Origin of the sequence: Colwellia sp. MB3u-8 (assembly GCF_014076985.1) — a bacterium.
Taxonomy (GTDB): Bacteria; Pseudomonadota; Gammaproteobacteria; order Enterobacterales; family Alteromonadaceae; genus Cognaticolwellia.
In genome coordinates this window covers 1-115,343 of sequence record NZ_JACGVA010000062.1, presented here as the reverse complement: position 1 = coordinate 115,343, position 115,343 = coordinate 1, and the positions used below count along the sequence as shown (strand labels likewise).

Genomic DNA, 115,343 nt, shown 5'->3' with positions numbered 1-115,343 from the left:
CCCCCACTTTACGTTAACTAACCATTTTCGAAGTGTTAATTCACTTTTTTAATGAGCGAATCAACACTACCTAGAATGGCTATTTTATTTACATGCGTTCCATTACGTCAATGCCTAAAATGTCTAAACCTTGTTTAAGCGTATTGGCAATTATGTAGCTTAGTGCCAGTCGCGATTGCTGTACATCACTGGCTATATCATCTTTTAATATTGGGCAGGCTTCGTAAAAACTCATATAAAGACTGGCAAGTTCATATAAATAATTACACAGCAAGTTGGGTGTACATTCACTAATAACTGAGTCGATAACATTTTCTAGCTGCAATAACTTTAGTGCTAACGCTTTTTCTTGTGGTTCAACAATAGCAATGGCGGGTAAGTTATTATTGGCTGAAAAGTCGGCTTTAGTAAAAATACTTTGAATACGTGAATAAGCATACTGTAAGTAGGGCGCGGTAGCACCTTCAAAACTCAGCATGGTTTTCCAGTTGAAAATATAATCACTGGTACGGTTTTTTGATAAATCAGCAAACTTGACCGCGCCAATACCCACTTTTTTGGCAATTTCAGTTAAATGCTCTTCGCTGTAATCAGGGTTCTTTTCAGCGATAACAGCTTTAGCTCTAATAACGGCTTCATCAAGCAATTCAGCTAGTTTTATTGTGCCACCCGTTCGTGTCTTAAAAGGCTTACCGTCGTCTCCCATCATCATACCAAATGGGCAATGATCATAACTGACATGCTCAGGTAAGAAACCGGCTTTACGCGCCACAATTTCAACTTGCTTAAAGTGTAAAGCTTGACGAGCGTCAGTAAAAATAATAATACGATCAGCTTTTAACTGACCACTGCGGTAGCGACAAGCTGAAAGGTCGGTGGTGGCATATAAGTAACCGCCGCCAGACTTTTGCACGATAAATACTGAGGGGTCACCATCTTTGTTGGCCATTTCATTAATAAACACAACTTTAGCGCCTTGATCTTCTACCGCTATTTTTTGTGCCATGAGTTCATCAATAACGTTTGATAAATCATTGTTATAAGCACTTTCACCCATAATATCTTTACGGGTTAAGGTCACGTTGAGTTTTTGATAAATCTCTTCGCTATGGCTAATTGAAATATCAATAAATTGTTGCCAAAGTTTTGCACAATGGCCATCGCCACTTTGCAGTTTTACGACGTAATCACGAGCACGATCAGCAAAGCCGTCTTCGTTATCAAAACGCACTTTCGCTTCACGATAAAAGTTTTCTAGATCTGATAGGGCCGTTTCAGCTACTTCATCAGCCGCCAACTTATCGCTTAAATGGGCTAATAACATACCAAACTGTGTACCCCAATCACCCATGTGATTTTGGCGGATAACATGTTCACCACGAAACTCAAGCGCGCGCACAACGGCATCACCAATAATGGTTGAGCGTAAATGCCCTACGTGCATTTCTTTTGCCAGGTTAGGAGCAGAGTAATCAACGACAACATTTTGAGGCTTTATTGCCTGTATTACGCCTAAATTTTTGTCATTTGATATTTCATTTAATTGCTTTGCTAACCAGTTTTTGTCTAAATGAATATTAATAAAGCCAGGGCCGGCTAATTCAACTTTTTCAGCGATACCGGTTAAGTCCAGAGCAGCAACGACTTTAGTTGCCAGTTCACGTGGATTGGTTTTTAATTTTTTAGCCGCACCCATGACACCATTAGCTTGGTAGTCACCAAAATTTGCTCGGTTAGATAAACTTATCGCAGGGTTTGTACCTTCTGGTAAACCTGCCGCTGTCATAGCAAGCTTAACTTTTTCATTCAGGATGTTGCTAATATTCATTTAAATTAACTCTTCTTCGATTAAAGGCTCAAGTGAGCGGCGATAACTTGAGTGAATAAGCGTGATGCTTTTCATTACGCTTATGGATAAATTATCGGCTATCAATGGTTTTTACTTACAACACATTTATTAATGCTCACGTGTTTTGTGAAACTCAATATCTGGGTGGCGCTCTTGCGCTAGGTTTAAGTTAACCATAGTAGGGGCGATATAGGTTAAATTATTGCCACCATCCAGTGCTAGGTTATCATAAGCTTTCTTTTGAAATTGCTCTAAAGTGCGCTCATTATCACAACTACACCAACGTGCAGTTGCTACGCTGATCGGTTCATAAATAGCGTCAACTTTGTATTCAGTTTTTAAGCGTTGTACGACAACGTCAAACTGCAATACCCCTACCGCACCAACGATCATATCGTTAGAGTTGAAAGGTCTAAATACTTGTACTGCACCTTCTTCTGATAATTGAATCAGGCCTTTTTGTAATTGTTTTGCTTTGAGTGGATCGCGTAAACGAATACGACGGAACATTTCTGGCGCAAAATTTGGAATACCACTAAATTTCATATCTTCACCAGCGGTAAAGGTATCGCCAATTTGAATACTACCGTGGTTATGTAAGCCAATAATATCGCCAGCATAAGCTTGCTCGACATTTGAGCGGTCACCCGCCATAAAAGTTACAGCATCAGCAATTCTAACGTCTTTGCCGATGCGTACTTGTTTCATCTTCATGCCTTTTTCGTACTTGCCTGAACAAATGCGCATAAAGGCAATGCGATCACGATGTTTAGGGTCCATGTTGGCTTGGATTTTAAAGACAAAACCAGAAAACTTCTCTTCCTCAGCTCTAACAATTCGGGTGTCAGTTGCGCGCGATAATGGCTTGGGGGCCCAGCGAGTTAGGCCGTTTAGCATATGGTCAACACCAAAGTTGCCCAATGCGGTACCAAAATATACCGGTGTTAATTCGCCTTTTAAAAATTCTTCATGATTAAATTCATGAGAAGCACCAACAACCAGTGCCAATTCTTCACGTAAGTCTTCAGCGTAATTACCAATAACGGCATCTAGCTCTGGGTTATCTATGCCTTTAATGACACGTTTTTCTTGAATAGTATGACCTTGACCTGTCTGATATAAAAATATCTCATCAGTCAAAATATTATAGACACCTTTAAACTCTTTACCCATGCCAATGGGCCAAGTAATAGGGGCACATTTTATTTTTAGTATGTCTTCAACTTCATCCATAACTTCCATTGGATCTCGCACATCGCGGTCCATTTTATTCATGAAGGTAATAATAGGGGTGTCGCGTAAACGGGTAACTTCCATTAGTTTAATGGTACGAGCTTCAACACCTTTAGCTACGTCAATCACCATTAAGCACGAGTCGACTGCGGTCAGTGTTCGATAAGTATCTTCTGAGAAGTCTTCATGGCCGGGGGTATCGAGTAAATTGACTAAACAATTGTTATACGGAAATTGCATTACAGAAGTAGTAATTGAAATACCACGTTCTTTTTCCATTTCCATCCAGTCAGATTTTGCATGTTGTCCCGACTTTTTACCTTTAACGGTTCCTGCTTTTTGTATTGCTTGACCAAAAAGTAAGACCTTTTCAGTGATAGTCGTTTTACCTGCATCAGGGTGACTAATAATAGCGAAGGTGCGTCTAAGGTCGACTTCTTGCTGTTGTACAGACATGCAAATTACCTGTTTTTAAAGTGGATGAAAAAAATTAACTTAAATTTTAAAGCGCAACATTATAGCGAAAACGAGTGCGAAGGGCAGTAACAATATCTGGGATTGTCGGTTTATTTTCTATATTGGACAAAATAGTCAAAGGTTCCTGTTAGTAAGTGCTTTATTTTAATCGCGACGTTGGTAATTTCAAACCTTAATCGGCTTTTAATTTATGCTCAGGTTAGTGCTGATTTATTGCTCTTATCTTCATGTTGACATCATTTAGGGTTTTACCTGTTAAGTGCTAAAGAAACTTGATGTACATCAACAAGCCTAGTGATTAAATATTGTATTCTCAGTAGATAATATTTGTCTTTGATGAATGTTACTTAGGTTGTTTTTTCGTTTCTTTAGTGGAGATTTATGGTTGATTTAAGTCGTCGTAATTTTATCAGAGCAAAAAATTTGGCAACACCAACGGCGGTTAGATTACCTTGGATTGTCGACGAAAAACTATTTATTCGAGGCTGTACGCAATGTGGTGACTGCATTGATGCTTGTGAAGAAAACATCCTTATTAAAGGTGACGGTGGTTTTCCTGAGGTTGATTTTTCGGTTGGGGAATGTACGTTCTGTCAAAAATGTGTCATGGCCTGTGATGAGCCACTCTTTAAGTCATTAGATACCTTGCCTTGGCAGCTAACGATTGAAATTCAAGCAAATTGCCTGGCAAAAAAACAAGTGTATTGTCAAGTTTGTCAAGACAGTTGCGAGCCTGAAGCCATCTCGTTTAAATACCTTCATGGCAGCGTACCTCAACCTGAAATCACACTAACAGATTGTACTCGATGCGGAGCATGTGTAGCGGTTTGTCCTGAATCTGCAATTAAAATATCTATACCTAAGCCACTTGAATATACCGATAGGGAAATAAGCTAGAGAACCAGCCCAGCGTTGCAGCACTTGATAAGGGAATAACCCTTATCTTCATACTGCGCCTTGAGCTGATTTCCTAGCTTAACGCTGAAACGGCATCTGCAAGTGGTTTGGGTATATATCCTTACTAGGAGCAAGTAATGAGTGATTTAGAGCAATTAATATGGAATGTTTTGGGTTATACATCAATGCCATTCATCTTCATCTTTGGTTTTATTGCCACCGCATTAGGCGCAGTGGTTATTTTAAAAATATTTGGCGCTAAACCAGTATCTGCATCTAAAACTAAAACAAACAAAAAGTTATAAAAGGGCATACATATGATTAATCTTCTAGAAGAAAGCCCGGTAAATATTGCTGGGGTTATGTTTATGGCTTACCCAGATAAAGCGGCTAAAGTGGCTGATGCCCTAAAAGCGTACCCAGGTGCTGAGATTCATGTAACAGGCGAAAACGGCAGTTTAGTTTTTACTGTCGAAGGGCTTGAAGGCGAAAGCAATCCGGCAAAACGCATCATAGATACTATTACAGACATGAGCAATGTTGCCGGTGTTATCTCTTCATCACTTATATTTCATCATAACGATGCGGGTTTACCTCAGCATCAGGGGGAAAAATTATGACGTTAACTAGACGTGACTTTATTAAAGCTAACGCAATTGCTGCAACCGCTGTTGCTGCGGGAGTTGCTGTGCCAACGTCGGCGACTAATTTGATCACAAAATCGTCTCAAAGTACCATAAAATGGGATAAAGCACCTTGTCGTTTTTGTGGTACAGGTTGTAGTGTATTGGTGGGGACTCAACAGGGTAAAGTAGTCGCAACGCAAGGCGATCCAGAAGCCGAAGTCAATAAAGGCCTAAATTGTATTAAAGGCTATTTTCTTTCGAAAATTATGTACGGCAAAGACCGTTTGACCCAGCCGTTACTCAGAATGACCGATGGTAAATATCATAAAGAAGGTGAGTTTACGCCAGTAAGCTGGGATAAAGCTTTTGATGTTATGGCTGATAAGTTTAAAACGGCTATCAAGAAGAAAGGCCCAACCTCAGTGGGTATGTTTGGCTCTGGCCAGTGGACCGTTTGGGAAGGTTATGCGGCATCTAAGCTGATGAAAGCGGGCTTCTTAAGTAATAATATTGACCCGAACGCTCGTCACTGTATGGCATCCGCAGTGGGTGGCTTTATGCGTACCTTTGGTATCGATGAGCCAATGGGGTGTTACGACGATTTAGAAAATGCTGATGCTTTTGTGCTTTGGGGCTCAAATATGGCGGAGATGCATCCTATTTTGTGGTCTCGACTCACCGACCGTCGGTTAAGTGCGCCACACGTTAAAGTGAATGTTTTATCTACCTATAAACATCGCAGCTTTGAACTCGCCGACAATGGTATGATTTTCACGCCACAAACAGATTTGGCTATTCTGAATTATATTGCCAACTATATTATTCAAAATAATGCCGTCAATGAAGACTTCATGAAAAAGCATGTCAATGTGCGTGAAGGCGTTACTGATATTGGTTATGGCTTACGGCCAACGCATCCGCTGGAAAAAGCGGCTAAAAATGCCGGCAGTGGTGCTTCTAAACCGATGAGTTTTGAAGATTACGCTAAGTTTGTAAGTACTTATACCCTAGAGTCTGTGTCAAAACTATCCGGAGTGCCAGAAGCTAATTTACTTGAAATGGCAAAGCTATATGCAGATCCTAAAATTAAAGTCACCTCTTTCTGGACTATGGGCTTTAACCAGCATACACGAGGTGTTTGGGCCAATAATTTAATGTATAACGTGCATTTGTTAACCGGGAAAATCTCTGAACCCGGCAATAGCCCGTTCTCATTAACCGGTCAACCTTCTGCTTGTGGTACGGCACGTGAAGTGGGGACTTTTTCACATCGTTTACCGGCTGATTTAGTGGTTAAAAATCCCGCGCACAGAGCGACAGCGGAAAAAATATGGAAGTTACCTGAAGGCACCATTCCGCCAAAACCTGGTTATCATGCCGCTTTACAAAATCGGATGTTAAAAGACGGCAAGCTCAACGCTTACTGGGTTATGTGTAACAATAATATGCAAGCGGCAGCGAACATTAATGAAGAAGCGATTCCTGGTTATCGCAATCCAGAAAACTTTATTGTGGTGTCTGACCCTTACCCAACAGTAACAGCACAAGCTGCGGATTTAATTTTACCGACCGCAATGTGGGTAGAAAAAGAAGGCGCTTATGGTAATGCTGAGCGTAGAACACAATTTTGGCATCAACAAGTTAATGCCCCAGGTGATGCGCGTTCTGATTTATGGCAATTAGTTGAGTTTTCTAAACGCTTTAAAGTCGAAGAAGTTTGGCCAGAAGAATTAATTGCGAAAGAGCCATCGCTTCGAGGTAAAACCCTATACGACGTGCTTTATGCTAATGGTAAAGTTGATAAGTTTCCGATGACTGAATCCAAAGGCGATACTAATTATGAGGGCGATTATTTTGGCTTTTATATCCAAAAAGGCTTGTTTGAAGAATATGCTGAGTTTGGTCGGGGTCATGGTCATGATTTAGCACCTTTTGACCGATATCACGAAGAGCGTGGCTTAAGATGGCCGGTGGTTAATGGTAAGGAAACCAAGTGGCGTTTCAGAGAGGGATATGACCCTTACGTTGCCAAAGGTAGTGAAGTACAGTTTTACGGTCATGAGGATAATAAAGCGGTTATTTTTGCCTTACCCTATGAGCCAGCTGCTGAATCGCCTGATGAAGAATATAACTTATGGTTAAGTACTGGACGTGTGCTTGAACATTGGCATTCAGGCTCTATGACCTCACGAGTACCTGAGTTACATAAAGCCTTTCCTGACGCGGTGATTTTTATGCATCTGGATGATGCGAGAGCACGAGGTTTACGCCGTGGTGATAGAGTACTGATGGAGTCGCGCCGAGGTGAAGTTGAATCACGAATTGAAACCCGAGGCCGAAACCGACCACCAAGAGGTTTAGTGTTTATGCCTTGGTTTGACGCTAAGCAGTTAGTGAATAAGTTAACATTAGATGCAACCGACCCGCTATCAAAACAAACTGATTATAAAAAATGTGCGGTTAAAGTAACTAAAGCTTAATGCTGAAAAATTTACCTGTCGATAAGTTCGATTATCGAAACGTGGGAGAGTGAAAATGAAATTATTATCTTTATTAATTGCCGTTGCTGTTTTGGTCATTACGCTTACTACCTTAGCACAAGAGACCGTAAACTCAGGTGGCCTAGCTACTATCCGCGCGGCGGCGACTATTGATGAAACCCGTGCTGCTGACAAACTAAAACGAGTGATTAAAGACAAAAAAACCATCGCGCGCAATTACATTCATCAACCACCGGTTATTCCACATCAAACGCGAGGCTATCGCATTGATCTCAATAGTAATAAATGTTTGAACTGTCATAGCTGGAAATATGCAGTAGAAACCGGTGCCACGAAAATTAGCTTAACGCATTTTCAAACCCGCGATGGCAAAACACTGTCGGATGTTTCGCCGCGTCGGTATTTTTGTTTGCAATGCCATGTTACTCAGGCGGATGCAGCGCCATTGGTTGATAATACCTTTGAACCGATTGAATCCTTGGGTCATGAATAAACCGTGGAAATACTAAGGGACATAAAATGCTAAAGAATTTTTGGAGGTTTTTAAAATCACCCAGTAGTGCCGCACTGTGGTTTATTTTGGCCATTGGTTTTGCTGGCGGCGTTATTTTCTGGGGTGGTTTTAATACCGCATTAGAAGTCACCAATACCGAAGAGTTTTGTATTAGTTGTCATGAAATGCAAGACAATGTCTATCAGGAGTATCGAGAAACTATTCACTATGCCAACCGTTCTGGTGTGCGTGCTACCTGTCCTGATTGCCATGTACCTAAAAAATGGACTGATAAGATAGTACGTAAAATTGCGGCCAGTAAAGAAGTTTGGGGGATGTTAACGGGCGTTATCGACACCCGTGAAGAGTTTGTTGACCATCGTCGCTCTATGGCTGAACGTGAGTGGAAACGAATGAAAGAAAATGACTCATTAGAATGTCGAAATTGTCATGACTTTGAGTATATGGATTTTTCTGAGCAAGGTAACCGCAGCGTAAAAATGCACTCTGACGCCTTGGCATCTGGTGAGAAAACTTGTATTGATTGCCATAAAGGGATTGCTCATAAGTTACCCGATATGAAAGGTGTTGAAAACTGGTAATTTGCCTGAAGTTAAATGCTTTCCTCGCGTAGCGAAAAGCAAACCACTAGGTTTGCTTTTTAGTACCTGGAACATTCATCGTGTCTATGGCTGTAATAAACTAGGAATTTATTATAATTTTTTTGACATCACTATGGCATCTTCATAGCCAAAGCCAGTATTACTTGGGTAATAACCGGTTCTACGTGATATTTCAGTGAAGCCTTGATTAATATAAAGCATTTGTGCGCTGATGTTTTTTGCGCGCACTTCAAGAAAAATGGTTTTGATCGCGAGCTGTTTACAATGTTCGAAGAATTGCAACAGCAGGGCTTTACCGTAACCTTTACCTTGTTGTTCTGGCGGAACACAAATATCCATTAAGGTTGATTCACCCACTACGTGCTCGCCAACATAAAAGCCAACGAGAGCATTGTCGATGGTGAGGTAGTCACCAAAATATCGTCCATCGATACAACTGCGAAACGTTTTTTCACTCCACGGATGGGGATGGCAGGCAAGTTCAATTACCATAAGTTGTTCGACAATATCCTGATTAACAGGACTAAAGGTAGTGTTAGCTATTTTTGTCATATTGAGCTTAAGGATCCTATTGATTGCCATAAAGATTTTTTTAATGCTGGTGAGTTGGCAATGGTGATTAAATCAGGTGTTTTTAAGCAATTATGCTTAAATTCAATACTTTTTTTAACGGTAAATTGCCAATTGATAATCCCTAAATCAATTTGATTATGCTCAACGGATAAATCGGCACTACTTGCTCCTAGGCAGCGAATAACATCTTTAAATAGTTGTTGTTTGAGCAATGCTTGCAGATCGACGGTAATTTCTTCGTTGATGGTAGTGTCCGCAGTCGTATTTTGGCTTTCTACTGCCGATGGCTCTGTGGCAACGGCATTAATGGCGGTACTATCTTGCTCAGAATTTTGAGCCGTATGAGAAGGATTTTCTAACAATGAGTTATGGTTGGATAAATCACGCCTTTGCCAAACGGTAATACCCATGGCTTGTAATAATTCAAATTGTCTTTTGTTAATGCTCATATCATTTTAGCTACAGTTAGAAATCACAGTTATCATGACAGAGTTTTGAAATAGGAAGAACTAGAATTTGTTATAATTACGATTTGTTAGTTAATTAATCAAATTAGTAAGAACTAACATGGTCTAACATAAGAAAGGATATTGGCAGGGGTGGAGAGATTCGAACTCCCAACCGTCGGTTTTGGAGACCGCTGTTCTACCAATTGGAACTACACCCCTGCAACAGATTCGAATTATACTGATGCCGAGCTAAAGGTAAAGCGTAAATTTAAAAAAAATGACTGTTCGGCTAAATAAACAACAGATGTGCGGGTTTTTATTATTTATTGTTGGTTTTATAGCCATTCTACTTCAAGGTTCTGGTTGAAGTAGAATGGCTAGATAGCCAGACAACTAAAGTTTTTTGGCTATCTCGGGTGGTTTTATTTACTTTGCCAATGACAAAAGCGTGATGCTTCAGGATACGGGTACACATCGGCAAAAACGCCTTTAGCCACTCTCGCTTGGCAGTCTTGCCAATATTGAGCTTGCAGTAAATTAGCATGATGACCTAAAAAGGCTTGTCGATAACGCTTATTGGCTAAAGCAAAAGTGGCTATTTCTTCTGGAAATACATCACCAGGGTCAACAGAGTACCATGGCTCTGCAGCGTAAATTTGCTCTTCTGTGACAGCTTCTGGTTTAACGCGAAAATTAACTTCATTCATATAGGTAATTTCATCGTAGTCATAAAAAATTACCCGACCATGGCGCGTGACACCAAAATTTTTCAACAACATATCGCCTGGAAATATATTGGCGGCAATTAGCTGTTTAATCGCTTCGCCGTAGCCAGACATAGCATTGTCTACTTGCGCATCATTGGCTGTTGCCAAGTACAAATTCAGGGGCGTCATTTTACGTTCGATATACATATGTTTAATGATCACTAAATCATCTTCATATCTTAACAACGAAGGGGCAACGGCATTGAGTTCTTCAAGTAGCTCGGCTGAGAAGCGTTGTTTTGGAAAAGCCACTTCGGAATATTCCATAGTATCAGCCATTCGTCCAACTCGATCATGCAATTTAACTAAACGATATTTGCCTTTAACATCTTCCCGAGTCATATTTTTACTGGGGGAAAACTTGTCTTTAATAATTTTAAAAACATAAGGATATGATGGCAGCATAAATACCGACATCACCATACCTTTGATACCCGGCGCGAGTACAAGTTTGTCATCACTGTTATCCAGATGGTTTAAAAAGTCACGATAAAACTGGGTTTTTCCCTGTTTGTGAAAACCGATGGCAGAATATAAATCCGCGCTAGTTTTATGAGGAGTTAAACGATTAAGAAAAACAATTAATGCGTGTGGGTGCTGGCAATCGACAAAGAAATAAGCACGAGCAAAACCAAAAACCACCGCCATATCTTCACCTTCGGTGATCAAAGCGTCAATAAACAAACCTTCTTTTTCAGTGTTTAATAGCGAAATAATAAAGGGTGTTTCACCACCTGGGGAAATTACCCTGCCAATAATGTAAGCGCCTTTATTACGGTAGAAAACAGAATCTAAAATATCGAATTGTAAATCTGATAGCTGATAGAGCGTTTTATCTGCGTGTTGACGAAATTTTGCTATTAGAATATTGATATCTTTTTTCAAGTGCGTAAATGGCACTGAAAAATTTTGTTTATTCATAATGTGGTTGATGGTTTTAAACAATCCTTGTTCGGCAGGAAAGTAACTGGTAAATATTTTTGGTGTCGGTAACGTATCTAAGCGTGTGGCGGTTGATTGCACGAAAATATAGGCATTATGATAATATTCACGCTCAAACAGATGGCAAAATATTGAATTATAAAAACTCTCAGCTAACTCTGGTTGAGGATGTTTACTGAGTATATCTATATAGCAACTTTTAACATATTGCCAAAGTTCATCACTTAACTCAGTGACCAGAAAATCTTGTTTAATCGTGGTGAGTGTTTCTTCTATACGTTGATCATAAAAGTCAGTACGGGCTTTAGCGGCTAATTGTATGTCATGCCAACGTTGTTGTTCAAAACGTTGTTTTGCCGTTTTTGTTATTTCACTGTAAAGATAAATATGTCGCTCAAAACCGTTGATAATAGTTTTTGCGATAGCGAAAGCAAGATTTTTCATGTGCTTACCTGACTAAGTTATTTACTTTCAGCATACGTCAAAATGAAGGTTTTAGGTGATTAATTTTAAACTATAGTCGCTATTTATGCTCGTGATAGCACTGAGGTACTTTAGGTAATATTGCTATTATATCCCATGCTGAGTTTTACAAGTTAATACTTGCTATTCGTGACGTGCAGCACTAAAATTACGCGTTTTTTAACCTTTAAACTAGTTTATTTACCATGCGTGTTGCTGATTTTTCATTTGATTTACCCGAAGAGCTTATCGCTCGATACCCAAAAGCCAACCGTTCAGCCAGCCGTTTAATGACCTTAAATGGTAATAGTGGCGTGCTTAATGATGAAAGGTTTACAGACCTTGTTGCCCATGTCAAAGCGGGAGACTTGTTAGTTTTTAACAATACCCGGGTGATTCCAGCGCGGATGTTTGGTCAAAAAGCCAGTGGTGGTAAATTAGAGGTTTTAGTTGAACGTTTACTCGATGAACATCGGGTGTTAGCACACATTCGCTGCAGCAAATCGCCAAAGCCGGGTAGTGAAATACTACTAGAAGGTAAAGTTAAAGCCACCATGGTGGCAAGACATGACGCCTTGTTTGAGCTTAAGTTTCATGGTGAACAATCCGTGTTATCCATATTAGATGACGTTGGCCATATGCCGTTACCACCTTATATTGATCGACCTGATGAAGACAGCGATCGTGAACGCTATCAAACAGTTTATAATGAAAAGCCCGGTGCGGTAGCCGCGCCAACAGCTGGTTTGCATTTTGATGATGCACTAATGGCAGCACTGAAAGCCAAAGGTGTAGATTTTGCTTTTGTGACTTTACATGTTGGTGCAGGCACCTTTCAACCCGTAAAGGTTGAGGAAATCGCTGACCATATTATGCATGCTGAATATGTTGAAGTGCCCGCGAGTGTGGTCACTCAAATTGAGCAAACTAAGGCCAATGGCGGTAAAGTTATTGCGGTGGGGACCACGTCAGTTCGTTCGCTAGAAAGTGCCGCTAAAGTGGCTAAAGAACAAGGTAAAGCCTTTAGTGAATTTTATGGTGATACCGATATTTTTATTACCCCAGGTTATGAATTTCAAATTGTCGATAGTTTAATTACTAATTTTCACTTGTCGGAATCAACCTTACTTATGTTAGTTAGTGCCTTTGCCGGTTACGACAATATTATCGCGGCTTATCAACATGCGGTTGCACAGCAGTATCGCTTTTTCAGTTATGGTGATGCCATGCTGTTAACGAAAAAAGATCACCATACTTAATCGTAAAAAATACAAGGTGGCTAGGTTATAGCCACTTAAACGTAAAAGCAGCTAGCCTGTTTCGCTAGTGGGCGAAGGATGAAATATGACAGATAAAACAGAAAAAAACGCTATGCAGTACGAGTTACTCACCACAGACGGTAAAGCTCGACGTGGTCGTTTAACCTTTGACCGTGGCACAATAGAAACCCCAGCCTTTATGCCAGTGGGTACTTACGGCACAGTAAAAGGCATGAAAGCTGAAGAAGTAGCAGAAACAGGTGCCGAAATTATTTTAGGTAATACCTTTCACTTGATGTTACGCCCAGGTACTGAAATTATCGAACAACACGGTGGCTTACATGGCTTCATGAATTGGGATAAGCCGATTCTAACCGATTCAGGCGGATTCCAAGTATTTAGCTTAGGTAAAATGCGTAAAATCACCGAAGAAGGGGTTAAATTTAGCTCGCCCGTTAACGGTGAAAAAATTATGCTAACACCTGAACGCTCAATGCAAGTTCAGCGCAGTTTAGGCGCTGACATCGTGATGATATTTGATGAATGTACCCCTTATCCCGCGAGTCATGAAGAATCAAAAGTGTCAATGGAGCTTTCATTGCGTTGGGCGCAGCGTTCAAAAGATGCCCATGAGGGTAACATCAATGCTTTATTTGGTATTGTACAAGGCGGCATGTATGAAGATTTACGTGAAGTCTCTGTCAATGGCTTAACCCGTATTGGTTTTGATGGTTATGCTATTGGTGGCTTATCCGTTGGTGAACCCAAAGAAGATATGATTCGAATATTAGATCATACTGCGCCCTTGATACCAGAAAATAAACCCCGATATCTTATGGGAGTTGGTAAACCTGAAGATTTAGTTGAAGGTGTGCGCCGTGGAATTGACATGTTCGATTGTGTGATGCCAACACGTAATGCCCGTAATGGACATTTATTTGTTACTAACGGTGTTATCAAAATTAGAAATGCTCGTCACAAAACGGATACTGGCCCATTAGATCCTGAATGTGATTGTTATACTTGTAAAAATTATTCGCGGGCTTATTTACATCATTTAGACAAATGTAATGAAATTTTAGGTTCGCAATTAAATACCATGCATAATTTACGTTTTTATCAACGTGTAATGCAAGGATTGCGTGATGCGATAGAGCAAGGCAAACTAGCTACGTTTGTTGCTGAGTTTTATGCGCTACGTGATTTACCTGTTCCGCCATTAGCTAGTTCATTAGCGGACAATGAAACAGCATAAACAGCTGTAATTTCGCCATTTTATAAAATTAATCAGAAAAATAAAAAGAGGTATTTATGAGTTTATTTATTAGTCAAGCCCACGCTGCTGCAGGTCCCGCTCAAGGGGCTGATGGTATGTCAATGTTAATTATGCTAGCTGTATTTGGTTTAGTATTTTATTTTATGATCTATCGTCCACAAGCTAAACGTGTGAAAGAGCATAAAAGTTTGATGTCTGAATTATCAAAAGGTGACGAAGTACTAACACAAGGCGGCATTGTTGGTAAAATTGTTAAAGTTTCAGATGAAAAAGATTTTATCGTCGTAGGCATCGCCGAAGGTACTGAAGTTACAGTACAAAAAAGTGCAATTAATGCTGTATTACCTAAAGGTACAATGAAGTCTCTATAATGAGATTTTGTTGGCTTTTTTCGCTATAGCGGTTTTGAAGGTGTGCATTGATAGTGATCAATTGCACGCCTTAAATAGCTTGTGCAATAGTGATAACAAAAATTATAACAAACTTTCGTGCGATAACTTAGCTTAGTATTAGCGCGCGATTCAAAAGAAAATAGGGTGATATTGTGTTAAACAAATATCCATTATGGAAGACATTGATGGTGCTATTTATAGTAGCTGTTGGTGCTTTGTATGCGACTCCTAACCTTTATGGTGAAGATCCCGCAGTACAAATTTCTGGCTTGCGCGGTATTGAAACAAACGCAGCAACGTTAGACGTAGTTAAGTCACACTTAGATGAAAAGAAAATCTCCTACTTAAGTCTTGTGATGGAAAACGGGCAAATATTGGCGCGTTTCAAAGACACAGAACAACAATTACGTGCGCGTGATCTACTTGACGACAATATGGGTGATGAGTATTCAGTTGCCTTAAACTTAACACCTGCAACACCCTCGTGGTTAGCAAGCATTGGCGGTACGCCAATGAAGTTAGGTTTAGATTTAAGTGGTGGTGTTAGCTTCCTAATGGAAGTGAACATGCAGGAAGCGATTGTTAAGGTACAAAAAAGTTTAGTTGATGATTTTCGCACGGGTTTACGTGGCGAAAAAATTCGTTATCGTTCAGTTAAAGAAGTTAATGATGCCATTAATATTCAATTTCGTAATGCCGAAGACTTAGCAAGTGCAGAGTCATATCTAGAAAAACAAAACCGTGATGTAGTGTTTTTTAGTGATGAGGATAGCTTAACCTTATCCGCTAAAATGACGGATCAAAAATTAAAAGAAACCCGTGAATATGCACTGCAACAAAACATTACCATTATTCGTAACCGTGTTAATGAGCTAGGTGTTGCTGAGCCGCTAGTACAACGTCAAGGTCAAAAGCACATTGTTATTGAATTACCGGGCGTGCAAGATACAGCGAAAGCAAAAGAAATTTTAAGTGCCACCGCGACGATTGAATTTCGTTTAGTTGATACTGAAGGGGATTTAGGTGCAGCGCTTAATGGTCGTGTTCCAGGTAGCTCAGAGTTACTAAAAGAACGTAATGGCCAACCGGTTTTATTGAAAAAACGTGTCATGCTAACCGGCGATCATATTGTTGATGCGGGTTCAAGTTTTGATGAATATAGCCGCCCACAAGTTAATATTACCTTAGATTCTGCTGGCGGTAATAAAATGTCAAACAGCACTAAAAGCAATATTGGTAAGCCAATGGCGACGGTATTTATTGAATTCAAACCAACCGACCGTGTTGATGCTGAAGGTAATACTATCTTCGAGAAAGTTGAAGAAGTGATCAGTGTGGCTACTATCCAAGCACGCTTAGGTAAAACTTTTAGAATTACGGGTGCAGGTAGCCAATCCGAAGCACATAACTTAGCCTTATTGCTTCGCGCGGGTGCTTTGGTTGCGCCGATTCAAATTGTAGAAGAACGTACTGTTGGCCCAACATTAGGTGCTGAAAACGTAAGACTGGGTTTCCAAGCTATTATGATGGGCTTTGGTTTAGTCTTCATCTTTATGCTGATTTATTACCGTGCCTTTGGTGTGGTGGCAAACATAGCGTTAGGGGCGAACTTAATCTTAATTATTGGCATTATGTCGTTGATCCCAGGTGCAACACTATCGTTACCAGGTATGGCCGGCATAGTGTTAACTGTCGGTATGGCGGTTGATGCTAACGTACTTATTTTTGAGCGTATTCGTGAAGAAATTCGTGAAGGTAAATCAATTCAGCAGTCAATCCATCAAGGTTATGACGCAGCCTTTTCAACTATCATTGATGCCAATATTACCACGTTAATTGCTGCCTTGATTTTATTTGCTATCGGCACAGGACCCGTTAAAGGTTTTGCGATCACGTTATCAATCGGTATTATCACTTCGATGTTTACCGCGGTTATTGGTACTCGTACTATCGTTAACGCTGTTTGGGGTGGTAAACGTCTCGATAAACTTTCTATATAGGGCTTCAATTATATGCAAATTTTACAATTAAAAGAAACTGTTGCCTTTATGCGCTACCGCAAGGTGGCCTTGATATTCAGCATTGTACTCATGCTAGCCTCGGTTGTTTCATTGGCGACCAATAAGCTTAACTTTGGTTTAGACTTTACGGGTGGTACTTTAATCGAAATTGGTTTCGATGAATCGGCTGATTTGACAAAAGTTCGCGCTATTATGGACTCAAACGGTTTTGATGATGCTGTAGTTCAGTTATATGGTTCAAGCCGTGATGTGGTGATTCGTTTAGCACCACGTGAAGATGTTAAAGCAGAAATGCTAGGTAACCAAGTACTTGATATTTTACAAGCAGGTACTGGGCAAACTATTGATATGCGTCGCATCGAGTTTGTCGGGGCGAGTGTTGGCGATGATTTAGCAGAGCAGGGCGGTTTAGCTATGTTAACTGCGCTGATCTGTATTTTAGTCTATGTTGCCTTTCGTTTTGAATGGCGTTTTGCCTTAGGCTCAGTTATCGCGTTATTTCACGATGTATTGTTAACGTTAGGCTTGTTCTCTGTTTTACAGTTACAGTTTGATTTAACGGTACTTGCAGCGGTACTGGCGGTAATAGGTTACTCACTCAACGATACCATAGTGGTCTCGGATCGTATCCGAGAAAACTTTAGAAAAGTGCGTTCTGGTACGCCTGAAGATGTGATCAACATTTCTTTAACGCAAACCTTATCACGGACCGTTATTACTTCAATCACCACTTTGTTAGTACTTGCTGCTTTGTTCTTTAAAGGTGGAGCGCTAATACATGGTTTTGCGACAGCATTATTATTAGGGGTTTTTGTCGGTACTTACTCATCAGTTTATGTAGCCAGCTCGGTTGCGTTGGCATTAGGTATTTCGAAAGAAGACTTAATTCCTGAAGTGATTGAAAAAGAAGGTGCGGATCAAGAAGAAATGAGACCATAAAACGTCCTTAGCATTTATGATTAGATTTCTTTAAGGCCCGCATTATGCGGGCCTTTTTTTGATCGGTACTTTATAACTCATTACTTGATTTACTCGCTGAGCTATTCTATGCGAAGAGACATCGACCAAGGTAAGGGGGGTATTTTAATCACGCTTTATACTAATGATTAAATAAGCCATTGATTGCTTATTTAAACCCAGATGAGTGCTGACAAAGTTACAAAGGCTGATTGCTTCTTATTCAGTGAAGATATGGCGTTTGCATATTAAAAAAGCCAGCGAGTAAACTCACTGGCTTTTTATGTCTAGGATGACAGATCAGGATGTAAGGTCAATTTTTTGTTCCAGACAAAATATAAGGAACTACATCCACCTAGGTACTGCCAGGATCACGCTGTCGCTGTTAACCATAATGCATAGCGGCTCTTAACCATTCATGGCGCTGCAGAGCATTAGTGCAGCTCGGTAATTGCTCTAGCATTAGCCTAATGACTTACCTCCATGTAAGCACATGCAGGTCGATGTGAAAGAATGACGATATTAAGGATACCTGCAGACTATTTTAGTGGCTATATGGGTTATAACTGCGATTGAATATAGTTTTGTAAACCTATAGTTTTAATGAGACCTAATTGTTGTTCCAACCAGAAGGCATGATCAACTTCAGTATCGTCTAATAATTTTTCTAGAATCTCACGTGTTACGTAATCTTTTTCCTGTTCACACAGCGCAATAGCGGCTCTAAGCGCTTTTGCATCGGCATATTCCACATCTAAATCACTTTGCAGCATTTCAGGCACCGTCTTGCCAATATTTAAGCCTTGGCGCGTATGCATATCAGGTATACCTTCTAAGAATAAAATACGCTGAATGAGCATTGAGGCATGTAACTTTTCATCGTCAAATTCGTGATCAATACGTTCAAATAACTTATTCATGCCCCAATCCTCATACATCCGAGAATGAATGAAATATTGGTCCATTGCGGCTAGTTCATAGGAGAGTAGGCCGTTTAATGCTGCAATAACTTGCGTATTACCTTTCATATTATTTTCCTTCTAAATGGTCTAGCTTAAGCCGTTTACAGCTGTGCCTGAATAAATTTTTCAATACCCATAGCGTCGATTTGGTATTGCTGAGTTTCCAGCCAATCTAAATGTTCTTCTTCGTCGTTGAGTATAGTGTCTAACATTTCACGGCTGACATAATCTTGTTGTTGTTCACAAATAGTAATGGCGTTACGCACTACCGCAATTTGTGCGGTTTGAAAGCCAAGATCACAACGGATCATTTCTTCGGTATGTTCACCGATAGCCAATGGTGCTAATTGTTGTAAGTTAGGTAGGCCTTCAAGAAATAATATCCGCTCAATAACCTTATCAGCTTGCTTCATATCGAGAATTGATTTTTTATAGCACTTGCTGTTTAAGGCATTAATACCCCAATTTTTGTACATGCGAGCGTGTAGAAAATATTGATTAATCGATGTTAGTTCACTGGTGAGTACTTTATTAAGTATGGTGAGTACTGAGGTGTTGCCTTTCATTAGCATCTCAAATTTAAGTTAATTAAATATTGACTGCAATTATAGAAAGAAAGTAGCTAAATGAAAAGGATAGATTAAAAAAATATTTAAAAACAACGACTTGAGGTTTTTAATCGTTATCAGTTGCAGTCAGGTTATTAACCTAAGTGGGCTCTTTAGCCGACTTCTTTAAATAAGCTTTCATTGATAATAGTGTTATTAATAATATTTTGAGCAACCTTAACGCAAGTACCACACTGTGAACCTAATGGTAAGTGCTGTTTTAGTTCACGCATAGACCCGACACCAGATTCAGTGACTAATTGCTTAATTTGATGATCTGTAATGCCCTTGCAAATACAAACAAACATGATAAAAATTCTCTGGTGATTGATAACACGATTGATAATAGTTCTTATTTAGTTTCGTTTCAACAATTAATTTGTGCTTTTTATTAGTACACTGATATATCTAATAATTTAAAATATTAGAGCGTGCTCGGTATTTTATTACCCAGGTTCGTTAAGCCACTTTTATTTTAATGTAATTACTTTATAATAAAATTATTATATAACTATTTTGTTATTAAGTGGCTTGGGTTATTATCACCTAAACTGAGCATTAACCAGAAGAGCAGCAAATGAACCCAACTGAGTTTTATAAAAATTTGGCTGATGATATACGGCTTAAAAGTATATTGCTGATTGCCCAAGAAGGAGAGCTTTGTGTTTGTGAACTCATGGCGGCACTTGCTGAGTCTAGTCAGCCAAAAATATCTCGACATTTGGCGGTATTAAAAAGCTCAGGCTTATTATTAACACGTAAACAAAAACAGTGGATTTTTTATAGCATTAATCCTGATATAGCCACATGGGCACAACAGATTATCAGTTTAACCTTAAAAGAAAATATCAACTTTATTACTCCACATTTGCAAGCGTTACATCTTATGGGCGCTAGGCCTGAACGCATTGCAATTTGTTGTGAGTAAGCGACAGCAAGCTTAAATGAGCCTAATCACTTAGCAGGCTAAGTGATTATAAAATAAATTTTGACAGGAAAATCATCATGACAATTAAAATGGGTATTAACGGTTTCGGCCGTATTGGACGTTTATCAATGCGGGTGGCCTATGGCTGGGATGATGTTGAAATTATTAAAATTAACGATCCTGCTGGTAACGCAGAAACCTTAGCACATTTGCTTAATTTTGATTCAATACACGGTATTTGGCAACATCAGGCGCAGCATAAAGCTGAAAATATAGTGATTAACAACCATGAAATTACCTGTAGCCAAAATAGCACTATTGCCGACACGGATTGGTCAGGTTGTGACGTGGTTATTGAAGCAACGGGTGTGATGAAATCTACAGCATTACTGCAAGCTTATTTAGATCAAGGGGTGAAACGTGTGGTCGTTACTGCGCCAGTGAAAGAAGATGGCGTATTGAATATTGTTATGGGCGTTAATGATGACCAATACGACAGCGACAAGCACCCGATAGTCACTGCAGCCTCTTGCACCACAAACTGCCTTGCCCCGGTGGTAAAAGTGATTCACGAAAATATTGGCATTAAACATGGTTCAATGACCACCATTCATAATATCACCAATACTCAAACCATCTTGGATGCACCGCATAAAGATTTACGTCGCGCTCGTGCTTGTGGCATGAGCTTAATTCCGACCACTACCGGCTCAGCAACCGCTATTACCCATATTTTCCCCGAACTTAAAGGTAAGCTTAATGGCCATGCGGTAAGAGTGCCACTGGCTAATGCGTCAATTACCGATTGTGTTTTTGAGCTAGAACGAGCCACAACAGAACAAGAAGTGAATGATTATTTACAAGCGGCGGCGAATGGCGAGCTAAAAGATATTTTAGGTTTTGAACAGCGGCCACTAGTTTCAATTGATTATAAAACCGATCCACGCTCGTGCATTATCGACGCACCCTCGACTATGGTGGTTAATGGCACACAAGTTAAACTTTATGTTTGGTATGACAACGAATGGGGCTATGCAAATCGTACAGCGGAAATCGCTCGTATGGTGGGTCGCTCTGATCTGAATTTTGATCTGAACTCTGATCTGAATAGTTAGACATAAAACTCACCAAGCTAAAAGTTAAAGTAGATTTGCATAAATGAAAGCACTCAGTGGCCTATCAGTTCAGGTAAAACAATATTTAATGATCACCGGTAATTATTGGGCATTTACCCTAACCGACGGTGCGCTGCGGATGTTGGTTGTGCTGTATTTTTATCAGCTCGGCTATAGCCCGCTAAATATCGCGTTGCTGTTTTTGTTTTACGAAATCTTTGGCGTAATCACCAATTTAGTCGGGGGCTGGTTGGGCGCTCGTATCGGGCTAAACAAAACCATGAATATTGGTTTGGCCTTACAAATCATCGCTTTGGTTATGCTATTGGTGCCGAGTGGTTTTCTTACTGTGGCCTATGTCATGGTGGCGCAAGCTTTGTCTGGTATCGCTAAAGACCTTAATAAAATGAGCGCAAAAAGTGCCATTAAACTTTTAGTACCAGCAGGGCAGAGCGGTAAACTGTATCAATGGGTAGCACTATTAACGGGCTCTAAAAACACCTTGAAAGGCATTGGATTTTTTCTCGGTGGCGTGTTGTTAACTTGGTTAGGTTTTACTGGCGCCATTGCATTGATGGCGGCCATGTTAACGATTGTGTGGCTGTTCAGCTTGTTTAAGTTACAAGCAGACTTAGGTAAGGCTAAATACCAACCTAAATTTAAAGAGATACTATCAAAAAGCCGAGCGATTAATTTGCTTTCAGCCGCGAGGTTATTTTTATTTGCCGCCCGTGATGTGTGGTTTGTTGTCGCTTTACCTGTTTTTTTAGCCACCGAATTCGCTTGGTCACATAGTGGGGTCAGTGGCTTTATGGCTGGTTGGATCGTGCTTTATGGTCTAATGCAAACGCTAGCGCCAACATTCACTAAAAAACCTGCCAATAAAGTACCCACAGGTAGAGATGCCGCGATATGGGGGGCTATATTGGTTGTGGTTCCTGCAGCAATGGCGCTTGCCTTACAGAGCGATTTTTCAGCAAAATGGGTGGTTATTATTGGCTTAATGGTGTTCGCGGTTTTATTTGCCATTAATTCGTCACTACATAGTTTTTTGATTATTGATATGGCGGGTAAAGACGGTGTGTCGCTTGATGTAGGTTTTTATTATATGGCTAATGCCTGTGGCCGGTTGTTAGGCACTGTACTTTCAGGCTGGATTTTTCAGCTTTATGGCTTAGTGGCTTGTCTATATATATCAGCAATTTTTATTGCTTTCGCTGTGCTATTTGCCAGCTTAATTAATCCCGCTAGTAGTGACTTGACCAAGCAATCAACAGCGCTTTATTAGGCGAGATACACTGGATGATGGTGTTTAGGTTAAATAGGGCAGTTTAGTCACTCTACCTTTATTGGTAGAGTTCACTTTTAAGGTGTTTTTTATATCTTTCCAAGCGGTGATCTTACCGCCGACATTAAGTTTTTCAAAGCCTAAGCTAGCGGCTTTATGAGCATTAATATCGCCAGTTAACGCTAAAAAGCTCAGTAAGTGTTTATAGCTCTGACTGTCGCTAATATCTATCGATAAAAAGTCATCTTCCCTGCCTTGAAAATACTGATAAACCTGGCTTTGATGTTGTTGGTAGCATAGTGCTAAAAACTCAAAATCCTTGATGTTATCTAGCTTATAGGGCGTAAATATTGTTTGATAACAGCGTTTAATTATCGGGTTAAAGCCACCATCGTCGCGAATAAGGTTGGTATGCATACGGGCGAGTAACTTCTCGATGGAAGGTAGCCATTTATCCATAGCACGCCCTAAGTAGATAAACTTAGCGTTGGGATAAGCTTTATCTAAATATTGATAATCACAAAATATCGGCGTGTCGGCGATCACTTGCGCGTCCGTGAATGAGCGATCGGTATACGCGGTATGTGCGACATGAAAACCTAGCTCAAGCATAGCAGCACAAATACTGGTAGTACCGGTTCTAGGTAAGCCAATAATAAATATTTTGTTCATAATATTTGCAATCTTAGTGCTGAAAATTCACTATTGTACAAGGTGAGTGCACCATTGTATAAGCTGAGGACAATAAAAACTAAGTCTATTGAGTGCCTTATGACCCGGTAATAAAATGTGCGACCGGGCTAGTTTTAAGCGCCATTATTTATTGCGATCAACCGAGACCTGTAAGTCTTTTAAAATACCGTCATGCAAATTATAAACAAAGCCATGCACGGTAACATCTTGTTTTATATCCCAGGCTTTTTTTAAGATGGTTGTGTTACAAACATTGGCAACTTGTTCTATCACATTTAATTCGCAGAGCAATTTTAGTCGTTCAGTTTTATTTTCAACGGCATCCAAACGCGCTTTATGAAAACGATAAACATCTTTAATATGATGCAACCAATTATCAATTAACCCATGGCTTTGATTGTCTAGAGAAGCAATAACGCCGCCACAGCCATAATGTCCACAAACAATGATGTGTTTTATTTTTAAAACATCAACCGCGAACTGAATCACAGAAAGGCAATTTAGATCAGTATGGATAACTTGATTAGCAATATTACGGTGCACAAAAACTTCACCCGGTTGCATACCCAGTAATTCATTAGCCGGTACGCGAGAGTCTGAGCAACCTATCCATAAATATTCAGGGTTCTGTTGTTCTGATAAATGCTTGAAAAAGTTAGGATCTTCTTGTTTTATCTTATCAGCCCATTGCTGATTATTGTCAAATAAATGCTGTATTGAACTCATGGGGGGAACAACTAAGGAAAATATACCGTGATTCTAAGTTGTTACGCTAACAAGTAAAGAAAAAACTGGTCTTATATCTAAGGCTATCAGCATAGCTATGGATAAAGTGATGAGTTTTTCTCAAGATGATTCAGCGTTAATTAAAAGTATTTACTTTACCTTGGCGATAATTAGTTATAATAACGCTATTAACCCTAAATTGGAGAATAATGTGGCTGCTGCATGTGCCCGTCATATTTTAGTTAAAAGCGAAAAGCTTGCGCAAGAATTAAAGGCTAAAATTGCCAAAGGGGCTGACTTTGGGCAGTTAGCCAAGAAAAATTCAACTTGCCCATCAGGTAAGAAGGGTGGAGATTTAGGCGAATTTAAGCCAGGCCAAATGGTAAAAGCGTTTGATGACGTGGTTTTTAAAAAAGCGATATTAACGGTACATGGTCCAATTAAAACCAAATTTGGTTATCACCTTATTCAAACCATTTATAGAAACTAATCATAGAGCAAAACTAAGTCTTTGTAAGGCTGAGTACTTTTAAAACTCATTAGTTATAAAGCTCAGTAATTATACAGCTCAATAGCTATAAAAATTGAAGGGCTATCCACTTAGCCCGACCAACCACTACATGCTGTGGTTCCTTTCTTTTGTCATTTAGGTCTTGTTGGTGCGTAGAGCGGAAGTTAGCCACTCGTTAATCCTAATGACTGCATCAAGGCTCTAAACGGTCATTAGTGATATTGATTTAGATGCTCCCTTAATGTGTATTAAAGATGCAGGACAAGCATCCATTATTTTAAGGTATGAGCAAATCGCTAACATGGGACATGTTGTGAAATGGATACTTTTTTAATAATTCTATGGGGCGACATACTAATAATACTTTTAAAACATCAAATGCCAGATACAAAGAAACGACCCTGTAACAGATTTTGTTACAGGGTCAAAAAAACACCAACCATTACAATTCATGTTTTTTAAAATAAAACAATTATAAAATATTAAAAATGTTTATTAAATCGACGTGATACTAAACCAATCATTCCTAATACAAAAATGGCAAATGTCGATGGTTCAGGGACATCATGCGCTGCTGGTGGATCATGTGCCCATACGCTCATATGTGACAAAGCATCATCATTATTAATAAACAGATTCTTATCCCATGTTCCTTCAAATTTATATGCGGTATCTCCCAAGCCTATATTCAAACCATCGTCAATCAAATCATTGAAATTGAAATCATAAATAGCCCATGAACCATCATCAACACTGCCACTATTTGGCCCTTTCATTACAAAAGCCAAATGGTCAAACACACTTGGTCGACCTAATGCCACTGTCACAAACTCAATAGCAGAAGGATCCACTGCTAATGACCAGGTTCCATTGTCCAAAAAAGACAGGTCAATTACTAATCCGAGGTTGTAATTCCCTATAGAATCGTATTGAAAATTCCACTCCTCTCCTGATGTCGTTTCCGCGCCACCCAAACGAATCCATCCGGGATCATTGGCTTCACCAAGACCATCCAGATTTACCATAGAGTCCCTATCGTTTGTTAGAAAATAATCTCCGGGAACATAATAACTATCTTTATCTTTACCTTTACCTTTCAATACAGTTTCACTATTCAATAATCCATCACCAAGACCACCCATATTTGGGTTCGGATTATTTCCCCAGTCATTATCAGGATAGGTAACAAATCCCAAACAAGAAGTAGAATCGATGGCTGTATTAGTAGGAACAATATTCCCCCCAGCTGGCGCAACGGCAGTGATACCTGTTATTTGGACGCTTGTCGTTAAACATTTTTCATCACTTTCAACTTCCTTAATAATGCCTGCATTACTGAAGCCACAAACTATCAAAGCAAAAACTGTGATAGTAAATATGATTTTTTTCATTTCATTTCCTTATAAATAACTAACTGTATTATTACAAACAGTTTGTATGGCTTTATCTGATACACCCTGTTTTGATTTTCTGTCCATATATTACTTTTTTTATTCCGTTACTTTGATTATAGCTAAAGTTGAGAAAAACAAAATAATACTAAGATGACAACCAGAATGCCGTAAAATGAACGTCATTTTTCAGATAAATTAAAGAGCGAAAGTCAAATTTTTCTGGCCTTTTGTTCAACTGTTTTCATAACGTTAAAATAAACATCTGCGCGGTCATATTGCTCTTTTCTAGCTCAGTTGATGCCGATAATATTTGAATTTTTTCTACTCTAAGTATTGAGGCATTTCGCCTCAGTTAACTTGGTGTAAATGTGATGAACATTTCACGGTTTTTTTATGTAGTAGAAATGATTACTGGGTTTTTTTACATGATAGGTTGAACTGTAAAATCTTGTCTTGGTAAAATAAAAGGTGTCACTTCACATTAAAATGTAGAACTGATACTTCAACTTTATGTCTGCAAAGTGGCATAAGTGACGGTTAAACCAAATCCCCAATCAGTTTAGCTTTTAGCACTAATATTTTTTGGTGCTAATGTCCGCTCACAGCTTATTGCTACCGATGGCGACTCGTATCTGAACATTAATTTTTGGCACACTGCGGATATTAGTATCTGCTAACCAGATTTAAATTGGGATGAGTTTTTGTATCGATAACTACTCAAACACCAGCTTAATATCTCTTGACTGGAGTAATCGATTCCATTAATCACGCTAGGTATTGATTGCTAGATCTTTACCATTTTTTTAGTGCGCTGTGTTCCAAAAAATAGTTCAACCAATTTTTTGCACTATCGATTTCACTGAAAACATGAAAAGGTATTTTTGCTGCTTCATAAATCCGTGACAATTGTATCTGTTGTATATCGGTAACTTTACTATTGTAAAATACACTTGCGTTGGCGACCATGCCAAACTTAGCCCTGTACACGGTTAATTCCGTTAGTACTATTTCAGCTTCCGAGGTAAAAATACCACTATCTTGATAGGTAACTAAGGTTGCCCAGGATTTACCTTTTAGCTGTTTGATTATATTTTGCATATCGTGTTGATAAGTCTTTGCACTATCTTGGTTAAAAGGGCCAAAAGTTTTAACATTAACGATGTTACCATCAACTATAATTTCATAACTTTGCGGTGAATTTTCCATTATGGGTATTCCTTCGTTACCTTTAACAAATTATGGGATTGTCAACTTAATAAAGTCAACTATGATTTTTGGAATTCAAAGTTTTTTGAAATGATTGTTAAGGGTAGAAATGCCACTTTGCTGACCAAATATTGAAACTAAAAAGCCGGTTATTGTAGACTGTTTAGTGGTATAAATGACGATTAAACCAAATTCCCAATCAGTTTAGTTTTTAGCACTAATATTTGTTGCTGCTAATGTCCCTTGGTGCGCATTGAAGACATTAGCTATTGGTTAAACGCTAGGTCTTCTGCGGACATGCTAGAAACTACTTAAAACGCCAAAAATTGCGACAGAGCTGACTATTTATCGTGGCTATAAAGCACTCCTCAAATGACTGTTTTATAGCTACCTTCCTTTTTATTCAAAGTAGTAAGTTTGATATTGATTATCAAAACTGTTATCTACGTTTGATTATAATTTAACAACAAATTGATAGATTTAAATTGTATGATTGCTGCTAGTTTCTTAGCTCTTTTCGTAAAATTTTTCCGATAGAACTTTTAGGTAGTTCATCTAAAAAACTCATTTTTTTAGGAACTTTATAGGGTGTTAATAGTTCTCGGCAATAACGTGTAATCTCTTGATAGCAAAGATCAGCGTTTGGCTTTTTAACAATGAAAGCAGAGACTAATTCACCAGATTTAGGGCAACTCTCGCCAACCACCGCCGCTTCTAAAATATCGGGGTGAGACATTAAAATATCCTCAACTTCATTGGGATATACATTAAAGCCAGAGACAATAATCATGTCTTTTTTTCTATCTACTATTTGAAAAAAGCCATTACTGTTTCGCAGAGCAATATCGCCGGTTTTAAACCAGCCATCATGGGTTAATACTTTTTGGGTTTCCTGAGGTTGTTGCCAATATCCTTGCATTACTTGTGGCCCTCGAACAACTAATTCTCCTGTTTCTCCTTGTTTTACCTCCTTATCATCATCATTCCATATTTGTACTTCGGTTCCGATCACAGGTAAACCTATAGTGCCTAATTGTTCTTTGCCAGGTTCATTCAAAGTCACTACTGGGGAAGTTTCCGATAAACCGTAGCCTTCAGCGATAGTACAGCCGGTAATTTTATGCCAGTTATCTGTTGCGGTACAAGTGAGAGCAGCGCCACCGCTAATAGTAAATTTTAATGCGTCAAAGTTAACTTCTTTAATTTTTGGATGACTACATAATCCAATAAACAAGGTATTGATGCCACAAAAACCAGTCACTTTATTTATCATCAAAGTGTCGATAAAACCTTCAATATCTCTAGGGTTTGGGATCAAAATATTATTATTACCTTCACTAAATACCCATAAATTCAGTAGCAAGGCGTAAATATGATAAAGCGGTAATGGGGTGACAAAACATTCTTCACCTTCAACCGCCACGCTTGATAAACGCTCAGACGCTTGTATTACATTACTTAATAAATTTTTATGGGTTAATACCGCACCTTTGGATAACCCTGTTGTGCCACCCGTATACTGAATAGCAGCGATATCGTTGATGTTTATCGGTTGACGGCTAATCGTTGAAAATTCACTGCCTGACTTTAAGGCGTCACTAAAACTGATTAAATTGGCGGAAAGTACTTTATTCTCATTGATGGTTTGCGGTTGTATTAAATCTATGGCGTGAGTGGCAATAACCGTATCAATGCTAGTTTGCTCAATAATCCCAGTTAATTTAGGTAATAAATCAGCCAGAATAATAATGGCTTTTGCGCCTGAATCACTAAATTGATGCTGCATTTCACGTGCTGTGTACAGTGGGTTGGTATTAACTAAAACTAACCCCGCGCGGATAACCCCATAAGCGGCAATTGGGTATTGGGTAAGATTAGGTAGTTGAATAATCACCCGATCACCTGCGTTAAGTTGAGCTACTTCTAGTAAATATTTCGCCAATGCAGATGATTTTTTATCAATGTCAGCAAAGGTTAATGTTTGGCCCAAACATTGATAAGCCATCTCGGTGGCATTTTTGTCCATCGCTTGTTCAATTAAATCGGCAATACTCTTGTGGGCTAAGGTTAATCCTTCACTAGTAGGGTCAATCGCTTGGTTTACTCGTGGTAATGTAGTTGATGATTGCATAATTAATGGCTTCACTATTTGATGAATATTTTATAAATAAGTTTTTGAATAAATTGGTTATAAGGAGGGAAAATTAAAGCTCCTAAACTTAATCTTCCTCGTGAAAAAATCGCCTTAGCTTTTGATAATGCTAAAAAACCTTCATGTCCGTGGTATTGCCCCATACCTGAATCACCTATACCGCCAAACGGTAAATCGTCTTGTGCAACATGCATTGCTGCTTCGTTTATGCACACACCACCCGCTTTTGTTTTATTCAGAACTAGGTGCTGCGTGGCTTTATCAAAACTCATTAAGTACAGCGCTAAGGGGTTTTCACGTTGATTGATATAGTCTATTGCCTGCTCAATAGTGTTGTAAGGCACAATAGGTAATAAAGGGCCAAAGATCTCTTCTTGCATAACCCGCATGTCATCTTTAATATTGGAGATTACGGTTAACGGCATTTTCCTCACACTTTCATCAATTTTATCCACTGTTAATTTGGTAATCACTCCACCTTTATCGCTCGCGTCTTGTATTAAATGCTTTAATCGTTGAAATTGAGCATTATTGATAATGCCGCCATAATCTGGATTATTTTCAATACTTGGGTATAGAGAATTAAACTGAATTTTTAGTGTCTCTATCAATAACGGAATTTTTTCTTCAGGGCAAAGTAGGTAATCTGGTGCGACACAGGTTTGACCGCTATTTAAGGTTTTTGCGACTAAAAATCGCGTTACAGCAGTCGAAATATCAATGTCTTTACCAATAATAACAGGTGATTTTCCACCTAGTTCTAAAGTGACAGGCGTCAAGTTTTCTGAGGCCGCTGCCATTACTTTCTTACCAATGGTTGTGGAGCCAGTAAAAACTAGGTGGTCAAAGTTTAAATGAGTAAAATGTGCCGCAACAGATGATCCACCACAAATTACCGTGACTTTCTCAGGAGGAAATGCACTGGCAATTAGCTGTTTCATTACCATGTTAGTTTTGGGAGTAAACTCTGACATTTTAATGATGGCACTATTTCCGGCTGACAAAGCAGTGATCAAGGGACCAAGCGCTAAAAAGACCGGGTAATTCCACGGTGTGATAATGCCAACTACGCCAAGGGGTTGATACTGTACATAAGCTTTTGCCGGTTGAAATAGCGGATGAACATGCCTTTTACTCTGCTTCATCCAGCGTTTAATATGCTTAATGGTGTAGTTAGCACTCAGTACAGTGGTGAGAATATCGCCCAGTTTACTATCGTCTTTACTTCGATGACCAAAGTCGTCACTCATGGCATTAAGTAACTCATCTTGATGGTTAATCAATGCCTTTTTTAATGCCTTAACATCAGTAATCCTTTGCTTCGCACTGGGTATTTCCACGTTTGTTTCATTTTGCTTTTGCAGTAAAAAAAAACGTTCTAATTGCTCTATTTCTTGTTTGTCATCGCATTCGGTATAAGGGTTATCAGCCATTACTTTCTCTATTATGCACCCATGTCAAGTGTTCAATACTAGAATGCTTTCCTGTCTTAAATCCTAACTTTCGATGCCATTTTTTTGTCTTTCACGTCATAACAGCTGATTTAGATAAAATAGAATTTGGCTAATAATAAAAAATTTCACTCTGTCGTTTAAGCACCAATAGTTGTCAGATGAAGACAGTAAACTTTACATTATTCAGGTTATCGTATTAGGCAGTGAAAATAAAAAAGTTATAAAAGAGAGTGTTTAAATGCGATTACCCTATGTGCTAATACTACTATTTTTATCTGCTTGCCAACCTAATCAAGAAGCTAAAAAAATCAATGACACAGAGGCCGAGTTAATGAATAACTTGGCAAGTAAGTCAACGATTAAGCATCAAGCACAAGTTAAAAAAACTATTAACTTATCAGACACAACTGATTTTATCCAAGCCAATAAAGGCTTGATTGCCCGTGCTGAAAACTTGCTAATACGTAATACCGACAATGATATTCTTTGGAACAACCCGGCCTACAAATTTATTAAAGGCGAAGCGCCAAACACAGTTAACCCTAGTTTATGGCGACAAGAAAAATTAAATAATATTAGTGGTTTATTTAAAGTCACAGACGGCATTTATCAAGTTAGAGGTTTTGATTTAGCCAATATGACCATTATTGAAAGTCAAAATGGTTGGATAATAGTTGACCCACTAACAGCCAAAGAAAGTGCACAAGCCGCCATCAAATTTGCACGACAGCACTTAGGCAATAAACCGATCAAAGCGGTGATTTTAACGCATGCGCATATTGACCACTTTGGCGGTATTCTTGGCATCGTAAGTGAGCAAGAAATTGCACAACAAAATATTCGTATTATTGCCCCAGAAGGTTTTATGGACGCTGCGACCAGTGAAAATATTATTGCGGGTATTGCTATGTCGCGTCGTTCGGCCTATATGTTTGGTAAAAATTTACCAAAAAAAGTCACGGGTCATGTTGGCTCTGGATTAGGTAAAGGTCCTGTTTTTGGTACATTTGACATTGTTAATCCAACCGAATTAATAAGCCTTGATAATACCAAGCTTTTAATTGATGGCATTGAGTTTGTTTTCCAAAATGCGTCAGGTAGTGAATCCATTGCGGAGCTTACTTTTTACTTACCGCAATTAAAAGCTTTTGGTGGAGCTGAGCTAGTGTCTCGCAATATGCATAATTTATATACATTAAGGGGGGCAGAGGTTCGTAATGCCTTAGTGTGGAGTAATACAATCAATCAAGCATTAATATTATTTGGTCAAGCAGACTTATATTTTGGTAGTCACCATTGGCCAGTTTGGGGTAACGAACAAGTCACTACCTTTTTAAAAAACCAACGAGATTTATATAAGTTTATTCATGATCAAAGTGTTCGCCTGATGAATTTAGGTTTCACTGGTGATGAAATTGCCGAACAAATCACCTTGCCGGAATCATTAGGTAATTATTTTTCTAACCGAGGTTATTATGGCAGTTTAAGCCATAATGCTAAGGCAGTGTATCAATTTTATATGGGTTGGTTTGATGCTAATCCGGCACATTTAAACCCTTTGCCACCACAACAATCGGCAATAAAATACGTTGAAATGATGGGGGGGTCAGCGCAAGTTTTACTCAAAGCGGCAACTTTTTTTGAGCAAGGAGAGTACCGTTGGTTAGCCGAAATGCTCAATCACGTGGTGTTTGCTGAACCTAATAATACACAAGCGAAAGCCTTGTTAGCCAAAACGTATCAACAACTAGCATTTCAAGCAGAGTCAGCAGCATGGCGAAATTTTTATCTCACTGGTGCACAAGAGCTTACCCAAGGCGTCAGTAAAAAAGGTATTGATTTAGCGGTGATGGCAGGTATCTTCAAAAATACCCCTGTGAACAAATTCTTTGAATCAATGTCGGTTAGGTTAAACAGTGAAAAAGCACAAGCGGAACAGTTAAGCATCGCGATTGCTTTTACTGATCTTAATGAGCGTTATATTTTAACGGTTAACAATTCTGTGTTACATCATTCCCTAGATATCGAGAACACAAAAGTACAAGCAACGTTATCATTAACTCATGATCTATTTATTAAAATTCTTATCGGTCAAGCAGGTATTAAAGATACCTTGTTTTCAGATGATTTAACGGTGGATGGCAGTATTTTGGACCTAGTGAGTTTCTTTCGATTATTTGATAAACCCGACGGACAATTCAACATAGTGACACCTTAGTGTGTATTTTGAGGTGAAAAAATTTGTCGTACTTAACATAAAAGTAGTCATGTAATGCTCAGTATTCGATTTTATATCGGGTCATACTGAGTTTCATCATTCAAAAGATTAGGATTTTAATGTTTTTTATTCAAGTATGGTTTTATAAAATTCTCATGGTGGGATTGAAAGTCGCAATTAAGCTTATTCCACAGCCGCAACCGATTATTTTTACCGGGCAAAATTCGTCACTTGCTTTGGTTGACCTCATTATCAATCAACACGTTAAACGCGTCTTAATTGTCACTGATAAGGTGTTACATCAACTGGGTATTACCGATAAAATTTGTCAAAAACTAGCAGAAAATCACATAGAAGTGATTATTTTTGACCAAGTGATACCTGATCCTTCTGACCGTATTATTGAGCAAGGCATTAATATGGCTAAAAATAATCATTGTGACTTGGTATTAGGCATTGGCGGCGGTTCATCACTTGATGTGGCAAAAATGATTGCGGTATTAGCGACAACAACAACAACAGTGAACAATGTCGCTGGTTTATTAAAAATAAAAGCACAAGGCTTACCGTTATATCTATTACCCACCACCTCAGGTACGGGCTCTGAAGTGACCATGGCAGCGGTTATAACCAGTAGCAAATCTGAAGAAAAATTGTTAGTTATTTCACCGAAGATATTACCTATAGGTACAGCTTTAGACCCCCTATTAATGCAGGGTATGCCAGCACACATTACCGCGGATACGGGCTTTGATGCGTTAACCCATGCGATAGAAGCGTATTTGTCTATGCATGCAAATGAGCAGACTAACTTGTATGCTTTAACGGCAATAAAATTAATATGTAAACAGTTACCTATCGCCTATCAAGAGGGTAATAATATTGCAGCAAGAGAAGCGCTTGCTGTTGCGTCTTGTTATGCCGGCTTGGCGTTTACTAAAGCGGGTTTGGGTTATGTGCATGCGATTTCTCATCAAATTGGTGCTAAATATCACCTTCCTCATGGCATGACCAATGCGATTGTTTTACCACATGTACTCACCTTTAATAAACAGTCTTCACGTACCCGTCTAGCACAATTAGCAAAAGCCATCGGCTTAGATGACGCCAATAAAAGTGAGTTAGCCATGGCCGAATTGTTTATTGAGAAAATAAAAGACTTACAACGCACCTTAAACATTGAAGAGACGATTGCGTGTTTATGTGTTGGCGATATTGATGATTTAGCCAAAGCCGCTTTAAAAGAAGCACACTATCTTTATCCTGTGCCACGATATTTAGACTTAATAGAATGTAAAAAATTATTCCAACAACTTATGCCATCGTAAAATTATCATCGATAAGAATAACGATTATAAATCAAAAAATTACAAAGTGAGGGGAAACAAATGAAATCAATATTATTAATGCAAGGACAAGGGTTGTCTCAACCTAAGTTATCAACAACCTTGAGTGTACTTGCTCTATCTACCATGCTGGTATTGCCATCGTTAGTAAACGCAAATGAAATTATTAAAGCTTTTAAAGTTAATAATAATTCTTCTGTGCAAGCGATGAAAGAAGCAGATAACAAAGCCAAAGAAGAGTGGGCATACAGTGTTGGTATTCAAGCATTTATGTTCACTATTCCTATGATAATGCATGATGTTCAGCGTGATCTACGTATGGATTTAAAAAAGATAGCACGCATTAAAGATAAGTGCCCTTGTGCGCCGGTTGGTCAATGGGGTCATTCATCAAAATTGGCTACTTCAAACGATACTATGCCTTATACGCCGAATAGAGATACCGTGTATTCGGGTTTATCTGTTTTTTTGGCTGAAGAGCCAGTGATCTTAGTTGTGCCACCGATTAAAGATCGATATTACTCATTGCAAATCGGCGACGCTTATATTGCTAATCAGCATTATATAGGCACGCGTGCTACGGGATCAGATGGTGGAAATTTTGCCTTAGTCGGTCCTAATTGGCATGGTAAATTACCTGATGGTGTTAAAGCATTACGCATGCCAAATAATTCAGCTTTAGTTGCGTTGCGCATTGCCACTTATACCGAAACCGATGAAGACGTGGAATTGATTAAAGCCTATCAACAACAATTTGATGCCGTACCTTTATCTCAATGGGGTCTTCCTAAAGAACAACGTCGTTATGATTTACCCAAATTGGCGAATACCAGTATGAAAAAAGGTAAATTAGGCTACTTTAGTTACGCTGCTGAGTTATTAAAAGAAAACCCACCGGTTGGCGAAAATAGAACATTATTAAACACCTTTAAACATATTGGGCTTTCAGATACGCATGCCTTTGATCCCCAAAGCTTAGATCCTGCTATTCAAAAAGGCTTGGTTAGAGCGGTGCAATCGGGGATTGATATTATTAAATGGAAAGTCAAATTTAGAGGGACACAAAGTGACAACAAATGGAATGTAGATTTTGTCGGTGGTAGTTATGGCAGTGATTATTTTGCACGCGCTGAAGGCGCAGTTCAAGGGTTGTTCGTTCACTCTCCTGAGGAAGCTGTTTATTTTCACACTTATTCAGACAGTAGTAATGAGCCTTTAATTGGTAAAAACACCTATAAACTACATTTTGACAAGGGCGAGTTACCTAATACAGCTGAATATGGCTTTTGGTCTATCACGATGTACGGCGATGATTATCAATTAGTAGGCAATGATATTAACCGTTATTCCATAAGAAAAAGTACCAATGGCTTGAAGTACAATGACGATGGATCCCTTGATATTTACATTCAACCTACATCGCCCGAAGGTAATGAATCTAACTGGCTACCAACGCCTAAAGAAGGTATTTTTAGATTAAACTATCGCGTGTATTTACCGAATCAGGAAGTGCGTCAATGGAGCTCGGTAGAGCAATATTTACCTGGCGTTAAAAAAGTAGAATAATAAACAATAAAACCTTATACACATAACTTGAAATATTAATGATTTCGAGTTATGTGTTGATTCTTTGTTCTTGTAATAATTTTTGGCTGTGTTGATTGCGGTAATGTTTAGGGCTGGTTTTAGTCCAACGACGAAAAGCGCGGGTAAAACCACTTTGATCTGAAAAACCTAACATGTAAGATATTTCGATTAAAGGTACACGTTGTTCCGCTAACAGTTTCTCCGCCATATGATGACGACACTCATCCAGTATTTCGTTAAAACTTTGCCCCTCCGCTTTTAACTTTCGTTGCAAAGTACGTAAGCCTAATGCTAAAAATTTCGCGATATCCTCTATTTCAATTTCACCCTTTAACATATTATCTAAAATATACGCTTTCACTTTTGTTGACACCAAATCTTGACTGAAATGCTTTAAATGCTCATCAATCCACCTCTCTAGTGTTTTGGCAAGGGAGGGATTAGCAAGCATCTGTGGACGCTCTAGATCCACTAATGAGTAAATGATTTTATGACCCGTTTGATTAAATAAAACAGGACAATTAAAGAATGCTTGGTATTCCTTAACAAAGGCACTTTTATCGTGTTTAAAAGACACTTCTAATGGCGAAAACTCTTGTGTTGTCATCACACGAGATAATGAAATCAAAGTCGACATAAATGCCTCAATGGCTTCAACAGCAACAGGTTCATTTTCTGGGGGGATATCAACATGTAGGATAACGGTGTCGTTAATTTTTTCTAAACGATGCTCAGCAGCGTCAGTGGTCATTTTAAAATAACGTAAGCTATGCTCAAAACCTTCCATAATAGTACGACTAGAAGCAAAAGCTAAGCCAACAGCACTATAGGTATTAGGTTGAAAAAATTGCGTTAACCGTAAGGCAAAACATTCATCTTTAGTTTCAAGTACCGCAAGTTGCCATAACACGGCCATTTGTTTCACGGGTAAACGTACTTCAGGATTATTTTGAATTGCGTCTAAATCTATATGGGCTTGCGAAAATATTTTTTTACTGTCAAGACCATAGCTTTCAATCGCTTTGGCAATGAGCAAAGCCCAACTACCTATCGTTGTTGGTGTATTGGGGATTAATGTCATAGAATTCAGTTTTTTATTTGATAAAATATCTAAATAATTAAGTTAATATAACAGTTTAAGATATCATCGAGAATATGTCTATATTAGAGGATTTATACCAGTTAAATCAATTTTATGAAATAAAAAAGCCCTAGATAACTAAGGCTAAATTTAATGTAACTTTTAGCGCTGATTAATAAAAGTTATACTTAAATTGCACACCAAAACTACGACCTACTTCAATCATATTAGCATACCCCCCTTTTGTAAAAGGTAAGTCAAACGAGAAGTTTCTTGTTGTTTCATCGGTGATATTTTTACCCACCAAGGCAACTTCCCATTCTTCTTGATACATTAACGCGATTCGCATATTCACTTTTGTGAAGGCTTTCTGTTCCGTGAACGGATTTAAATCTGTTGATGTGTAAAAGTCTGAACGATAATTAATATCAACATTAGTGATTAATTCATACTGATCAAAAATAAAAGTAGCATGTTCAATGCCTATATTTGCAGTAATATCAGGCACTAACGCATTAGTTTCCCCTGTTAAATCGCATGATTCACCTGTTTCATCGACATTATCAGAGACTAAAACATTACTGGTAAAGCATTTGGCACCTTTAAAGTCATCCCATTCAAAATCTAATAAACCGATACCACCGACAAGTGTCACATCATCTAAAACAGCCCAGCGGCCATCTAATTCGATACCAGAGGTAGTAGCTTCACCCGCATTTTTAACATTAAAACCGACTTGACCGTCAAAAACAGAGGTTTGTAAATCATTAAATTTCATCTGAAAAACAGCAAAGTTTAATTCAGCAGCACCATAATCTAAGGTTAATTTTCCACCAAACTCCATAGAAATTACTTCTTCCTCTTCAAACTCAAAGTTACCTCCTAGGTTAGAACGCGCATCAAAACCACCAGATTTAAAGCCTTGAGCACCTTTGACATAAAGTAAAGTGTCGTCATTTAATTGATAACTTAAGGTTAACGAAGGCGTTAAACTCTTTTCTTTTCTTGAGTCTTTTAAGGAATGCTCATCAACAGTGCCATAAATACTATTAGGTATATTTTGCGTAGGAGATCTTAATAAAAGTGGATCTAAATAGGGAAACTTATCACCTAACATTAAACTGTATGCATTACCCGGTAAACCCGGTAAATCAAAGTTAGCTAAAGCACCTGCGAGTGCTGGTGGTTTGACTAATGCTGATTCTTGTATTCTTTGACCTGTTTTGGGGTCAATAACTAACATATTACGCTGACCGTCTTTTTCTTCCTCGCTATAACGCACTCCTAAAGATGCAGTTAATTGGTCAGTTAACTGATAATCAAATTGTCCAAATATAGCCCATAAATCTGAACTAGATTTAAATTCACGTTCAGCTCTAATTGCTAATGGATAAACTGATGAAACTTCAGAATACTCTAAATCAGAACTTTGAAAATAAGCACCAACTATATAATCAAATGTTTCATTACCTGGTGAAGTCAAACGAAACTCTTGGCTAAACTGTTGATAGTTTTCATTAAAATCAGGTGAATATATAAGTGTTCGAGCTGTACTATCTTGATCTTTAGCGCCATCAAGATCGTAGTCTTGCCAACCTGTGACGGAATGAATAGTGTGATCACCCAATTCATAGGAAAGGTTTAACGTGACATGATTAGCGGTTGATTCTTCAAATTGTTTTTCACCTAATGCCGGTGTCGTGTTAGCGGCTTTATAATCAAAATCATATTCTATTAAACTTGCCAGTAAGGCTTCAGTTTTTGTTGTGCCAGCATCTTTAAGGTAGGGTTCAACCGTGACAATAAGGTTTCGTCCCTTAACTTCATCAGTATCACGTTGAATTTTTAAATTTGCATTGAGTTTATCACTAATGTTCCAATCAAGTGTTAAACGTGCGGCGATGTTATCTCTTTGTGGTTCATCATTGCCCGTCACAACATTTTTGACATAGCCGTCATCACTTTCATATTTCATCGCAATACGAGCACTTAAGTCGTCGGTTAAGCCACCTGACACGTTAAACTCAAGATCTTGTTTATTAAACTCAGGGACATAATAACCTTTAACTGATGCTTCAAATTCCTGAGTGGCATTTCTTGAGGTAATATTAAGCGCACCTGCGGTGGTATTCATGCCAAACAAGGTTCCTTGAGGTCCACGTAATACTTCAACCATATCAACATCTAAAAAAGAACTACGCATTAATACCGCACGGCCGCGGTAAATGCCATCAACATACGTGCCTACCGTCTGCTCAAAACCTTGGTTTGGCCCTGAACCCAAGCCACGCATATAAATATTATAACCTTGACCGGATTTACTCACGGTAAAGTTAGGTACATAGTCAGACATTTCTTCCATTTGAGTAATGCCGCTTTTCGCTAATTTATCACCGTTTACTGTAGTAATTGAAGCAGGAACATCTTGTAAACTTTGCACTCTTTTTTGTGAAGTAACCTCGATCACTTCAAGTGCGTTAATGGTTTCTTTTGCATCATTTTCTATTTCTTCAGCAATACTCACTTGTTGATGAAATAACGCAAAAAGTGACATTGCAATTACAGATTTATTAAAACTCGGTGTTGTCTTCATAGATTCCCCGCTTATTTTTTATATATTATTGTTTGGCGATGAAGTTAAAGTTAATCGTTAAAATGATAACCGCATGGCTAATTATTGTTGTTATATAGACTAGTTAATTTTGACTAATAAATACTTGAACTTAAACGTCAATAATTAGCCGTTAAACGACAAAGTGCTTTTAATAAGGCTAAGTGAACTTTGGATAACGTCAGAGTATTTTTTATCAAGCTAAAAAAGGGAGGGTTTTATAGCCCTAAGGCGAATTTCACTAGGTTACTATAAGAATAACGCTGATACGGAGGCCAAATATTCTAATTTAGTTAGAAGTAGATCAAGGGTTAGTTAATTATTTAATGTCGTTTAAAGAGTAGAGCAGTTCTTACTCTAAAATTTTATAATGTCCGTTCGTATCTAAAGTGATCATAAATATGGGTGTTTTTAATCATTGAATTAGGTCGGCTTTGTGGCATAAGTGATCGACGAGGTTAAACCTAGTAAACACAAGATGTAGTGGTCGGTTGGGCTAAGTGGATAGCCCTTAAAAATTAGCATTTATCAAATTTAAGCGTTATTAAGGTTAAGCATCTGCGCTATAAATTTAGCGCTTATTCCTGCTCTTGATCTTTTTTAAGTTGTTCTGCCTTTCGGCTATCTACTTTGTTTTGTTGCTCGTCTGAGAGCTCAAATTTACTGGCTGATTGCTTGATCAATAAAATACCGGCGATAACAGAGCCAACAGCAACAACAAGAATTAACATGTAAGTAAAAGTCATATCTATATCCTTTTAAATAAAATTTATGGGTAAGAAACTTGTTTGCTATCTATCTTTTTAGTTTAAAAAAAGACAGATAGAACAATAGCATGTTATTTATGAATATGCTTGCAACGCGCCAGCAATAACACTTGTTTTAAGCGGGTGTAATAAAGTCAGTTTAACTAACCAGTATCTAGAATAAATATCTAGAATAAGTATCTAGAATAACTAGCTAGCACTAGATGCTATTCATTTGTTATACGCTGATAGTAGGCTCGGCTTTTGTCCGCTTGCTGACATAAATCGGTCAGGGCGTGTAAACTGCGCGTGCTCATTCGATGCACAACATCAGCATCAAGGATGATCATTTGTTGATGTTTAATTGCTGACAATATCGGCCATTTCTGCCAATCATAACTATCATTACCCGCTTGCTTTTTTGATAAGGGTTGAATAATAACATCAACATTTGTTTGCAGTATTTGCTCAATATTTACTTGTGGATATTGGGCTTTTGCTGCCATAAATGGATTATTAATACTGCAAGCGTCTAAAAACTGTTGCGGCCAACTCCCTTTGGCAATGGTGGTTAAGGGTCTAGACCACACTTCATAAAAACCGGTGAGTGGTTTTTTATGACCATATTGCTTTTTGATATTGGCTAAATCCGCTAGAAACTTAGCCGCAACACGTTTAGCTTGCGCGCTGTGACCTGACAGTTTCCCGAACAAGCGCAGCTCTTTAGCAACATCTTCAAAGCTATTGGGCTGCGAGTAAACCACACGAAAGCCCAGTTGCTTAATACGGGCTAAATCATCACTTGGGTTACCACTCTTCCAAGCGATAACTAAGTCTGGTTGTAATTCAATGACCCGCTCTAATTGAATACGTAAAGAGCTGCCAATTCTGGGTATTGTCTTTGCCGCTAGCGGATAATCAGCGTGATCAGTAGTAGCAACGATTTGGTCGCCGGCGCCAATATCAAACAACATCTCAACAATGTGTGGTGATAATGCAATGATGCGTGGTTTAGGCGCATCAATAACCGCGGCATGATCAATACTTTTACTTGTGGCTTGTGTGCTCGCAATATAAGCAAAGCCCAGTAATATAATCCCTAGGTATTGGCTGAATTTCATGACGATTCCATTGGTGTTTTATGACAGCAATATGGGCTACCAATCAATACCTTTTTGTGCTTTTATACCGTTATCAAAAGCATGCTTAAGCGGCTGAACTTCACTGACGGTATCGGCAAGTTCAATGATACTGCGATGACATGCACGGCCAGTGATAATGACATGCTGTTTAGCAGGGCGATTAACGATAGCTTCAATCACTTCATCTAAATCTAAATATTTGAATGACAGCATGTAGGTTAATTCATCAAGTAAAATCACGTCGACACTTTCATCTTTTAGTAAGCGTTTTGCCTCTTCCCAGACTATGACGGCAGCGGCAATGTCTTTTGACTTGTCTTGGGTGTCCCAAGTGAAACCGGTTGCCATGACATGAAACTCAACGCCATTATTTTCTAATAAATTACGTTCACCACAGGCCCAATCACCTTTAATAAATTGTAATGCCGCCGCTTTATAGCCATGCCCAACCGCGCGGGCTAGCGTGCCAAAGCCTGATGTTGATTTACCCTTACCATTACCTGTGATAACAATAAGTAAACCGCGTTCTTCTTGAGCGGAATCAATGCGGGCATCAACTTTTTCTTTAAGGCGTTGCATACGAGCTTGATGATTTTGAGTTTTATCTGTATCTGTTGTCATGTGATTTATCCTGTTTTACGTGTGCGATACATGATCGCTAAAAAGAAAATACTGCCAATGGCTGAAGTAATGATGCCAATCGGAATTTCGACATTACTCAGCAAACTGCGCGCGGCAACATCAACCCAAACTAAAAAGCATCCGCCAACCAAGGCGGAGCCAATAATTAACGGCATGGTGGTAACGCCAACCAGTTGCCTAACAATATGTGGGATCATCAGGCCAACAAAACCAATACCACCGCAATAAGCCACTATGGCGGCGGTCACTGCTGCACATAAAGCTAATAGAATTAAACGCAGTTTGTTAACGTTAACGCCAAGGCTTGCCGCACTTTCATCGCCCAGCAACAGCGCATCTATTTGTCGGTGTAAGGCAAAAATAGTCAGTAAAGTCAGTAATACCATGGCACTGATCAAATAAAAGTGAAACATTTCAACGCGCGTTAAACTGCCCATTAACCAAAAAATAACGCGGCTGGTGGCAAAAGGGTCGCCAAGGTAAAGAATAAAGTGGCTAATAGAGCCAAGCATGAACGACACCGCAATGCCGGTTAATAACAAATGGTTCATATTACGCAGTAAGGTCGCGATACCAAAGACAATGACCACAGAAAACAATGCCCCAAGAAATGCCGCCAATGGCAAGGCTAGCGCTTGTTGGTCACTGAGCACTAAAGTGGCGATGGTAGCGCCCAAACCTGCGCCAGAAATAATACCAAATAAATAAGGGTCGGCGAGTGGGTTACGAGTTACATTTTGCAGTATTGCCCCGGCACAAGCTAAACCCATGCCAGCCACTAAACCCACCAAAACACGTGGAATGCGTATTTGCCAAATCACCATGTCGTGCATAGTGGAGGCGCATTGATTAACCACACATTGAAATATATCTAGGCTAGTAATGCTTGCTGGCCCAAAGGTTATCGACATAATAATGGAGAATAAGGTAAAAGCAATAAGGCCTGAAAATACCCAGACATTTTTACCTTTGCGGTTGCCAAGAATACTCACGCGTGTTGACCTTTACTAGTTGACTCAGTTGACTCAGTTGACTCAGTTGACTCAGTTGAGCACATTGGCCCCGTTGGTTTAACAGCCGATTGATGAGCCATCATAGTATCAGCTGCGGGATAGAAATAAACTCTAGGTACGCCACAATGTTGTGCGTCATCTCGATAACAGGGTAAACCAAAAACTTTTGTTAACAGCTCAGGCTTTAGCACTTGATCAACACTATTGTCGCTGACTAAGTTGCCTTTATCTAATAGCAGCAAACGATTACAGTAATGTGCGGCTAGATTGAGATCATGTATGGTCATAATAACGGTAATATTTAACGCTTTTACTAGTTGTAATATTTGATGTTGGTAGAAAATATCTAAGTGATTAGTAGGTTCATCTAAGACCAATATTTTTGCTTTTTGTACTAGGGCTTTAGCAATTAATACCCGTTGTTGTTCGCCGCCAGATAAGGTGTTAAAAAATTTTGCTTGGCTGCTAGCTAAACCCACTTTTTCTAACGCGAGCATAATATCTTTTTTATCTACGTCATTATCACGAGCAAAGAGGCTTTTATAGGGCAGTAAGCCCATTCTAACCACATCATATACGTTTAAATCAAATATGGGGGGCGAGTTTTGTACCACTAAAGCAAATGTTTGTGCTAATTCATGTGGTTTGTAGTCGCTGATTTTTTTATTTTTTAGCTTAATGTAGCCTTGCCAATTTTTGTATTGGTTTAGTATGCACTTAAGGAGTGAGGTTTTACCGGCACCATTAGGCCCGATAATGCCAATAATATCGCCGCGGGCAACATCAAATGAAATATTATTGAGAATACTTTGTTTATCAACAGCCCAAGAGACTGACTCAACACTGAGTAATTTTGCCATTAAAGCCAGCCTAGCTTAGTGCTAATCACGTTTGGTATGTGTTGGATAATAACTAAGGAGTATATTTTCATTGCGGCCTAGAGGTTAATTCAAAAGCTTATGTTGCATAATAAAACTAACTACAGCGCAGAAAATAGGATACGAATGCCTTAAAGACAGTGTAACTTACGTGTATTCCCGCACGGTGTTAACATGATTAGCTTGGTACAATAGGTTGATACTAGGTGTCCTGACTTATAACTTTTTATTAAAAGCTATTTACAGTTGCGGGTACAGTCACGGAATTTAACCGTGTTCCCTATCAATTAGCCAAGACAATAACAAAGCATGTGGCTAAAGGTATCAATTATTAGGCAAGAGATTTTACGGCTTAGCATGCTGCTTTACAATAAAAACCGTCATTTGACACGCTATAAGCGGTGTAAAAAAAAAGGAGCTAATGCTCCTTTTTTATTTTGACACTGTATTTTGACAATTTTTTTTACGCGTTAATTAGACCTAAGGTAATTTTTCTTATGTCATCAGTAAAGCCAATATTACCAAATTTTAACGCGCTTCTCAGGGGCGATATACATAGCGTCACCTGCTTTAACGTCAAAGGCGCTATAAAACTCAGGCATATTTGATAATGCACCTAGCGCACGGAACTCACCTGGGGAATGTGGGTCTGTCGCTACGCGATTTCTTAATGACTTTTCAACCATTTTTCCACGCCATATTTGTGCAAAGCCCATAAAGAAGCGTTGGTCGCCGGTTAAGCCGTCAATCACTGGGGCTTCTTTACCATTTAATGAAGCTTTATAAGCTTTATAAGCGATATTAACTCCGGATAAATCACCAATGTTTTCGCCTAAGGTTAGTTCGCCATTAACCTTTAAGTCATCAAATACCTCATAGTTGCTATACTGTGCCACTAAGTTATCCGCGCGCATGGTAAAGGCCGCTAAATCTTCATCAGTCCACCAGTTACGCATGTTGCCTTTACTATCGTATTTGCTACCTTGGTCGTCAAAGCCGTGGCCCATTTCATGACCAATAACGGCGCCAATGCCACCGTAGTTTACCGCATCGTCTGCCGCTAAATTAAAAAATGGTGGCTGTAAAATAGCCGCTGGAAAGACAATTTCGTTTTTAGTTGGGTTGTAATAAGCATTAACGGTTTGAGGTGTCATCGCCCATTCTTGTCGGTCAATTGGACCACCAAGCTTAGCCAGTTCTTTTTGGTGAGCAAGCGTACCAGAGCGTATTGTATTGCCGACTAAATCGTCACTTTTAATGCTTAGTGCTGTGTAATCTTCCCACTTATCTGGGTAGCCTATTTTAGGATCAAAGCTGGCGAGTTTTATACGTGCTGATTTTTTAGTCGCCTCTGACATCCAGTCTAGTTCGTCTATGCTTGCGCCGTAAGCATCACGTAAATTTTCAACCAGTTCTGTCATACGGGTTTTAGCTTCAGGCTTAAAGTGACGGCCAACATAAACTTTACCAATAACTTCACCTAAATTGTTATTAACTACGGCAACACCACGTTTCCACAGTGGGCGCTGTTCTTCACGACCACTTAACTGTTTTGAATAAAAATCAAAGTTTTCATTCGCTAACTCGGTGGTAAGTGAGCTGGAAAAGTTACTCAGAGTGTGAAAAGTGAGGTAAGTCTGCCAATCAGCTAACGATGTTGCCGCGAATGTTTCACCAAAACCTTTAATAAATGAAGGTTGGTTAATAATGATATCTTTCTGCGAGGCTACACCCTGTGCTGCAAGGTAGGCGGTCCAGTTGAAAGCATCTGTTACTGTGTTTAAATCGGTAACATTAAATTTGTTATAACGCTTAGTACTGTCTCGAGATTCAACTTTTGTCCAATGAAAACCGGCTAACTGAGTTTCAAGCGCCATAATGGTTTGAGCGGCGGCTTTACCATTTTTTAAACCCGCTAAGTTGAATATGTTTTCAATGTGGGCAAGGTAACCAGCACGTAATGCTGAAAAACGTTCTGCTTCATTAAAGTAGTAGTCTCTGTCCGGCAAACCTAAACCACTTTGCCATATATGTGTGGCATATCGTGTTGAGTCTTTTGCATCAACACTGATATAAAAAGCGAGCGGGCTACCGACACCAATTTTTTGATTTTCACCAAAGAAAGTGGCGAGTTCATTTTTATCTTTCAAGCCATTAATTTGGTCAAATATTGTTTGTACTGGCGCTGTGCCTGCAGTGTTACGAGTATCTAGATCCATAAATGAACGGAATAAGTCAGCCACTTTTTGCTCATCACTGCCCATTTTTAGATTTTTAGTCGCGGCTAATTCTTCGATAATCGCTTTTACGTTGTCATCAGCTTCATCACGTAAGTCATAAAATGAGCCAATGGCGGTTTTGTCACCCGGAATTTCGTGAGCGTTTAACCATGCGCCGTTAACGTAACGGTAAAAGTTGTCTTGTGGACGAACAGACAAGTCCATAGTGGCTTTATCAATACCCGATGACAAAGCCGTTTTTTGCATAACCGGTACTTCAGTCGCAGTTTTTGTGCTGGTATTATCATTACAACCTGCAATGAATAGTAAAGAGCTGCAAACAGCCGTTGTTATTATTTTCTTCATTCAATACTCACAATTTAATTAGTAGACTAACTTTTATTTAAAGTAAAAAGATATTAAAGGCTATAACGCTGATTTACAAGGATAAGTTAATATTATTACATATTATTAACTTATCCTTGTACGTTAACGTTTACCCACTAGGAAATATGTAGATGTTTTCTTGTTACGTATTAATAACCATTTTTGTCATTTATCTTTTGCTGCAGAGCGTTTTTATTTTTTTTCATGGTTTGGTCTAGTTAAAAAATATCTTGTTAACTTGTATGTTAACAGCATCAATTTAAAAAATTCTGCAACAGCCTAAGTAGAAAAAATTACAATAGCTCGCTTATTATGAGTTAGTGTTGTTATGCTAAGTGGCTTACTTAACAGTAATGTGGTGGAACTTAATGGCTATTTATAACCCGCTAACTAAATGTTCGCTGCGGGTCATCAGGGTAATACAGGCCAGACTGACTTAAACAAGCTATTTGCTCAGACCTTGGCTGGGTTAATGGACAAGGTAAGGACCTTTAAATAACCCTAGTGGCTTAAGTTGTCATCATTCAGTTACCTTTTACCCTTTACTGTTTACCGTCAACTTTATTGATCTGAGTACTGTCTATGATCGTACTCTAACTACTTGAAGATAATTGAGAAATATATTCTATGCATAGTCGTTTATTTTATCTGGTCGCCTTACTTGTTATTAGTAGCCAAACTTTTGCCCAGTCTTGGGGCAATAAAGACACTAATAAAAAGACGGTGATAGTTCAAAAAATCATTTATCAAACTCAAAAAAATAGTTTAGAAGCCGTAGGCACTGCGGAAGCCGTTAAATCTGTTACGCTTTTTCCTGCGGTCAATGAAAGGGTGGTTGCGGTTAACTTTGTGCCTGGTCAGCGTGTTAAAAAAGCACAAGTATTGATGATGTTATATAACGAACGTCAGTTGGTTACCTTGGAAAGAGCCAAAATTGAATTCAAAGATGCGGCCAGAAAAAATCTCCTATTAGCAGAAAGTATTAAAAAAGGTGCTGCATCACAAAGTGATTTAGATGATTCTATCACCACACTCGAGTTGGCAAACGTAGCCGTTAAAGAAGCGAAAATAGCCTTAGATGAGCGTATTATACGAGCGCCCTTTGCGGGTGTGGTAGGGCTAACTGACATCCAAGTAGGTGACAGAGTTAACCTTCAAAGCGTGATCACCACCATAGACGATCGCCAAGCATTATTTATCAACTTCACCGCACCAGAAATAGCAGTGGCTTTGTTGTCGCAAGAACCCCAAGTGCAGCTAGTACCCTGGCAAAATCGTTTAGTGACTATCGAGGCAAGTATCGCACAAGTTGACTCACGCATTAACGAGCAAGATAGAACTATTCGCGTCAGAGCGCTACTCGATAATAGCGAAGACACTTATCGACCCGGTATGAGCTTTCGCGTTAACTTAACCGTGCCTGGACAAGATTATATTGCTGTGCCTGAAGCGGCTTTATTATGGAGTGCCACGGGTGCTTATGTTTGGCAAATGGTTGATGAAAAAGCGGCACGAGTTGATGTGAAAATTCGTGAACGCTTGCGAGGCACTATTTTAGTCAAAGGTGAATTTAACCTAACCGCACCTTTGGTAGTAGAGGGCGTGCAGCAATTACGTCAAGGACAAGCATTAAAAGCACAGAACACTTTCAATGAGTCTATTGTCAAAGAGGTTGAGGGCGAATAATGAAATTACCGTCTATGCCACAATTAAATGATTTACCTTCCTTAGCTATTCGCCGGCCAGTATTGGTTATGGTGCTTAATTTACTCATCATTTTAGCGGGATTTGCCGCGATAAATGATTTGGAAATAAGAGAATTACCTGATGTTGACCGGCCCATGGTGACCGTGTCGGCCAGTTATCCTGGTGGCTCGCCAGAAACAGTAGACAGTGAAGTCACCAGCAGAATAGAAGGTGCAGTTGCGCGAGTCAGTGGTGTTAAATCTATTCGAGCTTCAAGTGAAGAGGGCTCTTCTCGTATTCGGGTTGAGTTTAGGCCAGGTACAAATCTTGAAGACGCGGCCAATGAAACCAGAGAGTCGGTCAGTAGAGTACAGCGAAATTTGCCTGATGAAGTGGAAAGACTGGCCATTATCAAAGCAGATAGTGACGCTCAAGCGGTAGTCAGTTTAGCGATTAGCAGTGACACCTTAGATATGGAAACACTCACCGAGCGGGTTGAGGTTGATTTAGCGCCTTTGTTTTTAAGCATTCCTGGCGTCGCTGATGTGTCTTTAAATGGTGAAAGGCAAAGGGTAATGCGGGTTTCAGTGGATGCATTGAGACTGACCAGTTTTAACTTATCTATGTCAGATGTCGCCGCTGCCTTACGTTTAGCGCCTTTTGACGTACCAGCCGGTAGTGTTAAATCAGCAGACCAAGAGCTTATTGTTCGGGCCAGTGCTAACTCAGTTAGCCCTGAAGATATTGAGCGTATTGTCGTGTCGGGTAATACCCGTATTGGCGACGTGGCGAGTGTTTATTTTGGACCGGCTGACTCAAAGAGTATTGTCAGGTTAGATGGCATGCCGGTGGTCGGTTTAGGTATCGTGCGTCAGGCGCGTTCAAATACCATAGAGATCTCTGACGAAGTGTTAGCTATGGTGAAAAATCTTGATAAGCGCTTTGCGGATCTTAATATTGTTGTTACCTCTGATGATGCGGAGTTTATTCGAGGCTCTGTAGATGAAGTGATTTTATCGCTCAGTTTAACGGTATTATTAGTGATAGGCACACTGTGGTTATTTTTAGGCTCCTTTCGTGCCACCTTAGTGCCAGCCCTGTCTATTCCCGTGTCGTTAATTGGCGCATTAGTGATCATGTGGGTGCTGGGCTTTTCGATTAATATTCTGACCTTGTTAGCCTTAGTCTTAGGTACCGGCTTAATTGTCGATGATGCCATTGTGGTATCAGAGAACATTCAACGCAGAAGAGCAGAAGGATTAGGCGCTAGAGCTGCAGCGGTACTAGGCACTAGAGAAGTGTTTTTTGCGGTTGTAGCAACAACTGCGGTATTGGCTGCGGTGTTTATTCCGATCGCTTTTTTACCCTCAACAGCGGGACGCTTATTCAGAGAGTTTGGTGGCGTGTTAGCGGGGGCGGTTATCATATCTTCATTTGTCGCCTTAAGTTTGGTCCCTGCACTAACAGCAAAGCTACCCGTTAACAGTAAAAAAAATGTACTGTTCGATCGTACTTTAGGTGCCTTTGGTACTTGGGTTTTGACTAAATATAAAGCCTTATTAAGCCTAGCGCTGGGTTATGCATGGGTAACCTTATTAATTTCGGTCATTGCTGCTGCGTCAGCCGCTGCACTGTATAACGAAATTGAAAATAAATTATTACCCTCAGAAGATCGAGGTTCAGTGCGTATTTTTGCTCGAGGCCCGGATGGGGCCGGTTTAAACTATATGGACAGACAAGCACGGAAAATGGAAGAAATATTATTACCCTACGTGCAAGATGAAGATGTTAATTCCATTTACACCGTGGTGGGTCGTTGGGATCCTAATATTGTTTTTATAACCGTACCATTAGAGCACTGGGATAATAGAAGTAAATCACAGCAAGAAATTATTAGCGAAATGAGCCCTAAATTGCAGGCTATTCCGGGCGCTCCAGGTCGAGCTTTTGGGTCGAATAGTTTAAACCTTAGAGGACAAGGCGGTGGTTTAGAATTAGCACTAACGGGTGATACTTACGAACGCATCTTTGAAGCGGCGCAAGCCTTTAGTAAGATTGTTGAAGAAAAACTACCTGAGTTAGGTCGTCCCAGAATTGGTTATCAGCCAACTCAACCACAATTGAAAATTAATATTGATCGGCGCAGAGCCGAAGAGCTAGGTGTGCCTTTTAATGATATCTCTAGCACTTTGCGTGCGGCTATCAATGGTGATGATATAACCGATTTAAATATTGGTGATCAGGCCGTGCCATTAATTTTACAATCTAGCGGGCGCTCGACCAGTAATCCTTCCGATTTAACTAATTTGTTTGTTAAATCTCGCGATGGCAATTTAGTGCCATTATCCAGTCTTGCCTATATATCAGAAGAAGGTGTTGCTGCAGAGTTAGAAAGGCAGGCGCAAAGGCGGGCAATCGAAATTGACCTAGAACTACCGGATGAAATATCTATGGCTGATGTAGTTGAACAATTGCGTGAGATTGGCAATGACAACTTACCGCCTGGCATAGGTTTAGTGTTTTTGGGTGAAGCCTTGACGTTTGAAGAAACGTCTAATCAAATTGCCATGACTTACCTGTTCGCTTTTCTGATTGTATTGTTGGTATTAGCCGCTCAATTTGAAAGTATTAATAGTGCGATAATCGTGATGATCACCGTACCCTTTGGCATAGCGTCAGCTATTTTCGCGCTTTATTTAACAGGTACGTCTATTAATATTTACTCACAAATTGGCTTGGTGATGTTAATTGGATTGATTGCCAAGAACTCTATTTTATTAGTTGAGTTTGCTGATCAATTAAGAGATCAAGGTAAGACGGTTAAAGCCGCCATCATTATGGCAGCCGAAGTACGTTTTAGACCCATTATGATGACCTTGATATCAACCATACTAGGTGGCTTACCGCTTATTTTATCAACCGGAGCCGGTGCAGAGTCACGTAATTCAATTGGTTGGGTGGTATTTGGTGGTTTGGGTATTGCGGTGGTATTTACTTTATTACTGACGCCTGTTTTATATCAGCTTATTGCACCCTTTACTAAACCTAGAGCCGATGAAAGTGATCAACTTGAAGCTGAATTGCTTGAGGCAGAGCAAAAAGGCTAAGGTGCGCCATCAGCACCCAATGAAGCTTGTTCCCGATTGGGGTAAAGGTTCATTGGGTGAAAATGTTAAAAACTTTTGGCATTTTTGGCATTTTGGGTTTTTTAGCCTTTTTAGATAAGCATTTAGCGTCTTGAAAATACATCGCAGGTGATCACTGTTCTATTGGCGATATTATAGCGTTTATCAGAATAGACTTTAATCGCGTTAATAATATTCGAATAGCAGAGCAGTAAAAAAATCTAACATATGGGTACGCTAACGTTTGTTCAAGACCATCAGCAAAAACCTAGGATATGATAATAGTTATCATGGCTGAATAGATAATTGTTATCATAAGTGGTGTAGATAATTTATTAAAGGGAATGTCCATGAAAATATATGAAGCAGCAACAGCACCCAATGCAAGGCGTGTCAGAATATTTCTCCATGAGAAAAACATTACAGGCATCGAGTTTGTTCAAATGGACATTCTACGCGGTGATAACTTAACTGAAGCGTTCAAACAGAAAAATCCATTGGCTAAAATACCCATTTTAGAATTAGATGACGGCACAGTGATTAGCGAAAGTGTGGCCATTTGCCGATATTTTGAAGAGATAAATGCAGAACATCCATTAATGGGTTCAAGCCCGCTTGAGAAAGCCATAATAGAGCAATGGCAACGTCGTATGGAATTATCTTTTTTAATGCCAACGGGCATGTGCTTTCAACATACCAGTGGTTACTTTAAAGACCGAATGAACCTTGTTCCTGATTGGGGCAAAGAATGTGGTGAAAATGTGAAAAAGTTTTTGGCATTTTTAGACCAACACTTAGCGTCTTCACAATACATCGCAGGTGATAGCTTTTCTATTGCCGATATTACAGCGCTCATCACCATAGACTTTAATCGCGTTAATAACATTCGAATAGCTGACGAACAAAAAAATCTAAAACGCTGGTACGCTAACGTTTCTTCAAGACCATCAGCAAAAGCTTAGGCTGCTATATTTAGTTATAATAGTTATCATGAATGAGATAACTAAAGCGCACAAATGCACCGCATCAATAAATCTGGCAGGATTTTTATTAGCCGTGGTCGATAACGGGCGGCCATATTAACTCGTTGTTGGTGATGTAAAGTGCAGTTATTGGGTCTCTTTACATCGTTTACCGTTAGTATAAAAAAACAATAGCCTGGCCAGTGAGCAAACTTAAGCCAAAGCATCGACTCATTGCAAGTCTCGTACTGACTGTTTAGTTGAGTTTCGCTAAGTTTAGGTTAATAAAGTTGAAGTATGTCTGCTTAGACTTCATAATTTTTATAGTCCTAATTTGTGCTACAACGGGTTAGGGAGCGGGCAAGAGAAAATCAAAAGTAAATTGATTGATACTAAGTGTAAATAAAGAGGACTAACAAAAGTGATATTAAAAAGAATGTGTTTGCTGTTTTTTAGTTTAATGGTGTTAAGCCTACCCAGCTGTGTGGTAGTGACTACCGCTGTTGGTGTAACAACCACTGTCGTTGGTGGCGCTATTGATGTTGTTGATGCCGTAACGCCAGATATTATCGACGATGACGACGACTGAAGTTAGGCGATAATATTGATGTTAATACTTTACTTGAAAGTTTTACTCGAAAATTTTTATTTACTCACTATAGCGATTGTTTAGTCTTAGCGCTTTAGTTTTATTATTGCAACATGGGTGATTCTGGCGGGTTACAAAAAAGTCAGTCCCCACAGGAAAAAGCAGAGTATTTTTTATTATGTTAATTCTGTTGAGTGCAATTTCATGAGTATTAGGTATGTTTGGTCTATCCATGTATCCATGTATTTAAGTATTCATCTAGTTGAGTTGGGTAGAAGCATGCATGTGAATAGTCCAAAACTAGCTAAATTTAATGAGTTAGCACTAATTTACCGATACTGCTTAATAAAATGTATAAAAGTGAATAAAGTCTGAAGATATATCTTGATGAGCTGTGCTATGATTTTAGGCTCAATAATCTTGGTGCTATTAGCATTATCAATAAAGAAAGAGTTCATGTTTCAACCAGTTAGTGTTTACATCGGCTTAAGGTATAGTCGCAGTAGTAATGGCAAAGGTTTTGTCTCCTTTATCACATTTTTCTCTATTATCGGTATTGTGCTCGGTGTGGCCTCTTTAATTACCGTTGTGTCTGTTATGGATGGTTTAGAGCGAGAGCAAAAACGTCGGGTACTAGGCTTAGTGCCGCATGTATTAATGTCCCCCCAACAAACTCATATCAATAATTGGCGCGATTTACAGCGCGATATTCTCGCCTTGCCTGACGTTACCCAAGTAACACCGTTTCAGCAAAGTGAAGCATTAATTCAGTCTAAAACAGCACTGCAAGGGGTTTTAGTTCATGGCATTATGCCTGAATTTGAACAACACAATATTATCAATAGCGCCATGGAATATGGCCAATTAGCCAGTTTAGACACCACGCCATTTAGCCTGGTTTTAGGCCAAACGCTAGCGCGAAAATTAAAGGTTAGCTTAGGCGATGTTGTACGTTTAACCTTACCGAACAAAACCTTATTTACCCCCATGGGGCGCGTGCCTGTGCAGCGTACATTTAGTATTGTGGGAATTTTTAATGTGGGCTCTCAAGTTGATGAGGCGATGGTTTTTATTGCTATCAAAGATGGCGCGAAACTGCATCGAAAAAAAGGTGATGGTGTTAATCAATTAAGGTTGTATCTAGATGATGCCTTTAAAGCCCCGCGGGTCATTGCACAGTTATCGTTGAAATATCCAGATTTTAACTTTGTCAGCTGGCAAGAGAGTCAGGGGGCCTTATTTGCTGCGGTCAGCATGGAAAAAAATATGATGTGGCTCATGCTGAGTTTAATTGTTGCGGTTGCAGCTTTTAATATTGTCTCAGCGTTAGTGATGGTGGTTATTGATAAGCAAGGTGAAATTAGCATCTTACAAACCCTAGGTTTAGACCGAAGTGGTATTGTGAAAATTTTTATCACTCAAGGCTTAACCAATGGTATTTTGGGCGTTATTTTGGGCGTTACACTTGGGGTAATATTAACGCTAAATTTAAATCATTTGTTTAGCTTACTCGGGGTTAATTTATTAGGCGCAGGGCAAAAATTACCTATTGCTCTTGATGTGGTCAATATTTTAGTGATTGTTGCTTCTGCACTAGTCATGAGCTTTTTAGCGACCCTTTACCCGGCCTATCGTGCTGCGCAAACTCAGCCAGCAGAGGTACTCAGAAATGAGTAGCCTAATACTTAATGACATGAACAATAAAATGAAGAGCAAAATGGACAGTGATTTGGAACATAATATCAACCAAAGTAGCGATGAAAGTGGCGATAGAAGTAGCGATGAAAATGCGGTAACACCTAAGCTTCCTTTAGGCTTAGAATGTCGCCAGCTAAGTAAATCTTATCAACAAGGTCCGGTGACCACAGCCGTATTATCCAAGCTTGATTTGGCAATTAAAGCCGGAGAGTTAGTGGCTATTGTTGGCCGTTCGGGCTGCGGAAAAAGTACCTTTTTGCACTTAGCTGGCGCGTTAGACACGCCAAGTGCAGGCGAGGTGTTTATTAATGGGGTTAACATTCATCAATTATCTGAAAAGCAACGGGCAAAATTTCGTAATCAACATATTGGTTTTATTTATCAGTTTCATCATTTAATGATGGAATTTACGGCTGAAGAAAATGTCGCCATGCCGTTGTTAATACGGGGTGATAAGCCCAAAGCTGCCATGACTCAGGCTAAAGCTATGCTTGAACTAGTGGGGTTAACTCATCGCAGTCATCATCGACCTTCTGAGCTTTCGGGTGGCGAGCGTCAACGTGTTGCCATTGCTCGCGCATTAGTGACCAAGCCGTCACTTGTTTTAGCCGATGAGCCAACGGGTAATTTAGATTTTGATACCGCTGAACAAATTTTTCAGTTGTTGCAGGAGTTAAACCGGACCGTAAATACCAGTTTTGTGATTGTTACCCATGATTTAACCTTGGCGGCAAAAATGGATCGTCAACTGCTTTTAGATCACGGACACCTAAAGCCACTTGACGTTAACAGCGACAGTCGTATGAAAAAAAATGAGGACGCTTAGGTGCTAAAACCGTTAAGTGTTTTTATTGGCTTACGTTATGTGCGTAGCCGTCATAGCAAAGGGTTTTCGTCATTTATATCCGCGTCCTCAACTATTGGTATTGCCATTGGTGTGATGGTGCTAATTGTTGTGCTTTCAGCCATGAATGGTTTTGAACGGGCGTTGGCGACACATTTATTGTCAATTGTACCTCATGCTGAAGTGGTCGCGGTGAACTCACCTATTACGCAATGGCCAAAAAGCGTTTCTCGTATTGAGCAAAATCCCCATGTTATTGCCGCGGCTCCATTTGTCAAAACTCAGGGTATGATGCAAAAGTCTGCAGCACTTAAAGGTGTTGAAATCCGTGGTGTAGACGTGATGTTAGAGCCGCAGGTTTCCGCTATTTCGCGTTATATGATCGCTGGCAAGTGGCAAGACCTAATACTTGAAAATGGCGTTATTATTGGCGCTGGTATTGCTCGTAAGCTTTCGGTGCAAGTGGGCGACAAGGTTCAGTTATTACTACCCCCAGCTCATTTGAACAACCAAAAAAACAGTAAATCACAGCAATTTCCTGTGCCCATGACGCAACAGGCCATTATTGTTGGGGTGTTCAAATTTGGTGGTACGATAGATGACACACAGGTTTTTATTAACTTAGCGAAAGCGAGTGAATTACTGGGTTATCAAGCGGATGAAGTACAAGGCATTCGCCTAAAGGTTGACGATGTTTTTGCCGCGCCACAAATTGTTCGTGAGGTGGCTTTTGATTTTGATTTTTATGTTTACATGCTGGACTGGACCCGGAGTCATGGTCATTTATTTAATGATATTCAGTTGGTACGTTTAGTGATGTTTATTGTTTTAGTGCTAGTGATTGCCGTGGCTAGCTTTAATATAGTGTCGACCTTAATTATGGCGGTCAATGAGAAGAAGTCAGATATTGCCATATTAAAAACCATGGGGGCAAAGTCGAGCACTATTATGGCCAGCTTTATGTTTCAAGGATTAATGAATGGCATTGTGGGTTGTTTACTGGGTGCCAGCTTAGGGATTTTAATCTCGTTGAATTTAACTGATATTATCCGTGCTATAGAAACAGCCTTATCGGTAGAGTTTTTATCTTCAGAGGTATATTTTATTGATTTTTTACCCACGTTATTACGCCAACAAGATGTTATTAACACCGTTATTACGGCCTTAATGATGAGTTTGTTAGCGACCATTTACCCGGCTTGGCGTGCAACCAAAGTAGATCCGGCGCAAGTGTTAGGGCAAGCGTAAACGTTAAGTTAAAGTAATAATATAAAGTAATAAGATAAAAAATCAGACGTTACGTCTGATTTTTTGTTTATGATGAAGGGGTAGCTTGGCTTCTTCGTGCTTTGCGTTTTTTCCACTCTTTTGCTACTGAAAAGCGCCAGATAATATTTATAGTTAAATAACCTAAGAGAGCAAAAACAGCCGCAAGTACACCACAGCCGACAATAAAGGCGGGCCCAATAGTTGAAACACTATCAATTAGCCACTGCCAATTTGCTTCAAAAGCGAATTTTCTTGTTGGTACATCGACAATCCAGGTGCCAACAACATAACAAAAATAAAAAATTGCCGGCATAGTCAAAGGGTTAGTGATCCAAACAAGGGTAATAGATAAAGGTAGATTTGCATGTACTATAATTGCAAAGCCTGCGGCTAAAACCATTTGAAATGGCACGGGCATAAAGGCAAAAAATAAGCCGACAGCAAATGCTTTACTCACCGAACGGCGGTTCAAGTGCCACAAATTAGCGTTATGTAGTAAAGCACCAAACATTTTTAAATGTTTGTTATCTTTTATTTTTTGGTGATCAGGCATAAAGCGTTGAATTATTTTTTTCGGCATAAATTACTTTACTTAACGTTACTTGGCTAAATGGAAATTAATCACTATGGAATGGTGGCTACTCACATTTTTTTTCAGTGCTATTTTGTCATTATTTATACCTATAGTGCCAGAGTTTTCTTTACTGCTCATTATATTGTTGGTTTCATTAATATTTATCTTTATAGGTAAATTTCGTTTTATGGCTATTGCGCTATTCGCGGTTGTTTGGATTTTAATTGCTGGCAGTCAATATCAAGATACCTTAAAGCAAAATAACATCAAGCTTGAGCAGTTGCATAAAAAAGTTCATCTAATTCAAGGTGAAGTGAGTAATATTGTTCATATCAAATCTGGTAGTAGCCGTTTTAACTTTTTAGTTAGCCATTGGCAGGGTCGAAAGGTTAATGAAGCATTTAAGGTACGCTTAACTTGGAAGGCGCCAGACAAACCTCTACTGCAGGGACAAAAGTGGCAATTAGCGGTAAAACTTAAACCTGCGCATGGCTTGGCTAATATCGGTGGCTTTAATTACCAAGTCTGGCTACTTCAGCAAAAAATAGTCGCCACTGGCTATGTTAAGACTAAAACTAAAACTAAAGCTAAAACCACAAATAAAAATAAAACCGAAATACAAACTAAAAAGCAAAATATTTTATTGCATCAGCAAATTAGTTGGCGTCAATATTTGTATCAAAAATTATCCGTGGTGTTAGCTGATAAACCGCTGGGTGCGCTAATTTTAGCCTTGGGTTTTGGTGAGCGTGGAGAGTTAACACGCGATCATTGGCGAGTGCTTTCTGCAACGGCAACTCAGCACCTTATTGCTATTTCTGGCTTGCATATCGGCATAGTGGCTTTTGCAAGCTTGATTTTTATACGCACTGTTATTCGTTTATTGCCCTTGAGTTTACTGTTGTCGATGCCTTGGCAACTGAAACTGATGCAAATAAACTTAAGCTATGCTCCCATTCTGTGTAGTGGTGTTATGGCATGGTATTACGCCTATCTGGCGGGTTTTTCTATTCCTACCTTACGTGCTTTGGTGATGTTGTTATTGTTTTGGTCACTTAAAATGATGCACATAAAGGTAACACTATTACCTTGGTTATTACTGGCCGTTTTAATTATTTTACTGGTTTGGCCGCTTAGCTTACTCAGTGCGAGTTTTTGGTTATCGATATCAGCACTCGTCATTATTTTTTCGACATTTTCACGTTTTTCCATGCGCACGATAGCACCAGTCCTAACAAGAGATAAAACATCATTATTAACGCTTGAACCCTTGCCTAAAAATAGGCTTAAAAAGCAATGGCATGGCGTTAAAACTCGGGTGTTACTTTGGCTTAAAACCTTGCTTGTTATGCAACTAGCACTGACAATAGCTATGTTACCCATAGCCGCATCGTTAAACTATCAACTACCCTTAGCCGCTTTTTTTGCCAATATTGTTGCTGTACCTTTGATGAGTGTGACGGTTATTCCTTTAACGCTGTTGGCGGTTATTGCTTTGCCATTTAGTCTTTGGTTAGGACATTTTTTTACTGACTTAGCCTTACTGAGTTTGTCATATGTTTGGCAATGGTTGCTTTATTTGGCTAGCGCAGAGTGGGCAGTTTTTGCTATTTCATATCAGCAAATACAAGCCATGATGGTATTTTTTGTCATTATTTCACTGGCGGTATTTTTTCGACTCACTAAGGTTAAGTTTATTGCCGCGCTGAGTTTATTTATAACGGCGGTTATTATCGATTTTTTTAGTGCTGAACAACAGCAAGAGTGGCGCTTGTCAGTGCTTGATGTGGGTCATGGTCTTGCCGTTGTTATTGAAAAAAATCATCATGTTTTTCTCTATGATACCGGCGCCAGTTATCCCAGTGGTTTTAATATGGCTGATGCGGCAATATTACCCTATTTAAAGCATCAAGGTTATCAAGCGATTGATGGGGTGATCATCAGCCATAACGATAATGATCATGCCGGAGGCTTACGTCACTTACGCGCTAAAATGGCTATTAAGCGTGTTATTGCTAACGATCTCACGTTAAAACCTGACCGCCATTGTATCTCGGGACAGCGCTTTACTTGGCAAGGCTTGGTTTTTGAAGTGCTGTCGCCAATGCAAGTTGATGGTGATAAAAATGATGACTCGTGCGTAGTCACTATCAGCGATGGTTTTCATCGTGTGTTATTACCGGGCGATATTTCGATAAAACAAGAAAAACGGCTATTAAATGTTGCGGGCATGGCTAATAAACTCAGCAGTGACATTTTGATTGCCCCGCATCATGGCTCCAAATCATCGTCTAGTCGTGGTTTTTTATCGGCGGTTATGCCGCGTTATGTAGTATTTAGTACCGGTTATTTAAACCGTTGGCAGATGCCATCAGATGAAATACTGGGTCGGTATAACAGTTTTGATATTACGACTTTTAATACGGTCGATGAAGGGATGGTGACCTTTAAGTTTAGTCAACCCACGGGTGGCGCAAATATTGAACCTAGTACTAATGATAATAAAGGCAATATTGCAGATACTGTTATTGATGCTAGCGTTGAAGTGATAAGTTATCGAGACGATATTCGGCCTTATTGGTTTGTAAATTGATCACTTTATTAAGCTATTTTTACGCTAATGACTGGATTTATATCACCGATAAAAGTTTATCAGTTGGTTGATGGGCAAAATAACGCTAAAATACCGACGATTTACTAATAAGACAAAATAAAACAGAATAAAACAATCCCCCCAGGGATAAGATTTTTTGATAACGCATGAGAGCATTAATGTCGACAAAACTATCAGAACCGACTACAGAAAACACCACAAAACAAAATTTTAAGCGTTTATTGGCTTATGCTAAAGCCTATAAGGCAGCAGCCGTTGTTTCTATTTTAGGCATGTTAGGTTATGCCGCGATTGACAGCTTTGTATTTTCTCAACTGCAACCACTCATCGACAAAGGCCTTGATGGCCAAGATCCCGCATTTATGAAATGGGCGCCATTTGTTATTGTGCTGATGTTTATTCTGCGCGGAATTTGCCACTTTGCGGGTAACTACACCTTAGCTTGGTTAGGTAATAATGTGGTGGCCAATATTCGTCAGGAGTTGTTTGAACATGTGATGTCTATGCCTGTGGCTTATCACGATAAGGAATCTACTGGCAGTTTGATCTCAAAATTAACGTTTGATACTGAGCAAGTGCTAAGTGCTGTTTCTAAAGCGTTATTGACTTTAGTGCAGCAAGGCGCCTTTGTGCTGGGCTTACTGATTGTTATGTTTTATAACAGTTGGCAGTTAGCGTCGATATTTTTACTGATCACCCCGGTTATTGCGGGCATAGTTACCGTGGTTTCAGGTCGTTTTCGTCAAATAAGTAAAGGTATTCAAAATGCCATGGGCGAGGTAACAACGGCGGCAGAGCAAACCTTTAATGGTCATAAAGTGGTATTAACCTTTGATGGTCAACAACGAGAGTTTGACCGTTTTGCCAAAATTAATAAACATAATCGCCAACAACGGATGAAAATGGTGGCGACACAAGCGGCCAGTGTCCCTATTATTCAAATTATTGCTTCGTTTGCCTTAGCGTTTGTTTTATATGTTGCCAACCTTGATTCGATGCGAGCAGATATTTCAGCCGGGGTTTTTATGACGGTATTAATGTGTATGGTAACCCTGCTTAGACCTTTAAAACTACTGACCACGGTCAATAGTGAATTTCAAAAAGGCATGGCGGCCTGTGTCAGTATTTTCGCGGTACTTGATCAAGAAAAAGAACACGACACGGGTACTATCGCAATAGCACGTGCAAAAGGCACTTTAGCGTTTGAACACGTTAATTTTCTTTATAATAAAGACAAAGAAAAACAGGCACTAACCGATTTAAGTTTCACCGCTAGTGTCGGTGAAACAGTGGCTTTAGTAGGTCGCTCTGGTAGTGGTAAATCAACCGCGAGCGCCTTATTATTAAGATTTTACACGGCGACTACCGGTAAGGTGTTAATCGATGGTAAAGACATTAAAGATTACAAACTGAAAGACTTACGCAAGCAATTTGCTTACGTTTCTCAACAAGTGGTGTTGTTCAACGATTCAATTGCTAATAATATTGCTTATGGCAAACCCCATGCGACACGTGAAGAAATTGAAGACGCGGCACGTAAAGCCCATGTGATGGAGTTTGTCGAAGACTTACCTGAAGGACTAGATACTAATATTGGCGACAATGGTGCTATGTTATCGGGTGGTCAACGCCAACGTGTAGCCATTGCGCGAGCATTATTATGTGATGCCCCTTTCTTAATTTTAGATGAAGCCACCAGTGCTTTAGACACTGAATCTGAACGTCATATTCAAGACGCCTTAAGCGCATTACAAAAAAACCGCACTTGTATCGTTATTGCTCATCGTTTATCAACCATAGAAAGTGCTGATAAAATTATTGTTATGGAACAAGGGCAAATAAAAGAGCAAGGCGATCATCAAGCCTTATTAGCGAAAGACGGCGCTTATGCTCAGTTACATAAATTTCAATTTGGTGCCTAGTTCACTATGTATTTAATCCATTATTTTGGCTATACATTATGCGCCTGATTGAAAAAGTTTGGTTTCAGGGGCATCCAGCAAAATGGCTAATGGTGCCATTTTTGCTGCCATTAAGCTTTATTTTTGCGCTAGTGAGTTTTTTTCGCCGTTTAGCTTATCAGTTAGGGCTATGTAAACAGATTAAAATGTCAGTGCCCGTGGTTGTCGTGGGTAATATCGGTATTGGTGGTAATGGCAAAACACCGGTCAGCTTATATTTAGTTGAAAAACTTACCGAGCAAGGTATAAAAGTGGGCGTGGTAAGTCGCGGCTATGGCTCAAAAGCGCCTTATTATCCTTATCAAGTTAGCGATGAAAGCAGCGCTGAGCAAGCAGGAGATGAGCCGTTATTAATCTTTCAACGCAGCGGCGTTCCTGTGGTTATTGGCGCCAATAGAATTCAAGCTTGCCAGTGCTTAATTGAGCAAGGCTGTGAATTGATTATTGCCGATGATGGACTACAACATTATCGTTTGGCGCGAGATTACGAGTTTGTGGTAGTTGATGGTAAACGTTTATTTGGTAACGGTTTATTATTACCAGCAGGGCCATTGCGCGAGACAAAACGCAGAATAAAAGGTGCCGATTGTGTTATTGTTAATGGCATGAGTGCATGGCAAAAACAAGCGGGTAATCTAGCGTTACCGGTATTAACCATGCAGTTACAGGCAAGGTATGTCATCAATATTAAAACCGGTAAGCGTGTTGATCTCGATACTTTTTTAGCGCAAAACCTTGCTAGCGATAAACGTATTAATGCTCTAGCAGGTATTGGCGACCCTAAACGCTTTTTCAACACCCTTGAGCAAGTAGGTTTTACGTTAGCCATGACTAAAGGCTTTATTGATCATCAAGCCTTTTCAGCGCATGATTTACAGCAGTTCTCTAGTGATATGCCGTTATTAATGACCGAAAAAGATGCCGTTAAATGTGCTGACTTTGCCCAAGAACATTACTGGTATTTACCGGTTGATGCCGTATTTGCAACCAACAATGATAGTGCCGCTATGGCGAGCGAAATCGCTAACATTGCTGCACTTGCTAGCAAGCAGCATTAATTAACAACTAAAGCTGCCAGAGCTAACAGAACTGACATGATTTTAACGCTTGATGCACATAGATCAAGTTTACATTAAGAGAGAAAATAATGGCGTTTGATATTAAATTAATGGAAATCCTTGCATGCCCAGTATGCAAAGGAAAATTAGACTATAACAAAGAGCAGCAAGAGTTGATTTGTAAATTTGACCGTTTGGCTTATGCGATAGAAAAAGACATTCCTGTGTTACTTGAAAGTGAATCGCGTCGCATTACTGAAGATAATGCATAAGGTTACCGCCGAGATGAGTATGAGTTATAGCATGATTGGAATAAGTAGATTAATGAGGTTTTTATGTCGTTTGTGGTAGTGATCCCTGCACGGTTTGAGTCATCACGTTTACCGGGTAAAGTTCTCGCTGATATTGCTGGTAAACCTATGGTCCAATGGGTTGTTGAAAGAGCCGTAGCTAGTGGCGCTGAGCAAGTTATTGTGGCGACCGACAGTGACGAAGTTGCTCGTGTGGTAAAAAGTTTTGGTGGTGAAGTATGTAAAACTCGTGCTGATCATCAATCAGGCACTGAACGTCTTGCTGAAGTAATGCAAAGGTATCAGTTTTCTGACGAGCAAGTTATTGTTAATGTTCAAGGGGATGAACCTTTTATTCCGGTTGAAAACATTGCGCAAGTGGCAGATAACTTATCTAGCCAGAGTCAAGCGCGCATGGCGACATTAGCGATGAAAATTGACGAGGTTGCTGAAGCATTAAACCCTAATGCGGTGAAAGTGTTATGTGATAAAAATGGCTATGCGCTATATTTTAGTCGCGCGACTATCCCTTACGATCGAGAGCGTTTTCTTAACAATGACAACATTGATGCCATTGGCGACTTTTATTTGCGCCATATTGGTATTTACGCTTACCGAGCCGGATTTATTAAAGATTATGTGCAGTGGCCAACCAGCGAGTTAGAGCAAGTAGAGTCATTAGAGCAATTGCGAGTACTTTGGCAAGGCGAGAAAATTCATGTCGCTGTTGCGAAAGTACGCTTAGCGGTTGAAGGGGTTGATACGCCTGAAGATCTAGAAAAAGCCCGAGTTTACGCAAAGTCTTTATAAAATAACTTGAGCCAACAACCTGTTTTATCTAAAAAAAAGAAGCTTAACCGGCTCTTTTTTTTACTTTTCTTTGCTTAGTTATGTTAGTCGAGAGTTGAACCGATTAAACCACTCAAACCTTTGAACGTAATCATAGCTTTGGTATAACATAACTCTAGTCTATTTAGGTAATATTTGATGGCACTCACCAAGAAAAAAGCTCGCTGGTTAATGGCAAAAAAAGGCTTTTTAGACATGTTACCGCTTAATTTAGCTGTTTTACCCTGGGGTATACTCTGTGGTTCTTTGGCCGTTCAACGTGACTTTTCTGCGCTTGAAGCTATTTTAATGCCGCTTATCGTATTTGCTGGCTCTGCTCAGCTTGTTGCGATTGAATTAATTGCCAACAATGCATCACTGGCTACGATCTTATTTACCACCTTTATTATTAGCTCGAGGCACTTTCTATATGGCTTAGCATTAAGAGATAAGTTAAAAGTTTTACCAACCAAGTGGCGTTATTCTTTAGGTTTTTTGTTAACCGATGAGCTATTTGCTTTATCGAGTCATCACAAGTCCTTTGTTGGGCAGTTAAGATTAGTTTATGCGCTTGTCGCTGGCGGCAGTTTTTATGTTTTTTGGTTGTTATGGAATGTGGCAGGCGTTATCGCCGGCAGTTATTTACCCGACTTAACCCATTTAGGCTTAGATTTTGCGATTGCCGTCACCTTTATTGCCTTAGTGATTCCCACCATTATTAACATACCTATTTTAGTGACTGTGATTGTTGCTGCGCTATTATCCGTCGTGTTTAAGTTAATGCAGTTCGAATTAGATTTGGTTGCAGCCGCTTTGATTGCGATGTACTCAGGTTACTTAACTGACCGTTTTTTGCATAAAAAAAATGATGTTAATAATGCAGACAATCATAAAATATCCTCGTCAGTTAAGGACAGCACATGACATTACTCACCATTCTACTGATGGCGGTCATTACCTTTACCACGCGCTACTTATTTATCCACCCGCGCTTGCCTGTGCGCTTAGGAGCAAAAATGGCTAAGCTATTAAGTTTTAGCGCACCAGCGGTGTTAACGGCTATTTGGGTACCCATTATTTTTATTCAACAAGGCCAGTTGAGTATTTCGCTGCATAATCCCTATTTAATTGCCGCAACGTTGGCGATAGTTGCGGCGGCAAAAAGTAAAAGTATTTATTTGACCATGTTTGTTGGGCTTATTACTTTTGTTTTGAGTCGGTATATTTTATCTCTGTAATATTTTACCGCTGTACTAGCTTAACCTTGTAATTTATTGAGTGTCTTGAACCTAGTTACATTCTGCAGGTAAGTTTTGTTTTTAGGGTGTTTATAGGCTGTTTATAGCTGAAAAAGTGCTGTTTATCGAATAAAGCTTGTCAGCTGATATTGGTAGCTTTTATGATGGAGTATGCCTTTTATCTGAGATTAAATTATAAATATTGCTATGAATTTAACAAAATCAATAACCACCCTCGCCATCGTCAGTGCGCTGACGTTTTCACAAAGTACTTTTGTCCAAGCGGCAGACGCCAAAGCTAAGCCGGAATCACCGTCTAGCTGGTTAAACTTAACCGCGCAAGAACTAACAGCAGTAGAGCGTTATGCGACTGAATATAAAGACTATATTTATAAAGTACCCACGGAATTAACCTTTGTTACTGAAACGATTAAACGCGTTGAAAAACAAGGTTTCACCAAGCTAACCGAGCAAAGTGAATTAAAGCCAGGCGCTCGCTTTTATGATGTCAATCGTGACCGTACTATTGCCTTGATGGTTATTGGAAAAAAACCGTTAGAGCAAGGTACGCGTATTGTTGGCGCCCATATTGACTCTCCGCGACTTGAGCTTAAAGGACGGCCATTATTTGAAAAAGAAAATTTTGCCATGTTTCAAACTTACATTCACGGCGGTATTAAAACCTATCAATGGGTAAATATTCCGCTGGCTTTAGTCGGTAGGGTTGATAAAAAAGATGGTACTAGGGTCAATATTTCAGTTGGCTTTGATGACAATGATCCTATTTTTTTGGTGACAGATCTTGCTCCTCATGTTGACTCACCCAACCGTAAGCGCACCAGTCGAGATGTTATCGGTAAAGAAGAACTCGATATTATTATTGCGGCTAAGCCTGAATTAGATAAAAAAATTAAAGATCAGGTCAGCAGTTATTTAAAGTCAACTTATGATATTTCAGTTGAAGACTTAGTTTCTGCTGAACTGGCTTTAGTGCCAGCCACTAAACCGCGCGATGTGGGTTTTGACCGTAGTATGATCGCCGCGTATGGTCAAGATGATAAAGCTTCATCAATAGCAGCGGTTAAAGCATTAACCGAGCAGAAAACACCTGAATATACCGCTATCGCTTATCTAGTGGATAACGAAGAAGTGGGTAACATCAATAATACCGGAGCGAGTTCTACCTACTTAGTCGATTTAATCAGTAGCTTACTCTACAACCAAAAGGGTGATAGCTATAATGACTATCAATTGCGTCAAGTGTTACGTAATACCAAAGTTATTTCTGCGGACGTAAATCCAGGCGTAAACCCAACATGGTCAAATGTCTGGGAACTAGGTAATGCACCTCGCTTGGGTAACGGCGTTAATTTAAAGCTCTATGGTGGTGGTTTTAATGCTAATTCTGAATACATGGCGTGGACGCGAAATTATTTAGATAATGCCGATATTAAATGGCAAACCTCGACTTATAAAGGTAAGGCGTCAGGTGGCACTATTGGTAGTGACTTATCTAAGGATAATATGGAAGTGATTGATTTTGGTATTCCAATTTTATCAATACATTCGCCTTATGCGGTGGGCTCAAAAGTTGATTTGTATTCATTGTACAAAGCAATGTCAGCGTTTTATCAAGAAAAATAGCCTCGAGCTAATGCTGATTTTAAAAGCTTATTTTTTTATAACCTTGAGCTAAAAAAAGCAAGCCGTATTGAATAGATACGGCTTTTTTATATTGATCATTATAATGATAACTGTTGTTTTGCAGAGACAGGGTTAGCATACATAGTTAATAACCAGTGTTGCTGTTCTGCCGTAAGGTTTTCCATGCGCTTATTCAATTTTTCAAGCACTGTGCTGTCAGTATCTTGGTGATTAAGTTTTGCGTATGCAACTAAGTTACTGTCATATAATTTATAGTTGCTGATGATTTCTTTATCAATTGCTGCAGCAATGGCTTTGCTATTGGCAAAGTCTCCCTGTATTGGCTGACAAAACTGGAGATGTACTTGACCTTTTTGTCCGACCAATCCTTGTGTGATACTTTTTAAGTCTTCATCTTCGTGTTTTTGATAGCTACCGGTCGCTTCTTTTTCAGCAAGCTCTATTGCCTTGTCGATATCACAAGGGTCAAACTCATAGGAAATTGATACCGGTACTATGTTAAGTTCTGCTAAGTAATCAGCCATAGGCATTTGCTTATCTTTATTGAGTAATAGCATAGATATTAAGGCTGAGTTGGTTTTGTCTACACCATCTTTGGCACGACCTTCGCGTTGTGCGATCCAAATATTTTGCTTTCGGTTCGCGACCGTATCATGAATGTAGGCAGACAATTGCTTTGATGCATTGAGCATAGCGCGTTTGTTTTCTTCGTTACGTTTAACAATAAAACTCTTGTTAATACGCATTAAATCAGCAACCCAAGGCTGATGTAGTAAATTATCACCCACCGCAGCTTCTACGGTATTGATACCGCTTTTATGTAGCGCTAAGTTCACTAAGGCAACGTCTAAAACAATATCACGATGATTGCTGATGAAGAGGGCTGGCTTGGTCGTATCAAAGTTTTCTATGCCACTATAGTTAAAGCCGGCGGTACTGTTTTTGATCAAATGATGTAAATATTTAGCCACTTCAATTTGGATTTGCTCGATATTATGAAATTTTTTCACCCGAAACTTCAATGACAATTTTACAATTTTGCAGGCAAGTAGCGGCAAGGCTTGGTATAAGCGTGGCATTTTTAAACTAGCAATCGAAGCTTGTAAGCCTTGTTGGTTAATTAATTTTTTGATTACTGCAACTACCTCATCATCACGATAAGGACGTATATCATCAAACATTCAAAAATCTCTTATATGGTCGAAAATAAATAATAAATGAGTAGGGATTATAACCGAATCATCTTGAAAAATGCGCTTTTTGTTTAATAGTTTAGTTGATGATTTTTGTTCATTTAATGTCTATAAATTATATTAAATTTTCTGGTGGACAAAGCAACTATTATTTAAACCACATTATGCACTGATACCCCTAAAGTATGGCGAACTTAAATTCGGCTTCATTCGTGATGGAGATAATAAGAGTAATGCAGCGATTTTTTGTGTTACTTAATCAAAAATCATTTATTAAAAGCACTGTCGACAAGGTTATGGTGTTGAATCAATACAGACACTAATTAGCTAAGCTAATAATCAATTTGTACTTGAACACCGACACCTTATAGCTAATACAGAAAATAAAACAACCCAGTCTATATCGTGGTGATATTTTTATATAACAAAGACAAAGAGTTATTTTTACTTTCACCCAAGGTTATGTTTTTTACCTTAACACCACCTAAGGGTTTTGCAACGTTATAGCAAGTTATCTTTAACTCAAAAAATTATTTTAGTAAAATAATTGCAAAATTTACAGTAATTGACTTGTGTTTTTAACTTTTAGGCCCAAGTATTATTAGTGAGTAGATAATAAAAAGGAACACCTATGAAAATAAATCTTTCAGGTCATCATGTTGACGTTTCAGATTCAATCAAAGAACATATTAATGAAAAGTTTTCAAAAATATCGACACACTTCCCAACCTTAATTTCACTCGATGTTATTTTATCGCACGAACATAACAAACATAATGTAGAACTTCGTACAACCTATGAAGGAGGTCGTATTTCGGCATCAGCAAATGACGGCGTTATGTATCCCGCTATTGCGACAGCCGCTAAAAAGTTGGATGCAGCTTTAAAACACCGAAAAGGTTTATTAAAAGCTAATTTGCATAGTAAACCCGAAGCAACAGCACCTGAGATTGCCCATGAAAAAGTTCAAGAAATGAACCTTAGTTAATAAGGTGTGAATTTAATCATCTTATCGTTAAGGAGGCTGTAGCCTCCTTTTTTAATGCTTATGCTAGTTTGATTGACGCGAATAAGCAGACATTTAGTTTGGCATCCCACAGAAATACACTTAAAATAGCGACTTTATAACCGGCTATTAGAGGCTATATGCTAGAAGTTTTTAACTATGTTGTCGCGGCAGACTGTGACGTTGAGGGTAATGTCATTCGCTCTCAAGACAGCGATAGTGAAAGGGTTAATAAACGATGCACCTCATAGCTAATTTTCCAAGGTAAATCATGCTAGAAATATCAAGTGCAGTAATCATTGCCGACTGGGAGATTGAACTTACCGGCATAAGGGCAACTGGGAACGGAGGCCAAAGAGTCAATAAGGTCGAAACAGCGATACACTTGCGTTTCGATATTAAGCGTTCAACATTACCTGCCATATACAAAGCCAGGCTGCTGAAACTATCAGATAGTCGCATATCAAGTGATGGCATTATCATTATTAAAGCGCAATCATTTAGAACACAACCAATGAATAAAGACGACGCGTTAAAACGTCTGAAAGAGCTGATTTTATCTGCCATGGTGGTGAAAAAAACTAGACGGCCCACTAAACCAACCAAAGGCTCAAAGCTCAGACGATTAGATGCAAAGAAAAAAACAGGTTCTAATAAAGTGTTGCGTGGAAAAGTAGACCATCAGTAACTTACTGTTTTTCTCCCTGTGATTTTTTTACAGGGAGAAAACAATGAGAAAGAAAGATAACGAGTAGGGTTTGCCATCTTAAAGCTAATTTATAATCACTACGAGTGCTGTCATGAGTTCAAAGACGCGATAAAATTTAGTTAAATAAAGCTATTGAGAATTAAAGGATTAACTATGTATCTAGTATGTACTCGTTAATTTTCAATACGATTTCGCTACTACTGCTGTGATTATTTAACGCGTCTTCTTAAGGCGATTAAACCGGTGAAAAGTAAGCTAAGCCACGCAATAGAGCCTCCGCCGCTACTTGAATTGGTTGGTGCAGGCGCTGTAACAGTTAATGAGGTGTTTTTAACTGCGGCTAAGCTATCAGCGCTATTAACGCTTGCATCAAATATGATCACGCTTTCGATGGTCACGAAATTTTCGACACCCGGAACAAAGTTGTTTGCACAGTTATCAGCACTATAGTCTGGCATTGGGGTCGAGTTACATCTAGGTATGCCAGCAATAACATCAATATTTTCCATACCTGCAATGACTTCACCGAAAACAGTAAAACCACCATTTTGCGTATCCAATGCTGCAGAGCCGGCACTATTATTAGATAAATTTACAAACCATTGACTAGTCGCGCTATCTTTGTCGCCTGACACTTTGGCCATGGCAATAGTGCCACGAACATTTGAATAAACGGGCTCATTCTTAATCGCACCATCTGTAGCAATAGGACTCAATGGCAGGGTGCCAGTAAACGCAAAACCGCCAGCTTGCATAACAAATCCAGGCTCAACACGATGCACAACCGTGTTGTTGTAGTCACCATCATTGACATATTTTAGGAAGTTAGCCACTGTTTCTGGCGTTGTTTCATCGTGCAGGTTAACTTTAAAACTACTTTTAGAGCTCCCTTGTGAAGTGATAAACTCCACTATGGTTGCAGAGGTTGAAGCACTAGCAATCATCAGCGATGCGATTGCTATTTTTGATAGGTTTGAAAACGACATAGATTAACTACTTACTGCTTAACATGTTACAAAGTGTAGCGATAATAATAGGCTTTAAAGAAAACAACAAGATAAAGCCGCGTTTCGTCTATGTTGACACACTGTTTAGTGAATTTAAGCTGTTATATAGTCAGGGTGAAAATAGGCTAAGTAGTGTTTTTTTGATTTCTCAGCATTTATGATTAGTCTTGTCATTGCCGGTACTAAACTAGCGGAATTAAGCTGATGCAACTAAATGACTTTAAAAAAGCGTTCATTGCGTGGCATTAAATAATTTTTGTAATTTAATGAAAAAACCACCATATTTGAACGGCCAATAATTTCATTACGTGGCACTAAACCTATAACACGAGAGTCTGCGCTATTATCACGATTGTCGCCCATAACAAGGTAATAGTCTTTAGGGATAGTGATCGCTTGAAAACTTTCTAACTGATAATTTTTAGAATGCCCAGGCTTAAGCTGAGTGCGTATTAGATGACTATTACCCCCAATATATTCTTCACTTAAGGTAAAATCACGGTTTTTGGCTATCAGTGTGTATTGAGCTGATTTTTGATTAATGACCAATTGATTGTTATGCAGCGCTACTGTGTCGCCTGGAATGCCTATAATACGTTTCACAAGACGTTTATCCGCGACATCAGACTCAAAAATGACAATATCATTGCGTAATGGCTCAGCTAACGTTATTAGCGAATATTGGCTAAAGGGTAGTCTTAAGTCATAGGCCATTTTGTTAATTAAAATGCGATCACCTTCGACAATAGTCGGTTTCATTGACCCTGTTGGTACATCATTCCAGTCAGCAACCGCACTGCGAAAAACTAGCATTAAACTGACAAACAATAATAAAGATTTATTTTCTTTCCAGAGGTGATAAAGACTTTTTTTCATGATCTTTCCTTAGAATTAATAGCTGGTTAGTATGTGGCTATCTAGCTTATTCTTAGGCCTAAAAATTAGGCCTAAGAATAAGGCATAAAAATAACGATTTATCTTTCGACTAAATCGTTATTTTAAAGTTCCTGAGTAAAGGTAGGTATTAGCTTTATAAAATGCAATTCTTTATGTCTATTTACTTTACTTTACTTTACTTTGGCTGGGGTTTTATCAGCTAATCGTCAATATAACCCCAAGGTGCATCAGGTGGAGTTATCGGTGCGCTTAGGTCAAAATCAACACGAAACTCACGACCCTGACGAATTAATCTGTAGCTGAATTTTTCAGGGTAGATAAACATTTGCCAAGTATTACCGACTGACTGTGGGATACCTGTTTTGACAAATAACTGCTTTGAATATTCATCAGCGGGAAACGACTGCACTTGTGGCCAGCCAGCGTCTATTGTTTGGCCACCATACATAGTACTTTCGTCATAACTACCATCTTGGTGACGGTGATCATGTTTTAATGATAAACCCGAACCTGTTTTAGTTATAATCCAAGTACGTGAGGCATCTTCACCCACGTGGAAAGGAATTTCTAACTTTTCGTCTGAGCAACTTCTGACATGCATAATAAGAACTTTGTTGGCAAAGCCATCACCGCTAGCATTATCTATTGTTACCTGACCTTGAAAAGCTTTGCCACAATGAGCTTTAATACTGTTAAAAAAGTTATCATGTGTTTCGATAGAAACCAAGGGGGCTTCAAGCGCTGCGGCTGAATGGGCAAAGTAAAAAAGACTGCTAGAAAGTATTATTTTTACAATATTTATTTTTGCTTTCATTAAATACACCTAAATTGACTGAGTTTTAAATATTAACATGTGATGCTATCAGATAAATGACTAATAGTTAGCTGTAAAGTGCTGTAATGCAAAAACTAAGGTACTAAAATGGTAAAAAAAGGGTAAAAAATTTGCTTGTAGTCTTATCGCTTGCAGCGCAAAATTGTCTCAATAAGAGTATGAAATTTTGAGTGCTGTATAAATGAAGTTAAAAACTGAAAATGTTGTTATTGGACTAACGGACCCTAAAAGTCCGTCAAATGTTGGTGCTGTGATGCGTGCCGCAGGTTGTTATCAAGCTAATGAAGTGCGTTACACAGGTGTACGATATGCAAAGGCTGCAAAGTTTCATACAGATACAAAAGATGCATCACGCAAAATCCCTTTGAATGCAGTTGAATCTTTAATGGGTAATTTAACGCCAGGACAACGTATCGTTTGTGTTGATTTAGTTGAAGGCGCGATAGCATTACCTGAATTTGAGCACCCAGACAATGCGCTTTATATTTTTGGCCCAGAAGATGGCACGATAGCGCAAGAGGTTATTAATAGCGCCTATGCCGTAGTATATGTACCAACAATCGGGTGCATGAACCTAGCCGCCAGTGTTAATGTTTTGCTTTACGACCGATTAGCAAAATCAAAACACATGCTTGCGGGGGATGAGTTAATTAAAAGCAGCCGAGACACCAATAACACAGTAAAAGTGCCAGTTAATTGATGCTGCAGACAGAAATAAGTTTAGTTTCTATATCGCCAACTATTGTTTAATCATCGAATAAAAGTGTTTTTTATGAGTTTTTATAAATTAAATGATTTTTTATCTAAAAGAGGTTGACTCTTGTCGGGAAACAGTTAGAATACGCCCAGCTAGAAAGTAAGACCTATATTTATGTACAAAGTTTCGAAGTTATATTAGTAAGTAGCTCGTCCTGTTTAATAATTAATAGCAACACTTCCTGCAACACCGCCTTATTTTAAGGCATCAATTACGAATAAATAGGATAATACAATGTCTAATACAACTACTGGTACAGTAAAATGGTTTAACGAGTCTAAAGGCTTTGGTTTCATCGAGCAAGAGTCTGGTCCAGACGTTTTCGCACATTTTTCTGCAATCTCTGGCGATGGTTTTAAAACTCTTGCTGAAGGCCAAAAAGTACAGTTTACTGTTACTCAAGGTCAGAAAGGTCCTCAAGCTGAGAACATCGTAGCACTTTAATTAATACTTTTTAGCTGGCTACGCTAGCTAAAATATTAATAGTGTTGAAAAAGGGGAGACATATGTCTGCCCTTTTTTGTGCCTGTAAGTAAATTTATGTCAGTAATAAAGCAATATAAACAACTTGTTGAGCATGAAACACTTAACCTCGATGTTGAACAATACAAAGCCGCCCTCGCTTTGGATAAACTTTCGCAAAAATTAACATCTGCCCAAGCTCAAACACCAGTACTTGCCGTCATAAAAAACTTATTTACCAAGAATGAACCCATTCAGGGGATCTATTTTCATGGCCGAGTTGGTCGTGGAAAAACTATGTTGATGGACTTATTTTATCAACAACTTAATTTAACACGCAAAAGACGTATTCACTTTCATCATTTTATGGAAAGTGTGCATCAGCTGTTGAATGACTTTAGTGGTAAAGATAATCCGCTGGCATTGATTGCAAAAACTTGGTCTGAAGAAGTTGATGTGCTTTGTTTTGATGAGTTCTTTGTTAATGATATTGCGGATGCCATGCTATTGGCGGGCTTACTAGAAGCTATGCTATCGCAGGGTATTATCCTAGTGGCAACGTCAAATTGCCCACCCGATCAGTTATACAAAAATGGCCTACAACGCGCTAGATTTCTACCGACTATTGATATTATTCACCAGTATTGCCAGGTTATCTCTATTGATGGACCAAAAGATCATCGAATGTTAGACACTAATATAGCCACACTTAACTATCGAGACTTTTATATTGGCACTGAAACTGAGAGTAATTTCTTAACTCAGCACTTTGCAGCACTCGCTAAAAGCAATATTCGCTATAATGACAGTATTATTATTCATGGCAGGGCCGTTAAGTTTTTAGCTTGTACTGCAGATATCATTTGGTTTGATTTTATGGCACTTTGCTCAACCCCAAGAAGCCAAAGAGATTATATTAAGTTAGCAGATAACTATGACACTGTGCTGATCAGTAATGTGCCACAATTTAATGGCGCATTAATTCCTGCTGTTTTCTCCGGTGTTGAAGACGGTTACCAACGAAGTGGTGTGCTTATGGGGCAACTTAGAGGTCTCGATGATGAAGCGCGACGTTTTATCGCACTAGTCGATGAATTCTACGACAGAGGTGTGCGCTTAATTATTGCCGCTGAGGTCGATATTGCCGAGCTTTATCAGGGCACTCAACTTAACTTTGAATTTGCCCGCTGTAGATCAAGACTGTTTGAAATGCAGCGTCTAAGTTACGCCTAGACTGATTTTTTCTGCTGAGTTTAAAGCCTGTTAAATTAACCAAAAAATTATTTTTTTCACTAAATTATAGTTCATTATCTTTTTATTAAAATAAAGACTTTCTTCTTATTAATTGATATTAAACAAGTTTTAATGTTGGCATCAGTCTTGTAAACAATAGCGTTAACAGGTGGTTTTCTCACACGACTATCGCTCTAGAAACTTAATTTTTAAAGGAAGATTAATATGAAAACATTGATTGCTACCGCTCTCATTATGGCAAGCTCAGCAAGTTATGGACACGATAATTCTTTTTCTAGTGAATCATGTAATCTTGACTTAAATGGCGGCATTAATATCAATGCTCAAGAAATTACTTTTTCAAAAGATAAAACGCCATTGTATAGCATCACTGAAAATGACACTTTGCTGATAAACGGCGAAAATATTGCTTTAACAGCTCACCAAGAGTCTTTATTACGCGATTATTCAACTCATATACGCAATCTTGTACCAGAAGTGAGAAGCATCGCCTTAGATGCTATTGATTTAGCCATTGATGGTGTTAATTTAGCCTTTAACGAATTATTAGGTGAAGGAAACCAGGCTAGCGCTGAGTTAACTAGCCAATTAACCACCATTCGTGGTGAAGTTGATGCTGAATTTACTCAACATGAAAATTTCTATATTGACGAAGAGGGCTTCTCCGGAAAAGATTTTTTTGATGAAAATTTTGAGCAAAGAATTGAATCAGCCGTAGAAAGTACGATTAAAAACGCTTTAGGCAGTTTAATGATTGCGGTTGGTCAAGAAATGCTGTTTTCAGGTGGAGATATGGACGCTTTTGAAAGCAAAATGGAGAATTTTGGCGAGCTAATAGAGCATGAAATGAAAACGCGTAGTGCAGGGCTAGAAAAACGCGGTGAAGCTTTATGTCGATCCATTATAGTAATAGATAAAATGGAAGAGCAATTGAAAGAAAGTATCGACGAAATTGCCAACTTTGATTTGATCACCGCTAGCGCAAAACACAGCATAGCGAATGCTAAACTCATGTAACCTCTAAAATTAGTCAACTTGTGGATATAAAGTGCTGCTCAATTTGAGCTGCGCTTTTTTATTGCCAATATCCTACATGCACGTTAAAGTAGCGGCCTTAATAGTCCTGATATATCCTTTATGCACGCTGTACAGCAACTTCATCAATATCGTAAAAGCCTAAGTACCACCACCTATAAATCACGAGGCCAGCGAGTTATTCGTTGTGACTTATGTCGATTAGCAAAACCATTTTGTATTTGTGACTTGTCGCCTAAGGTAAGTTCTCAGGCTGGATTTTTGTTGTTGATGTATGACACTGAGGTTTTAAAACCGAGTAATACCGGTAAGTTAATTGCTGATTTGATCCCTGACAGCTTTGCATTTCTTTGGTCAAGAACCCAAGTAAACCCAGAGATTATTACCTTGTTAAACGATCCTATGTGGCAACCCATGATCGTTTTTCCTAAAGCATATGTCGGCGAAGAACGTGAAATTTTTGATAATAAAATCACGGTTACATCCGGTAAAAGACCCTTATTTATTATGCTAGATGGCTGTTGGCGAGAAGCTAAAAAAATGTTTCGCCGCAGTCCTTATTTGCAACATCTACCGGTAGTGTCATTTACACCAAAAACACCTGAAAACTCAACAGAGTTAAGTTCTCGTTATCAAATTCGCTTGGCGGCCAATAATACTGAATTAGCGACCGCTGAAGTTGCCGCCCAGGTTTTGTCTTTAGTAGGAGAGCAAACCAATGCGGATTTACTTGACCTCTGGTTTGATGTTTTTAGTTATCAATACCAGCGTGGTGTTTGCCAAGTCAATAAAGCGAATCCCAATGCGGTCTCAGATTACACTGAATTTGCTCAGCTTAATGGCATCACTTTGGCAAAAGATGTATAACTACTTTTAAAAGCTTAACTTTAAATGCATGAAAACACTGCAGCTAAAGCAAAACTATTTTATAATAATGCACATTATAGTAACGAGGTTAATTTATGAAGATATGTGGTGTTGAGTTAAAAGGTAACGATGCAATTATTTGTATCATGTCGCGGGAAAATGGGTTGTACGACATACCAAATACGCGCGTACAAAAAATTAGTCTTGTTGACGCAGGCGATGCTGAGCAAGTACAAGAGTTTCAGTTTGCTTTTGCCAAACTGATGGAAGACTACAAAGTTGAAAAAGTGGTGATTAAAGGCCGTGGTTTAAAAGGCAAATTTGCTGGCGGACCGGTTGGTTTTAAATTAGAAGCAGCGATTCAACTTATTAAAGATTTACCGGTTGAAATACTGCCAAGTAGTTTTATCAAAAAGGCACTAACTCGTAGCCAAGTGGATATTGATTTTCGTGATACGGGTTTAAAACAGTATCAAGAAGGTGCTTTTGAAACTGTTTTTGGCTTTTTTGAAGGCAGCTTGTATTTGCAATAATACCAAGTGCAATCATGTTTAGTTAGTTGATAAGTTGAGTAAATAAAAAGGGTCGCTAACTAGCGACCCTTTTTTGTTTACTCAGTAAATGCTGTACTTATACCAATCTCACTAATTATCTGATCATTTTTACTGGTTAAAATAACCAACTACTTCGTTATTTATTTAATAATTAGCACAACTAGTTATTAAAATAAATGCCTTATATTTGGCCATTTTTCCTGCGCATAAAGTAGACCACCTCATTAATGAAATTGGTATTAGTGAAGTTACTTACTGATTAAACCACTATGTTCATGTAAAAGCTCTACGGCTGGTTCTTTACTGGTTAAACCACGACGTTCAAGTAAAGGCTCTACAGTTGGGTCTTTACCTCTGAAACGACGGTACATGATTGTTGGGTCGTCTGTTCCACCACTTTCTAGTACGTGCTTGCGATATAATTCAGCCGTTTCTTGATCGAATATGCCATTTTCTTTAAAGGCTAACCAAGTGTCAGCGTCATAGATATTTGACCAGATATAACCGTAATAACCTGCTGAATAACCACCGGCGAAGATATGTGAATAATAACCTGTTTTATATCTTGGCGCGATTTGTTCAATTAAACCAATTTCTTTTAAAACATTTTTTTCAAAACTATTAGCATCTTGTATCTCAGCTGTTTCTAATGAATGCCAGCTCATATCAAGTAATGCGGCGGCTAAATATTCAGTGGTACCAAAACCCTGATTAAACTTGCCTGAAGCTTGAATTTTTTCCACAAGGGCTTGAGGGATCACTTCACCTGTTTGGTAGTGTTTAGCAAAATTTGCTAATACTTCTGGCTCTGTCATCCAGTTTTCCATAACCTGTGAAGGGTATTCAACATAATCTCTTGGTAGTGCGGTACCGGTTTGAGAGCGGTAATAACCATCAGATAATAAACCTTGAATCGCATGACCAAATTCATGGAATAAAGTCGATGCTTGATCAAAGGTTAATAGCGTTGGCTTATCACCAATGGGGCGAGGGTAATTTAATACATTGTAAATAATAGGTGTGACTTCTTCACCATTCATACGATATTGCTTACGGAAACTGCTCATCCAAGCACCGCCACGTTTGCTTTCTCGTACGTAGTGATCTGTCATGTAGACACCCACATAGCTGCCGTCACGATCATGCACTTCAAAGGTACGCACTTCTGGGTGGTATTTAGGTAAATCATCACGCTCTTTAAAGGTAACACCCCAAAGTTTTTCTGCCGTAAAGAAAACCCCTTGTAGCGTTGCTTCTAATGAGAAGTAAGGTTTGGTTTCTGCGGCGTCAATATCAAAGCGTTGTTTACGGATTTTTTCAGCGTAGTACCACCAATCCCATGCCGCCACTGTAAAGTTATCACCTTGTGCATCAATCATTTTTTGGATATCAGCGGTTTCTTCTTTCGCACGTTCTAATGCGGCAGGCCAAACTTTATTTAATAATTCAAAAACATTTTCAGGGGTTTTTGCAGTAGCATCTTCAAGGACAAAATGGGCATGTGTTTTATAACCTAATAACTGCGCCTTTTGATAACGCAGGCTAGCGATTTCACTAGCAATGCCTTGGTTATTATTGGCGTTGTCGTTATTACCACGCAGGGTATATCCTTTATAGATGGTTTCACGTAGTTCACGGTTGTTTGAATAGGTTAGAAATGGATTTTTACTTGGGCGATGGGTGGTAAATACCCACTTGCCTTCGTGGCCACGCGCTGTTGCGGTTTCGCTAGCGGCAGCAATAATATCAGCAGGTAAACCATCAAGATCGGCTTTATTATCAATGACCATTTCAAAGTTGTTAGTTTCTGCTAGTAGATTTTCACCAAAACTTAAACTTAAACCACTTAACCTTTCATTTAAGTCACGTAAGGTTAACTTGTCAACATCGTTAAGGTTTGCACCACCTCGAACAAAGCTCTTATAAGTTGTTTCTAGTAGACGCTTTTGATCTGTACGTAAATCAAATATTATTTGATTATCATAAACTTCTTTTACCCGTACAAATAAAGTATGGTTCAGCGCTATGTCGTCAGCCAAGGCTGATAGTTTAGGTGACATTTCTTTGGCAATGGCGCGCATTTCTTCATCTGTCATTGAGCCGATTAAACCGTAGAAGGTGCGACTTACTTTAGTTAAAAAATCGCCTGACTTTTCCATCGCAACAATAGTATTTTCAAATGTTGGCAGCGATTTATCTTTTGTAATAGCCTCTATTTCAAGATTTTTCTTTGCAATGCCATGATTAAATGCCGGTAAGTAATCACTCTTTTTAATTTTATCAAAGGGTGGAATACCATGCGGTGTGGTGTATTCAGAAAAAAATGGATTGTTTGCCGTATTTTCTGCTTGCTCAATTTTCACAACTTCAGGGGGCGTTGTGTTTGGCTGACAACCGGCTAATGCGATTGCAATGGCCAATGGTGCGAGATAACGAGTTTTCATTAAATGACCTTTTAAGTTTATACCCAGAGGGCTGATAAGGTTTATTCAGAGCGATAACATGGTATGAGTCATTTTATATCACAATGAAGCTAGTATCGATTCTATGTTGCACTCGCCATAGGTACAAGGCCATGATAGAAAAACTCGATGAGTGGTGGGTTATTGGCGGTCAAATATACTTTTAGGGCTTAATTTAAAAAGCCTAAATGCTCTACTAAATAATTAAGCCGCAAATAAAGTGATTTTAGAGCGTTTTCATTACGAAGTCATCAAGCTTGTCTGATATAAATAAAGCCGATTTGGCGTTAGCTAAAGGGAGATGCTATAAGATAAAAATAGTAAATTATTTCTAGTGTTAACGATTTTTACTTTGACTAACAAGCCAAAGTAAAAACGAAAGTATCAAAGAAAGTGTATGATTAAGTTGAGTTAATGGCTCATTTAACTATTTCTTGAATCGCAAGTTCAAGCCGTGGGTCTGAGGTGTCAGAGCTGGTATATTTAAATATCACTTGCTTGTGCTTGTTAATGAAAAAAGTTGTTGGTGTGCCGTTTACGTCATAAAGTATGGCCACTTCATCGCCATTAACGGCAGTAGGAAAGCTATAGCCTCGAGCAGCTAACTCATCTTGTGGTAGTGCGCCGTCCTCTTCATTAAAGCTAATAGCAACAAGCTTAACACCTTGCTGTTGATATTTTTTTGCAAGCTCAACTAGTTTTGGCTGTAGTACTTTGCAATAGGGACACCAAGTAGCCCAAAAATGTAAAATAGTCGCTTTTCCGTCAAATTGCGCGGAAGAAATAGTGTCACCAGACTGTGTTTTAAGTTGCCAAACCGGTGCTTGTGGCGCAACAGTGGTTTCTTCAGCATTGGCATTTAGGGTAAAAAATAGCAATGCGATCAAAGTGCTCGTGAGTCGTTTTTTGCTTAAAGTTAGTAAATAAATCAAACCAGATACTCATTAAGTGATTAGTTATTTAAATTGACCACACAAACCAGCATCTCGTTTCAAAAAAGTTTATTTATTTTTCTTATTGAGGTTAATCAGGCTAGTTAACCTTATCCTTATCTTTATCTTGGGCTAATGCATGTTCAGCCAAAATCATATCTGCTGCTTTTGCCGCAATCATCATGGTTGGCGCGTTGGTGTTGCCACTAATTAGCGTTGGCATAATTGACGCGTCAACGACTCGCAGTTGCTTAATGCCTCTGACCTTTAGTTGTTCGTCAACTACCGACAACTCATCTTGGCCCATTTTACAGGTACCGACAGGGTGGTAAATAGTATTACACTTCTCTTTTAGAAACTGGTGAATGCCTTGATCTGTAGTGCAATCTTCACTTGGGTATATATGTTTAATATGTGTGAGAGATAATGGCGATGTTGATAATATTTTTCTAGCAATTTTCACGCCTTTTACCATGGTATCAATATCATCTTGATGATCTAACATATTCATGTGAATACGTGGATGCTGAGCAATTTTATTGCTGTTAAGTGTCACTGTACCTCGGCTTTTTGGCCTAAGCAGGCATACATGCAAGGATATGCCGTAGGTAAATAGCAGTTTAAGATTTCTGCCGTGATCGTCCATGGCGGCGGGCACAAAGTGCAGTTGTAAATCGGGTTCATCCAAGGTTGGATCTGATTTGATAAAACCACCGGCTTCGGCAATAACCGTGGTCAACAGGCCGGTACGTTTAGTGATGAATTTTAATGTTTCTTTTGCGCCCCACCAAATTGACTTAGGACGAAGCGCCATTACTTGGCTTACATTATGTTGGGCGACGTTGAGAACATCGACATGATCCTGCAAATTTTTACCTACACCATCGAGTGCTTGTACAAGCTCAATATCATGTTTTGCTAATTCTGCCTTAGGTCCGACACCAGAAAGCATTAAGATTTGTGGCGAGTTGATTGCACCGGCACTGAGGATAACTTCGTGGTTCGCCATGATCTGCTGAACTTTGCCGTGATGTTTATACCTAACACCTGTAGCAATACCATCATTAATGACTACTTTTTCGACTTGTGTTTGGGTAATAACCGTTAAATTTTTACGGTGCAAATTGGGCGTTAAAAAGGCTTTTGCGGCACTGTGTCTTAAGCCATTTTTTTGGGTGACTTGATAGTAGCCAATGCCTTCTTGTGACGCGCCATTAAAATCATGATTTTCAGGATAACCTGCCGCTATGGCTGATTGCATGAAGTTTTCATTAATAGCGGGTTTAGAGACTGAATCGGCAACATTAAGTGCACCGTTAATACCATGAAAATCATCCGGCCCACGTTCTTGATGTTCAAGGGCTTTAAAGTAGGGCAGAACGTCATTAAAGCTCCAGCCTGGGTTACCTAAACTGTGCCAATGGTCATAATCATTTTGTTGTCCTCTAACATAGAGCATGGCGTTAATTGAGCTACTGCCACCTAGGGTTTTACCTCGTGGTGTAAAAATTTCTCGATTATTCAGGGTTTTTTCTTGATCAGAGTTAAATTGCCAATTTAAGCTGCGATTTTGTAACAGGGCAATAATGCCGATGGGCAGATGGATCAACCAGTTCTTATCGGCTTTACCTGCCTCTAATAGGCAAACACTATGTTCGCCACTGGCTGATAATTTATCAGCTAATACGCAACCCGCTGAACCACCCCCAATTATTACAAAATCAAATGTCTTCACACGGCTACCTTAAAAGTTGCTTTTATTATTTCTAAACACATCGGACCACTATGATATAAAATAATTATTTATTCAACTATTTTGCTTAAGCGCTATTTTTGTCTCTCATCATTAATCTAGATTTGTATGAAATGGCTATAACCCAAGAATGGGCTTAATTTACAATATAAGCACTCACACATTACTTGTCGTTTAACTGAGTTAAGTCAGTTGAAATCTAAAAATAAAGCGTTGCAATCAGTGAACAAAAATACTGTCATTGGGTGAGCTATCATTATGAATGAGCATATATTGGCTGTTGGTCGCTATCGTCACATATCAATCTCTATCATGGGGGATAATATTATGAATGAAATCACTTTTAGCGTTTTTCAAGCCAGTACTATCTGATCCCGTTTCATGTTATTACGCTATCGTTTACCTAAGGGAGAAGCTGTATGTCATCTGACTCACAATATCGACATCAAGCATTGGAAGAGAATGTGGTATTTCATGTGCACGAAGTGACCAAAGTGTATCAGATGGGTGAAGTGCAGGTGCGAGCTTTACGCGGTGTTGATATCGATCTGCATCGAGGAGAATTTACCGTATTGTTGGGGGCCTCGGGCAGTGGCAAATCAACCCTACTTAATATTCTGGGTGGTCTGGATACTCCCACAGAAGGCCATGTGTTTTACGGTGAGCGTGATCTTACACGAGCCACTGAAAGAGAGCTAACAGAGTATCGACGTTTTCATGTCGGTTTTGTTTTTCAGTTTTATAATTTAATTCCCAGCCTGACGGCCCGTGAAAATGTTGCTGTAGTCACAGAAATTGCTAAGTCGCCGATGAAGCCAGAAGAGGCATTAAAACTGGTTGGTCTAGAGAGTCGGCTTGATCATTTTCCTGCCCAGCTTTCCGGCGGTGAGCAACAGCGCGTTGCCATTGCACGTGCTATTGCCAAAAATCCTGATGTCTTGTTATGTGACGAGCCCACAGGCGCGTTAGATTCTAAAACCGGTATTGTGGTGCTGCAGGCTTTACAACGAGTTAATCAGGCGTTAGGGACAACCACTGTGGTCATTACCCACAATGCCGGCATTGCTCAGATGGCTGATCGCGTTATCCATTTAACTGACGGCTTAATCAGTAAGGTCTATAAAAATGAAACTCGATTAAGACCTGATGAGTTGACGTGGTGATCTCGATATGAAAGCTATCGATATAAAACTATGGCGCGAACTTTGGGCTATGCGGATGCAAGCCCTAGCAATTATTATGGTAATTGTTGGTGGAGTGAGCATTTTTATTATGTCATTAAGCACACTCGACTCCTTGTTTGAAACCCGTGAAAATTATTACCGCAATCACCATTTTTCCGATGTGTTTGCTTCGCTAAAGCGTGCGCCCTTATCACTGGTAAAACGTATTCAGGAAATTCCTGGTGTTGATAAGGTTGAAACTCGGGTGCTGGCTTATGTGAATCTTGATGTAGAAGATTTTAAGGATCCGGTCAGTGGTCATTTACTGTCATTAAATGCTAATAGTGCCGGTCTTTTAAATCAGATTTACTTACGTAAAGGGCGTTTACTTGAGGCCGGTCGTGATAATGAAGTGTTACTCAGTGAAGAGTTTGCCCGTGCCCATGATTTACAACCCGGTGATAAACTAGCAGCAACAATAAATGGTCGGCGAAAAGTGCTGGATGTAGTCGGGCATGTGCTATCACCTGAGTATATTTACCAGATTGCGCCTGGTGCAATGTTTCCTGATTATTATCGATACGGTGTTTTATGGATGGCCCGTAAGCCATTGGCAAGTGCCTATGATATGGACGGGGCATTTAACGATGTCACGCTTACCCTGAGTAAAGAGGGTAATGAACAAGATGTCATAGACCGGCTTGATGAATTGTTAAAACCCTATGGCGGCATAGGCGCATACGCGCGCAAAGACCAGTTGTCTAATCGTTTTTTGACTGAGGAGCTTAAACAACAAAAAACCATAGCCACCATATTTCCGATGATTTTTTTGGGCGTAGCAGCATTTCTTTTAAATGTCGTCGCGAGTCGACTGATCAGTTTACAGCGTGAACAGATTGCTGGACTTAAGGCCTTCGGTTATAGCAACTTTGCTGTTGGCTTGCATTACACAAAATTGATATTAATGATCACCGCTATTGGCATTATTGCAGGAATAGGTTTTGGTATCTGGATGGGCAAGGGCATGAGTAATATTTACATGACCTTCTATAGCCTACCATTTATGATTTATGTACTAAAAGCCGAGGTTATTATTGCTGCGGTTTTAATTAGTATGGGCGTTGCTATGGTTGGCACTCTGTATGCGGTATCTAGTGCAGCCCGTTTACCACCGGCACAGGCAATGCGTCCCGAACCCCCGGCAATGTATCATACAACCCTGATTGAAAAGCTGGGCTTACAGCGCTGGTTTTCACAACCTACGCGCATGATTTTTCGTCACATTGAGCGCCGGCCCTTAAAATCATTAATGACTATATTGGGTATTAGCATGGCCTGCGGCACTATGATGGTTGGCGGTTTTCAAGAGGGGGCTATTAAGCACATGGTCGAGGTGCAGTTTGGTATGAGTCAGCGCAGCGACCTAACAGCAATATTTACCGAGCCAACATCTCAGCGTTCACTTTATTCATTGCAGAGTTTACGGGGTGTAGAGCATGTTGAAGGTTTTCGAGTCGTTACGGCAAAATTGCGCTTTGAACATCGCTCGTATAGAACTTCTGTGCAAGGAATAGCGCCTGATGGCAGTCTGATGCGTTTGCTTGATACGCGCCTGAAAGTGATTAATTTACCGCCTGAGGGCATCATACTCACCGATTACCTAGCAAAAATAATGCATATGAAGGTCGGCGATATGCTGACCATAGAAGTGCTGGAAGGTGATCGTCCTGTGGTGCAAGTACCCGTGGTTGGTCTGGCGAAAGAGTATCTGGGTCTAAATGGTTATATGCAGTTAAACTCATTAAATCGCCTGCTAAATGAAGGCCATGTTATTTCCGCTGCTTGGTTAAAAGTTGATAGGTTACATCAGTCTGATGTTTACGCAGAGCTTAAAGGTGCGCCACGCATAGCCGGCGTAGTTGAGCAGGAATCGGCGATTAAATCTTTTTACGAAACGATGGATGAAACGATTTTATTTTTTACTTATATCACCACTTTGTTAGGTGGAAGCATAGCATTTGGTGTGGTTTACAACAGTATGCGCATTGCACTATCTGAGCGAAACCGAGAACTGGCCAGTTTGCGCGTGTTGGGATTTCATCGCTCAGAGGTTGCTTATATTCTTCTGGGTGAAATGGCCGTGTTAACACTCATCGCTATTCCGCTGGGAATCATGATTGGTTATGGTTTGTGTGCATACCTTGCGTTTCAGTTTGATTCTGACTTATATCGTATTCCGCTGGTGCTTGGTTTGAAAGTTTATGCTTTTGCTGCACTGGTGGTGATTGGCTCCTCTGTCATGTCTGCATTGATGATTTGGCGTAATCTGGCACACCTAGATATGGTGGCCGTACTTAAAACTAAGGAGTAAACAGATGCTTGCTCTGTTAAAAAAACATCCATTGATATACTTTATTGTTGCCTTAATCACAGGATTATTGATTTGGGGTTTCTGGCCACAGCCAATTATGGTTGAAGGCATAGCAGCAAGGTATGCACCAATGACGGTAAGCATTGAAGAGGAGGGCCGTACCCGGTTGATTGATCGTTACCTGATATTAGCCTCTGTTGATGGCGTGACCTGTCGTCAACAATTAAAGGTGGGTGATACGGTTAAGCAAGGGCAGGTATTGTTAGGGATTACGCCATTACAATCACAGGTGCTAGATCCGCGCAGCCGTGCCCAAGCTCAGGCTCAAGTAGCAGCCGCAAAATCGGCTTTACATGCTGCACAAGAACAGGCAAATGCAGCATCTGCGTCGGCACAATTAGCCAGTAATGAATTAACACGGCTGCAATCATTAATGGCACAAGCTTTGATTTCACGTGAAGCCTTTGATAAGGCCCAAACGCAGGCACAAACGACGGCAGCGTCTAAACGTTCAGCCAATTTTAGTGTTGAAGTGGCTAAATATGAACTGGAAGCTGCGGGCACTGCTCTACAATATTCAGCTGCCGCTAACAGTGGAGAGCCGGCAGAGCGAGTAAATGTTCGATCGCCGATAGATGGAAAAATTCTTAAAGTTGTTCGTGAATGTGAAGGACCAGTGCGTACTGGTGAGCCATTGCTAGAAGTAGGCAACCCATCTGCTCTAGAAATAGAGGTGGATGTACTTTCCGCTGATGCGGTGAAAATAAAACCTGGTATGAAGGTTTTGTTTGAGCGCTGGGGCGGTGATAAACCATTAGAGGGACAGGTTCGAATAGTCGAACCGGTTGGTTTTACCAAAGCGTCAGCACTTGGGGTTGAAGAACAACGCGTGCTGATTATTTCTGATTTTATTTCTGAGGCCCAACTTTGGAATCGACTGGGAGATGGATATCGAGTTGAGGCAAATTTTATTTTATGGCAGCAGGAAAATGTACTGCAAATACCGGCAAGCAGCTTATTTAGATATAAGGGTGGCTGGGCTGTATTTGTTATTGAGCGTGATCTGGCCGTAAGACGGGAAGTTAAAGTCGGTCAGCGTAACGGTTTGATTGCCCAGATTCTTGAGGGGGTAAATGAGGGTGAACGGGTTATCAATCATCCGAGTGATGAAGTGGACGATAGTAAGCGTGTAAAAGTACGCTCATTTGAATAACACAACAAGTGTGTTTCCAGCCACAGTTTCTAGCCCTTCTAATAAGACTAAATAACGGCCAAAAAAAGGCTAAACCAATGTTTAGCCTTATCGATCGCTATTAAATCAAGCTAACTTCACTTGATTTAACTTGATTTAACTTGATTTAATTTAGCCCAAGCACTTTTTTACCTTGTTTAAAGGTGATGTCGACAGGGATTTTTGCCGCTTCTAAACTGGCTAGATCTTTCGCTAATTTAGGGTTAATGACACCGCTTTTGGCAACTAATTTATCAACGCCATCATAATCACCGTTGCCTTGTAGCATTAAAATAAGCTCAGATAGTGAATCAATAGCTAGGGTCATTTTGTCTACATTAACGCTATATAAGCCTTGTTCATCACGAGAGAAGGCATCATGTTCAGCAAAGTAGTTAAAGCGCACCATATTGGCTTTACCGTGGGCTGAACTAGCACCAAAGCGCACCGAGCGAAATATGCCCGTTAAGAATGTCGTGTAGTAGTCTTCTAGGGTACCTTCACTAATAACATTTTTAGCCAGTAGTTGACGTATCATATAAAGGCCTAGGACATCGGCTTTGCCTTCTTCTAAAGCTGAGGCATGTTCTTTTAATGACTGGCGGACACTACCTTTGTCATTAATGGTGTTTTTAATACCTAATCCGTGTGCCACTTCATGAAACATAGTGTTGGCAAAAAAGGCGGTAAAGGTGACGTTTTTTCGCTGCTCTGGCACAATTAATGTCTCTGCAATAGGGGTCATGATGGCGTCAAACTTTGCCCGCATGGCATTTTTTAACTGCAAACGACGTGTACCTTTTTCCAGTTGTACTTGTTCGTCATTGGGCAAGTTAATCGCTATCGTTTTACCGCCAGCATTTGAATGGCCGGCATAATAAATAACATCATAGGCATTTAAGTCGGCATCAGAGCCAGGGATTTCGGCTTTATACTCTTGGCTAACAGGTAGGCCTAGTTGTAATTCAGGTAAAAAATCAGCGTATTTTGAAAGCTTTTCACTCCACGACATATCTTTGATCAGTACGTAAGATTCAAAGGCGGCACGATAACCAAAAAGTTGATCTTCATAGGTTTCAATTGGACCTATAACAATATCAATGGGGTTGTTTTTCATGTCCATCCAAGCAAGGTCAGATGCCTGGAAATCATCATTACGTAATGCTGTGGCGCGTATATTAAGGTAATTAGCGAATTCTTTATTATCGGCAAAGGTCGCAGCTTTTTCTAAAATAACAGCAATACGATTAATTTCGTCACTGTAGGCTTCTGAAAAGGCAATAGTGTTTAATTCACCATTTTCGTTTCTTATGACCAGCGAGTACAAACCATTTTTGTCATCAAAAGTGGCTTTTTCAAATTCGGCTTTGCTCATGTCGGCGGGATAGAACTGAGCACCAGGGCTTTTTTCTGCACTATCAGTTAAAAAAGCTTTGTCACCATTTAATCGATCCCAAGGACCATAATTAATACGAGCAAACTCTCTGACTTTATCGTCATTTATTGAAGCTAAAAAGCTAGTTTTATCTTGACCAAAAGCTTGTTGCCAAAATAGATCATCGATAATGTCTGAGGCTTCGATCAGTAAAGACAACATTTTTTTCTGGTTCGTGGATAGGTGCGATAAGTCAGCACTTAAGGTCACTGTTTTATAAATATCTAAACGGTCTTGATATGCAGGTAACAAGCTAACACTTGCCAGCGGTGTTACTGTTTTGTTGTCACCACAAGCGGTTAATGTGCCAGCAATGATCAGCATAGAAGCGAGTTTTGAAAGTTTCATGTAAGGTTTCTCTTGGTAAATACCGTCTAGAGACTACCAAAATAGATGATAAGCGCAAGCGCAAACCACAACAAACTCTTGCTTTAGTGGAATTACAGGCATAAAAAAACCGGCCAAAGCCGGTTTTTTAATTCTTTACAAAAAATTAAAGCGCTTTAATAGAAGCGTTTAAACGGCTCTTACTACGAGCGGCTTTATTTTTATGAATAAGACCTTTGCTTGCATAACGATCTAAAATCGGTGCAGCAGCAGCAAATTCTGTAGATGCTTTTTCTTTGTCACCGGCTGCGATAGCAGACATTACTTTCTTAAGTAAAGTACGCATCATTGAGCGACGGCTTGCATTGTGTTGGCGGCGCGTTTCAGATTGTAATGCGCGCTTCTTAGCAGACTTTGAGTTAGCCAAGGTGAACTCCTAAAATTGAATAAATATTGCCTAAATTTAAGGCGACGAAATATGCCTGTTTTTAACTGGTTTGTCAAATGATTTACTGTTTTAATTTGACCGTTCGGATAATTACCCGTTTGTATAAATAAAACCAATGGCACATTCTAAAGTTTTTAGTTAAAAGTTGGAAGTGCTGTTCTCCTCTGATTTAACTAATTTTCGATATATTTGCTATTTAGACACTTTTTTGACAAAAAAAACACACTTTTAGCCTTGAATAAGTAGGTTACCCGATTATTCATAAAACATTCGCTTTAGGGGATTAAAGTCTTGTCTATCAATTTATAAAAGCCGCATAATAGAGAGATATTATCTGTTATGCGAAATTTGGCTGGTTTTAATGATGAATCAATACTTATATTTGCTTATAATATCAGCGAATTAAATTAGTGTGAATAGGTTGAAAAATATTTTAAAAATAAGCATAAGATTGGAGCTAGCTGTTTGAGTAAAAAACTAATTAAGTCAGGACTTATTGTCAGCGCTATGACATTAATTTCACGTGTGCTTGGCTTAGTGCGAGACATTGTTATTGCCAATATTATGGGCGCGGGGGCCTCAGCAGACGTATTCTTCTTTGCCAATAAAATCCCTAATTTTTTGCGACGTCTGTTTGCAGAAGGTGCTTTTGCACAAGCCTTTGTGCCGGTGTTAAGTGAATATCACACCCTTGATGAGGAGCATACCACTAACGAAACACGCAAGTTAATTGGCCAAGTTTCAGGCACCCTGGGTGTTATTATTACCTTAGTCACCTTATTTGGCATGATAGCGTCGCCATTAATCGTGGCATTGTTTGGCTTCGGTTGGTTTTTAGATTGGTTAAATGATGGTCCTGCGAGTGAAAAATTTGATCTGGCGAGTACATTATTAAAAATTACCTTTCCTTATTTGTGGTTTGTTAGTTTTACAGCACTATCAGGCGCGATATTAAATACTTATGGTCGCTTTGCTGTTTCAGCTTTTACGCCGGTGTTATTAAATGTTGGTATCATTGCTTGTGCTATTTACTTAGCACCTGTAATGGATAATCCTGCATTTGCGCTTGCTTGGGGCGTGTTTTTAGGTGGTTTTATTCAATTCGCTTTTCAGTTGCCCTTTTTATATCGCGCGGGTGCTCTGGTTAAACCGACATGGTCATGGCATTCGCCTGGCGTCACTAAAATACGAAAGTTGATTATTCCTGCTCTCTTTGGCGTGTCAGTAACGCAAATAAATTTACTGCTTGATACCATTATCGCCAGTATGTTGATCACGGGTTCTATTAGTTGGTTATATTACGCTGACCGACTACTAGAATTTCCACTGGGCTTATTTGGTATAGGTATTGCGACCGTAATATTACCCAGCTTGGCTAAATTACATACTAAGAAAGATACTGAAGAATTTAGTGATACCTTAGATTGGGGCATCAGAGTTGTTTCTCTATTTGGTTGGCCGGCTTTAGCTGGGCTGATGGTGCTAGCACAGCCGATTATTATGGTGTTATTTATGCGAGGTGAATTCACCCAATATGAAGTTTTACAAGTGTCTTATGCTTTATTTGCTTACCTTTCGGGGTTACTCAGTTTTATGTTTATTAAAGTATTAGCACCGGGTTTCTATGCTCGACAAGACACTAAAACACCGGTAAAAATTGCGATTAAAGCTATGGTAGCCAATATGGTATTTAATATGATGCTAGCACCATATTTTGGTTATGTTGGTTTAGCCATAGCAACGACTTTATCTGCAACCTTAAATGCACTGATGCTTTATCAGGGGCTAAAAGCGGCTAATGTTTTTCAGTTATCGGGCAAAACATGGTGGTTTATCAGCCGTCTTGTAAGCTCTGCAGGGATAATGGCTTTAGTTGTTTATCAAGTATCACCTGATTTCGATGTCTGGCTTACCTACAGCTTTACCAAGCAAGTGACCCAACTTTTGCTCTGTATTACCAGTGGCATAGTGAGTTATTTAATTTGTCTGCTTTTATTAGGTATTCGACTTTCAGATATCAAAATTAGACAAAAAACGCTTAATTAACACCATATTTCCGCTAAAATAACTCTTCATAAGGGCTGATTCTTATTGCTGACTCATATATAATTCATCGGCTTTTATTCTTTAATGATTTAGCTAGTAGTAAAGCACTATTGGCAGTAAGGTTTTTAATTAGATGCAATTAACACGTGGCATTCATAACATGCAGATTAACGTTGATAACAATCGTCAAGGTTGCGTGTTAACTATTGGCAATTTTGACGGCGTTCACTTAGGGCATAAGCAAGTAATTCTTGCTTTGGTTGAAAAAGCCAGAAAGCTAAACTGCGAAGCTGCCGTATTGGTCTTTGAACCCCAGCCACAAGAGTTATTTTCGCCTGAAACAGCCCCCGCAAGATTGTGTCGATTACGTGACAAATATGTCCTATTAAAAAACTTAGGTATAGATAGATTAATTTGTATCAATTTTAATAGAAAATTTGCTAGTCTAACCGCCGAGACCTTTATCAAAGAGTTATTAGTAAAACGCTTAGCGATAAAACACTTGATTGTTGGTGACGATTTTCATTTTGGTAAAAATCGCCAAGGTAATTTTTCCATGCTCAAGGCGGCTGGCAAGCAGTTTGACTTCTCAGTAACTGATACCGCAAGCCATAAACTAGCAGGTTGTCGGGTAAGTAGCACAGCAATCAGGCAGTTATTAGAGATAGATGATTTAGACGGCGCGAAAACCATGTTAGGACGGCCTTATTCAATTATTGGCAAAGTTTTTCATGGTGATAAACGCGGCCGTGAAATAGGTTTTCCTACTGCCAATATAAGATTAAAACGTCGGGTTTCGCCTGTTTCAGGGGTTTACGCGGTGCAGGTTAAAAGCCCATTTGGTCACCATTACGGTGTCGCAAACATAGGTTCAAGACCGACAGTTGCTGGGATTAGGCAACAATTAGAAGTACATATATTTGATTTTGATAACAATTTATACGGTGCAATCATTGAAGTAGTTATGTTGAAAAAACTACGAAGTGAACATAAGTTTAACTCGCTAGTTGAGCTTACCGAACAAATTGCCACCGATACTGAACAGGCCCGCACTTTTGTGCAACATTTAGCTATTACTTAACGACATCGTAACGATAACTTATTGGTAAATGACTAATAAATTAGCGATAAATTAAGAAAATAAAATATAACATCATACTAAGCAAAGCCTAGTGACTACGACAACGGATATTTATTTTAATGAGTGATTATAAGCAAACCCTAAATTTGCCCGCAACTTCTTTTGCTATGAAAGGCAATATGGCAAATCGTGAACCGAATATGCTAAAAGAATGGGCAGAGAAAGATTTATACGGTCAAATTCGTGCTGCTAAAAAAGGCAAGAAATCATTTATTTTGCATGACGGTCCTCCGTATGCCAATGGTGATATTCATCTAGGTCACTCTGTTAATAAAATTTTGAAAGACATTATTGTTAAATCAAAAACCTTATCAGACTTCAATGCGCCATACGTGCCGGGTTGGGATTGTCATGGTTTACCGATTGAACTAATGGTAGAGAAAAAGATTGGCAAACCAGGCCATAAAGTTTCTGCTAGTGTTTTTCGTGAAAAGTGTCGTGAATATGCCGGCAAGCAAATTAATGCCCAACGTGAAGACTTCAAACGTTTAGGCGTTTTTGCTGATTGGGATAAGCCTTATCGTACGATGGATTTTGATACCGAAGCTAATATTATTCGCTCATTGGGTAAAATTGCTGAAAATGGTCATTTACACCAAGGCTTTAAACCTGTGCATTGGTGCACAGATTGTGGGTCATCTTTAGCGGAAGCTGAAGTAGAATATCAAGATAAGCAATCACCCGCTATTGATGTGAAATTTACGCTTGTTGATCAAAGCATTGCTGATAAGTTTATTCAGCCAGAAGATCATCCTGAAGCGCATGTAGGTGAAGGTTCAGTTTCAGTGGTGATCTGGACCACTACACCTTGGACATTACCAGCTAACCGTGCGGTTGCTGTCAATGCTGAGGTAGAATATAGCTTAGTACAGTGTGAAACAGCGCAAGGAAAAGAACGCTTTATCTTAGCCTCTGATTTAGTGACTTCGTGTATGGAGCGTTTTGGTATTGATAAATACCAAGTATTAGGTTTTTGTCAGGGCAGCGATTTAGACCTGGTTGAACTTAAACACCCATTTTATGATTTCACCGTGCCATTTATTTTAGGTGAACACGTGACGACCGATTCAGGTACGGGTTGTGTTCATACAGCGCCAGGTCATGGTGTAGAAGATTTTGTTGTTGGTAAGTTATATAATTTAGAAGTGGCAAATCCTGTCGGTGCCAACGGTGTTTATTTAGAAGATACACCACTTTTTGCAGGTCAGCATGTTTTTAAAGCCAATGCTAATGTTGTTGAAACCCTAAGAGAGCATGGCACATTAGTGCATTATCATGCGATAGATCATTCTTACCCCCATTGTTGGCGTCATAAAACACCATTGATTTTTCGTGCTACGCCACAGTGGTTTATTAGCATGGACAAGAAAGGTTTACGTCAAGACTCATTAAAAGAAATTGAAAAAACACGCTGGATTCCTGATTGGGGCCAACGTCGTATTGAATCTATGGTTGAAGGTCGTCCTGATTGGTGTATATCACGTCAACGCACGTGGGGCGTGCCAATGGCATTATTTATTCATCAAGATACGGGTGCTTTGCATCCTCGCACGATTGAATTAATTGAAAGCGTAGCAAAACTTGTTGAAGAGAAAGGCATTCAAGCATGGTTTGATTTAGAGCCATCAGCGCTTATTGGTGATGATGCTCAAGTATACGTTAAAGTACCTGACACTCTAGATGTTTGGTTTGACTCTGGTACAACCCACTACTCTGTTATTAATGCCCGTGAGGAATTTGACGGCATTGCTGACTTGTACTTAGAAGGTTCGGATCAACATCGTGGTTGGTTTATGTCTTCAATGATTTCTTCAGTCGCTATGAACGGCAAAGCACCTTATAAGCAAGTGCTTACTCATGGCTTCGTGGTTGATGCTAAAGGTCATAAAATGTCTAAATCTTTAGGCAATGTTATCACGCCAAAAGAAATCACCAATACACTAGGTGCAGACATTTTACGCTTATGGACAGCGTCGGTAAATTACACTCAAGAGATCACTGCAGGCGATGAAATATTTAAACGCCAAGCTGATGCTTATCGCCGTATTCGAAATACCTCGCGCTTTTTATTATCAAACTTAAATGGCTTTGACCCCAAAACAGATTTAATTGCTTTTGATGATATGGTGGCACTTGATCGTTGGGCGGTAGATAAAGCTGCGCAGTTACAAGCAGATATTATTGCTGCTTATGACGAGTATGAATTTCATTTGGTCGTGCACAAGTTAATGAACTTCTGCACAACAGAGTTGGGTGGCTTTTACTTAGATATTATTAAAGACCGCCAATATACTGCCAAAGAAGACAGTGTAGCTCGTCGTTCATGTCAAACAGCGATGTATTTAATTGCTGAAGCGATGACACGTTGGATGGCACCCATTTTATCTTTTACGGCACAAGAAATTTGGCAAGCGCTGCCAACACCATCAGGTGAGACTCGTGAAGAGTTCGTTTTTACTGGTGTTTGGTTTGATGGTTTACCAAAAACTTCAACGGCCAGTGTGTTAAATAATGATTACTGGAACGAGCTTTTATTAGTGCGCACAGAAGTCAATAAAGCGCTAGAAAATGCCCGTAAAGAAAAGCAAGTGGGTAAAGCGCTTGAAGCCGCGGTTACATTATATGCCACCAGTGAACTGGCAGAAAAATTACAGCAATTAGGGGAAGAACTGCGTTTTGTCTTAATTACCTCTAAAGCCATGGTTGAAATTGTTGAAAGTGCACCAGCAAATACTTTAGCCACTGAAGTTGAGGGTTTATGGTTAACCGTTGCTCCAGCACAAGGTGTTAAATGTGATCGCTGTTGGCATGTCACAGAAGATATTGGTCAAGATGAAAAGCACCCAGAGCTTTGTGGACGTTGTATTACTAATGTAGAAGGTGACGGTGAAGTTCGTCAATTCGCTTAAGTACAAAATAGGCGAATGATATTGAAATTAAAACGTGTAGTACTTGTTTAAAGTCTGCACGTTTTCTCGTTATTAATAGAGTGAAGTATCGCGCTTTAAACGCGAGCAATATAAGAGAGTTTATTGTGCTATGAAAAAGTTATTTACCGAAACAGGGTTACGTTGGTTATGGTTAACCTTGGTTTTTTTAGTGGCCGATCAAGTGACAAAACAATTAATCGTCAGTAATATGGACTTGTATCAATCAATCGATATTTTGCCTTTTTTCAACCTAACTTATGTCCATAACCTTGGCGCGGCATTTAGCTTCCTTGCCGACCAAGGTGGTTGGCAACGTTGGTTTTTCACTGCGATTGCTGCCATTGCCAGTATTGTTTTTATTGTTTGGTTAGCAAAAACGCCTAAACAACAAGCACTACTATCAGCGGCATTTGCGTTAATGTTAAGTGGTGCAGTGGGCAATCTTATTGATCGCGTGCTATTTGGTTATGTTATCGACTTTCTCGACTTTTATGGCTTCGGCTATCATTTCCCTGCCTTTAATATTGCCGATTCAATGATCTTTATCGGTGCTGCACTGATGATTTTCGATTCATTTAAAAATGGTGAGTCGAGTAAAAAAACACAAAATATTAAGACTTAGAGAGATATTTATATGACAAATTTAGTAACAGCTTCTTCAAAAATTATTGCACACATTACTATGAAGCTATCTGACGGCTCTGCAGCAGATAGTACTAAGGTTAACAAAAAGCCAGCAAAAATTATTATGGGTGATACCAGTATTTCACCGGCGTTTGAGGCGCAACTTACGGGTATGTCAGCTGGTGAGAGTAAAGAGTTTACCTTAGCCGCTATTGACGCATTTGGTGAGCCTTTACCTGAAAATATTCATTACATGGATATCAGTAAGTTTAATGAAGACGCACCAGCAAAAGTAGGTAATATTATTACTTTTAGTCAACCAGGCGGTGAGTTACCTGGCATGATAAAAGATGTGTCAGGCAGTTCAGTCACTATTGATTTCAATCATCCGCTAGCTGGACAAGACGTTACTTTTGTTATCGACGTTGTTGAAGTTACCTAAGTTACCTAAGTTGATCAGTTAATCAGTTCAGTCAGTTCAGCAATAATGAGAATGTTATGGAAATTATTTTAGCTAACCCTCGAGGTTTTTGTGCCGGTGTTGATCGGGCGATCAGTATCGTTGATAGAGCGCTTGATTTATTTGAAGCGCCTATTTATGTGCGTCATGAAGTGGTGCATAACAAGTTTGTGGTTAATGGCTTAAAAAAACGTGGTGCGGTATTTGTTGATGAGCTCAACGAAGTGCCTGACGACAGTACGGTAATATTTAGCGCTCATGGTGTGTCAAAAGCCGTGCGCAACGAAGCGAAAAATCGTGGCTTAAAAGTCTTCGATGCTACTTGTCCTTTGGTCACTAAAGTCCACATGGAAGTATCACGCACGAGTCGAAAAAATATTGAATGTATTCTTATCGGGCATGCGGGTCACCCAGAAGTTGAAGGCACTATGGGGCAATATGAAAGCACTCAAGGTGGTATTTATTTAGTTGAATCTACTAAAGATGTGGCAACACTTGAAATAAAAAATCCAGAAAAACTTTATTATTGCAGCCAAACAACATTATCAGTTGATGATACTAGTGATGTCATCGATGCCCTAAGAAATAAGTTTCCTTTGATTCAAGGGCCGCGTAAAGATGACATTTGTTATGCGACACAAAATCGTCAAGACGCGGTGCGTTCTATTGCAGAACACGTGCAACTAATGCTAGTGGTTGGTGCTAAAAATAGCTCTAATTCTAACCGTTTACGGGAGTTAGCAGAAAAAATAGGCACCAGATCGTATTTGATTGATACAGCAGCTGACATTGATGTTTCATGGTTAGACGGTATTGAAAAAGTCGGGGTTACAGCAGGAGCTTCAGCGCCAGCAATTTTGGTTAAGCAAGTTATAGAGGCGCTTAAATCTCTTGGTGGTAAAGAGGTTATTGAATACCCAGGCAGGGCGGAGAATACTGTATTTGCGGTACCGATAGAATTGCGCTAATCTTAAAACATAGTATTTACAGTGGTAATGTGTAGATAGTTTTAAATTAATTTTCACTTACTTTTTCTGCTGATTTTTCAGTTGATTTTTAATTTCAATGATTATTTATGATACTAAATTTGCATTTACGAGTAGTGTAGTATTTAAAAGCAAGGAAAAATACTCGTAATAATAATTTAAGGCATAGATTAATGCAGCTCACCAATGTGATTTTTAACACATATAATGGTCTAATTAGTAGTGATTTCCCAGATCTCTACCTGCGTATTTCTTCGTATAAAATCATCTATTTCAATAGATTAAAATTTTCACTTTTTTCAGCTATAGTAACAAAATCTGTAGTTTGCTTATTCTTATTTAAAGGGAGATTAAATATTGAGTAACTCATTTTCCTATTCCTCATATCAAAAACCTTCTTTAAATAAAGGCCTGACATTTATTGAAGTGTTAGTGGCTGTTTTTATTTTAGTGACAGGTATTTTAGGTGCGGTAGCCATGCAAGCTTCGGCTAAAAAAGGCAGCTTTGATGCGATGCAACGCTCTGTTGCATCTGCGTTAGCGCAAGACATAGTCGAGCGCATGCGCAGTAATAATGCCACCACATTAGCTGAATATGCTGCTACCGATTATGGCGAAACACTTAATTCATTACCGGCCAATCGTTGTTATAAGCTTGATAGCCTGTGTACACCAGCTGAAATGGTTATTAATGATCAATATGAATGGGAAATGTCCCTTATGGGGGCTGATGTTGTTAATGACGGTAATAATCAAGCGGGCTTAACCGGTGTTAGGGGATGTATAAGTCAGGTATTGAATGCCGTAACTGTAGTGGTTAACTGGGAAGGGCGCACCGAAATAGCTGACGCACAAAAAGACAATTGTGGTACAGCTGGCGCTAAAAGACGGCAAGTTATTGTTAAGGCATTTATAAATTAATATGAATAGTCAACGTGGTTATACCTTAATAGAAATATTTATCTCCTTGGCCGTTGGCTTAGCACTTTTTGCTGGCATACTCAGTGTTTTTGTTGGCATGAAAACTACGATACAAGAAACAGCAACTTATGGAGAGTTACAAGAAAATGGCCGTTTTGCTTTAAGTGTTCTTAGTGATGATTTACTCAGACAAAACTTTTGGGGTGATTACAGTGGCACGTTGGACCGATCAATGTTAACTGCATCACCAAGTGCCGCTCCAGGTAACGAATGTATAGGCGAAGGTTTAAATAATGGCACTTTTCCAAATGCTGTTGGGCATTTTAGAACGCTTTGGGGTAAAACAGTAACAAATAGTTCCCTAATGGGGTGTATTGATGATGCAAAAATAACGTCTGATATTATCCAAATAAAACGGGCTATTTCTCAACCTCTGACAGCAAGCACTAGCAATAATTACTATATTATTTCAAACATAAGTGAAGCAGAAATATTTACTGGTACCAATATACCAACTGTCTCAAATAGCCAAGTTTGGGAGTATCAGCATCATATTTATTATATTAGGGAAGAAGCCCAAGGCAATAATACTGTGCCCAGTTTAATGCAAGGGCGCTTAACAACCAATATGGCTTTCGACCCTATCATTGATGGCATTGAAATGATCCGCTTTATGTATGGTATTGACACTGACGCTCCAGGTAGTGCCGGATATGGCATTGTTGATACCTTTCTATCGGCAGATGATCGTATTGCTCTGCCGGCAGATAATATGACTTCAACCCAATGGGATAACGGCAATAATAATAGAATTTTAGCGATACGTATTTATGTACTAGCGCGTAGCATTCTTCCTGATAACAAATATACTAATACTAATACTTATAATTTAGGTGATTTTCCTGTTACGTTTAATGACAATTATCGTCGATTATTATTTAACGCTACGGTAACTTTATACAATGCTGGAGTCGACTCATGGTAAAGCAAAAAGTAAAGAAAAAAAATTACCTTCACAATTTGATAGCTAATAGACAATCATTTAATCGCCAAAAAGGTGTGGTATTGATTGTAGCTTTGGTATTTCTTGTTGCCTTAACCGCTGTTGCTGGTGCCTTGATGCAAAATTCCACGTCAGATATGAAAATGTCAGGTGCTAGTGAAGAAAAAGTGGTTGCCACACAAGAAGCGATAAGTGCTAGCGATGAGGTGATGTTTAGGCAAATTAATGCTGACTCAGGAAATAATAAATTTGCTTCTGCTATCGTACGATTTCAAAACGAGAGCTTTGGTAATGTTACAGATAGTTTAAATATTACCAATACTGATAGTGATACCACCGCAAGTCTTGATGTTGCCAACAATGATCTTGAGCTAGAAGCTGGTTGTCCCCACTCCAAATCTGCTTCTTCAGTGCAACTATTTACTTGCAATGTCTTACGCGTGCAAGTGGTGCGAAAATATGGACGAAAAAATACCAATGAAGTTGAAGTCAATACCGGGGTTGTTCAACAACTTTTACGATAATGGTGTGGAATTTCAGTTAAATACAGGAGTATAAAATGAAAAAGTTGTTAGCGTTAAGCCTGTTGCTACTGATCTCTGCAACATCTTTTAGTGAGGATATTGAGTTATATGTCAGTGAAGCGGTTAAACTCGCCGGCAAGAAAAATCAAGTACTGATTATATTTGATAACTCGGGCAGTATGGCTACCCAACACTTTGTTAATGAGGATTATAACCCCAATACCACCTACCCTCCAGCTGCAGGAAGCGATAACTCATTAAACGAGCGTTTTATCTATTTCAGCAAAGGGGGCTCTGATGGCACAGGCCTGCCTGTGCCAGACAGTAACAATGATACACGTCGTTTTTTAGATGCCATTAACAGTTGTGAGACAGCGCGAAAGCTACTTGCCGAAACAGGTTTTTATACCGGCCATGTTCGAGAATATGATATTAAAGGCAATACCGGTAGTTGGAATGAGATTCCGGATAATAACGGTGCTAACGTTGAAATTATTGACTGTGAAGATGATGTTTTAGAGTCTGACCCAACCAATATAGAGTCTTTGGCGCAAGGTTACCCCATTAATTATGCCGGTGATAAACAAAATCCTGTTTACCATAGCCCAGATCTTACAAAATCTAATGTTCAGTGGTCGGGTAAGTTAGTGACACTTTATACTGATAATTATTTAAGGTGGCACCATGGTGAAGACGTCGCCCAAACCTTAAAAAGTCGCATGGACATTGCAAAAGACAGTATTACTAAAGTGGTAAAATCTGCACCATCGATTGATTTTGGATTACAAGTTTTCAATTACGACGATGGTGACAGCTCTGATGATCCTAATGGTGGTCGAGTTGTGTTTGGTATTCAAGAGATGACCGATGACAGCGAAAAAGATTTTTTACAAATTGTTGATGATCTAACGCCAAAAACTTGGACACCACTTTGTGAAACCCTATATGAAGCTCAGCAATATTTTGCCGGTAAAAGTGTAGATTTTGGTGACGATGATGAAAGTCGAAACGGCGAGTCGTATATCGGCAATACGCCACCCAGAGATCCAAAAATCGAAAGTAGTGGCAACTATTTAAGTCCGTTTAGCGACTGTAGTAGTAATGCTTTTGTTATTTTAATTACTGATGGTGAACCGACATACGATAATGGTGCCGATAGTAAAATATCTGAACTGTCGACTGTTGAAGATGGCAAGACCATTAAATTTAGTGGTTCAAAATTCGGGGGTAACTATTTACCCGCAGTTGCACAATGGATGTATGAAAATGATATAAATACCACTTTAGAAGGTAAACAGACGGTTGAAACCTTTACCATTGGCTTTAGTGAAGGGGCAGATGATGCAGCACCACTATTAAAAGAAAGCGCAAAATTGGGCGGCGGCACCTATTATCGCGCAGAAGATAGCGTGCAGTTGACCGCCGCTTTATTAAATGCACTAGAAAGTTTAGAGCCAAGTAATGATAGCTTAACGTCTGCTTCAGTTGCAGCCAATAACTTTGACCGAACAGAAACACTGAATTCAGTATATTATTCTATGTTTCAACCAGATAATGGACCACGTTGGCAAGGTAACCTTAAAAAATATAAAGTAGTGAGTAGCAATCAAGTAGGTAAACATGGCAATCCAGCACTGGATCTTAATAGCGGTCAATTTTCTCAGGACGTTACAAGCTTTTGGTCAGCAGATAACGCTAAAGATGGTGCTGCTGTAACAAAAGGTGGCGTAGCTGAAATGTTACGTAATAAAACAAACCGGATAATTTATAGTGATATTGGCAGCGGTGACGCTTTAGCTTTGTTAACACAGACTTCAGCTGAAACATCATTTGGTGGCAGCGCTGAACTGGCAACGGCACTAGATGTTAATGAGAATGAGGTTGGCACTTATTTACGTTGGGCAAAGGGAGAGAATGTCGATAATATTAAATTAGCTGATGACTCTATACCCATCATGCGGCCAGATGTTTTTGGTGATCCATTACACTCTAAGCCATTAGTGGTTAATTATGGCGATAGCATTCGAATTCTTATTGGCACTAATGCAGGTGCACTTCATATGTTTGAGGATAAAGGTGATAGCGTAGATGAAAGCTGGGCCTTTATGCCGAAAGAGTTTTTTAAAAATATTAAGCCATTAAGAGAAAACTATTCAACAGCAGATAAAGTTTATGGTGTCGATGGCAATATAACGTCATACATAGAGGATAATAATGGTGACGGTGTCATAAATGGTACCGATAAAGTATGGATATTTTTTGGCTTGCGACGCGGAGGAACCTCATATTACGCACTAGATATTAGTACCCCAAGTTCCCCAAGTAAACTCTGGCATATTGATAGTTTGACCACAGGATTTGGCCGGTTAGGGCAATCATGGTCTCAACCAAAACTGGGTTATTCTAAGCTAAATATTTCAGGCTCTGGTAATAGTGCGGTTGCGGCGCCAGTATTGTTTTTTGGTGGTGGTTATGATGTGGTAAACGATTCAAATACGCCAATAACTACTGATACTGATAGTAAGGGCAACGCTGTTTATATGATCGATGCTAAAACTGGCGTATTAAAATGGAGTATGGCTCCTGCTGGTGGTGATACGGTATTTGCTGGAACAGACAGTATTCCATCAAGTATTGCCATATTAGACAGTGATGGCGATGGTTTAACTGATCGATTATACACGGGTGACACGGGAGGCAATGTTTGGCGTGTTGATATGCCTAGCGCGGATCCCGCTGACAGTGAGGATCCATGGTCGGTCTTTAAGTTAGCAGAGTTAGGTGGAGTAACCAACAGCACTGATGATTTACGCTTTTTTAATGAACCATCTATTGTTCGTACCTTTATCAGTGAAACAATTGAAACAAAAGTCACAGATCAAAATGGTCAAACAACGACTATTTTTCATCATCAAGAAAAACCTTATGACGCGGTACTTATTGGTAGTGGTGACAGATCAAATCCATTAGGTACCGATACTGATGACACATTTTTTATGATTAAAGATCAACATATTAAAACTAAGTCTTTTTATAATATAGTAGAGCCAAAAGCCCCAGCGGCACTGTTGAAAAGTGATTTATATAATTATACCGATAACCCTTTTAATAAAACGTTAACACTTGAAAGCCGCAATGAATTAGCAAGAGATGTTAGCAAAAAATCGGGTTGGTTTATAAACCTTGAAGGCTCAGGTGAAAAAATTACTGCTGAAGCTATTGTTATCAATGGTATCGTTTTTTTTACGACCTTTATTCCGCCTAATTTAGATCCTAACTTTGTCTACTGTGAACAACCTAATGGTACCGGATTATTATATGCGGTCGACCTTGCATTAGGTACTGCGGTTTATAATTGGAAGAAAAATGATGACGTGCCACCTGACGATGGACCACCTGACGACGCCGTCAGAAGTGTAAAAATAGGTGAGCAGTTTTTAGGTGCGCCAACGTTAATTGTAGTACCTGACGCTAACGGCGATACGATTGGCAATATCATTGTTGGCAGAGAGTTAGTCATGACACCTTTTAAACTGCAGACAATACGAACTTATTTGTACATTAAAGAGGGGGCATAATGTCAAAAATTAAAGTACTTAATGGCTTTACATTAGTCGAGTTGTTAATAGCGGTTGCTATCGTTTCGATTCTAGTGGCAGTAGCGCTTCCATCATATACTGACTTCGTTGCGCGCTCAAACCGCACAGAAGCTCAGCGAGAATTATTAAGAATAGCAAATATGCAAGAGCAGTTTTATGTTGATACAAGAGCGTACACCGCTGATATGACAGTGTTAGGACTAGATAATGACCCCTTTATTACTGAAAATTCTTACTATAGTATTGATGCAACACTTGTAAACGGAGGTTTTGTGTTAATGGCAACAGCACTTGAACCGCAAAAATCAAATGACAGCAACTGTCAGGTGTTATCTGTTAACAACACCGGAAAAAAATTACCGGCCGATGTCTGTTGGGAGCAATAAAATGAAAAATATAATATTTGTGGTTACTTTACTACTATTGACTAATGTCAATTTCAATGTAGCTGCAGCTAATATAGTTATAAAAAAGTACAAGGTTGATGTTAAATGCCATATCGAATTGGTTGGTGGTAAGCAGTTGATTTACTTTGCTAACGTGAAAGAAAGTCAAGTCAATAAACTTGTTGATATCCTAGCTAATCGCAAAGTCACAACACCTTTTTCTAAAGAGAGGCAGCAAGTGTATCGGGCATTTGAGTGTGTGTTGTTAAAGGCTAAGTTTAACTCTGTCAAAGCGAATCAGCTATTTGACGAACAACCTCGTTAATAGCCTGTTCGCCTAAATAATTTTGCTCAGTGAAAGTGATTTTATTTTATAACTGTGCCCCGTAGTTTTTGGGCATATATTAACTACAAGAAACTTCAGTACCATTTCTATTTTCATCTTTACCGTCATCGTTTGTATCAGCAGTCGTGTATACCCGACCTGATAGAGATATTTCTACGCCACGCGATAAACTACTATTACCTTTAGGGCAATAACTAAAGTTGCTATTGCCCTCTGATACTAAACGGCCCGTTGGCGCAAAAATAATAAGACTTTGACTGAATGTTAAAGTGTCACCGCTAGCAATTTTTCCTTTAACTTTAACCAACTCTTCGTTTGCGCTGTCATAAGTATTATTGTTGACTAAGGTACTTTCACTATTGATAAAGACACTTAACTCATGGTGCCAGTTGCTACTGCAACTTGTACCGTTTAGCGGGCAAAGGGTGACATTTTTACCACTATTAATAGCACTGTTTCTTGCTGTTAATACCAAGCGATGAATTTCACTTATTTCATTGTCAACTCTTGATTGCACTATAAATTGACCTAAACTGGGGCCAGCAATGGCTGTTAATATACCAATAATAGCAATGCCAATAAGTAACTCAACAATAGTAAATCCTTTGATTAATTCTTTATTTTGAGATTTTTTAATATATAACTTAGACACAAGGACAGCTTTAGTGAAAATTAATGTTTTACTTATAACATTCTTGCTTAAGCTCAGCTAGGAAATTTTGTTTAAATCATAGGCACTAATTACAGCTTTGATATGAGGGGGCTTAACTTTTTTCTTCCACTTGTTAAAGCGAGTGCTTTATTTTTTTGTTTTAGCGTGAAAACAGCTAATTACTATGTTGTAAATTCCGTCTGTTATTAACTTGATAAGGGATACACGACGATTAAATACAACTGAGTGGGTATTAAAATAATGCATATTAAACTCTCCATAATATAATAATGAACATTAAAAAAAGCAGACAAAAAAACAGTGAATTAAAAACATTTTATTTTAACTCCTGTACGCCTGATATTCTTACCGTTAGTTTTATTGGCCGCGCTAACATAGGCTCTACCTGAATTTCTTACAACAATACCTCGGTTTTTATCATCATGGTACTCAGGGCAATAACTAAATGTAGCGTTCTGTCCCCAGCCTAATAAATGCCCTGTTGGAGCATAGGTTAAGCCGATACGTGTTTTGCCATATTGTAGTTTATCTCCAGCTTTTATTGCGCCTTTTTGAGCGATAAGTTGTTCATCCAGTGCTGGCTCATAGACTTTATTATTGTTAATGTCAGTAAATACACTCAGCTCTTGGTGCCATAAGTTTTTACATTTTCCTTGGCTATTTAACGGGCATAAAGTTACGCTAGTGTTATTGCTTAAGGCACTATTTCGAGTAATTAAAATCAGACGATGCAGGGTAGATATTTCATTGTCTACGCGGGTGTAAACAATGAAGTTATTTAGGCTAGGAACACCAATGGAAAGCAAACTGAGCATTATAGCTAGCCCAACCATAGTTTCGATAATCGTAAATCCATTATATTTTGACATGACAACTATTCCTTAGTTGAATAACCTTTTCAGTGCTAGGTATAGTCAAAAATATTGAAACTTACCAAACTAAATTAATTAACCTTCATATATTGTTGGAATTTCTGAGCGCTTATGCTGCGTTTTCATATAGATAGAAATTATTTTTTCTTCTACTAATTTATCTGTGTTCTTACCTTCTAAAAAATCATCTAATTGGTCGTAACTCATGCCTAATGCATCTTCATCTTTTTTACTGGGTGTTAATTCTTCTAAATCAGCGGTTGGGACTTTCTCGATTAACTGAGCAGGAGCACCTAAACTGCTGGCAAGTTGCCTAACTTGTCGTTTAGATAAGCCAAATAAAGGTGCTAAATCGCAAGCCCCGTCACCCCATTTTGTAAAAAAGCCGGTAATATTTTCTGCTGAGTGATCTGTGCCTAATACCAAAGCGCCTAATATGCCAGCAATATGATATTGCATTACCATGCGAGTGCGGGCTTTGACATTACCTTTGGAAAAATCTATTTGTGCAGCATTGGCCGTTAAAAGATCAGCCGCTTGTAATGCACGGATGGTTTCAGTGTGTATGCCCTCGGCGCCTGCAAAGATATTAGTGGTTAGACTATGATTAGGTTTTATAAACTCAAGCGCAAGTTGAGCGTCATCTTCATCTGCTTGTATATCAAAGGGAAGTCTTATAGCAATAAACTTATATGCCGGTTCATTTTCAGCGTTTTCGTTATTCAAAGCGTCAATAGCGAGTTGAGCTAAACGCCCGCAAGTAGAGGAATCAACGCCACCACTTATACCTAAAACAAGAGATTTAAGCCCCGATTGTATTAATTTTTTTTTGATAAAATTAACTCGACGTTCAATTTCAAACGCAGCATCAATTTCAGGTAATACTTTCATTTCATTGATTATTGCCTGGGCGCTCATGATATTTCCTTCTGGAGTATGTGGCATGTTACTTTTAAGCTGACTTATGCCAGCAGGTAGGTTTAGTGTAACAAAGTCTATCTTCAATTAGAATTTTTGCGCTATAGGTATAAGTTAATTCTGTGTACAATTACTTGATATTCAGTTGTGATGTAGATAATAATAATTATCAGTAAAATGCTGACGCGTAAATCAACCTATAGGCTGTAAAATGAAAAAGATAGAAGCGATAATTAAACCATTTAAAATGGATGATGTACGTGAAGCACTAGGCGAAATCGGTGTGACGGGAATGACAGTATCAGAAGTTAAAGGCTTTGGACGTCAAAAAGGGCATACAGAGCTTTATCGTGGCGCAGAATATATGGTGGATTTTTTGCCAAAAGTAAAATTGGAAATAGTCGTGAAGACAGAAGATGTTGATCGCTGTGTAAACACCATTTTAGAAACAGCACAAACAGGAAAAATTGGTGACGGTAAAATTTTTATAACGGCTGTTGAAAGGGTGATACGAATTCGTACGGGAGAAGAAGACGAAGAAGCTATCTAGCGTTAACCTGTTAAAAAAATACCAGCACTAAGCTGGTATTTTATGTTCAGGCCTTTCTCTCAAACATCCTGTCTTTCGAGGCATTAGTAAATCCCTATACGCTCGATGAAGGGTATGTCGTGATCACCTGAATGCGCAAGAACGACTATGTTCATAGAAACTAAAGCGTTACTTAGCAACTCGTGGGTTGTTAGGATAATTTGCCGCTAAAACTTGTTTGGCATTAATCTGTAGATCATTCAGGCCTAACTTCCCATAACAGACAATCATAATTTCTAATGCTTCTTCCGTTTCTGGGCTAGGAGAAAAATATTCAACAATATATTTTCCTCGGTTAGCAGAAGAAACATAGGCTTCACGCTTTAAGTAATAGCGCGCAACCGATAACTCATATTTTGCTAGGCGTGATTTAATGGCAATCATACGTTTGCGAGAGTCTGCAGCATATTTACTGTTAGGATACTTCTCTAATACTATTTTTAAATCATTGAATGCAGCGCGCGCCGCCGTAGGATCACGGTCTGAACGGTCTATTCCTGCTAAACTTTGGAATAAATTTTCTTGGGTAGCAACATTGATTAATGCACGCATATAATAGACATAGTCTAAGTTTGAATGCGCTGGGTTTAATCGTAAAAATCTATCGGTAAGTGCCAATCCTTGCGCTGCATCACCGCTTTTGTAATAAGCATAAATTAAATCTAATTGTACTTGATGAGAGATTGGCCCATAAGGAAATCGAGAATCTATCGCAGATAAAATTTGGATCGCCTTTTGATATAAGCCATTATCAAGCGATGCTCTAGCATCAGAGAATAATGCTTGAGCTGACTTATCTGGTACCTTCTTAATATCTCTTTCACTTGTTCCTGAACAGCCTGTTAATGCTAACACTAGCGCAAGGCACATTATTTTTATTGTCACTTTTTCCATAGACTTCAATATCACTACTTTGTTTTAGTTAAAATAAATATCTTCCTCACTATAATTATAATTACTTAATGTAATTGCTTTAGCAAAGAGGTAAAATAAGCAATAGCATTCTAACCTAGCAATCCTGCCTTGCACAGTGCTAATTAATAGAGAGTTTGATGGCTGAGATAATTCAACACCGGGATACGGTTCCCGAATCATGCTTAGGTAAACGTTTCGACCAGACTTTGGCGGTAATGTTCCCTGATTATTCACGTTCACGGTTAAAAGAATGGATTTTAGCCGGTCATATTACGGTTGACGGCTTAGTTGTCGATAGACCACGAGAAAAAATGTTTGGTGGTGAAGAAGTAGCCATTGATACGCAAGTTGAGAGCGAAGTACGCTTTCAAGCACAAGATCTACCTTTAAACATAGTGTACGAAGACGATGATATTTTAGTCATCAACAAGCCTGCTGGCTTTGTCGTACATCCTGGCGCAGGTAACCCTGATGGCACGGTTTTAAATGCCTTACTACATCACTGCCCGCAGTTAGATGTTGTGCCTCGTGCTGGTATTGTTCATCGTTTAGATAAAGATACTACGGGATTAATGGTGGTGGCAAAAACGATTGCTGCTCAAACTAACCTAGTTGAATCACTACAAGCGCGTGAAATTACTCGTGAATACGAAGCTATCGCTAGTGGTATTATGACCGCAGGTGGTTTGGTTGATCAGCCTATTGGTCGTCACGCTACAAAACGTACTCATATGGCGGTTACTTTTTCAGGTCGCCCTTCGGTAACGCATTATCGTGTGATGGAAAAGTTCAGGTTACATACTCGGTTACGTTTACGTTTAGAAACGGGTCGAACCCATCAAATTCGTGTTCATATGGCTCATATTACTCATGCACTGGCGGGTGATCCCGTTTATGGCGGCCGTCCGCGTCCTCCAAAAAATGCCTCTGAAGAGTTACGAGAAATGTTACGTCAATTTAAGCGCCAAGCCTTACACGCGGCAATGTTATCTTTATATCATCCGATAACAGGTGTGCAAATGACTTGGCATGCTGATGTACCTGAAGATATGGTAGCGTTAGCTGATCTGTTGCGTAAAGATACCAAAATCCATCTTATTGATAGTGACTACTAACTCACCTAATAATTTACAATGTATTAAATGGCCAACAGAACGTGTGTTGGCCTTTGCTACTACTCGCTTAATTCCTAGCAAAGATCAATTATCTAAACATTCAGCGCATTTATTATCAAATATTACTAACACGGAAAAATTTCAAGCAGAGTTTGATGCTTTTAATCTAGGCGATCATGTGGGTGATTGTCCGAATACTGTGGCGCGTAATAGAAGCTTGTTACTTGATTACCTGCCAGCCACGACAAAAATTCAATGGTTAGAGCAAGTTCACGGTAATAATGTCGTTGTTGTTGAAAAACATCAAGATACGCCTATTGTCGCTGATGCCGCGATAACCCATAGTCGGTACATCGCTTTAGCCATAATGACCGCAGACTGTTTGCCTATTTTGTTATCAAACAAAGATGGTAGCGAAATTGCGGCCATTCATGCAGGTTGGCGACCACTAGCAGCAAATATAATTGAACGAACCATTAGAAAAATGCATAGTGCTGGCGATGAGATTTTCGCATGGATGGGCCCTTGTATTAGTCCTCAAGCTTTTGAAGTTGGCCAAGAGGTAAAGCAGGCGTTCTGTCAAATGTCAGAAAAATTCGAATCTGCTTTTGAGCCTGTGGCACTTTTAAATGATGCCAGAACAGAGGTAAAGTTTCTGGCTAATTTGCAGTTAATCGCCGAGTTACAACTCTTAGCATTAGGGGTTGCAAACATCACTAAAGTTGCAGACTGTACTTATAAGCATAGTGGTCAGTATTATTCTTATCGCAGAGACGGAAAAACTGGGCGTATGGCTAGCGTCATATGTATACATTCACTCTAGTAAAAATTATCCCTTACCATAAGGTTATTATTTAAAGGTGTTCTCTTGACTTAGGTCAACGTTTTAGCAACTCTTTTCTTGAAAACCCTCCTTAGTGTCCTTATAACATAAGTAACTAAACTGTAAGCCCAGTAACATGGCACTAGGAGAACATTAATGCGTTTAGAAAAATTTACCCAGACTTTTCAAGTAGCAATATCTGATGCACAATCCATCGCATTAGGTAAAGATCATCAATTTATCGAGCCAATACATTTAATGCTTGCGTTATTAAATCAAAACGCCAGTAGTATTATCCCCTTATTAAAAAGTGCCGGTATCAATGTGCGAACGTTAAGATCGCAAGTTGAAGTGGCTCTCGAAGAATTAGCACATGTGTCTGGCACCGGCGGTGAAGTGCAGCTATCGTCTGCAATGGGGAATATCTTAAACCTTTGTGATAAATTTGCCCAAAAGCATGGCGACAAATTTATCTCCTCAGAAATATTTATGCTAGCTGCTTTACAAGATAAAGGTAAGTTAGGTCAAATCCTTAAAGGCTTAGGGGCGAGTGAACAACGTATACAAGACGCGATAGTTCATATTCGTGGCGGTAAAAATGTTGATGATGCTAACGCCGAAGAAGTGCGTCAAGCATTGGATAAATACACCATTGATTTAACCGAACTAGCAGAGCAAGGAAAGTTAGATCCAGTTATTGGTCGCGATGATGAAATCAGGCGTACCATTCAGGTATTACAGCGCCGCACTAAAAATAACCCGGTATTAATTGGTCAGCCCGGCGTTGGTAAAACCGCGATTGTTGAAGGCTTAGCTCAACGCATTGTCGATCATGAAGTACCAGAAGGTATCCGAAATAAACGCGTATTGTCACTTGATATGGGCGCACTCGTTGCCGGCGCTAAATACCGTGGAGAATTTGAAGAACGTCTTAAAGCGGTACTCAGTGAATTAAGTCAGCTAGAAGGGCAAGTCATCTTATTTATTGATGAATTACACACTATGGTTGGCGCGGGTAAAAGTGACGGTGCTATGGACGCTGGTAATATGTTAAAGCCAGCGTTAGCTCGCGGTGATCTACATTGTGTTGGCGCTACTACATTAGATGAATATCGCCAATATATTGAAAAAGATGCCGCATTGGAACGACGTTTTCAGAAAATTATAGTAGATGAACCCAGTGTTGAAGATACCATTGCTATATTACGTGGTCTTAAAGAACGCTACGAACTCCATCATAATGTTGAAATAACAGATCCCGCTATTGTTGCCGCAGCAACCTTATCTCATCGCTATGTTAGCGACCGTCAATTACCCGACAAAGCTATCGATCTTATTGATGAAGCGGCTTCTAGCATTCGTATGCAAATGGATTCTAAGCCAGAGAACTTAGACCGATTAGAAAGGCGTTTAATCCAGCTAAAATTGGAACAACGCGCTTTATCAAAAGATTCTGATCCGGCTTCTAAAAAACGTTTGGACCTAATATCGGACGAAATCATCACTTGCCAAGTCAGTTATGACGAGTTAGATGAAGTCTGGAAAACCGAGAAAGCGGCACTACATGGTACACAAGCGATTAAAACTGATTTAGAGCACGCTCGTATTGAGCTTGAAGCGGCTCGCCGCGTGGGCGATCTTAATACCATGGCCGAGTTACAATATAGTCGCATCCCTGATCTTGAAAAACAGCTCGATCTTGCTAGCCAAGCAGAAATGCAAGAAATGACCTTGCTACGAAACAAAGTGACTGACGTAGAAATTGCTGACGTGTTAAGCCGAGCGACCGGAATTCCGGTCGCAAAAATGCTCGAAGGTGAATGTGATAAATTATTGCAAATGGAGGATAACCTGCACAAACGTGTTATTGGGCAATCAGAAGCGGTAGTTTCAGTATCAAATGCTATTCGTCGCTCAAGGGCAGGTTTAGCAGACCCAGATCAACCCATAGGCTCATTCCTATTTCTTGGGCCTACCGGTGTAGGTAAAACAGAATTAACTAAAGCTTTAGCCCACTTTCTTTTTGATAGTGAAGATTCATTGGTGCGAGTTGATATGTCAGAGTTTATGGAGAAATATTCTGTCGCACGTTTAGTGGGAGCGCCTCCAGGTTATGTCGGTTATGAGGAAGGTGGTTATTTAACTGAAGCGGTGAGACGTAAACCATATTCTGTTATTTTACTTGATGAAATTGAAAAAGCGCATCCTGACGTTTTTAATATTTTACTACAAGTATTAGATGACGGACGCTTAACTGACGGGCAAGGGCGTACGGTCGACTTTAAAAATACTGTTATTATTATGACCTCAAACATTGGCTCAGATATTATTCAGGAATATGTTGATGACAGCCAATATCCGCAAATGAAAGCCCGGGTAATAGCAGAACTTAGCAATCACTTCAAGCCAGAGTTTATTAATCGGGTCGATGAAACTGTAGTGTTTCATCCCTTACTTGCTGAGCAAATTAAGAGTATTGCGAGTATTCAAATCTCAGCCTTAACTAAGCGATTAGAAGAACGCGATATAACCATGACATTATCGGAAGCAGCATTATCTTTTGTTGCGGCGGCAGGCTTTGATCCAATTTTTGGTGCTAGACCTTTAAAACGCTCTATCCAGCAAGAAATTGAAAACCCTTTAGCACATAAATTACTGGCTAACGAATTCTCCGCTGGCGATCATATATTTGTCGAGCTTGTTGATAATAACTTGAATTTCATCGTTAAAGCTTAATTGCGTTATCGTAAGCTAATATACCCTAGATGCAGGCTGACAATGTTTACTGACTTAATCAGTACAGTAAACTTCAGCCTGTTTTCTATTCATGGTTAACTGTTGCTGTTTTTCTAATGCCGTTAATATTTCTACACTACCTTGCCCACTTTTATATTGAACTTTATCAAAATTGGCTAATGTTGTTATATTTTCGCGAGCAGTTAAACACTTCTCATTATTAAGCTCATTATTAAAATTACTTTCCTCACTACTATCAGCAAAAGTATTATTTTGTAATTTGAAAGATTCATCCCTACTCGCTTCATCAATTATCACCGAAGACTTGGTATTATTTGACATACTAATTTCGATATAGTCATCACGGTCTGGCTGATGTTGACTAAAATGAACAACATTGTGTTCGTCGAACCAACGATAAATTGTCACATTTTCAGCCGCATAGACATCAAAATACACTAATGTGACTAAACAGAATGACAAGGTTTTAATGTGCATAATGATACCTATCCATAAGTTAATACTTAATTACCCTATTATTAGCATAATGAGTTAAAACAATAGTCACTGGCGACTATTATTTAATCACTATAATGTTTTATAACAACAGGAAGACAAGTTTACAAATGTTTGCTAGTTTTATTAATTATTCATGGGTACTACAGCTACCGTTAATAATTAAACTTATGCTAGATTAGTGTTCTCTATTCATATTAACCTATTTCGGTTTTACTTATGCCAGACAAACATAATGACGATTCGCTACAAACTCGTGGTATTTATCTTTTACCCAATCTATTAACCACTGCAGGATTATTTTCTGGGTTTTATGCCGTTATATCATCAATGAATGGGCATTTTATTAGTGCTGCGGTTGCTATCTTTATTGCGATGATTTTCGATGGGTTAGATGGCCGAGTTGCACGAATGACTAATACTCAAAGTGAGTTTGGCGCAGAATATGACAGCATGGCTGATATGTTGTCATTTGGCATAGCACCAGGAATAGTGGCATATAATTGGGCGCTTTCAAGTTTTGGCAAGTTTGGTTGGTTAGCCGCCTTTGTTTATGTTGCTTGTGCCGCATTGCGTCTTTCACGCTTTAATACCCAAGTTGGCATCGCCGACAAACGCTATTTTCAAGGCTTAGCTAGCCCAGCTGCCGCAGGCGTTGTTGCTAGCCTTATTTGGGTTGGTAGCGAATATAAAATTAACGGTCAAGACTATGGTTATCTTGTTGGTATTATTACCATCATACTTGGCCTGTTAATGGTGAGTAATTTTAGATACAACAGCTTTAAGGAAGTTGACTGGAAAGGTAAAGTAAATTTTGTTGTTGTACTATTAATAGTGCTCGCCTTTGTGGTTATTGCATCGAGTCCTGAAAATATCCTGCTTATTATATTTGCTTTCTATGCTTGTTCAGGACCATTTACCACTATCCGCTCAGTAAAGAAATTGAAATTAGAGCATGTAGTAGGTGACGATCAAGATGCAGACTTTCACCGTTATAGTGAAAATAAAGCGACGGATGCCGAAAAAGTAGCAAAAGAAGAGACTAAATCAAAAAAAGAGCCTGAAAAATAAAGCTAATCACCTTATATAAACCATGCTTACACATTTATTACTCAGTCGCTTTATTACTTCTAAGTATAATCTAAGTATAAAAAGCGAAATATATAAGATAAAAGCAGCAGTATTTAGCGCTTATTTCATCTTGTTAGAACGAAAAAACAACGTCTTGCTTAATTAAAAGGCAAACAGTCATTTAATCGCAATTTAATTGATATTAGGTGTTGACGTGAAGCCAGAAATCGCTAGAATGCGCTCCAGTTCCAAGGGGTAACCCAAACGAACGGTTTTAATAGCTTAACTACTCTTTATAAGAGCTAAACAGTTAAGTTAACGTTTTAAAAGTGAGTTTGAATCTTCT

98 protein-coding genes, 1 tRNA gene and 1 riboswitch are annotated in these 115,343 nt (G+C 39.2%); of the genes, 61 read left to right on the top strand and 38 right to left on the bottom strand.

Translation table 11 applies throughout. The features are described from left to right. Nucleotides 1-88: 88 nt before the first annotated feature. The gene (gene argS / locus H4J54_RS09515; RefSeq protein WP_182190643.1) at nt 89-1,828 is read right to left on the bottom strand and encodes an arginine--tRNA ligase; all 1,740 of its coding nucleotides are present in this window, start codon (nt 1,826-1,828) and stop codon (nt 89-91) included. Between the two features lie 129 nt (nt 1,829-1,957). After that, nucleotides 1,958-3,538 carry a peptide chain release factor 3 gene (gene prfC, locus H4J54_RS09510; RefSeq protein ID WP_182190642.1) on the bottom strand — a complete coding sequence of 527 codons (1,581 nt, stop codon included), beginning with the start codon at nt 3,536-3,538 and terminating at the stop codon, nt 1,958-1,960. A 402-nt stretch (nt 3,539-3,940) separates the two neighbouring features. On the opposite strand from prfC, the gene napF reads away from it, so the two are divergent. The 6 genes from napF (at nt 3,941) to H4J54_RS09480 (ending at nt 8,678) form a co-directional block, all read left to right on the top strand. Then, nucleotides 3,941-4,456 (top strand): ferredoxin-type protein NapF, encoded by a 516-nt coding sequence (gene napF, locus H4J54_RS09505; RefSeq protein ID WP_182190641.1) that lies wholly within the window; start codon nt 3,941-3,943, stop codon nt 4,454-4,456. 137 nt (nt 4,457-4,593) lie between these two features. Beyond that, nucleotides 4,594-4,761, top strand: coding sequence for a TIGR02808 family protein (locus H4J54_RS09500; RefSeq protein ID WP_182190640.1), 168 nt, complete (start codon nt 4,594-4,596; stop codon nt 4,759-4,761). Between the two features lie 12 nt (nt 4,762-4,773). Then, nucleotides 4,774-5,076, top strand: coding sequence for a chaperone NapD (locus H4J54_RS09495; protein ID WP_182190639.1), 303 nt, complete (start codon nt 4,774-4,776; stop codon nt 5,074-5,076). Further along, nucleotides 5,073-7,562 carry a nitrate reductase catalytic subunit NapA gene (napA, locus tag H4J54_RS09490; protein ID WP_182190638.1) on the top strand — a complete coding sequence of 830 codons (2,490 nt, stop codon included), beginning with the start codon at nt 5,073-5,075 and terminating at the stop codon, nt 7,560-7,562. Before H4J54_RS09495 ends, napA begins: the two co-directional genes overlap by 4 nt. 55 nt (nt 7,563-7,617) lie before the next feature. Next, a complete protein-coding gene (locus H4J54_RS09485; protein WP_182190637.1) occupies nt 7,618-8,076 on the top strand; it encodes a nitrate reductase cytochrome c-type subunit in 459 nt (152 codons plus the stop codon). Between the two features lie 26 nt (nt 8,077-8,102). Next, nucleotides 8,103-8,678 (top strand): cytochrome c3 family protein, encoded by a 576-nt coding sequence (locus tag H4J54_RS09480; protein WP_182190636.1) that lies wholly within the window; start codon nt 8,103-8,105, stop codon nt 8,676-8,678. Between the two features lie 111 nt (nt 8,679-8,789). Here the strand turns inward: H4J54_RS09480 and rimI are convergent, their stop codons facing one another. The 4 genes from rimI to aceK all read right to left on the bottom strand — a co-directional run bounded on the left by rimI (nt 8,790) and on the right by aceK (nt 11,874). After that, nucleotides 8,790-9,251, bottom strand: coding sequence for a ribosomal protein S18-alanine N-acetyltransferase (gene rimI / locus H4J54_RS09475; RefSeq protein ID WP_182190635.1), 462 nt, complete (start codon nt 9,249-9,251; stop codon nt 8,790-8,792). Then, the gene (locus H4J54_RS09470) at nt 9,248-9,721 is read right to left on the bottom strand and encodes a hypothetical protein (protein WP_182190634.1); all 474 of its coding nucleotides are present in this window, start codon (nt 9,719-9,721) and stop codon (nt 9,248-9,250) included. Before H4J54_RS09470 ends, rimI begins: the two co-directional genes overlap by 4 nt. Nucleotides 9,722-9,863: 142 nt before the next feature. Next, nucleotides 9,864-9,940: transfer RNA gene (locus H4J54_RS09465), tRNA-Trp, on the bottom strand. Between the two features lie 203 nt (nt 9,941-10,143). Continuing rightward, on the bottom strand, nt 10,144-11,874 hold the full coding sequence (gene aceK, locus H4J54_RS09460) for a bifunctional isocitrate dehydrogenase kinase/phosphatase (protein ID WP_182190633.1): 1,731 nt from the start codon (nt 11,872-11,874) through the stop codon (nt 10,144-10,146). A gap of 224 nt (nt 11,875-12,098) precedes the next feature. On the opposite strand from aceK, the gene queA reads away from it, so the two are divergent. The 5 genes from queA (at nt 12,099) to secF (ending at nt 17,779) form a co-directional block, all read left to right on the top strand. Then, complete coding sequence (queA, locus tag H4J54_RS09455; RefSeq protein WP_182190632.1) at nt 12,099-13,151, top strand: tRNA preQ1(34) S-adenosylmethionine ribosyltransferase-isomerase QueA; 1,053 nt, start codon at nt 12,099-12,101, stop codon at nt 13,149-13,151. Nucleotides 13,152-13,263: 112 nt separating this feature from the next. Further along, complete coding sequence (tgt, locus tag H4J54_RS09450) at nt 13,264-14,406, top strand: tRNA guanosine(34) transglycosylase Tgt (protein ID WP_182190672.1); 1,143 nt, start codon at nt 13,264-13,266, stop codon at nt 14,404-14,406. Between the two features lie 56 nt (nt 14,407-14,462). Continuing rightward, on the top strand, nt 14,463-14,798 hold the full coding sequence (yajC, locus tag H4J54_RS09445; protein WP_182184258.1) for a preprotein translocase subunit YajC: 336 nt from the start codon (nt 14,463-14,465) through the stop codon (nt 14,796-14,798). A 173-nt stretch (nt 14,799-14,971) separates the two neighbouring features. Then, on the top strand, nt 14,972-16,819 hold the full coding sequence (secD, locus tag H4J54_RS09440) for a protein translocase subunit SecD (RefSeq protein ID WP_182190631.1): 1,848 nt from the start codon (nt 14,972-14,974) through the stop codon (nt 16,817-16,819). Between the two features lie 12 nt (nt 16,820-16,831). Then, nucleotides 16,832-17,779, top strand: a complete 948-nt coding sequence (gene secF, locus H4J54_RS09435) for a protein translocase subunit SecF (RefSeq protein WP_182190630.1) — start codon at nt 16,832-16,834, stop codon at nt 17,777-17,779. Between the two features lie 578 nt (nt 17,780-18,357). Here the strand turns inward: secF and bfr (H4J54_RS09430) are convergent. The 3 genes from bfr (H4J54_RS09430) to H4J54_RS09420 form a co-directional block, all read right to left on the bottom strand. Next, complete coding sequence (gene bfr / locus H4J54_RS09430; RefSeq protein WP_182135647.1) at nt 18,358-18,825, bottom strand: bacterioferritin; 468 nt, start codon at nt 18,823-18,825, stop codon at nt 18,358-18,360. A 35-nt stretch (nt 18,826-18,860) separates the two neighbouring features. Beyond that, a complete protein-coding gene (gene bfr / locus H4J54_RS09425) occupies nt 18,861-19,325 on the bottom strand; it encodes a bacterioferritin (RefSeq protein ID WP_182190629.1) in 465 nt (154 codons plus the stop codon). A 155-nt stretch (nt 19,326-19,480) separates the two neighbouring features. Continuing rightward, a complete protein-coding gene (locus tag H4J54_RS09420; protein WP_182190628.1) occupies nt 19,481-19,675 on the bottom strand; it encodes a (2Fe-2S)-binding protein in 195 nt (64 codons plus the stop codon). Nucleotides 19,676-19,944: 269 nt separating this feature from the next. Here H4J54_RS09420 and H4J54_RS09415 point away from each other — a divergent pair, with 269 nt between their 5' ends. The 3 genes from H4J54_RS09415 to arsJ all read left to right on the top strand — a co-directional run bounded on the left by H4J54_RS09415 (nt 19,945) and on the right by arsJ (nt 22,698). Continuing rightward, complete coding sequence (locus H4J54_RS09415) at nt 19,945-20,295, top strand: metalloregulator ArsR/SmtB family transcription factor (protein WP_182190627.1); 351 nt, start codon at nt 19,945-19,947, stop codon at nt 20,293-20,295. 77 nt (nt 20,296-20,372) lie between these two features. Then, complete coding sequence (locus H4J54_RS09410; protein WP_182190626.1) at nt 20,373-21,410, top strand: ArsJ-associated glyceraldehyde-3-phosphate dehydrogenase; 1,038 nt, start codon at nt 20,373-20,375, stop codon at nt 21,408-21,410. Nucleotides 21,411-21,453: 43 nt separating this feature from the next. Then, on the top strand, nt 21,454-22,698 hold the full coding sequence (arsJ, locus tag H4J54_RS09405) for an organoarsenical effux MFS transporter ArsJ (protein WP_182190625.1): 1,245 nt from the start codon (nt 21,454-21,456) through the stop codon (nt 22,696-22,698). A gap of 24 nt (nt 22,699-22,722) precedes the next feature. On the opposite strand, the gene H4J54_RS09400 is transcribed toward arsJ, so the two are convergent. Then, nucleotides 22,723-23,370, bottom strand: coding sequence for a sulfotransferase (locus H4J54_RS09400; protein ID WP_182190624.1), 648 nt, complete (start codon nt 23,368-23,370; stop codon nt 22,723-22,725). Nucleotides 23,371-23,514: 144 nt separating this feature from the next. Then, nucleotides 23,515-24,117: a carbonate dehydratase gene (gene can / locus H4J54_RS09395; protein ID WP_182190623.1), complete on the bottom strand. Its 603-nt coding sequence runs from the start codon at nt 24,115-24,117 to the stop codon at nt 23,515-23,517. Between the two features lie 211 nt (nt 24,118-24,328). Between can and ppiC the strand changes: the two genes are divergently transcribed. Beyond that, a complete protein-coding gene (gene ppiC / locus H4J54_RS09390) occupies nt 24,329-24,607 on the top strand; it encodes a peptidylprolyl isomerase PpiC (protein ID WP_182135705.1) in 279 nt (92 codons plus the stop codon). A 503-nt stretch (nt 24,608-25,110) separates the two neighbouring features. Here the strand turns inward: ppiC and H4J54_RS09385 are convergent. From H4J54_RS09385 to H4J54_RS09370, 4 genes are all read right to left on the bottom strand, one after another. Next, on the bottom strand, nt 25,111-26,019 hold the full coding sequence (locus H4J54_RS09385; RefSeq protein WP_182190621.1) for a PEP-CTERM sorting domain-containing protein: 909 nt from the start codon (nt 26,017-26,019) through the stop codon (nt 25,111-25,113). 795 nt (nt 26,020-26,814) lie between these two features. Beyond that, on the bottom strand, nt 26,815-27,228 hold the full coding sequence (locus tag H4J54_RS09380) for a hypothetical protein (RefSeq protein ID WP_182190620.1): 414 nt from the start codon (nt 27,226-27,228) through the stop codon (nt 26,815-26,817). A gap of 499 nt (nt 27,229-27,727) precedes the next feature. Next, a complete protein-coding gene (locus tag H4J54_RS09375; protein ID WP_182190619.1) occupies nt 27,728-29,359 on the bottom strand; it encodes an AMP-binding protein in 1,632 nt (543 codons plus the stop codon). A 14-nt stretch (nt 29,360-29,373) separates the two neighbouring features. Then, nucleotides 29,374-30,813: a coniferyl aldehyde dehydrogenase gene (locus tag H4J54_RS09370; protein WP_182190618.1), complete on the bottom strand. Its 1,440-nt coding sequence runs from the start codon at nt 30,811-30,813 to the stop codon at nt 29,374-29,376. Between the two features lie 259 nt (nt 30,814-31,072). Between H4J54_RS09370 and H4J54_RS09365 the strand changes: the two genes are divergently transcribed. The 3 genes from H4J54_RS09365 (at nt 31,073) to H4J54_RS09355 (ending at nt 35,964) form a co-directional block, all read left to right on the top strand. After that, nucleotides 31,073-33,052 (top strand): alkyl/aryl-sulfatase, encoded by a 1,980-nt coding sequence (locus H4J54_RS09365; protein ID WP_182190617.1) that lies wholly within the window; start codon nt 31,073-31,075, stop codon nt 33,050-33,052. Between the two features lie 119 nt (nt 33,053-33,171). Continuing rightward, complete coding sequence (locus tag H4J54_RS09360; protein ID WP_182190616.1) at nt 33,172-34,380, top strand: iron-containing alcohol dehydrogenase; 1,209 nt, start codon at nt 33,172-33,174, stop codon at nt 34,378-34,380. 60 nt (nt 34,381-34,440) lie between these two features. Beyond that, entirely contained in the window at nt 34,441-35,964 is a 1,524-nt protein-coding gene (locus H4J54_RS09355) for a DUF1254 domain-containing protein (protein WP_182190615.1), read from the top strand. A gap of 49 nt (nt 35,965-36,013) precedes the next feature. Here the strand turns inward: H4J54_RS09355 and H4J54_RS09350 are convergent, their stop codons facing one another. The 8 genes from H4J54_RS09350 to H4J54_RS09315 form a co-directional block, all read right to left on the bottom strand. Next, nucleotides 36,014-37,066 carry an AraC family transcriptional regulator gene (locus H4J54_RS09350; protein WP_182190614.1) on the bottom strand — a complete coding sequence of 351 codons (1,053 nt, stop codon included), beginning with the start codon at nt 37,064-37,066 and terminating at the stop codon, nt 36,014-36,016. Nucleotides 37,067-37,238: 172 nt separating this feature from the next. Then, nucleotides 37,239-39,659: a TonB-dependent receptor gene (locus H4J54_RS09345; RefSeq protein ID WP_182190613.1), complete on the bottom strand. Its 2,421-nt coding sequence runs from the start codon at nt 39,657-39,659 to the stop codon at nt 37,239-37,241. Nucleotides 39,660-40,255: 596 nt separating this feature from the next. After that, nucleotides 40,256-40,423 (bottom strand): DUF2897 family protein, encoded by a 168-nt coding sequence (locus H4J54_RS09340; RefSeq protein ID WP_182190612.1) that lies wholly within the window; start codon nt 40,421-40,423, stop codon nt 40,256-40,258. A gap of 227 nt (nt 40,424-40,650) precedes the next feature. Continuing rightward, nucleotides 40,651-41,544, bottom strand: coding sequence for a cobalamin-binding protein (locus H4J54_RS09335; protein ID WP_182190611.1), 894 nt, complete (start codon nt 41,542-41,544; stop codon nt 40,651-40,653). A gap of 36 nt (nt 41,545-41,580) precedes the next feature. Next, nucleotides 41,581-42,186 carry a cob(I)yrinic acid a,c-diamide adenosyltransferase gene (cobO, locus tag H4J54_RS09330; RefSeq protein WP_182190610.1) on the bottom strand — a complete coding sequence of 202 codons (606 nt, stop codon included), beginning with the start codon at nt 42,184-42,186 and terminating at the stop codon, nt 41,581-41,583. A 5-nt stretch (nt 42,187-42,191) separates the two neighbouring features. Then, the gene (locus H4J54_RS09325) at nt 42,192-43,193 is read right to left on the bottom strand and encodes an iron ABC transporter permease (RefSeq protein ID WP_310650160.1); all 1,002 of its coding nucleotides are present in this window, start codon (nt 43,191-43,193) and stop codon (nt 42,192-42,194) included. A 2-nt stretch (nt 43,194-43,195) separates the two neighbouring features. After that, nucleotides 43,196-44,080: an ABC transporter ATP-binding protein gene (locus tag H4J54_RS09320; RefSeq protein ID WP_182190609.1), complete on the bottom strand. Its 885-nt coding sequence runs from the start codon at nt 44,078-44,080 to the stop codon at nt 43,196-43,198. Nucleotides 44,081-44,281: 201 nt separating this feature from the next. Continuing rightward, a riboswitch (cobalamin riboswitch) is annotated at nt 44,282-44,425 on the bottom strand. Nucleotides 44,426-44,616: 191 nt separating this feature from the next. Next, nucleotides 44,617-46,683 carry a M13 family metallopeptidase gene (locus tag H4J54_RS09315; protein ID WP_182190608.1) on the bottom strand — a complete coding sequence of 689 codons (2,067 nt, stop codon included), beginning with the start codon at nt 46,681-46,683 and terminating at the stop codon, nt 44,617-44,619. A gap of 648 nt (nt 46,684-47,331) precedes the next feature. On the opposite strand from H4J54_RS09315, the gene H4J54_RS09310 reads away from it, so the two are divergent. From H4J54_RS09310 to lolE, 7 genes are all read left to right on the top strand, one after another. Beyond that, a complete protein-coding gene (locus H4J54_RS09310; protein ID WP_182190607.1) occupies nt 47,332-48,390 on the top strand; it encodes an efflux RND transporter periplasmic adaptor subunit in 1,059 nt (352 codons plus the stop codon). Further along, a complete protein-coding gene (locus tag H4J54_RS09305; RefSeq protein ID WP_182190606.1) occupies nt 48,390-51,497 on the top strand; it encodes an efflux RND transporter permease subunit in 3,108 nt (1,035 codons plus the stop codon). Before H4J54_RS09310 ends, H4J54_RS09305 begins: the two co-directional genes overlap by 1 nt. A 368-nt stretch (nt 51,498-51,865) precedes the next feature. Next, on the top strand, nt 51,866-52,477 hold the full coding sequence (locus H4J54_RS09300) for a glutathione S-transferase family protein (protein WP_182190605.1): 612 nt from the start codon (nt 51,866-51,868) through the stop codon (nt 52,475-52,477). 421 nt (nt 52,478-52,898) lie between these two features. After that, nucleotides 52,899-53,066 carry a hypothetical protein gene (locus H4J54_RS09295; RefSeq protein ID WP_182190679.1) on the top strand — a complete coding sequence of 56 codons (168 nt, stop codon included), beginning with the start codon at nt 52,899-52,901 and terminating at the stop codon, nt 53,064-53,066. A 456-nt stretch (nt 53,067-53,522) separates the two neighbouring features. Continuing rightward, on the top strand, nt 53,523-54,743 hold the full coding sequence (locus H4J54_RS09290; RefSeq protein ID WP_182190604.1) for a lipoprotein-releasing ABC transporter permease subunit: 1,221 nt from the start codon (nt 53,523-53,525) through the stop codon (nt 54,741-54,743). Further along, nucleotides 54,736-55,590 carry a lipoprotein-releasing ABC transporter ATP-binding protein LolD gene (gene lolD, locus H4J54_RS09285; RefSeq protein WP_259367132.1) on the top strand — a complete coding sequence of 285 codons (855 nt, stop codon included), beginning with the start codon at nt 54,736-54,738 and terminating at the stop codon, nt 55,588-55,590. The genes H4J54_RS09290 and lolD overlap by 8 nt, the downstream gene beginning before the upstream one ends. Further along, on the top strand, nt 55,591-56,856 hold the full coding sequence (gene lolE, locus H4J54_RS09280; protein ID WP_182190603.1) for a lipoprotein-releasing ABC transporter permease subunit LolE: 1,266 nt from the start codon (nt 55,591-55,593) through the stop codon (nt 56,854-56,856). A gap of 67 nt (nt 56,857-56,923) precedes the next feature. Here lolE and H4J54_RS09275 read toward each other — a convergent pair whose 3' ends face one another. Continuing rightward, on the bottom strand, nt 56,924-57,457 hold the full coding sequence (locus H4J54_RS09275; protein WP_182190602.1) for a DUF2062 domain-containing protein: 534 nt from the start codon (nt 57,455-57,457) through the stop codon (nt 56,924-56,926). 46 nt (nt 57,458-57,503) lie between these two features. On the opposite strand from H4J54_RS09275, the gene H4J54_RS09270 reads away from it, so the two are divergent. The 8 genes from H4J54_RS09270 to H4J54_RS09235 all read left to right on the top strand — a co-directional run bounded on the left by H4J54_RS09270 (nt 57,504) and on the right by H4J54_RS09235 (nt 67,084). Then, on the top strand, nt 57,504-60,044 hold the full coding sequence (locus H4J54_RS09270; protein ID WP_182190601.1) for a DNA internalization-related competence protein ComEC/Rec2: 2,541 nt from the start codon (nt 57,504-57,506) through the stop codon (nt 60,042-60,044). Nucleotides 60,045-60,223: 179 nt separating this feature from the next. Next, on the top strand, nt 60,224-61,987 hold the full coding sequence (gene msbA, locus H4J54_RS09265) for a lipid A export permease/ATP-binding protein MsbA (protein ID WP_182190600.1): 1,764 nt from the start codon (nt 60,224-60,226) through the stop codon (nt 61,985-61,987). A gap of 38 nt (nt 61,988-62,025) precedes the next feature. Next, on the top strand, nt 62,026-63,084 hold the full coding sequence (lpxK, locus tag H4J54_RS09260) for a tetraacyldisaccharide 4'-kinase (RefSeq protein WP_220464304.1): 1,059 nt from the start codon (nt 62,026-62,028) through the stop codon (nt 63,082-63,084). Between the two features lie 89 nt (nt 63,085-63,173). After that, the gene (locus H4J54_RS09255) at nt 63,174-63,356 is read left to right on the top strand and encodes a Trm112 family protein (protein ID WP_182190599.1); all 183 of its coding nucleotides are present in this window, start codon (nt 63,174-63,176) and stop codon (nt 63,354-63,356) included. 63 nt (nt 63,357-63,419) lie between these two features. Then, complete coding sequence (gene kdsB / locus H4J54_RS09250; RefSeq protein WP_182190598.1) at nt 63,420-64,184, top strand: 3-deoxy-manno-octulosonate cytidylyltransferase; 765 nt, start codon at nt 63,420-63,422, stop codon at nt 64,182-64,184. Between the two features lie 177 nt (nt 64,185-64,361). After that, nucleotides 64,362-65,126, top strand: coding sequence for an AzlC family ABC transporter permease (locus tag H4J54_RS09245; RefSeq protein WP_182190597.1), 765 nt, complete (start codon nt 64,362-64,364; stop codon nt 65,124-65,126). After that, a complete protein-coding gene (locus H4J54_RS09240; protein ID WP_182190596.1) occupies nt 65,123-65,440 on the top strand; it encodes an AzlD domain-containing protein in 318 nt (105 codons plus the stop codon). The genes H4J54_RS09245 and H4J54_RS09240 overlap by 4 nt, the downstream gene beginning before the upstream one ends. A 207-nt stretch (nt 65,441-65,647) precedes the next feature. After that, on the top strand, nt 65,648-67,084 hold the full coding sequence (locus H4J54_RS09235) for an aminopeptidase 1 (RefSeq protein ID WP_182190595.1): 1,437 nt from the start codon (nt 65,648-65,650) through the stop codon (nt 67,082-67,084). Nucleotides 67,085-67,182: 98 nt separating this feature from the next. Here H4J54_RS09235 and H4J54_RS09230 read toward each other — a convergent pair whose 3' ends face one another. After that, nucleotides 67,183-68,286, bottom strand: coding sequence for a 1-acyl-sn-glycerol-3-phosphate acyltransferase (locus tag H4J54_RS09230; RefSeq protein ID WP_182190594.1), 1,104 nt, complete (start codon nt 68,284-68,286; stop codon nt 67,183-67,185). Between the two features lie 643 nt (nt 68,287-68,929). Here H4J54_RS09230 and hpf point away from each other — a divergent pair. Both hpf and arfB read left to right on the top strand, forming a co-directional pair. Beyond that, nucleotides 68,930-69,286 (top strand): ribosome hibernation-promoting factor, HPF/YfiA family, encoded by a 357-nt coding sequence (gene hpf, locus H4J54_RS09225; protein WP_182190593.1) that lies wholly within the window; start codon nt 68,930-68,932, stop codon nt 69,284-69,286. 289 nt (nt 69,287-69,575) lie between these two features. Then, nucleotides 69,576-69,992 (top strand): alternative ribosome rescue aminoacyl-tRNA hydrolase ArfB, encoded by a 417-nt coding sequence (arfB, locus tag H4J54_RS09220; protein ID WP_182135684.1) that lies wholly within the window; start codon nt 69,576-69,578, stop codon nt 69,990-69,992. 230 nt (nt 69,993-70,222) lie between these two features. On the opposite strand, the gene H4J54_RS09215 is transcribed toward arfB, so the two are convergent. The 3 genes from H4J54_RS09215 to H4J54_RS09205 all read right to left on the bottom strand — a co-directional run bounded on the left by H4J54_RS09215 (nt 70,223) and on the right by H4J54_RS09205 (nt 72,731). Then, nucleotides 70,223-70,999, bottom strand: a complete 777-nt coding sequence (locus tag H4J54_RS09215; RefSeq protein WP_182190592.1) for a peptidylprolyl isomerase — start codon at nt 70,997-70,999, stop codon at nt 70,223-70,225. Nucleotides 71,000-71,230: 231 nt separating this feature from the next. After that, nucleotides 71,231-71,896, bottom strand: a complete 666-nt coding sequence (gene lepB, locus H4J54_RS09210; RefSeq protein ID WP_182190591.1) for a signal peptidase I — start codon at nt 71,894-71,896, stop codon at nt 71,231-71,233. Nucleotides 71,897-72,116: 220 nt separating this feature from the next. Beyond that, the gene (locus H4J54_RS09205; protein ID WP_182190590.1) at nt 72,117-72,731 is read right to left on the bottom strand and encodes a hypothetical protein; all 615 of its coding nucleotides are present in this window, start codon (nt 72,729-72,731) and stop codon (nt 72,117-72,119) included. A 202-nt stretch (nt 72,732-72,933) separates the two neighbouring features. Here H4J54_RS09205 and H4J54_RS09200 point away from each other — a divergent pair, with 202 nt between their 5' ends. From H4J54_RS09200 to H4J54_RS09175, 6 genes are all read left to right on the top strand, one after another. After that, nucleotides 72,934-73,452, top strand: coding sequence for an RNA methyltransferase (locus tag H4J54_RS09200; protein ID WP_182190589.1), 519 nt, complete (start codon nt 72,934-72,936; stop codon nt 73,450-73,452). A 291-nt stretch (nt 73,453-73,743) separates the two neighbouring features. Continuing rightward, a complete protein-coding gene (locus H4J54_RS09195) occupies nt 73,744-73,953 on the top strand; it encodes a cold-shock protein (protein ID WP_077287100.1) in 210 nt (69 codons plus the stop codon). Between the two features lie 96 nt (nt 73,954-74,049). Beyond that, nucleotides 74,050-75,204 carry a cell division protein ZapE gene (zapE, locus tag H4J54_RS09190; protein ID WP_182190588.1) on the top strand — a complete coding sequence of 385 codons (1,155 nt, stop codon included), beginning with the start codon at nt 74,050-74,052 and terminating at the stop codon, nt 75,202-75,204. Between the two features lie 225 nt (nt 75,205-75,429). Further along, a complete protein-coding gene (locus tag H4J54_RS09185) occupies nt 75,430-76,242 on the top strand; it encodes a DUF2884 family protein (RefSeq protein ID WP_182190587.1) in 813 nt (270 codons plus the stop codon). Nucleotides 76,243-76,362: 120 nt separating this feature from the next. Continuing rightward, nucleotides 76,363-77,127 (top strand): tRNA-uridine aminocarboxypropyltransferase, encoded by a 765-nt coding sequence (locus tag H4J54_RS09180; RefSeq protein WP_182190586.1) that lies wholly within the window; start codon nt 76,363-76,365, stop codon nt 77,125-77,127. Between the two features lie 95 nt (nt 77,128-77,222). After that, complete coding sequence (locus H4J54_RS09175) at nt 77,223-77,660, top strand: DUF3010 family protein (RefSeq protein WP_182190585.1); 438 nt, start codon at nt 77,223-77,225, stop codon at nt 77,658-77,660. Between the two features lie 269 nt (nt 77,661-77,929). Here the strand turns inward: H4J54_RS09175 and H4J54_RS09170 are convergent, their stop codons facing one another. The 3 genes from H4J54_RS09170 to H4J54_RS09160 form a co-directional block, all read right to left on the bottom strand. Then, the gene (locus H4J54_RS09170) at nt 77,930-80,125 is read right to left on the bottom strand and encodes a M3 family metallopeptidase (RefSeq protein ID WP_182190584.1); all 2,196 of its coding nucleotides are present in this window, start codon (nt 80,123-80,125) and stop codon (nt 77,930-77,932) included. 437 nt (nt 80,126-80,562) lie between these two features. Next, a complete protein-coding gene (locus H4J54_RS09165) occupies nt 80,563-81,030 on the bottom strand; it encodes a TlpA disulfide reductase family protein (protein WP_182190583.1) in 468 nt (155 codons plus the stop codon). A 145-nt stretch (nt 81,031-81,175) separates the two neighbouring features. Continuing rightward, nucleotides 81,176-82,810 (bottom strand): GMC family oxidoreductase, encoded by a 1,635-nt coding sequence (locus H4J54_RS09160; protein ID WP_182190582.1) that lies wholly within the window; start codon nt 82,808-82,810, stop codon nt 81,176-81,178. Nucleotides 82,811-83,247: 437 nt separating this feature from the next. Here H4J54_RS09160 and H4J54_RS09155 point away from each other — a divergent pair, with 437 nt between their 5' ends. Genes H4J54_RS09155 through H4J54_RS09145 form a run of 3 tightly spaced genes read left to right on the top strand, consistent with a single transcriptional unit; the run spans nt 83,248 to nt 87,575 of the window. Next, a complete protein-coding gene (locus tag H4J54_RS09155) occupies nt 83,248-83,991 on the top strand; it encodes an ABC transporter ATP-binding protein (RefSeq protein WP_182190581.1) in 744 nt (247 codons plus the stop codon). A 7-nt stretch (nt 83,992-83,998) separates the two neighbouring features. Continuing rightward, entirely contained in the window at nt 83,999-86,362 is a 2,364-nt protein-coding gene (locus H4J54_RS09150; RefSeq protein WP_182190580.1) for an ABC transporter permease, read from the top strand. A 4-nt stretch (nt 86,363-86,366) separates the two neighbouring features. Continuing rightward, entirely contained in the window at nt 86,367-87,575 is a 1,209-nt protein-coding gene (locus H4J54_RS09145; protein ID WP_182190579.1) for an efflux RND transporter periplasmic adaptor subunit, read from the top strand. Nucleotides 87,576-87,720: 145 nt separating this feature from the next. Here the strand turns inward: H4J54_RS09145 and H4J54_RS09140 are convergent, their stop codons facing one another. Then, nucleotides 87,721-89,376 carry a dipeptidyl-peptidase 3 family protein gene (locus tag H4J54_RS09140; protein WP_182190578.1) on the bottom strand — a complete coding sequence of 552 codons (1,656 nt, stop codon included), beginning with the start codon at nt 89,374-89,376 and terminating at the stop codon, nt 87,721-87,723. Between the two features lie 145 nt (nt 89,377-89,521). After that, on the bottom strand, nt 89,522-89,782 hold the full coding sequence (rpsT, locus tag H4J54_RS09135) for a 30S ribosomal protein S20 (RefSeq protein WP_182190577.1): 261 nt from the start codon (nt 89,780-89,782) through the stop codon (nt 89,522-89,524). A gap of 486 nt (nt 89,783-90,268) precedes the next feature. Between rpsT and murJ the strand changes: the two genes are divergently transcribed. The 12 genes from murJ to H4J54_RS09075 all read left to right on the top strand — a co-directional run bounded on the left by murJ (nt 90,269) and on the right by H4J54_RS09075 (nt 104,748). After that, entirely contained in the window at nt 90,269-91,849 is a 1,581-nt protein-coding gene (murJ, locus tag H4J54_RS09130) for a murein biosynthesis integral membrane protein MurJ (RefSeq protein ID WP_182190576.1), read from the top strand. Between the two features lie 133 nt (nt 91,850-91,982). Then, nucleotides 91,983-92,930, top strand: coding sequence for a bifunctional riboflavin kinase/FAD synthetase (gene ribF, locus H4J54_RS09125; protein WP_182190575.1), 948 nt, complete (start codon nt 91,983-91,985; stop codon nt 92,928-92,930). Nucleotides 92,931-93,049: 119 nt separating this feature from the next. Next, nucleotides 93,050-95,899 carry an isoleucine--tRNA ligase gene (gene ileS / locus H4J54_RS09120; protein WP_182190574.1) on the top strand — a complete coding sequence of 950 codons (2,850 nt, stop codon included), beginning with the start codon at nt 93,050-93,052 and terminating at the stop codon, nt 95,897-95,899. Nucleotides 95,900-96,029: 130 nt separating this feature from the next. Further along, nucleotides 96,030-96,542 (top strand): signal peptidase II, encoded by a 513-nt coding sequence (gene lspA / locus H4J54_RS09115; protein ID WP_182190573.1) that lies wholly within the window; start codon nt 96,030-96,032, stop codon nt 96,540-96,542. A 12-nt stretch (nt 96,543-96,554) separates the two neighbouring features. Continuing rightward, nucleotides 96,555-96,986, top strand: a complete 432-nt coding sequence (gene fkpB, locus H4J54_RS09110) for an FKBP-type peptidyl-prolyl cis-trans isomerase (RefSeq protein ID WP_182190572.1) — start codon at nt 96,555-96,557, stop codon at nt 96,984-96,986. A gap of 56 nt (nt 96,987-97,042) precedes the next feature. Then, nucleotides 97,043-97,972, top strand: a complete 930-nt coding sequence (gene ispH / locus H4J54_RS09105; RefSeq protein WP_182190571.1) for a 4-hydroxy-3-methylbut-2-enyl diphosphate reductase — start codon at nt 97,043-97,045, stop codon at nt 97,970-97,972. Between the two features lie 375 nt (nt 97,973-98,347). Continuing rightward, on the top strand, nt 98,348-98,911 hold the full coding sequence (pilV, locus tag H4J54_RS09100) for a type IV pilus modification protein PilV (protein WP_182190570.1): 564 nt from the start codon (nt 98,348-98,350) through the stop codon (nt 98,909-98,911). A 1-nt stretch (nt 98,912) separates the two neighbouring features. Next, nucleotides 98,913-99,896 carry a PilW family protein gene (locus tag H4J54_RS09095; protein WP_182190569.1) on the top strand — a complete coding sequence of 328 codons (984 nt, stop codon included), beginning with the start codon at nt 98,913-98,915 and terminating at the stop codon, nt 99,894-99,896. Further along, entirely contained in the window at nt 99,890-100,438 is a 549-nt protein-coding gene (locus tag H4J54_RS09090) for a PilX N-terminal domain-containing pilus assembly protein (protein WP_182190568.1), read from the top strand. Before H4J54_RS09095 ends, H4J54_RS09090 begins: the two co-directional genes overlap by 7 nt. Before the next feature lie 35 nt (nt 100,439-100,473). Further along, on the top strand, nt 100,474-104,016 hold the full coding sequence (locus H4J54_RS09085; RefSeq protein WP_182190567.1) for a pilus assembly protein: 3,543 nt from the start codon (nt 100,474-100,476) through the stop codon (nt 104,014-104,016). Further along, nucleotides 104,016-104,423 carry a type IV pilin protein gene (locus tag H4J54_RS09080; protein WP_220464303.1) on the top strand — a complete coding sequence of 136 codons (408 nt, stop codon included), beginning with the start codon at nt 104,016-104,018 and terminating at the stop codon, nt 104,421-104,423. Before H4J54_RS09085 ends, H4J54_RS09080 begins: the two co-directional genes overlap by 1 nt. A 1-nt stretch (nt 104,424) precedes the next feature. Next, a complete protein-coding gene (locus tag H4J54_RS09075) occupies nt 104,425-104,748 on the top strand; it encodes a TapY2 family type IVa secretion system protein (RefSeq protein WP_182190566.1) in 324 nt (107 codons plus the stop codon). Nucleotides 104,749-104,827: 79 nt separating this feature from the next. On the opposite strand, the gene H4J54_RS09070 is transcribed toward H4J54_RS09075, so the two are convergent. From H4J54_RS09070 to nadE, 3 genes are all read right to left on the bottom strand, one after another. Beyond that, nucleotides 104,828-105,421: a GspH/FimT family protein gene (locus H4J54_RS09070; protein ID WP_182190565.1), complete on the bottom strand. Its 594-nt coding sequence runs from the start codon at nt 105,419-105,421 to the stop codon at nt 104,828-104,830. 326 nt (nt 105,422-105,747) lie between these two features. Further along, complete coding sequence (locus H4J54_RS09065) at nt 105,748-106,311, bottom strand: GspH/FimT family pseudopilin (protein ID WP_182190564.1); 564 nt, start codon at nt 106,309-106,311, stop codon at nt 105,748-105,750. Between the two features lie 78 nt (nt 106,312-106,389). Then, complete coding sequence (gene nadE, locus H4J54_RS09060; RefSeq protein ID WP_182190563.1) at nt 106,390-107,232, bottom strand: ammonia-dependent NAD(+) synthetase; 843 nt, start codon at nt 107,230-107,232, stop codon at nt 106,390-106,392. Between the two features lie 211 nt (nt 107,233-107,443). Here nadE and glnB point away from each other — a divergent pair, with 211 nt between their 5' ends. Beyond that, the gene (gene glnB / locus H4J54_RS09055; protein ID WP_182137497.1) at nt 107,444-107,782 is read left to right on the top strand and encodes a nitrogen regulatory protein P-II; all 339 of its coding nucleotides are present in this window, start codon (nt 107,444-107,446) and stop codon (nt 107,780-107,782) included. A 168-nt stretch (nt 107,783-107,950) separates the two neighbouring features. Here the strand turns inward: glnB and H4J54_RS09050 are convergent, their stop codons facing one another. Continuing rightward, on the bottom strand, nt 107,951-108,715 hold the full coding sequence (locus H4J54_RS09050; protein ID WP_182190667.1) for an outer membrane protein assembly factor BamD: 765 nt from the start codon (nt 108,713-108,715) through the stop codon (nt 107,951-107,953). 158 nt (nt 108,716-108,873) lie between these two features. Between H4J54_RS09050 and rluD the strand changes: the two genes are divergently transcribed. The 3 genes from rluD (at nt 108,874) to clpB (ending at nt 113,410) form a co-directional block, all read left to right on the top strand. Then, complete coding sequence (rluD, locus tag H4J54_RS09045; protein WP_182190562.1) at nt 108,874-109,851, top strand: 23S rRNA pseudouridine(1911/1915/1917) synthase RluD; 978 nt, start codon at nt 108,874-108,876, stop codon at nt 109,849-109,851. Then, nucleotides 109,841-110,674, top strand: a complete 834-nt coding sequence (pgeF, locus tag H4J54_RS09040; RefSeq protein ID WP_310650152.1) for a peptidoglycan editing factor PgeF — start codon at nt 109,841-109,843, stop codon at nt 110,672-110,674. The genes rluD and pgeF overlap by 11 nt, the downstream gene beginning before the upstream one ends. 156 nt (nt 110,675-110,830) lie before the next feature. Continuing rightward, nucleotides 110,831-113,410, top strand: coding sequence for an ATP-dependent chaperone ClpB (gene clpB, locus H4J54_RS09035; RefSeq protein WP_182190561.1), 2,580 nt, complete (start codon nt 110,831-110,833; stop codon nt 113,408-113,410). Between the two features lie 54 nt (nt 113,411-113,464). Here clpB and H4J54_RS09030 read toward each other — a convergent pair whose 3' ends face one another. After that, nucleotides 113,465-113,908: a hypothetical protein gene (locus tag H4J54_RS09030; RefSeq protein ID WP_182190560.1), complete on the bottom strand. Its 444-nt coding sequence runs from the start codon at nt 113,906-113,908 to the stop codon at nt 113,465-113,467. A 237-nt stretch (nt 113,909-114,145) separates the two neighbouring features. Between H4J54_RS09030 and pssA the strand changes: the two genes are divergently transcribed. Then, a complete protein-coding gene (pssA, locus tag H4J54_RS09025) occupies nt 114,146-114,997 on the top strand; it encodes a CDP-diacylglycerol--serine O-phosphatidyltransferase (protein WP_182190559.1) in 852 nt (283 codons plus the stop codon). Nucleotides 114,998-115,343: the final 346 nt, after the last annotated feature.

Excerpts from the sequence above, each read along its gene's own strand:
- pssA (WP_182190559.1), top strand. The coding sequence starts at position 114,146 with ATGCCAGACAAACATAATGACGATTCGCTACAAACTCGTGGTATTTAT.
- H4J54_RS09305 (WP_182190606.1), top strand. The coding sequence starts at position 48,390 with ATGAAATTACCGTCTATGCCACAATTAAATGATTTACCTTCCTTAGCT.
- fkpB (WP_182190572.1), top strand. The coding sequence starts at position 96,555 with ATGACAAATTTAGTAACAGCTTCTTCAAAAATTATTGCACACATTACT.
- H4J54_RS09030 (WP_182190560.1), bottom strand. The coding sequence starts at position 113,908 with ATGCACATTAAAACCTTGTCATTCTGTTTAGTCACATTAGTGTATTTT.
- rluD (WP_182190562.1), top strand. The coding sequence starts at position 108,874 with ATGGCTGAGATAATTCAACACCGGGATACGGTTCCCGAATCATGCTTA.
- H4J54_RS09145 (WP_182190579.1), top strand. The coding sequence starts at position 86,367 with ATGCTTGCTCTGTTAAAAAAACATCCATTGATATACTTTATTGTTGCC.
- prfC (WP_182190642.1), bottom strand. The coding sequence starts at position 3,538 with ATGTCTGTACAACAGCAAGAAGTCGACCTTAGACGCACCTTCGCTATT.
- arsJ (WP_182190625.1), top strand. The coding sequence starts at position 21,454 with ATGAAAGCACTCAGTGGCCTATCAGTTCAGGTAAAACAATATTTAATG.
- H4J54_RS09480 (WP_182190636.1), top strand. The coding sequence starts at position 8,103 with ATGCTAAAGAATTTTTGGAGGTTTTTAAAATCACCCAGTAGTGCCGCA.
- arfB (WP_182135684.1), top strand. The coding sequence starts at position 69,576 with ATGCTAGAAATATCAAGTGCAGTAATCATTGCCGACTGGGAGATTGAA.
- H4J54_RS09360 (WP_182190616.1), top strand. The coding sequence starts at position 33,172 with ATGTTTTTTATTCAAGTATGGTTTTATAAAATTCTCATGGTGGGATTG.
- can (WP_182190623.1), bottom strand. The coding sequence starts at position 24,117 with ATGAGTTCAATACAGCATTTATTTGACAATAATCAGCAATGGGCTGAT.
- H4J54_RS09365 (WP_182190617.1), top strand. The coding sequence starts at position 31,073 with ATGCGATTACCCTATGTGCTAATACTACTATTTTTATCTGCTTGCCAA.
- H4J54_RS09415 (WP_182190627.1), top strand. The coding sequence starts at position 19,945 with ATGAACCCAACTGAGTTTTATAAAAATTTGGCTGATGATATACGGCTT.
- argS (WP_182190643.1), bottom strand. The coding sequence starts at position 1,828 with ATGAATATTAGCAACATCCTGAATGAAAAAGTTAAGCTTGCTATGACA.
- aceK (WP_182190633.1), bottom strand. The coding sequence starts at position 11,874 with ATGAAAAATCTTGCTTTCGCTATCGCAAAAACTATTATCAACGGTTTT.
- H4J54_RS09180 (WP_182190586.1), top strand. The coding sequence starts at position 76,363 with ATGCACGCTGTACAGCAACTTCATCAATATCGTAAAAGCCTAAGTACC.
- H4J54_RS09050 (WP_182190667.1), bottom strand. The coding sequence starts at position 108,715 with ATGGAAAAAGTGACAATAAAAATAATGTGCCTTGCGCTAGTGTTAGCA.
- H4J54_RS09350 (WP_182190614.1), bottom strand. The coding sequence starts at position 37,066 with ATGACATTAATCCCCAATACACCAACAACGATAGGTAGTTGGGCTTTG.
- napF (WP_182190641.1), top strand. The coding sequence starts at position 3,941 with ATGGTTGATTTAAGTCGTCGTAATTTTATCAGAGCAAAAAATTTGGCA.
- H4J54_RS09310 (WP_182190607.1), top strand. The coding sequence starts at position 47,332 with ATGCATAGTCGTTTATTTTATCTGGTCGCCTTACTTGTTATTAGTAGC.
- napA (WP_182190638.1), top strand. The coding sequence starts at position 5,073 with ATGACGTTAACTAGACGTGACTTTATTAAAGCTAACGCAATTGCTGCA.
- H4J54_RS09400 (WP_182190624.1), bottom strand. The coding sequence starts at position 23,370 with ATGAACAAAATATTTATTATTGGCTTACCTAGAACCGGTACTACCAGT.
- H4J54_RS09320 (WP_182190609.1), bottom strand. The coding sequence starts at position 44,080 with ATGGCAAAATTACTCAGTGTTGAGTCAGTCTCTTGGGCTGTTGATAAA.
- lepB (WP_182190591.1), bottom strand. The coding sequence starts at position 71,896 with ATGAAAAAAAGTCTTTATCACCTCTGGAAAGAAAATAAATCTTTATTA.
- bfr (WP_182190629.1), bottom strand. The coding sequence starts at position 19,325 with ATGAAAGGCAACACCTCAGTACTCACCATACTTAATAAAGTACTCACC.
- H4J54_RS09485 (WP_182190637.1), top strand. The coding sequence starts at position 7,618 with ATGAAATTATTATCTTTATTAATTGCCGTTGCTGTTTTGGTCATTACG.
- lpxK (WP_220464304.1), top strand. The coding sequence starts at position 62,026 with ATGCGCCTGATTGAAAAAGTTTGGTTTCAGGGGCATCCAGCAAAATGG.
- kdsB (WP_182190598.1), top strand. The coding sequence starts at position 63,420 with ATGTCGTTTGTGGTAGTGATCCCTGCACGGTTTGAGTCATCACGTTTA.
- H4J54_RS09175 (WP_182190585.1), top strand. The coding sequence starts at position 77,223 with ATGAAGATATGTGGTGTTGAGTTAAAAGGTAACGATGCAATTATTTGT.
- H4J54_RS09315 (WP_182190608.1), bottom strand. The coding sequence starts at position 46,683 with ATGAAGAAAATAATAACAACGGCTGTTTGCAGCTCTTTACTATTCATT.
- H4J54_RS09380 (WP_182190620.1), bottom strand. The coding sequence starts at position 27,228 with ATGGAAAATTCACCGCAAAGTTATGAAATTATAGTTGATGGTAACATC.
- zapE (WP_182190588.1), top strand. The coding sequence starts at position 74,050 with ATGTCAGTAATAAAGCAATATAAACAACTTGTTGAGCATGAAACACTT.
- H4J54_RS09245 (WP_182190597.1), top strand. The coding sequence starts at position 64,362 with ATGGCACTCACCAAGAAAAAAGCTCGCTGGTTAATGGCAAAAAAAGGC.
- secF (WP_182190630.1), top strand. The coding sequence starts at position 16,832 with ATGCAAATTTTACAATTAAAAGAAACTGTTGCCTTTATGCGCTACCGC.
- H4J54_RS09240 (WP_182190596.1), top strand. The coding sequence starts at position 65,123 with ATGACATTACTCACCATTCTACTGATGGCGGTCATTACCTTTACCACG.
- H4J54_RS09155 (WP_182190581.1), top strand. The coding sequence starts at position 83,248 with ATGTCATCTGACTCACAATATCGACATCAAGCATTGGAAGAGAATGTG.
- cobO (WP_182190610.1), bottom strand. The coding sequence starts at position 42,186 with ATGACAACAGATACAGATAAAACTCAAAATCATCAAGCTCGTATGCAA.
- H4J54_RS09495 (WP_182190639.1), top strand. The coding sequence starts at position 4,774 with ATGATTAATCTTCTAGAAGAAAGCCCGGTAAATATTGCTGGGGTTATG.
- H4J54_RS09375 (WP_182190619.1), bottom strand. The coding sequence starts at position 29,359 with ATGCAATCATCAACTACATTACCACGAGTAAACCAAGCGATTGACCCT.
- H4J54_RS09200 (WP_182190589.1), top strand. The coding sequence starts at position 72,934 with ATGAAGTTAAAAACTGAAAATGTTGTTATTGGACTAACGGACCCTAAA.
- H4J54_RS09300 (WP_182190605.1), top strand. The coding sequence starts at position 51,866 with ATGAAAATATATGAAGCAGCAACAGCACCCAATGCAAGGCGTGTCAGA.
- rimI (WP_182190635.1), bottom strand. The coding sequence starts at position 9,251 with ATGACAAAAATAGCTAACACTACCTTTAGTCCTGTTAATCAGGATATT.
- nadE (WP_182190563.1), bottom strand. The coding sequence starts at position 107,232 with ATGAGCGCCCAGGCAATAATCAATGAAATGAAAGTATTACCTGAAATT.
- H4J54_RS09470 (WP_182190634.1), bottom strand. The coding sequence starts at position 9,721 with ATGAGCATTAACAAAAGACAATTTGAATTATTACAAGCCATGGGTATT.
- hpf (WP_182190593.1), top strand. The coding sequence starts at position 68,930 with ATGAAAATAAATCTTTCAGGTCATCATGTTGACGTTTCAGATTCAATC.
- H4J54_RS09215 (WP_182190592.1), bottom strand. The coding sequence starts at position 70,999 with ATGTCGTTTTCAAACCTATCAAAAATAGCAATCGCATCGCTGATGATT.
- ispH (WP_182190571.1), top strand. The coding sequence starts at position 97,043 with ATGGAAATTATTTTAGCTAACCCTCGAGGTTTTTGTGCCGGTGTTGAT.
- H4J54_RS09150 (WP_182190580.1), top strand. The coding sequence starts at position 83,999 with ATGAAAGCTATCGATATAAAACTATGGCGCGAACTTTGGGCTATGCGG.
- H4J54_RS09195 (WP_077287100.1), top strand. The coding sequence starts at position 73,744 with ATGTCTAATACAACTACTGGTACAGTAAAATGGTTTAACGAGTCTAAA.
- msbA (WP_182190600.1), top strand. The coding sequence starts at position 60,224 with ATGTCGACAAAACTATCAGAACCGACTACAGAAAACACCACAAAACAA.
- H4J54_RS09290 (WP_182190604.1), top strand. The coding sequence starts at position 53,523 with ATGTTTCAACCAGTTAGTGTTTACATCGGCTTAAGGTATAGTCGCAGT.
- H4J54_RS09385 (WP_182190621.1), bottom strand. The coding sequence starts at position 26,019 with ATGAAAAAAATCATATTTACTATCACAGTTTTTGCTTTGATAGTTTGT.
- H4J54_RS09095 (WP_182190569.1), top strand. The coding sequence starts at position 98,913 with ATGAATAGTCAACGTGGTTATACCTTAATAGAAATATTTATCTCCTTG.
- lolD (WP_259367132.1), top strand. The coding sequence starts at position 54,736 with ATGAGTAGCCTAATACTTAATGACATGAACAATAAAATGAAGAGCAAA.
- H4J54_RS09340 (WP_182190612.1), bottom strand. The coding sequence starts at position 40,423 with ATGACTTTTACTTACATGTTAATTCTTGTTGTTGCTGTTGGCTCTGTT.
- H4J54_RS09345 (WP_182190613.1), bottom strand. The coding sequence starts at position 39,659 with ATGAAGACAACACCGAGTTTTAATAAATCTGTAATTGCAATGTCACTT.
- H4J54_RS09275 (WP_182190602.1), bottom strand. The coding sequence starts at position 57,457 with ATGCCGAAAAAAATAATTCAACGCTTTATGCCTGATCACCAAAAAATA.
- H4J54_RS09065 (WP_182190564.1), bottom strand. The coding sequence starts at position 106,311 with ATGTCAAAATATAATGGATTTACGATTATCGAAACTATGGTTGGGCTA.
- H4J54_RS09355 (WP_182190615.1), top strand. The coding sequence starts at position 34,441 with ATGAAATCAATATTATTAATGCAAGGACAAGGGTTGTCTCAACCTAAG.
- H4J54_RS09185 (WP_182190587.1), top strand. The coding sequence starts at position 75,430 with ATGAAAACATTGATTGCTACCGCTCTCATTATGGCAAGCTCAGCAAGT.
- H4J54_RS09410 (WP_182190626.1), top strand. The coding sequence starts at position 20,373 with ATGACAATTAAAATGGGTATTAACGGTTTCGGCCGTATTGGACGTTTA.
- glnB (WP_182137497.1), top strand. The coding sequence starts at position 107,444 with ATGAAAAAGATAGAAGCGATAATTAAACCATTTAAAATGGATGATGTA.
- H4J54_RS09235 (WP_182190595.1), top strand. The coding sequence starts at position 65,648 with ATGAATTTAACAAAATCAATAACCACCCTCGCCATCGTCAGTGCGCTG.
- H4J54_RS09090 (WP_182190568.1), top strand. The coding sequence starts at position 99,890 with ATGGTAAAGCAAAAAGTAAAGAAAAAAAATTACCTTCACAATTTGATA.
- lspA (WP_182190573.1), top strand. The coding sequence starts at position 96,030 with ATGAAAAAGTTATTTACCGAAACAGGGTTACGTTGGTTATGGTTAACC.
- yajC (WP_182184258.1), top strand. The coding sequence starts at position 14,463 with ATGAGTTTATTTATTAGTCAAGCCCACGCTGCTGCAGGTCCCGCTCAA.
- H4J54_RS09335 (WP_182190611.1), bottom strand. The coding sequence starts at position 41,544 with ATGAAATTCAGCCAATACCTAGGGATTATATTACTGGGCTTTGCTTAT.
- H4J54_RS09205 (WP_182190590.1), bottom strand. The coding sequence starts at position 72,731 with ATGAAAGCAAAAATAAATATTGTAAAAATAATACTTTCTAGCAGTCTT.
- H4J54_RS09230 (WP_182190594.1), bottom strand. The coding sequence starts at position 68,286 with ATGTTTGATGATATACGTCCTTATCGTGATGATGAGGTAGTTGCAGTA.
- H4J54_RS09080 (WP_220464303.1), top strand. The coding sequence starts at position 104,016 with ATGTCAAAAATTAAAGTACTTAATGGCTTTACATTAGTCGAGTTGTTA.
- ribF (WP_182190575.1), top strand. The coding sequence starts at position 91,983 with ATGCAATTAACACGTGGCATTCATAACATGCAGATTAACGTTGATAAC.
- H4J54_RS09370 (WP_182190618.1), bottom strand. The coding sequence starts at position 30,813 with ATGGCTGATAACCCTTATACCGAATGCGATGACAAACAAGAAATAGAG.
- H4J54_RS09255 (WP_182190599.1), top strand. The coding sequence starts at position 63,174 with ATGGCGTTTGATATTAAATTAATGGAAATCCTTGCATGCCCAGTATGC.
- H4J54_RS09085 (WP_182190567.1), top strand. The coding sequence starts at position 100,474 with ATGAAAAAGTTGTTAGCGTTAAGCCTGTTGCTACTGATCTCTGCAACA.
- queA (WP_182190632.1), top strand. The coding sequence starts at position 12,099 with ATGCGTGTTGCTGATTTTTCATTTGATTTACCCGAAGAGCTTATCGCT.
- H4J54_RS09140 (WP_182190578.1), bottom strand. The coding sequence starts at position 89,376 with ATGAAACTTTCAAAACTCGCTTCTATGCTGATCATTGCTGGCACATTA.
- bfr (WP_182135647.1), bottom strand. The coding sequence starts at position 18,825 with ATGAAAGGTAATACGCAAGTTATTGCAGCATTAAACGGCCTACTCTCC.
- H4J54_RS09170 (WP_182190584.1), bottom strand. The coding sequence starts at position 80,125 with ATGAAAACTCGTTATCTCGCACCATTGGCCATTGCAATCGCATTAGCC.
- clpB (WP_182190561.1), top strand. The coding sequence starts at position 110,831 with ATGCGTTTAGAAAAATTTACCCAGACTTTTCAAGTAGCAATATCTGAT.
- ileS (WP_182190574.1), top strand. The coding sequence starts at position 93,050 with ATGAGTGATTATAAGCAAACCCTAAATTTGCCCGCAACTTCTTTTGCT.
- H4J54_RS09420 (WP_182190628.1), bottom strand. The coding sequence starts at position 19,675 with ATGTTTGTTTGTATTTGCAAGGGCATTACAGATCATCAAATTAAGCAA.
- H4J54_RS09500 (WP_182190640.1), top strand. The coding sequence starts at position 4,594 with ATGAGTGATTTAGAGCAATTAATATGGAATGTTTTGGGTTATACATCA.
- tgt (WP_182190672.1), top strand. The coding sequence starts at position 13,264 with ATGCAGTACGAGTTACTCACCACAGACGGTAAAGCTCGACGTGGTCGT.
- H4J54_RS09075 (WP_182190566.1), top strand. The coding sequence starts at position 104,425 with ATGAAAAATATAATATTTGTGGTTACTTTACTACTATTGACTAATGTC.
- H4J54_RS09270 (WP_182190601.1), top strand. The coding sequence starts at position 57,504 with ATGGAATGGTGGCTACTCACATTTTTTTTCAGTGCTATTTTGTCATTA.